Origin of the sequence: Clostridium phoceensis, assembly GCF_001244495.1 — a bacterium.
GTDB lineage: Bacteria > Bacillota > Clostridia > Oscillospirales > Oscillospiraceae > Lawsonibacter > Lawsonibacter asaccharolyticus.
The window spans coordinates 171,212-286,554 of sequence record NZ_LN866274.1 but is presented as its reverse complement, the minus strand read 5'-3'; the positions used below and the strand labels follow the sequence as shown (position 1 = coordinate 286,554).

At 60.9% G+C, this 115,343-nt stretch carries 106 protein-coding genes, 2 tRNA genes, 1 other RNA gene and 1 riboswitch (1 of these 110 cut by a window edge); of the genes, 76 read left to right on the top strand and 33 right to left on the bottom strand.

All coding sequences use genetic code 11. The features are described from left to right. Positions 1–478, bottom strand: the 5' end (the start) of a protein-coding gene (locus BN1969_RS02195; protein ID WP_050622787.1) for an Ig-like domain-containing protein. The gene continues 491 nt to the left of window position 1, outside the view; 478 of the gene's 969 nt are visible here — the first part of the coding sequence; the start codon lies at positions 476–478; its stop codon lies off the left edge, out of view. A 116-nt stretch (positions 479–594) separates the two neighbouring features. Then, entirely contained in the window at positions 595–1,122 is a 528-nt protein-coding gene (locus BN1969_RS02190; RefSeq protein WP_050622786.1) for a nitroreductase family protein, read from the bottom strand. A 207-nt stretch (positions 1,123–1,329) separates the two neighbouring features. Between BN1969_RS02190 and BN1969_RS02185 the strand changes: the two genes are divergently transcribed. The 3 genes from BN1969_RS02185 to BN1969_RS02175 all read left to right on the top strand — a co-directional run bounded on the left by BN1969_RS02185 (position 1,330) and on the right by BN1969_RS02175 (position 4,024). After that, entirely contained in the window at positions 1,330–1,683 is a 354-nt protein-coding gene (locus BN1969_RS02185) for an ArsR/SmtB family transcription factor (protein WP_050622785.1), read from the top strand. 219 nt (positions 1,684–1,902) lie between these two features. Beyond that, complete coding sequence (locus BN1969_RS02180) at positions 1,903–2,124, top strand: heavy-metal-associated domain-containing protein (protein ID WP_050622784.1); 222 nt, start codon at positions 1,903–1,905, stop codon at positions 2,122–2,124. 52 nt (positions 2,125–2,176) lie between these two features. Next, positions 2,177–4,024 (top strand): heavy metal translocating P-type ATPase, encoded by a 1,848-nt coding sequence (locus BN1969_RS02175; protein ID WP_050622783.1) that lies wholly within the window; start codon positions 2,177–2,179, stop codon positions 4,022–4,024. Positions 4,025–4,074: 50 nt separating this feature from the next. Here the strand turns inward: BN1969_RS02175 and BN1969_RS02170 are convergent, their stop codons facing one another. The 4 genes from BN1969_RS02170 to BN1969_RS02155 form a co-directional block, all read right to left on the bottom strand. Beyond that, positions 4,075–4,344, bottom strand: a complete 270-nt coding sequence (locus BN1969_RS02170; RefSeq protein ID WP_050622782.1) for a helix-turn-helix domain-containing protein — start codon at positions 4,342–4,344, stop codon at positions 4,075–4,077. Between the two features lie 143 nt (positions 4,345–4,487). After that, positions 4,488–5,432 carry a transketolase family protein gene (locus tag BN1969_RS02165; RefSeq protein WP_050622781.1) on the bottom strand — a complete coding sequence of 315 codons (945 nt, stop codon included), beginning with the start codon at positions 5,430–5,432 and terminating at the stop codon, positions 4,488–4,490. Between the two features lies 1 nt (position 5,433). Then, entirely contained in the window at positions 5,434–6,279 is an 846-nt protein-coding gene (locus BN1969_RS02160) for a transketolase (RefSeq protein ID WP_050622780.1), read from the bottom strand. Between the two features lie 293 nt (positions 6,280–6,572). After that, positions 6,573–7,235 (bottom strand): hypothetical protein, encoded by a 663-nt coding sequence (locus BN1969_RS02155; protein WP_050622779.1) that lies wholly within the window; start codon positions 7,233–7,235, stop codon positions 6,573–6,575. A 346-nt stretch (positions 7,236–7,581) separates the two neighbouring features. Between BN1969_RS02155 and BN1969_RS02150 the strand changes: the two genes are divergently transcribed. The 12 genes from BN1969_RS02150 to ssrA all read left to right on the top strand — a co-directional run bounded on the left by BN1969_RS02150 (position 7,582) and on the right by ssrA (position 18,390). After that, a complete protein-coding gene (locus tag BN1969_RS02150) occupies positions 7,582–8,721 on the top strand; it encodes a cysteine desulfurase family protein (protein ID WP_050622778.1) in 1,140 nt (379 codons plus the stop codon). A 53-nt stretch (positions 8,722–8,774) separates the two neighbouring features. Beyond that, positions 8,775–9,623, top strand: a complete 849-nt coding sequence (locus tag BN1969_RS02145) for an MBL fold metallo-hydrolase (RefSeq protein WP_050622777.1) — start codon at positions 8,775–8,777, stop codon at positions 9,621–9,623. 206 nt (positions 9,624–9,829) lie between these two features. After that, the gene (hrcA, locus tag BN1969_RS02140; protein ID WP_050622776.1) at positions 9,830–10,903 is read left to right on the top strand and encodes a heat-inducible transcriptional repressor HrcA; all 1,074 of its coding nucleotides are present in this window, start codon (positions 9,830–9,832) and stop codon (positions 10,901–10,903) included. 16 nt (positions 10,904–10,919) lie between these two features. After that, positions 10,920–11,480, top strand: a complete 561-nt coding sequence (gene grpE, locus BN1969_RS02135) for a nucleotide exchange factor GrpE (protein WP_050622775.1) — start codon at positions 10,920–10,922, stop codon at positions 11,478–11,480. A 28-nt stretch (positions 11,481–11,508) separates the two neighbouring features. Next, positions 11,509–11,646 carry a hypothetical protein gene (locus BN1969_RS17765; RefSeq protein WP_154669718.1) on the top strand — a complete coding sequence of 46 codons (138 nt, stop codon included), beginning with the start codon at positions 11,509–11,511 and terminating at the stop codon, positions 11,644–11,646. Positions 11,647–11,687: 41 nt separating this feature from the next. Continuing rightward, positions 11,688–13,544 carry a molecular chaperone DnaK gene (gene dnaK / locus BN1969_RS02130; RefSeq protein WP_050622774.1) on the top strand — a complete coding sequence of 619 codons (1,857 nt, stop codon included), beginning with the start codon at positions 11,688–11,690 and terminating at the stop codon, positions 13,542–13,544. Positions 13,545–13,720: 176 nt separating this feature from the next. Next, positions 13,721–14,881 (top strand): molecular chaperone DnaJ, encoded by a 1,161-nt coding sequence (gene dnaJ, locus BN1969_RS02125; RefSeq protein ID WP_050622773.1) that lies wholly within the window; start codon positions 13,721–13,723, stop codon positions 14,879–14,881. A 302-nt stretch (positions 14,882–15,183) separates the two neighbouring features. After that, the gene (locus BN1969_RS02120; RefSeq protein WP_242850264.1) at positions 15,184–15,852 is read left to right on the top strand and encodes a thiamine diphosphokinase; all 669 of its coding nucleotides are present in this window, start codon (positions 15,184–15,186) and stop codon (positions 15,850–15,852) included. Between the two features lie 53 nt (positions 15,853–15,905). Continuing rightward, the gene (locus BN1969_RS02115) at positions 15,906–16,718 is read left to right on the top strand and encodes an NYN domain-containing protein (RefSeq protein ID WP_050622772.1); all 813 of its coding nucleotides are present in this window, start codon (positions 15,906–15,908) and stop codon (positions 16,716–16,718) included. Between the two features lie 102 nt (positions 16,719–16,820). Continuing rightward, entirely contained in the window at positions 16,821–17,282 is a 462-nt protein-coding gene (gene smpB, locus BN1969_RS02110) for an SsrA-binding protein SmpB (protein ID WP_050622771.1), read from the top strand. 26 nt (positions 17,283–17,308) lie between these two features. Beyond that, positions 17,309–17,836, top strand: coding sequence for a peptidylprolyl isomerase (locus BN1969_RS02105; protein WP_050625366.1), 528 nt, complete (start codon positions 17,309–17,311; stop codon positions 17,834–17,836). A gap of 188 nt (positions 17,837–18,024) precedes the next feature. Next, positions 18,025–18,390, top strand: a transfer-messenger RNA (tmRNA) gene (ssrA, locus tag BN1969_RS16930). A 504-nt stretch (positions 18,391–18,894) separates the two neighbouring features. Here the strand turns inward: ssrA and BN1969_RS02100 are convergent. The 3 genes from BN1969_RS02100 to BN1969_RS02090 are packed head-to-tail and all read right to left on the bottom strand — an operon-like array spanning position 18,895 to position 20,521. After that, positions 18,895–19,569: a hypothetical protein gene (locus BN1969_RS02100; RefSeq protein WP_050622770.1), complete on the bottom strand. Its 675-nt coding sequence runs from the start codon at positions 19,567–19,569 to the stop codon at positions 18,895–18,897. Further along, a complete protein-coding gene (locus tag BN1969_RS02095) occupies positions 19,566–20,096 on the bottom strand; it encodes a hypothetical protein (RefSeq protein WP_050622769.1) in 531 nt (176 codons plus the stop codon). The genes BN1969_RS02100 and BN1969_RS02095 overlap by 4 nt, the downstream gene beginning before the upstream one ends. Further along, the gene (locus tag BN1969_RS02090; protein WP_050622768.1) at positions 20,093–20,521 is read right to left on the bottom strand and encodes a hypothetical protein; all 429 of its coding nucleotides are present in this window, start codon (positions 20,519–20,521) and stop codon (positions 20,093–20,095) included. The genes BN1969_RS02095 and BN1969_RS02090 overlap by 4 nt, the downstream gene beginning before the upstream one ends. A gap of 612 nt (positions 20,522–21,133) precedes the next feature. Here BN1969_RS02090 and BN1969_RS02085 point away from each other — a divergent pair. Beyond that, positions 21,134–21,721, top strand: a complete 588-nt coding sequence (locus tag BN1969_RS02085) for a hypothetical protein (RefSeq protein WP_050622767.1) — start codon at positions 21,134–21,136, stop codon at positions 21,719–21,721. Between the two features lie 57 nt (positions 21,722–21,778). Here the strand turns inward: BN1969_RS02085 and BN1969_RS02080 are convergent, their stop codons facing one another. Continuing rightward, a complete protein-coding gene (locus BN1969_RS02080; RefSeq protein WP_050622766.1) occupies positions 21,779–25,786 on the bottom strand; it encodes an S-layer homology domain-containing protein in 4,008 nt (1,335 codons plus the stop codon). Positions 25,787–26,171: 385 nt separating this feature from the next. Here BN1969_RS02080 and BN1969_RS02075 point away from each other — a divergent pair. Continuing rightward, positions 26,172–26,258: transfer RNA gene (locus BN1969_RS02075), tRNA-Leu, on the top strand. Positions 26,259–26,264: 6 nt separating this feature from the next. Then, a tRNA-Met gene (locus BN1969_RS02070) sits at positions 26,265–26,340 on the top strand. Between the two features lie 621 nt (positions 26,341–26,961). Here the strand turns inward: BN1969_RS02070 and BN1969_RS18425 are convergent. Both BN1969_RS18425 and BN1969_RS02055 read right to left on the bottom strand, forming a co-directional pair. After that, positions 26,962–27,150 carry a hypothetical protein gene (locus BN1969_RS18425; RefSeq protein WP_050622764.1) on the bottom strand — a complete coding sequence of 63 codons (189 nt, stop codon included), beginning with the start codon at positions 27,148–27,150 and terminating at the stop codon, positions 26,962–26,964. Between the two features lie 718 nt (positions 27,151–27,868). Next, positions 27,869–28,651: an IclR family transcriptional regulator gene (locus tag BN1969_RS02055; protein WP_050622763.1), complete on the bottom strand. Its 783-nt coding sequence runs from the start codon at positions 28,649–28,651 to the stop codon at positions 27,869–27,871. Positions 28,652–28,923: 272 nt separating this feature from the next. Here BN1969_RS02055 and BN1969_RS02050 point away from each other — a divergent pair, with 272 nt between their 5' ends. The 12 genes from BN1969_RS02050 (at position 28,924) to BN1969_RS02000 (ending at position 40,110) form a co-directional block, all read left to right on the top strand. After that, a complete protein-coding gene (locus BN1969_RS02050; protein WP_050622762.1) occupies positions 28,924–30,336 on the top strand; it encodes an L-fucose/L-arabinose isomerase family protein in 1,413 nt (470 codons plus the stop codon). 32 nt (positions 30,337–30,368) lie between these two features. Continuing rightward, entirely contained in the window at positions 30,369–30,689 is a 321-nt protein-coding gene (locus tag BN1969_RS02045; protein WP_050622761.1) for a (2Fe-2S)-binding protein, read from the top strand. Beyond that, positions 30,686–32,284 carry an FAD-dependent oxidoreductase gene (locus tag BN1969_RS02040; protein ID WP_050622760.1) on the top strand — a complete coding sequence of 533 codons (1,599 nt, stop codon included), beginning with the start codon at positions 30,686–30,688 and terminating at the stop codon, positions 32,282–32,284. Before BN1969_RS02045 ends, BN1969_RS02040 begins: the two co-directional genes overlap by 4 nt. 35 nt (positions 32,285–32,319) lie before the next feature. Next, the gene (locus BN1969_RS02035; RefSeq protein ID WP_050622759.1) at positions 32,320–32,673 is read left to right on the top strand and encodes a (2Fe-2S)-binding protein; all 354 of its coding nucleotides are present in this window, start codon (positions 32,320–32,322) and stop codon (positions 32,671–32,673) included. Beyond that, entirely contained in the window at positions 32,666–33,793 is a 1,128-nt protein-coding gene (locus BN1969_RS02030) for an NAD(P)/FAD-dependent oxidoreductase (protein WP_050622758.1), read from the top strand. The genes BN1969_RS02035 and BN1969_RS02030 overlap by 8 nt, the downstream gene beginning before the upstream one ends. Positions 33,794–33,882: 89 nt before the next feature. After that, positions 33,883–35,298 (top strand): sodium/glutamate symporter, encoded by a 1,416-nt coding sequence (locus tag BN1969_RS02025; RefSeq protein WP_050622757.1) that lies wholly within the window; start codon positions 33,883–33,885, stop codon positions 35,296–35,298. A gap of 128 nt (positions 35,299–35,426) precedes the next feature. Further along, positions 35,427–36,386 (top strand): uroporphyrinogen decarboxylase family protein, encoded by a 960-nt coding sequence (locus BN1969_RS02020; protein ID WP_050622756.1) that lies wholly within the window; start codon positions 35,427–35,429, stop codon positions 36,384–36,386. A gap of 85 nt (positions 36,387–36,471) precedes the next feature. Then, positions 36,472–37,485, top strand: coding sequence for a dihydroxyacetone kinase subunit DhaK (locus BN1969_RS02015; RefSeq protein ID WP_050622755.1), 1,014 nt, complete (start codon positions 36,472–36,474; stop codon positions 37,483–37,485). Between the two features lie 10 nt (positions 37,486–37,495). Beyond that, positions 37,496–38,140, top strand: coding sequence for a dihydroxyacetone kinase subunit DhaL (gene dhaL / locus BN1969_RS02010; protein WP_050622754.1), 645 nt, complete (start codon positions 37,496–37,498; stop codon positions 38,138–38,140). 16 nt (positions 38,141–38,156) lie between these two features. Continuing rightward, positions 38,157–38,597 (top strand): RpiB/LacA/LacB family sugar-phosphate isomerase, encoded by a 441-nt coding sequence (locus BN1969_RS02005; RefSeq protein WP_336454699.1) that lies wholly within the window; start codon positions 38,157–38,159, stop codon positions 38,595–38,597. A gap of 397 nt (positions 38,598–38,994) precedes the next feature. Next, on the top strand, positions 38,995–39,129 hold the full coding sequence (locus BN1969_RS18810; protein ID WP_256182538.1) for a hypothetical protein: 135 nt from the start codon (positions 38,995–38,997) through the stop codon (positions 39,127–39,129). Between the two features lie 210 nt (positions 39,130–39,339). After that, positions 39,340–40,110, top strand: coding sequence for a hypothetical protein (locus BN1969_RS02000; RefSeq protein WP_050622753.1), 771 nt, complete (start codon positions 39,340–39,342; stop codon positions 40,108–40,110). A 90-nt stretch (positions 40,111–40,200) separates the two neighbouring features. On the opposite strand, the gene BN1969_RS01995 is transcribed toward BN1969_RS02000, so the two are convergent. After that, positions 40,201–43,827 carry an S-layer homology domain-containing protein gene (locus BN1969_RS01995; protein ID WP_050622752.1) on the bottom strand — a complete coding sequence of 1,209 codons (3,627 nt, stop codon included), beginning with the start codon at positions 43,825–43,827 and terminating at the stop codon, positions 40,201–40,203. Between the two features lie 404 nt (positions 43,828–44,231). On the opposite strand from BN1969_RS01995, the gene galE reads away from it, so the two are divergent. The 25 genes from galE to BN1969_RS01880 all read left to right on the top strand — a co-directional run bounded on the left by galE (position 44,232) and on the right by BN1969_RS01880 (position 71,788). Beyond that, positions 44,232–45,251, top strand: coding sequence for a UDP-glucose 4-epimerase GalE (gene galE / locus BN1969_RS01990; protein ID WP_050625364.1), 1,020 nt, complete (start codon positions 44,232–44,234; stop codon positions 45,249–45,251). Between the two features lie 14 nt (positions 45,252–45,265). Beyond that, positions 45,266–46,192, top strand: a complete 927-nt coding sequence (locus BN1969_RS01985) for a sugar phosphate nucleotidyltransferase (protein ID WP_050622751.1) — start codon at positions 45,266–45,268, stop codon at positions 46,190–46,192. 334 nt (positions 46,193–46,526) lie between these two features. Next, complete coding sequence (gene pgsB / locus BN1969_RS01980) at positions 46,527–47,657, top strand: poly-gamma-glutamate synthase PgsB (RefSeq protein WP_050622750.1); 1,131 nt, start codon at positions 46,527–46,529, stop codon at positions 47,655–47,657. Next, complete coding sequence (gene pgsC, locus BN1969_RS01975; protein WP_050622749.1) at positions 47,647–48,081, top strand: poly-gamma-glutamate biosynthesis protein PgsC; 435 nt, start codon at positions 47,647–47,649, stop codon at positions 48,079–48,081. Before pgsB ends, pgsC begins: the two co-directional genes overlap by 11 nt. Beyond that, a complete protein-coding gene (pgsW, locus tag BN1969_RS01970; RefSeq protein ID WP_050622748.1) occupies positions 48,078–49,220 on the top strand; it encodes a poly-gamma-glutamate system protein in 1,143 nt (380 codons plus the stop codon). Before pgsC ends, pgsW begins: the two co-directional genes overlap by 4 nt. Beyond that, the gene (locus BN1969_RS01965) at positions 49,180–49,851 is read left to right on the top strand and encodes a response regulator (protein ID WP_050622747.1); all 672 of its coding nucleotides are present in this window, start codon (positions 49,180–49,182) and stop codon (positions 49,849–49,851) included. Before pgsW ends, BN1969_RS01965 begins: the two co-directional genes overlap by 41 nt. Positions 49,852–50,253: 402 nt before the next feature. Continuing rightward, positions 50,254–52,080, top strand: coding sequence for a gamma-glutamyltransferase (gene ggt / locus BN1969_RS01960; protein ID WP_050622746.1), 1,827 nt, complete (start codon positions 50,254–50,256; stop codon positions 52,078–52,080). Positions 52,081–52,208: 128 nt separating this feature from the next. After that, the gene (ggt, locus tag BN1969_RS01955; RefSeq protein WP_050622745.1) at positions 52,209–54,035 is read left to right on the top strand and encodes a gamma-glutamyltransferase; all 1,827 of its coding nucleotides are present in this window, start codon (positions 52,209–52,211) and stop codon (positions 54,033–54,035) included. Positions 54,036–54,201: 166 nt separating this feature from the next. Then, positions 54,202–55,506: a TRAP transporter large permease subunit gene (locus BN1969_RS01950; RefSeq protein WP_050622744.1), complete on the top strand. Its 1,305-nt coding sequence runs from the start codon at positions 54,202–54,204 to the stop codon at positions 55,504–55,506. A gap of 13 nt (positions 55,507–55,519) precedes the next feature. Then, positions 55,520–55,675 carry a hypothetical protein gene (locus BN1969_RS17760; protein WP_154669717.1) on the top strand — a complete coding sequence of 52 codons (156 nt, stop codon included), beginning with the start codon at positions 55,520–55,522 and terminating at the stop codon, positions 55,673–55,675. Between the two features lie 13 nt (positions 55,676–55,688). Further along, the gene (locus BN1969_RS01945; RefSeq protein ID WP_050622743.1) at positions 55,689–56,840 is read left to right on the top strand and encodes a M14 family metallopeptidase; all 1,152 of its coding nucleotides are present in this window, start codon (positions 55,689–55,691) and stop codon (positions 56,838–56,840) included. A gap of 80 nt (positions 56,841–56,920) precedes the next feature. Continuing rightward, positions 56,921–57,634, top strand: coding sequence for a DUF6305 family protein (locus tag BN1969_RS01940; RefSeq protein WP_050622742.1), 714 nt, complete (start codon positions 56,921–56,923; stop codon positions 57,632–57,634). Between the two features lie 128 nt (positions 57,635–57,762). Further along, positions 57,763–59,034: a TRAP transporter large permease subunit gene (locus BN1969_RS01935; RefSeq protein WP_108979915.1), complete on the top strand. Its 1,272-nt coding sequence runs from the start codon at positions 57,763–57,765 to the stop codon at positions 59,032–59,034. 16 nt (positions 59,035–59,050) lie between these two features. Beyond that, on the top strand, positions 59,051–59,197 hold the full coding sequence (locus BN1969_RS18180) for a hypothetical protein (RefSeq protein WP_170116193.1): 147 nt from the start codon (positions 59,051–59,053) through the stop codon (positions 59,195–59,197). Positions 59,198–59,210: 13 nt separating this feature from the next. Continuing rightward, positions 59,211–60,344 (top strand): M14 family metallopeptidase, encoded by a 1,134-nt coding sequence (locus BN1969_RS01930; RefSeq protein WP_242850263.1) that lies wholly within the window; start codon positions 59,211–59,213, stop codon positions 60,342–60,344. A gap of 25 nt (positions 60,345–60,369) precedes the next feature. Beyond that, a complete protein-coding gene (locus BN1969_RS01925) occupies positions 60,370–61,320 on the top strand; it encodes a succinylglutamate desuccinylase/aspartoacylase family protein (protein WP_050622741.1) in 951 nt (316 codons plus the stop codon). A gap of 121 nt (positions 61,321–61,441) precedes the next feature. Beyond that, complete coding sequence (locus BN1969_RS01920; RefSeq protein ID WP_050622740.1) at positions 61,442–62,872, top strand: sensor histidine kinase; 1,431 nt, start codon at positions 61,442–61,444, stop codon at positions 62,870–62,872. Then, complete coding sequence (locus BN1969_RS01915) at positions 62,853–63,422, top strand: hypothetical protein (RefSeq protein ID WP_050622739.1); 570 nt, start codon at positions 62,853–62,855, stop codon at positions 63,420–63,422. Before BN1969_RS01920 ends, BN1969_RS01915 begins: the two co-directional genes overlap by 20 nt. 54 nt (positions 63,423–63,476) lie before the next feature. Then, positions 63,477–65,033 (top strand): SPFH domain-containing protein, encoded by a 1,557-nt coding sequence (locus BN1969_RS01910; RefSeq protein ID WP_423243655.1) that lies wholly within the window; start codon positions 63,477–63,479, stop codon positions 65,031–65,033. A gap of 93 nt (positions 65,034–65,126) precedes the next feature. Beyond that, positions 65,127–65,597, top strand: a complete 471-nt coding sequence (locus BN1969_RS18175) for an SPFH domain-containing protein (protein ID WP_050622737.1) — start codon at positions 65,127–65,129, stop codon at positions 65,595–65,597. 1 nt (position 65,598) lies between these two features. After that, positions 65,599–66,483 carry a protease modulator HflC gene (gene hflC, locus BN1969_RS01900; protein ID WP_077138676.1) on the top strand — a complete coding sequence of 295 codons (885 nt, stop codon included), beginning with the start codon at positions 65,599–65,601 and terminating at the stop codon, positions 66,481–66,483. Positions 66,484–66,498: 15 nt separating this feature from the next. Continuing rightward, positions 66,499–67,449 (top strand): FtsH protease activity modulator HflK, encoded by a 951-nt coding sequence (hflK, locus tag BN1969_RS01895; RefSeq protein ID WP_050622736.1) that lies wholly within the window; start codon positions 66,499–66,501, stop codon positions 67,447–67,449. A gap of 12 nt (positions 67,450–67,461) precedes the next feature. Continuing rightward, the gene (locus tag BN1969_RS01890) at positions 67,462–69,378 is read left to right on the top strand and encodes a heavy metal translocating P-type ATPase (RefSeq protein WP_050622735.1); all 1,917 of its coding nucleotides are present in this window, start codon (positions 67,462–67,464) and stop codon (positions 69,376–69,378) included. Between the two features lie 455 nt (positions 69,379–69,833). Continuing rightward, positions 69,834–70,955 (top strand): peptide chain release factor 2, encoded by a 1,122-nt coding sequence (prfB, locus tag BN1969_RS01885; RefSeq protein ID WP_050622734.1) that lies wholly within the window; start codon positions 69,834–69,836, stop codon positions 70,953–70,955. A gap of 155 nt (positions 70,956–71,110) precedes the next feature. Continuing rightward, on the top strand, positions 71,111–71,788 hold the full coding sequence (locus BN1969_RS01880; RefSeq protein ID WP_050622733.1) for a TIGR00266 family protein: 678 nt from the start codon (positions 71,111–71,113) through the stop codon (positions 71,786–71,788). A 59-nt stretch (positions 71,789–71,847) separates the two neighbouring features. On the opposite strand, the gene BN1969_RS01875 is transcribed toward BN1969_RS01880, so the two are convergent. The 6 genes from BN1969_RS01875 to BN1969_RS01850 all read right to left on the bottom strand — a co-directional run bounded on the left by BN1969_RS01875 (position 71,848) and on the right by BN1969_RS01850 (position 78,123). Beyond that, positions 71,848–72,621 (bottom strand): fumarylacetoacetate hydrolase family protein, encoded by a 774-nt coding sequence (locus BN1969_RS01875; RefSeq protein WP_050622732.1) that lies wholly within the window; start codon positions 72,619–72,621, stop codon positions 71,848–71,850. A 410-nt stretch (positions 72,622–73,031) separates the two neighbouring features. Next, positions 73,032–74,270 carry a S1C family serine protease gene (locus BN1969_RS01870; RefSeq protein WP_050622731.1) on the bottom strand — a complete coding sequence of 413 codons (1,239 nt, stop codon included), beginning with the start codon at positions 74,268–74,270 and terminating at the stop codon, positions 73,032–73,034. A 201-nt stretch (positions 74,271–74,471) separates the two neighbouring features. After that, positions 74,472–74,948: a sensor histidine kinase gene (locus BN1969_RS01865; protein ID WP_242850262.1), complete on the bottom strand. Its 477-nt coding sequence runs from the start codon at positions 74,946–74,948 to the stop codon at positions 74,472–74,474. Beyond that, positions 74,854–75,549: a HAMP domain-containing sensor histidine kinase gene (locus BN1969_RS19145; protein WP_423243654.1), complete on the bottom strand. Its 696-nt coding sequence runs from the start codon at positions 75,547–75,549 to the stop codon at positions 74,854–74,856. Before BN1969_RS19145 ends, BN1969_RS01865 begins: the two co-directional genes overlap by 95 nt. 527 nt (positions 75,550–76,076) lie before the next feature. After that, positions 76,077–76,781, bottom strand: a complete 705-nt coding sequence (locus BN1969_RS01855) for a response regulator transcription factor (RefSeq protein WP_082203642.1) — start codon at positions 76,779–76,781, stop codon at positions 76,077–76,079. A 157-nt stretch (positions 76,782–76,938) separates the two neighbouring features. After that, positions 76,939–78,123 carry a cation diffusion facilitator family transporter gene (locus tag BN1969_RS01850; RefSeq protein ID WP_187120322.1) on the bottom strand — a complete coding sequence of 395 codons (1,185 nt, stop codon included), beginning with the start codon at positions 78,121–78,123 and terminating at the stop codon, positions 76,939–76,941. A 203-nt stretch (positions 78,124–78,326) separates the two neighbouring features. Between BN1969_RS01850 and BN1969_RS16925 the strand changes: the two genes are divergently transcribed. Beyond that, positions 78,327–78,557 (top strand): PF20097 family protein, encoded by a 231-nt coding sequence (locus BN1969_RS16925; protein WP_077138675.1) that lies wholly within the window; start codon positions 78,327–78,329, stop codon positions 78,555–78,557. Between the two features lie 34 nt (positions 78,558–78,591). After that, complete coding sequence (locus BN1969_RS01845; RefSeq protein ID WP_050622727.1) at positions 78,592–79,044, top strand: hypothetical protein; 453 nt, start codon at positions 78,592–78,594, stop codon at positions 79,042–79,044. A 265-nt stretch (positions 79,045–79,309) separates the two neighbouring features. Here the strand turns inward: BN1969_RS01845 and prmA are convergent, their stop codons facing one another. The 4 genes from prmA to BN1969_RS01825 form a co-directional block, all read right to left on the bottom strand. Continuing rightward, positions 79,310–80,266 carry a 50S ribosomal protein L11 methyltransferase gene (prmA, locus tag BN1969_RS01840; RefSeq protein WP_050622726.1) on the bottom strand — a complete coding sequence of 319 codons (957 nt, stop codon included), beginning with the start codon at positions 80,264–80,266 and terminating at the stop codon, positions 79,310–79,312. A 35-nt stretch (positions 80,267–80,301) separates the two neighbouring features. Next, entirely contained in the window at positions 80,302–81,174 is an 873-nt protein-coding gene (locus tag BN1969_RS01835) for a DegV family protein (RefSeq protein ID WP_050622725.1), read from the bottom strand. A 60-nt stretch (positions 81,175–81,234) separates the two neighbouring features. Next, positions 81,235–81,768, bottom strand: coding sequence for a DUF1836 domain-containing protein (locus tag BN1969_RS01830; protein WP_050622724.1), 534 nt, complete (start codon positions 81,766–81,768; stop codon positions 81,235–81,237). A 68-nt stretch (positions 81,769–81,836) separates the two neighbouring features. Then, complete coding sequence (locus BN1969_RS01825) at positions 81,837–82,760, bottom strand: putative ABC transporter permease (RefSeq protein WP_050622723.1); 924 nt, start codon at positions 82,758–82,760, stop codon at positions 81,837–81,839. Between the two features lie 197 nt (positions 82,761–82,957). On the opposite strand from BN1969_RS01825, the gene BN1969_RS01820 reads away from it, so the two are divergent. The 6 genes from BN1969_RS01820 to BN1969_RS18805 all read left to right on the top strand — a co-directional run bounded on the left by BN1969_RS01820 (position 82,958) and on the right by BN1969_RS18805 (position 86,970). Then, a complete protein-coding gene (locus BN1969_RS01820; RefSeq protein WP_050622722.1) occupies positions 82,958–83,452 on the top strand; it encodes a MarR family winged helix-turn-helix transcriptional regulator in 495 nt (164 codons plus the stop codon). Positions 83,453–83,454: 2 nt separating this feature from the next. After that, positions 83,455–84,300, top strand: coding sequence for a DegV family protein (locus tag BN1969_RS01815; RefSeq protein WP_050622721.1), 846 nt, complete (start codon positions 83,455–83,457; stop codon positions 84,298–84,300). Positions 84,301–84,641: 341 nt separating this feature from the next. Next, the gene (locus BN1969_RS01810) at positions 84,642–85,016 is read left to right on the top strand and encodes a GntR family transcriptional regulator (RefSeq protein WP_050622720.1); all 375 of its coding nucleotides are present in this window, start codon (positions 84,642–84,644) and stop codon (positions 85,014–85,016) included. 4 nt (positions 85,017–85,020) lie between these two features. After that, positions 85,021–85,881 carry an ABC transporter ATP-binding protein gene (locus BN1969_RS01805; protein ID WP_050622719.1) on the top strand — a complete coding sequence of 287 codons (861 nt, stop codon included), beginning with the start codon at positions 85,021–85,023 and terminating at the stop codon, positions 85,879–85,881. Beyond that, positions 85,878–86,528, top strand: a complete 651-nt coding sequence (locus BN1969_RS01800) for an ABC-2 transporter permease (RefSeq protein ID WP_050622718.1) — start codon at positions 85,878–85,880, stop codon at positions 86,526–86,528. The genes BN1969_RS01805 and BN1969_RS01800 overlap by 4 nt, the downstream gene beginning before the upstream one ends. Before the next feature lie 313 nt (positions 86,529–86,841). Then, a complete protein-coding gene (locus tag BN1969_RS18805) occupies positions 86,842–86,970 on the top strand; it encodes a hypothetical protein (RefSeq protein WP_256183230.1) in 129 nt (42 codons plus the stop codon). A gap of 87 nt (positions 86,971–87,057) precedes the next feature. Here BN1969_RS18805 and BN1969_RS01790 read toward each other — a convergent pair whose 3' ends face one another. The 3 genes from BN1969_RS01790 to BN1969_RS01780 all read right to left on the bottom strand — a co-directional run bounded on the left by BN1969_RS01790 (position 87,058) and on the right by BN1969_RS01780 (position 89,738). Continuing rightward, positions 87,058–88,617, bottom strand: a complete 1,560-nt coding sequence (locus BN1969_RS01790; RefSeq protein ID WP_050622716.1) for a Na+/H+ antiporter NhaC family protein — start codon at positions 88,615–88,617, stop codon at positions 87,058–87,060. A gap of 23 nt (positions 88,618–88,640) precedes the next feature. Then, positions 88,641–88,910, bottom strand: coding sequence for a hypothetical protein (locus BN1969_RS01785; protein ID WP_050622715.1), 270 nt, complete (start codon positions 88,908–88,910; stop codon positions 88,641–88,643). Positions 88,911–89,056: 146 nt separating this feature from the next. Further along, positions 89,057–89,226: riboswitch (Lysine riboswitch) on the bottom strand. A gap of 89 nt (positions 89,227–89,315) precedes the next feature. Continuing rightward, positions 89,316–89,738, bottom strand: coding sequence for a PaaI family thioesterase (locus tag BN1969_RS01780; RefSeq protein ID WP_157954667.1), 423 nt, complete (start codon positions 89,736–89,738; stop codon positions 89,316–89,318). Positions 89,739–89,869: 131 nt separating this feature from the next. On the opposite strand from BN1969_RS01780, the gene BN1969_RS01775 reads away from it, so the two are divergent. Both BN1969_RS01775 and BN1969_RS01770 read left to right on the top strand, forming a co-directional pair. Next, entirely contained in the window at positions 89,870–90,568 is a 699-nt protein-coding gene (locus tag BN1969_RS01775) for a hypothetical protein (protein ID WP_050622714.1), read from the top strand. A gap of 73 nt (positions 90,569–90,641) precedes the next feature. Beyond that, complete coding sequence (locus BN1969_RS01770) at positions 90,642–91,586, top strand: alpha/beta hydrolase (protein WP_050622713.1); 945 nt, start codon at positions 90,642–90,644, stop codon at positions 91,584–91,586. A gap of 40 nt (positions 91,587–91,626) precedes the next feature. On the opposite strand, the gene BN1969_RS01765 is transcribed toward BN1969_RS01770, so the two are convergent. Then, a complete protein-coding gene (locus BN1969_RS01765) occupies positions 91,627–93,876 on the bottom strand; it encodes a hypothetical protein (RefSeq protein ID WP_082203462.1) in 2,250 nt (749 codons plus the stop codon). Between the two features lie 66 nt (positions 93,877–93,942). Beyond that, a complete protein-coding gene (gene rlmB / locus BN1969_RS01760) occupies positions 93,943–94,728 on the bottom strand; it encodes a 23S rRNA (guanosine(2251)-2'-O)-methyltransferase RlmB (protein WP_050622712.1) in 786 nt (261 codons plus the stop codon). A gap of 340 nt (positions 94,729–95,068) precedes the next feature. On the opposite strand from rlmB, the gene ftsH reads away from it, so the two are divergent. Continuing rightward, positions 95,069–97,198: an ATP-dependent zinc metalloprotease FtsH gene (gene ftsH, locus BN1969_RS01755; RefSeq protein WP_082203641.1), complete on the top strand. Its 2,130-nt coding sequence runs from the start codon at positions 95,069–95,071 to the stop codon at positions 97,196–97,198. Positions 97,199–97,267: 69 nt separating this feature from the next. Beyond that, positions 97,268–97,789 carry a GNAT family N-acetyltransferase gene (locus BN1969_RS01750; protein ID WP_050622710.1) on the top strand — a complete coding sequence of 174 codons (522 nt, stop codon included), beginning with the start codon at positions 97,268–97,270 and terminating at the stop codon, positions 97,787–97,789. 327 nt (positions 97,790–98,116) lie between these two features. Here the strand turns inward: BN1969_RS01750 and BN1969_RS01745 are convergent, their stop codons facing one another. Continuing rightward, on the bottom strand, positions 98,117–98,404 hold the full coding sequence (locus BN1969_RS01745) for a DUF1294 domain-containing protein (protein ID WP_050622709.1): 288 nt from the start codon (positions 98,402–98,404) through the stop codon (positions 98,117–98,119). A gap of 262 nt (positions 98,405–98,666) precedes the next feature. On the opposite strand from BN1969_RS01745, the gene BN1969_RS01740 reads away from it, so the two are divergent. The 3 genes from BN1969_RS01740 to BN1969_RS01730 all read left to right on the top strand — a co-directional run bounded on the left by BN1969_RS01740 (position 98,667) and on the right by BN1969_RS01730 (position 103,374). Next, a complete protein-coding gene (locus BN1969_RS01740) occupies positions 98,667–99,038 on the top strand; it encodes a sporulation initiation factor Spo0A C-terminal domain-containing protein (protein ID WP_077138674.1) in 372 nt (123 codons plus the stop codon). A gap of 93 nt (positions 99,039–99,131) precedes the next feature. Beyond that, on the top strand, positions 99,132–102,272 hold the full coding sequence (locus tag BN1969_RS01735) for a UvrD-helicase domain-containing protein (RefSeq protein WP_050622707.1): 3,141 nt from the start codon (positions 99,132–99,134) through the stop codon (positions 102,270–102,272). Positions 102,273–102,477: 205 nt separating this feature from the next. After that, complete coding sequence (locus BN1969_RS01730) at positions 102,478–103,374, top strand: stalk domain-containing protein (RefSeq protein WP_050622706.1); 897 nt, start codon at positions 102,478–102,480, stop codon at positions 103,372–103,374. 79 nt (positions 103,375–103,453) lie between these two features. Here the strand turns inward: BN1969_RS01730 and BN1969_RS01725 are convergent, their stop codons facing one another. Continuing rightward, positions 103,454–104,338: a diacylglycerol/lipid kinase family protein gene (locus BN1969_RS01725; protein ID WP_082203640.1), complete on the bottom strand. Its 885-nt coding sequence runs from the start codon at positions 104,336–104,338 to the stop codon at positions 103,454–103,456. A gap of 71 nt (positions 104,339–104,409) precedes the next feature. Here BN1969_RS01725 and BN1969_RS17755 point away from each other — a divergent pair, with 71 nt between their 5' ends. From BN1969_RS17755 to BN1969_RS01700, 6 genes are all read left to right on the top strand, one after another. Then, entirely contained in the window at positions 104,410–104,661 is a 252-nt protein-coding gene (locus BN1969_RS17755; protein WP_147576970.1) for a hypothetical protein, read from the top strand. Between the two features lie 5 nt (positions 104,662–104,666). Beyond that, positions 104,667–105,395, top strand: coding sequence for an AzlC family ABC transporter permease (locus BN1969_RS01720; protein WP_050625358.1), 729 nt, complete (start codon positions 104,667–104,669; stop codon positions 105,393–105,395). Then, positions 105,392–105,727 carry a branched-chain amino acid transport AzlD family protein gene (locus BN1969_RS01715; protein WP_077138673.1) on the top strand — a complete coding sequence of 112 codons (336 nt, stop codon included), beginning with the start codon at positions 105,392–105,394 and terminating at the stop codon, positions 105,725–105,727. The genes BN1969_RS01720 and BN1969_RS01715 overlap by 4 nt, the downstream gene beginning before the upstream one ends. Before the next feature lie 12 nt (positions 105,728–105,739). After that, entirely contained in the window at positions 105,740–106,897 is a 1,158-nt protein-coding gene (locus BN1969_RS01710; RefSeq protein WP_050622704.1) for a bifunctional chorismate mutase/prephenate dehydratase, read from the top strand. Between the two features lie 12 nt (positions 106,898–106,909). Beyond that, the gene (locus tag BN1969_RS01705) at positions 106,910–107,647 is read left to right on the top strand and encodes an SDR family NAD(P)-dependent oxidoreductase (RefSeq protein ID WP_050622703.1); all 738 of its coding nucleotides are present in this window, start codon (positions 106,910–106,912) and stop codon (positions 107,645–107,647) included. Between the two features lie 119 nt (positions 107,648–107,766). Further along, positions 107,767–108,837: a putative glycoside hydrolase gene (locus tag BN1969_RS01700; protein WP_050622702.1), complete on the top strand. Its 1,071-nt coding sequence runs from the start codon at positions 107,767–107,769 to the stop codon at positions 108,835–108,837. A gap of 106 nt (positions 108,838–108,943) precedes the next feature. Here BN1969_RS01700 and BN1969_RS01695 read toward each other — a convergent pair whose 3' ends face one another. The 3 genes from BN1969_RS01695 to BN1969_RS16920 form a co-directional block, all read right to left on the bottom strand. Next, positions 108,944–110,290 (bottom strand): 2-hydroxyacyl-CoA dehydratase, encoded by a 1,347-nt coding sequence (locus BN1969_RS01695; protein WP_050622701.1) that lies wholly within the window; start codon positions 110,288–110,290, stop codon positions 108,944–108,946. A gap of 142 nt (positions 110,291–110,432) precedes the next feature. Further along, entirely contained in the window at positions 110,433–113,366 is a 2,934-nt protein-coding gene (locus tag BN1969_RS01690) for an acyl-CoA dehydratase activase (RefSeq protein ID WP_050622700.1), read from the bottom strand. 277 nt (positions 113,367–113,643) lie between these two features. Then, positions 113,644–115,125: a BlaI/MecI/CopY family transcriptional regulator gene (locus BN1969_RS16920; RefSeq protein ID WP_077138672.1), complete on the bottom strand. Its 1,482-nt coding sequence runs from the start codon at positions 115,123–115,125 to the stop codon at positions 113,644–113,646. Positions 115,126–115,343 lie beyond the last annotated feature (218 nt).

Sequence of the window (115,343 nt, the reverse complement as noted above, 5' to 3'; positions counted from 1 at the left end):
GGACGGTGCAGGAGGCACGCAGCTCCGTCCCCTCCACGGCGGCGGTGATGGTGGCTGTGCCCCGGGCCACTGCGGTGACGGTGCCGTCCTGGGACACGGCCGCCACCGTCTCATCGCTGGAGGTCCAGGTCACCTTGGGGGCATCCACCCCGGACACTGTGGCCTTCAGCTGATAGCTGCTCCCGGCCTTGAACAGGGAAAAGTCGGATTTATCCAGCGCCAGCGCCGCTACCTCCTCCGGCTCGTCCACCGGAGGCTGGGGGGCCTCCGGTGCGCTCTCCCCCGGTGCGCTCGTGTCCGGGGCGCTGGCATCCGGCAGGGAAACGTCGGGCTGGGAGGCGTCGGGGCTCCCCTGGCTGGAGGAGGTGCTGCCGCCAGGCTGGGAGGTGCTGCCGCTCTCCTTGGGGCCGCAGCCAGAGAGCAGGGAGAGGGAAAGGCCAAGGGCCAAAAACAGGGCAAAGGTGCGATGCTTCATCATTTCAGATCAAACTCCTTTTTAGGGGGATCGATCCGCCTGGGATCGTCTTACCCTACATTGGACGACGGTCCTGCCCAAAAAGTTCCCCCTGATCTGAAAAATTTTTGTTCCCCGCCTCAGCGGACCCAAGACACCAGGTTCCCGGTCTTCTCCCGGGGGCCGGGGAAGTCCACGGCGGGCCAGCCCAGGGCCAGTGCGGCCACCGGCATCTCCTCCGGCGTCACGCCGATCTCCGCCAGCTTCTCCTGGACCTCCCGGTCCTCCCGGGTGCGGTAGAGCTGGTTGATCCAGCAGGAGCCTACTCCTAAGGAGAAGGCGGCCAACATCATGTTCTCCATGGCACAGGAGGCGTCCTGGACGCAGGTGGTACTCTCCTTCTGGTTGGTCACCAGAACCAGCACCGGGGCTCCATAGCGGAAGTCCTTGTCCCGGTAGTTCTCCATCTTGCGGCTGACCAGAGCGGTGAGGTCTGCCAAATAATTTGGATCCGTGATCACATAAAAATGGTTCAGCTGCTTGTTCATCCCGCTGGGCGCGAAACGGCCGGCCTCCAGGATCTGTTGGATCACCGCCTCCTGCAGCGGCTCGGAACGGTAGGCCCGGGTGCTGCGTCGGTCGTGCATCAGCTTCAACATCTCATTCATGGAACATGCTCCTTTTCTCCGTCATTCTGTCCCCGGCGTCCGTTTTTGGCCCTTTTTCGGGGGCAGCCCTCATTATATCAGCCTTTTTTCCAAATCTCCACCGGTATTTGGAAAATTTAAAAATTCCTCTTGACAAATGGGCTCCCTTGTCATAGTATAATATATGAACAAGCGCTCATATGTTTAATCGTTAGGAAGGAGACCGCTATGGAATTCGTCGATCACTGTGAGATCACCCAGGTGCACCAGGGCGCGGTGGACCAGGTCCGTCAGGTCCTGCCGCCGGATGAGGTGCTCAGCGACTTGGCCGACCTGTTCAAGATCTTCGGGGATTCCACCCGGATCAAGATCCTCTACGCCCTGCTCCGGTCCGAGCTGTGCGTGTGCGACATCGCTGATCTGCTGGGACTGACCCAGTCCGCCATCTCCCACCAGCTGCGGGTCCTGCGGAGCAGCAAGCTGGTCAAATTCCGCCGGGATGGCAAGACCCTCTATTATTCCCTGGCCGACGAGCACGTCTGCCGCATCATCAGCCAGGGGATGGAACACGTGGAAGAGTGAGCAGTGGCTTTCTTTCATTGCGGATCACGTTTGCCTATGCCCTGGCCGAAGAGGGGAACCGCCGGGCGGTGGCGGAGGAGACCGCCGTGCCAGCCTGCTGCGCCTTTCTGGAGGGGGCGGTGCCTCCCTCCAACCGTGTTCCGTCCCGTCCAGCTGTATCCCGGTGGACTCGGCGGTAATGAGACCATGACCCATCAAAAGTTTTGAGGAGTGTTGAAGATGAAAAAGACGTTCAAACTGGTAGACCTGGATTGTGCCAACTGCGCCGCCAAAATGGAGGCCGCCGTCCAGAAGATCGACGGCGTCACCGCCGCCTCCGTCAGCTTTATGGCCCAGAAGATGACCATCGAGGGGGATGACGCCCGCTTTGATGAGATCGTGAAGGAGGCAGTCAGGGTCTGCAAAAAAGTGGAGCCTGACTGCGAGATCCTGGTGAAATAAAACAGGACAGAGGGGAGCTTCCCCTCTGTCCCCGCCTCTGGAGGGAACCGCCATGACAAAAAAGCAGAAAAAAATGCTCTCCCGCATCCTAATCAGCGCCGTCCTCTTTTTGCTCCTCTACACCGTCCCCGCCCAGGGGGTGGTCCGTCTCCTGCTCTACCTCATCCCCTATGCCGTTATCGGCTGGGATGTACTGTGGCGGGCGGTGAAGAACATCCGCAACGGCCAGGTCTTTGACGAAAACTTTCTCATGTCCATCGCCACCATCGGCGCTTTCGGCTGCGGGGAGTACCCCGAGGCCGTGGCCGTCATGCTCTTCTATCAGGTGGGCGAGCTCTTCCAGAGCGTGGCTGTGGGGCGCAGCCGGCAGTCCATCGCCGCCCTGATGGACATCCGTCCTGACTATGCCAATATGGAACGGGACGGCCAGCTGGTCCAGGTGGACCCGGATGAGGTGGCGGTGGGAGACACCATCGTCATCAAGGCCGGCGAGCGGGTCCCCCTGGATGGCATAGTCACCCAGGGAAACAGCGCGCTGGATACCGCCGCCCTCACCGGGGAATCCCTTCCCCGGGACGTAGCCGCCGGGGACGAGGTGATCAGCGGCTGTGTCAACCTGTCCGGCCTGCTCCATGTCCGGGTCACCAGGCCCTTTGGGGAATCCACCGTGGCCAAGATCCTGGACTTGGTGGAGAATTCCAGCGAAAAGAAGGCCAAGGCGGAACACTTTATCACTAAATTCGCCCGGTACTACACCCCCGCCGTGGTTTTTGCCGCCCTGGCCCTGGCCGTTATCCCCTCCCTGCTGCTTGAGGGAGGCTGGGGCGTGTGGGTCCCCAGAGCGCTGAACTTCCTGGTGGTGTCCTGTCCCTGCGCCTTGGTGATCTCCATCCCCCTCAGCTTCTTCGGCGGCATCGGCGGTGCCTCCAAGCATGGCATTCTGGTGAAGGGCAGCAACTACCTGGAGGCCCTGGCTCGGGCAGGCATCGTGGTCTTTGACAAGACCGGCACCCTCACCCGGGGCACCTTCGAGGTCACGGTGATCCACCCCCAGCAGCTCAGCGAACAGGAACTGTTGGAGCTGGCCGCCCTGGCGGAGCATTTCAGCACCCATCCCATCTCTCTGTCCATCCAGGCCGCCTGCCGGCCCGCCCCAGACCCGGCCCGGGTCACCGACGTCAAGGAGATCGCCGGCCGGGGCGTCCAGGCCGTGGTGGATGGCAGGACCGTGCTGGCCGGCAATCAGAAACTGATGGACCAGTTCCAGATCTCCTTTGAGGACCGCTGCCGCCACATGGGCACCATCATCCACGTGGCGGTGGATGGGGAATACGCCGGTCACATCGTCATCTCCGACCAACCCAAGCCGGAGGCCGCCCAGGCCCTTTCTGACCTGAAGGCCGCCGGGGTCCGCCGCACGGTCATGCTCACCGGCGACGCCCAGAGCGCCGCCGAGGGCGTGGCCCGGGAGCTGGGTCTGGATGAGTTCCACGCCGAGCTGCTGCCCGGAGACAAAGTGGACCAGGTGGAGCGCCTGCTGGCCCAGAAGCAGCCCAAGGAAAATCTTGTTTTTGTGGGGGACGGCATCAACGATGCCCCCGTCCTCTCCCGGGCGGACATCGGTGTGGCTATGGGAGCGCTGGGCTCTGATGCGGCCATCGAGGCGGCGGACATCGTGCTTATGGACGATGACCTCTCCAAGCTGGCCCAGGCGGTGCGCATCGCCCGCAAGACCCTGTCCATCGTCCGTCAGAACATCGTCTTCGCCCTGGCGGTGAAGGGGCTGGTGCTGGTCCTGTCCGCTCTGGGCTATGTGGGCATGTGGTGGGCCGTCTTCGCCGACGTGGGCGTCTCGGTCCTGGCCATCCTCAACGCCAGCCGGATGCTGCGGGCAAAATGACAAAAAGACTAAAAGATCAGGTGCCGCCCCGGGGGCGGCACCTGGTTTTCTCACGTCTGCGTCTCATCCTTGTACCGGTCGATGGGCACCAGCCCCCGGAAAAAATCGTCGTACTGGGCGTTCAGCACGGTCCTCAGGGCGATCAGGTCGCTGACGAACAGATTTCTCCGCCCGGTCTCGATCTGGGAATAGGCGGACTGGAGCATGGGTCTGCCAAGCTGTGCCATCCTGGCGCACACATCCTCCTGGGTCAGCCCCCGGGCCTCCCGCAGTTTCCGCAGGTTCCCGCCGATGCTGAGGTCCTGTATCAGCTTTGCCATAATCGCTCCTTTCAAATTATTGCTATTGCGATTTTCTCGATCACAGAAAATGCTATGGCGCAATGATCACTATCTGGCGATAATTATATTTTTGCCCAATAAAAGCCCCCTGTCCCGAGGGGGAACAGGGGGCCGCCGTCCACTTATTTGCCGCAGAAGTCCTTGGCGACCTCCACGATATGCTCCGCGCTCAGGCCGAACTGCTTGAGCAGGTCGGCGGCGGGGCCGGAGTGTCCGAACTCGTCGTTGACGCCGATGCGGCGCACCAGGGTGGGGCACTTCTCGCTGAGCAGGGCGCACACCGCCTCGCCCAGGCCGCCGATGACGGAGTGCTCCTCGCAGGTGATGATCTTTCCGCACTCCTGGGCCGCCTTCAGCACCAGCTCCTCGTCCAGAGGCTTGATGGTGGCCATGTTGATGATCCGGGCGCTGATCCCGGCTTCCTTCAGGGCCTTGCCCGCCTCCAGCGCCTCATAGGAGAGCAGGCCGGTGGCGATGATAGCCACGTCGGAGCCGTCCATGAGCACCTCGCCCTTGCCGATCTGGAAGGTGAAGCCATCCTCCTCGTGGAACACCGGCACGGCGGAGCGGCCGAAGCGCATGTACACGGGGCCCTCATGCTCATAGGCCGCCTTCACCATGGCCCGGGCCTCCACGTCGTCGGAGGGGGACATGACCACCATGCCGGGGATGGTGCGCATCAGGGCGAAGTCCTCACAGCACTGGTGGGAGGCCCCGTCCTCGCCCACGGAGATGCCGCCGTGAGTGGCACCGATCTTCACATTCAGGTGGGGGTAGCCGATGGAGTTGCGAACCTGCTCAAAGGCGCGGCCGGCGGCAAACATGGCGAAGCTGGAGGCAAAGGGGACCAGTCCCATGGCGGCGGCGCCGGCGGCAGCAGACATCATATCCGCCTCGGCGATGCCGCAGTTAAAGTGGCGGTCGGGGAACGCCTTCTTGAATACGGCGGTCTTGGTGGCGCCGGCCAGGTCGGCGTCGAACACGATCAGGTCGGGATGGGAGGCGCCCAGCTCAGCCAGCGCGCTGCCATAGCTGTCCCGGGTCGCGATCTTCTTCACATCTGCCATCTTACATCCCCTCCACTTCTGCCAGGCGGGCTTTCAGCTCGTCCATGGCGGTCTTGTACTCCTCGTCGTTGGGGGCCTTGCCGTGCCAGCCTGCCACGTCCTCCATGAAGGAGACCCCCTTGCCCTTGATGGTGGTCATGATGATGGCGAAGGGGACGCCCTTGGTGGCTCTGGCCTCGTCAAAGGCGGACTCCATCTGCTCGAAGTCGTGGCCGTCGATCTCCCGGACCTGGAAGCCGAAAGCCCGCAGCTTCTCCGGGATGGGGTAGGGACTCATCACGTCGGTGATCTTCCCGTCGATCTGCAGGTTGTTATTGTCGATGATGACGCACAGGTTGTCCAGCTTATACTGGTGGGCAAACATGAAGGCCTCCCAGGGCTGGCCCTCCTCGATCTCGCCGTCACCCAGCAGGGTGTAGATCCGGCAGTCCTTCCCCTGGTACTTGGCGGCCAGGGCCATGCCGGCGGCGGCGGACACGCCCTGGCCCAGGGAGCCGGTGGACATGTCCACGCCGGGGGTCTCGTTCATGTTGGGGTGTCCCTGGAGGCGGCTGCCGATGTGGCGCAGGGTCTTCAGCTCCTCCCAGGGGAAGAAGCCCTTCAGGGCCAGGGCGGCGTACAGGCCGGGGGCGGTGTGTCCCTTGGAAAGGACGAAGCGGTCCCGCTCCTCCCACTTGGGGTCGGCGGGGTCCACCTTCATCTCCCGGAAGTACAGATAGGTAAACAGGTCCGAGGCGGACAGGCTTCCGCCGGGATGGCCGGATTTGGCGCCATAGGTGGATTCGATGACGCCCATGCGCACCTTGCAGGCGTTGGCCATCAGTTGCTTTTTCTCACTGGCTGTCATGACGTTCTCCTTCTTCTTCGATTTCCGGTCGCAGGTCCTTCTCTCTCTTCCCGCGGCCGGAGCGTTTCTATGCGTATTATAAAACAGTCCTTCCAAAAGTGCAAGGGACCGTCCGCTTACTTTCCATGAAACGATGGGATGGACCCATGCATAAAAAAGAAAAGAGGCTCCCTGTTCCCAAAGGGGGAGACAGGGAGCCTCAGTTTGCCGAAAAAAGCCTCGCAGAGTTCGCGCCTGCGCGCGGCAGACTGCATCTTTCTCAAAAAAGCGGCTTTGCCGCTTTTTCGACCGTCTCATGCCATCGCCAGCCCGGAGTAAGGGGTGTCCATGGGGATGGTCACGTCCAGGCCGGGGATGGTGATGCTCTCCCCGGCGGCGTCACAGTAGTAGATGTCCAGGGAAGAGGGCTCCCCCTTCTCCGGGTCCACAAAGTTGTACTGGAGGGTATGCTGGATGCTGTCCAGGATGGTGGCCGCCAGCTCCCCCGCGTCATACACGTGGAACTCCTCCTTCTGGGGGTCCGGCGGACCGGTAAAGATGGAGCAGGTGTCGGCAAAAGACACCGTCATGCCGCCCGGACCGCTGGTGATCTCGTCCGCCAGATCCAGGTTCCAGCCGGTGAGCTCCGCCATACCGGCGATCATGGCCTCCGCGGGCACCAGGCCCTGCTCGTCCAGCTCCCCTTCATAGGTCATAGGGTATTCCTGAAATGTCCCATCCATGCCGATGTACAGGGTGTACTCTGTCCCCTGGGGCTGGGCCTGGCTCCCGCTGGCCGAGCCGTCCGCCTGTTGACTGGAACTGCCGGCGGAGGACTGGGAGCCTGCCGGCTCCTGGGCGGAGGTACCGGGGTCCGGGCTCCCGGACGCGCTCCCTGTCGGCGTCTCGCCTCCGACGCAGGCGGCCAGACTAAACAGCAGGGCTCCGGCACAAAATACAGGTACTAGCTTTTTCATCGTTTCCTCCTTTTCCACGATGGCCTTGGGTCTCTCACTCCGCTCTGGAGTGATTGGGGCTATCATAGCCACATCCGCCTCCGCCGTCAAGGAATTTTCCCCAACCTTCACACTTTGGTCACGGAATCTTTACCGCCCGGTCAAAAAAGCCCGCTCTCTGACCGGAGGAATATTTTATCAAATGGATGAATTTGGGAAAAGGGGCGAGGCAGTGCCAGTCCTTCTCCTCTGGAGGGGAAGGACTGGGACGCTTTTCTGTCAGGCCGGAGCAGGCGGGATTTCTTGACTTTCCGCAGAAGTGGGCATATTATGAAAAATACTTGATCGTCAGGGGGAAATCAGAACTATGTTTCACTATCTGGACAATGCCGCCACCACACAGACCCGGCCGGAGGCCGCTCAGGCGGCTGTGACCGCCATGACGGAGGAGTGGGGCAACCCATCCTCCCGGTACGCCTTCGGCCAGGAGGCGTCGGGACGGCTGAAGGAGCATCGGGCACAAGTGGCCGCCGGCCTGGGCTGCCGCCCGGAGGAAGTGTACTTCCTCTCCTGCGGCACTGAGGGGGACAACTGGGCCATTGCCGCCGCAGTGGAGAAGAACCGGCGGAAAGGAAAACACATCATCACCACCGCCATCGAACACGCCGCGGTGCTGGAGCCCATCCGGGAGCTGGAACGGCAGGGCTATGAGGTCACCTGGCTCCAGCCGGACCAGCAAGGGATCATCACGGCAGAGCAGGTGGAGGCGGCCCTGCGCCCGGACACCATCCTGGTGGCCATGATGCTGGTGAACAACGAGCTGGGCACCGTCCTCCCGGTGGCCGAGACCGCCCGCGCCATCCGTGCGGCCCGCTGCCCCGCCCTGCTCCACTGTGACGCGGTCCAGGGCTTTCTGAAGGTCCCCTTCACCCCGGAGGGGCTGGGGGTGGACACCCTGGCGGTGAGCGGGCACAAGGTCCACGCTCCCAAGGGCATCGGGGCCCTGTATATCCGCCGGGGGCTGAGGCTGCCGCCGCTGATCCGGGGGGGCGGACAGGAGAAGGGACTGCGTTCCGGCACGGAGCCCACGGCCCAGACCGCCGCCTTTGCCGCCGCGGTGGAGGCGGGGCGGGCCAGCCTGGAGCGGGACCTGGCCCACATGCGGGAACTGAAGGACTACGCCGCCCGCACCCTGCGGGAGCAGGTGCCGGGGCTGGAGCTGATCGGGGCGGGGACCGCCCCACACATCCTCCCTGTCACCCTGCCCGGCTACAAGAGCGAGGTGGTGCTCCGCTTCCTCAGCGACAGGGGGATCTATGTCTCCTCCGGCTCCGCCTGCCACAAGGGCAAGCCCAGCCATGTGTACGCGGCCCTGAAGCTGCCCAAACCCCAGCTGGACGGCATACTGCGGATCAGCTTCTCCTACGACACCGCCCGGGAGGACGTGGACGCCCTGGTCCAGGGGCTGAAGGAGGCTCAGGCCCAGCTGTTCACCAGTTTGTCCTGAGGGGAGCGTCAGACACAGAAGAAAACAAACAAAGAATAAAGGAGTGGAGCGGGATGACACCGGAACTGCGGATCACGGTCCTGATGGAAAATACGGCCCGGGAGGGGCTGGAGGCGGAGCACGGCCTGTCCTTCTTCCTGGAGTACCGGGGCAGGCGCTTTCTGCTGGATGCGGGCTCCTCCGGCCGGTTTGCGGACAATGCCCAAAAGCTGGGGGTGGACTTGGATGGGGTAGAACTGGCGGCTCTGTCCCACGGACACTACGACCATGCCGACGGCCTGCGGGCCTTTTTTGCCCTCAATGACAGGGCCCCGGTGTATATACGGCCCCAGGCGGGGGAGGCTTACTACTCCAAGTCGGGAGGCTCCCCCAGATTTGTGGGCATCCATCGGGAGATCTGGGAGGGCTTCCGGGACCGCTTCGTGCCGGTGGATGGGCTGTACCCCCTCTGCCCCGGGGCCTGGCTGGCGCCGGAGACCGTCCGGGGCGGGCCCTTTGCCAGCCGGGAGCCCAATCTGCTGCGCAAGGTGGGGGAGGACCGGTTCCTGCCCGACGACTTTTCCCACGAGCAGTCCATGGTGCTGGAGACCGGGCGGGGGCTGGTGGTGCTCAACTCCTGCTGCCATGGGGGTGTGGTAAACATCGTGAAGGGCGTGCTGGACCAGTTCCCGGGACAGCGGGTGTATGCCCTGCTGAGCGGCCTGCATATGCTCAGTCCTGGGGCCAATGCGCTCAACTGTCCCCCGGACTATGTCCGCCAGGTGGCAGCCGCGCTGCTGGAGCTGGGTGTGGAGCACCTGTGGACGGGGCACTGCACTGGTCCTGCCGCCTTTGCACTGCTGAAGGAGGAGCTGGGGGACCGGGTGGAGCCCCTCACCGGCGGAATGCGGCTGGGTATTTAAGGAGCGGGATATCGTCCATGTTTGGACGGACTCATTAGCAATTTCAGAAGCCCTCTGCAAAAAACAGATCGCAGAGGGCTTCTTCCGTTTGTTCAAAATAAATTCATAAAGTAACTATTGACAATTTGGAGGTCAGGTGGTACTCTATCGTTAGCACTCAGGGAATATGAGTGCTAAAATTAGAAAAACACCGAGGTGAGCGTGCAATGGAACTGACCGACCGGAAAAAGCGGGTCCTGCGGGCCATCGTGGAGACCTATATCAACACCGCCGAGCCGGTGGGCTCCAAGGCCATCGCCCAGCTGGCTGGATTGGATGTGTCCGCCGCCACCATTCGCAATGAGATGGCAGACCTGACCGAGATGGGGCTGCTGGAACAGCCTCACACCTCCGCCGGGCGGGTCCCCTCCGCCGCAGGTTACCGTTTGTATGTCAACGAGTTGATGGGGCAGCACCAGCTGACCCTTCAGGAGACGGAGCGGATCAACAGAGCGCTGAACCTGAAGATGGAGGAGCTGGACCGGGTCATCGACCAGGCCGGCAAGGTCCTCTCCCAGATCAGCGACTACCCGGTGTTCTCCATCGCGGCCGGCCCAGAGCGGGTGACAGTGAAGCGGTACGATCTGCTGATGGTGGAGAAGGGCGCTTTCATCGTGGTGGTGATGACCGACACCAGCGTGGTGAAAAACAAGATCATCCGGGTGCCGGGAGAGCTGTCCGAGACTCAGCTCCAGCTGCTCTCCGCCGTGCTCAACAGCTCCTTTGTGGGGCTGGAACTGGCTGAGATGCTGGAGGCACTGGAAAAGATGGAGGCCCACTCCGCCCCAGGTGCCTTTGAGATGATCTCCCTGGTGGTGGACTTTGCCATGGAGATCCTGGAGGAGCAGAGCCGCAAGACAGTACACACCGCCGGGATCACCCACCTGCTGGAGCACCCGGAGTATCACAGCCTGGACAAGGCTAAGCCGCTGATGACCTATCTTTCAGAGGAGTCGGAGGCATCCAAGCTGCCGGTCGCCCTGGACGGCGGCAGGAACATGAACATCCTTATCGGCCCGGAAAATGTGAACGAGGCCCTGAAGGACACCAGCGTGGTGATGGCCAGCTATGACATCGGCGACAACATGCGGGGCGTCATTGGTGTGGTGGGCCCCACCCGTATGGATTATGCAAAGGTGACCGCCCGCCTGTCCTACTTCGCCGACAGCCTGACCCGGATGTTCGGCAAGGGAGAGCTCCCCTCCGGAGAAGGAGACGGGGACGGGCAGGCGCAGGAATAGGAGGAAAGGATAGCCCATGAGTCAGAAAGAAAAGAACAAGACGCCCCCCGAGCTGGACGATCAGCTGGAGGAGGCGGCCGCGAAGGAAGCGGCTGAGGAGCCGGCCGAAGCGGAGGCCGGGGCCACCGACCCTCTGATGGATGAGCTGGAGGCGCTGAAGGACCAGGCGGCCCGGCAGGAGGAGAAATATCTCCGGCTGGCGGCGGAGTACGACAACTTCCGCAAGCGGACTGCCAAGGAGAAGGAGGCCATCTGGAACGACGCCAAGGCGGACGCCGCGCTGGCATTCCTCCCGGTGTACGACAATCTGGAACGGGCCCTGAAGCAGGAGACTGCAGACGAGGCGTATAAAAAGGGCGTGGAGATGACCATGAACCAGCTGAAGACTGTGCTGGAAAAGCTGGGCATCACCGAGATCGAGGCCCTGGGACAGCCCTTTGACCCCACCCTTCACAACGCGGTAATGCACATTGAAGATGAGAATTTTGGAGAAAATACCGTGGCCGAGGTGTTCCAGGCCGGCTTCAGGCTGGGAGACAAGGTGGTCCGCTTTGCCATGGTGAAGGTCGCCAACTGACGGAAAACAGAATGGAGGAGACAGCTCAGTGAGAGATCCCATGATCCGGAAAAAAGCCTGCCGGCAGTGCCTCTGCCTGGACCCGGCCGTCTACGCCCTGTTTCTGACGGCCAGCATGTGCTTCCTGTTCTCTTTTGTCTTTTATCTGCTCTCTTTCATCTTTTGACCTTGTAAATACAAATCTTTTCATATTGGAGGAACGAAATTATGTCCAAGATCATTGGTATCGACTTAGGTACGACAAACAGCTGTGTGGCTGTCATGGAGGGCGGCGAGGCCGTCGTCATCCCCAACGCGGAGGGCAACCGCACCACCCCCTCTGTAGTGGCATTTTCCAAGGACGGCGAGCGTATGGTGGGCCAGGTGGCCAAGCGCCAGGCCATCACCAACCCCGACCGCACCATCATCTCCATCAAGCGTGAGATGGGCTCTGACTACAAGGTGAGCATCGACGGCAAGAAGTACACCCCTCAGGAGATCAGCGCCATGATCCTTCAGAAGCTGAAGGCGGACGCCGAGGCCTATCTGGGTGAGACCGTCTCCGAGGCGGTCATCACCGTCCCCGCCTACTTTACCGACGCCCAGCGCCAGGCCACCAAGGATGCGGGCAAGATCGCCGGCCTGGATGTGAAGCGGATCATCAACGAGCCCACCGCCGCGGCCCTGGCCTACGGCGTGGACAAGGAGGAGTCCCAGAAGGTCATGGTCTACGACCTGGGCGGCGGCACCTTCGACGTATCCATCCTGGACATCGATGACGGCGTCATCGAGGTGCTGGCCACCGCCGGCAACAACCGCTTGGGCGGCGATGACTTCGACAAGTGTGTCATGGACTGGATGGCCGCCGAGTTCAAGAAGACCGAGGGCATCGACCTCACCGGCGACAAAGTGGCGATGCAGCGCCTGAAGGAGGCCGCCGAGAAGGCTAAGATCGAGCTTTCCGGCGTCACCTCCACCAGCATCAACCTGCCCTATATCACCGCCGACGCCACCGGCCCCAAGCATCTGGACCTGACCCTGAGCCGGGCCAAGTTCGACCAGCTCACCGCCCACCTGGTGGAGGCCACCGCCGGCCCTGTCCGTCAGGCCATGAACGACGCCGGCCTGTCTGGCAGTGACATCCACAAGGTGCTGATGGTGGGCGGCTCCAGCCGTATCCCCGCCGTGCAGGAGATGGTGAAGAAGCTCACCGGCAAGGAGGGCTTCAAGGGCATCAATCCCGACGAGTGCGTGGCCATGGGCGCGGCCCTTCAGGGCGGTGTGTTCACCGGCGACGTAAAGGACCTGCTGCTGCTGGACGTCACCCCCCTGTCCCTTGGCATTGAGACCATGGGCGGCGTGATGACCAAGCTGATCGAGCGCAACACCACCATCCCGGTCAAGAAGAGCCAGATCTTCACCACCGCCGCCGACAACCAGACCTCCGTGGAGGTCCACGTGCTCCAGGGCGAGCGTGAGATGGCCCAGTACAACAAGACCCTGGGCCGCTTCCACCTGGACGGCATCGCCCCCGCCCGCCGGGGCGTGCCGCAGATCGAGGTCACCTTCGACATCGACGCCAACGGCATCGTGAACGTGTCCGCCAAGGATCTGGGAACCGGCAAGGAGCAGCACATCACCATCACATCCTCCACCAACATGTCCAAGGACGACATCGACAAGGCCGTGCGGGAGGCGGAGCAGTTCGCCGCCGAGGACAAGAAACAGCGGGAGGCGGCCGACATCCGCAACCAGGCGGACCAGATGGTGTTCCAGACGGAAAAGACCCTGGAGGACATGGGCGACAAGATCCCCGCGTCCGACAGGAACAGCGTGGAGAGCGCACTGAACCACCTGAAGGAGACCCAGAAGGGCAGCGACGTGGAGGCCATCAAGGCGGCTACCGAGGAGCTGACGAAGGCGTTCTACGCCGTCAGCGAGAAGCTGTATCAGCAGAACGGCGGTCAGGCCGGCCCCGGCCCGGACATGGGCGGCGCCAATTTCGGCGGCCAGGCGGGCGGCAGCGGCGCCGGACCCGACGTGGTGGACGCCGACTATGAGGTCGTGGACGACGACAAGAAATAAAAACGTTCATGGTCCGCGCGGGCGGGGCATCGCCCCGCCTGCGCGCCCTTGCGTTTCCATAAGAGGGAAGAGCGAAGTGTGGCGAGTGAAGAGATGAGCACCCCGTTTCACTGGGGAGGCAGGAGCTCATCTCCACCTTCCCAGCTCCGTTTTTCACTCTGAATAGAGGTGATACTATGCCAGAACAGAAGCGAGACTACTATGAGGTCCTGGGCGTGAGCAAAGGGGCCTCTGACGAAGAGATCAAAAAGGCCTACCGGAAGCTGGCCAAAAAATACCACCCGGATATGAACCCGGGGGACAAAGAAGCGGAGTCCAGGTTCAAAGAGGTCAACGAGGCCTACGAGATCCTGTCCAACAAGGAGAAGCGGGCCCGGTATGACCAGTTTGGCCACGCCGGGGTGGACCCCAACTACGGCGCTGGCGGGGGCGGCTTCACTGGAGACTTTGGAGACATTGACCTGGGCGACCTGTTCGGCTCCTTCTTCGGCGGCTTCGGCGGAGGGGGCTTCGGGTCCTCCGCTGGCCGGCGCAATGGCCCCCAGAAGGGAGAGAGCCTGCGGGCCAGCCTCACCATCACCTTTGAGGAGGCCGCCTTCGGCTGCGAGAAGGAGATCAACCTGAACCGCACCGAGGAGTGTGACGCCTGCCACGGCTCCGGCTGTGAGTCAGGAACCACAGCGGAGATCTGCCCTGACTGCCGGGGCACCGGGACCGTCCGCATCCAGCGGGGGGCGGGCGGCTTTGCCTTCACCAGTACGGCGCCCTGCTCCAAGTGCCGGGGGACCGGCAAGATCATCCACAGCCCCTGCAAGGCCTGCGGGGGGGCGGGCAGCGTGAGGAAGCAGAAGCGCATCGCTGTGACCATCCCCGCCGGCATCGATGACGGCCAGGCTGTCTCTCTGCGCGGACAGGGGAATGCAGGCAAGAACGGCGGTCCTGCCGGCGATTTGATCGTAGGCGTCCATATCCAGCCCCATCCCCAGTTCCAGCGGGACGGGACCACGGTGCTGTATGAGCAGCCCATCTCCTTCTACCAGGCGGCCATGGGGGCTGAGCTGGAGATCCCCACCATTGACGGAAAGGTAAAGTACAACCTGCCCGCCGGCACTCAGACCGGCACCACCTTCCGGCTGAGAGGAAAGGGCATCCCGGAGCTTCGGGGCCGCGGGCGGGGCGATCAGTACGTCACCGTCCGGGTGGCGGTGCCCACTGGGTTGAATGGAGAGCAGAAGGAGGCCCTGAGGGCCTTCGCCGCCGCTATGGGAGAGATCCCTGCGCAGGAGGAGGAAGAGGGGCTCAAGGGCTTCTTTGACAAGCGGAAACGGAAAAAATAGGTTCGGATCTCAATCGGCGAGTCCGGGGCGGCCGTACAGGGCCGCCCCGGACCCCTGTTGCCGGGAGCTTTGCGGGGCGCACATCGTGCGCCCCGTATTTTTTGACCCAGCCTCGTTCTTCCTCTGCGGGGCGCATGTCCTTCTGTTTCCTTTTCTCCGCCCCTTCTGTATATGTTTTTCTCCACAAGGGGAAATTTTATGTTATAATAGAAAAAACGTGATCTCATTCAGCTTGCCAGCGCCATCCCTGCCTGGGGGCCGGCACCCATCTCAGCTCTGCTGTCCACGGAAGGGAGACCCATATGACAAACGATGCATCGCTCTGCTATGTGGTGGGGGCCATGCCCCTGGACCCCGGTTTCATCCTCACGCCTGTCCCTGGCGACTTGGTCATTGCGGCCGACAAGGGCTATGAGACCCTGTCCCGGCTGGGCGTCCACCCCGGCCTTGTAGTAGGGGATTTCGACTCGCTGGGCTCCGTCCCAGACCATCCCCAGGTCCTCCGCCTCCCCAGGATCAAGGACGAGACGGACACCGGCTTCGCCCTGCGCCAGGGGCTGAAACGGGGATACCGGCGCTTTGTGCTGCTGGGCTGTCTGGGCGGGCGTCTGGACCACACGGTGGCCAATCTTCAGCTGCTCTCCTGGCTCTCCGCCCAAGGGGCCCAGGGCGTTCTGCTGGGAGAAGGCGAGGCGGCAGCCGTGGTCACTGAAGGGACGCTCTCCTTCCCCGCCTCCATGGAGGGCTTCGTCTCCGTGTTCTGCGCCGGCGGTACTGCCCGGGGCGTCACCCTGGAGGGTCTGAAATACCCCCTGGACCACGCGGAGCTCACCAGCGACTTCCCCCTGGGGGTCAGCAATGAGTTCGTGGGCCTGCCCGCCCGGATCTCCGTGGAGGAGGGCTCCCTTCTGGTGGCCTGGGAGGACCGGGGGACCCTGGATGACCTGCTTCCCACCCTGTGGAGCGACTGAAAAGGAGCAATCTGCAATGAAATACTATTTTGTTATAAGGGAGGAGCTCCCCCATGCCTGACCAGAGCAGCGAGAAGGACCTGAGGCTGGCCGTGCTCATCGATGCGGACAACGCCTCCCGCACCGCCATGAAGGATGTGATGGCTGAGGTGGCCGTCTACGGCACCCCCACCATCAAGCGCATCTACGGCGACTGGACCAGTCCCAACATGTCCACCTGGAAGTCTATCCTGCTGGAGACCGCCATTACCCCCATCCAGCAGTACAGCTATACCACCGGAAAAAACGCCACCGACTCGGCCATGATCATCGACGCCATGGACATCCTCTACTCCGGCAACTGTGATGGCTTTGTCCTGGTGTCCAGCGACTCCGACTTCACCCGGCTGGCCACCCGCCTGCGGGAGGCGGGGATGAAGGTGTACGGCATGGGGGAGAAAAAAACGCCCAAGCCTTTCATCGTGGCCTGCGACAAATTTGTCTACATCGAGGTCATCCGGGCCGCAGCCCAGCAGGCGGCCCAGCAGGAGAAGGAATCCGTTCCCCAGAAGAGCTCCAAGAAGAGCAGCAAGAAGGCGGCCCAGCAGGCGGTTTCCGCTCCTGCCGCCAGCGCGGTGCCTCAGGACATGGTGGAGCTGATCGCCGACTCCCTAGAGAACTTGTGTGATGAGGACGGCTACACGCTGATGGGCAAGCTGAGCAATCTGCTGATGAAGAAGCAGCCCGACTTTGACCCCCGGAACTACGGCTTCTCCAAGCTGAGCAAGATGATCAAATCTCTGGACCGCTTCGAGGTGGATGTGCGCCAGGTGGGTGACAACAACACCGACATCTATGTGCGGGACAAGCAGGGAAAGGATAAATAAAAGGCCCTCTGTTCACAGATTCCACTTGTATTTTCCCCACGGCTGTGGTACATTATATTCTCCCCAGGTATTTGGAGGCGCAGATGGAGAGGAGGTGTTCCTGTGGCCGATTCCGTCAAAGTCGTGGCTAAAAACAGCAAAGCCTACCACGACTACTTCATTGAGGATAAATACGAAGCCGGGATCGAACTGGCAGGCACCGAGGTCAAGTCCATCCGTCTGGGCCATGTGAACCTGAAGGATTCCTTCTGCGTCGTCAAGGACGGAGAGATGTCCGTGATCGGGATGCACATCAGTCCCTATGAGAAGGGGAACATCTTCAACAAGGACCCCATGCGCCAGCGCCGCCTGCTGATGCACAAGCGGGAGATCCTGCGGCTGTTTGCCCGCATCAAGCAGGACGGCTACTCCCTGATCCCTCTGTCCATCTACTTCCGGGGCCCCCGGGTCAAGCTGGAGCTGGGGCTGGCAAAGGGCAAAAAGCTCTATGACAAGCGTGACTCCGCCGCAGCGCGGGACGCCAAGCGGGAGATGGACCGGGCTATCAAGAGCCGAAACCGATGACCCCCTCCGGGGGGATAAGAAAGGATATGATCCCAGTGAGCAATCCCATCATCACCATTGAAATGGAAAATGGCGGCGTTATCAAGGCGGAGCTCTACCCCGAGATTGCGCCCAACACCGTGAACAACTTCATCCACCTGATCCAGAAGGGATTTTATGACGGCCTGATCTTCCACCGGGTCATCCCTGGCTTCATGATCCAGGGCGGGTGCCCTGACGGCAGCGGCATGGGCGGCCCCGGCTGGCAGATCAAGGGGGAATTCACTCAAAACCGCTTCCCCAATGACCTGAAGCACGACCGGGGCGTCCTGTCCATGGCCCGGGCGATGGACCCCAACTCCGCCGGCAGCCAGTTCTTCATCATGGTGGAGCAGGCCCCGCATTTGGACGGCCAGTACGCCTCCTTCGGCAAGGTCATCGAGGGCATGGAGGTGGCCGACGCCATTGTCTCCGCCAAGCGGGACTGGAATGACAAGCCCCGTGACCCCCAGCGCATGAAGCGGGTCACGGTGGAGACCTTCGGTGTGGACTATCCCGAGCCGGAGAAGTGCTGATTTAATTTTAAGCCTGCGGGGCGGAATGCCCCGCAGGGTTAAAATATGAATTCCTGGCCCGGCGGCGCAGCCGCCATCCGAAGCGGAGCCCAGCGCAAGCGGGGCCGGTTCGGTGAGGAGGAGCAAGGGAGCCAGCGAAGCTTTCGCCGCCAGGCGGAAACGGAGCTGAGCAGACTTTGTGACGACGAGGGGGCGTACCGGTTTCGACGGGGACGCGGAAGCAGGAATAGCGGGCGGTGGCGCCTGACCACCTGAAAACGGGCAACTTATAAATTAAAGAACGATAACGATACCGTTCTCGCCGCTGCTTAAATAGCGGCCGTCTGACCCGGGAGGACCACGGCCCGGGAACAGGCGTCGTTTCGTGGTGCACGTGCGCCGGCAAAGCTTTGAACCGGCCATGAACGATGAAGCTCACCTGACCCGTCGGCGTGACGGCTTGCCGGCAGGAAAGGGAACTGGGAGAGCAAGACTCCCAAAATAACCGTCTGCGCCCGGAGAAGTTCCTGGGGAAGCGTTTTCGGACGGGAGTTCGACTCTCCCCGCCTCCACCACGTCGGAGCAAGCGTCATATCGCTTGCTCCGACTTTTTATGCTTCGCACGAAAAGTCAGAGCGCGCTCATTTTGCTGCTCCTCCTTTCCACCTGCGACCCGCTTCGCTGGGCTCGCAGGTGGTGGGCGGCCCTGCGGGCGGCTATTTTTCGTTTCTGGCAGAAATATTGGTTTTAACCGCTCTTTGCAAAAGAAAATGCGGCTTGTTTTGACAAGTCGCATTTTCTTTTGAGTTTCGCGCCCTTTAGTCGCTCCACCCTTCGGGACTTCAATGCCCGGGGGCGGCAAAGCCGCCCCCGGGCAACTCACCGCTTTGCACCGAATTCATGCGCCGGCCGGTTGGGCAGTCCTCCTGCCGCCGTTTCGGAATGCCAAACTATCGGTTTTACCCCTTCTCCATACAGCTCGCCGGCCTCCTTTGGGGGCTTTGCCGTCCACCGGCAAGCCGGCACTGGTCCTGCGGCCCCCGTCCTGTTGGGCTCGCGCTTCGATCCTGTGCTGTTTTTCAGGCCGATATCAGGCCCAGATCTCCCAGCCTCTCCTGAAGCACGGCATAGGCGGAGAGCATTTCCCGCACCGGCCCCTCGGGGAGATAGTCCAGCTGGATCAGGGAGATGGGGTGATATACCCTGCTCTGCACCTCCTGCGTCTCCAGCGAAATGGTATTGCAGATCAGATCCAGCCGTCCCTCTCCCTCTGTGGGCTCCAGGAAAAGGAAGAAATAGTCATGGATCAGCCCCTCCTCTGGGATCACGGCCTTTGGAGGCATAGTGACATCCACAACGCACCCATCCCAACTGTCCTGGATGGGAAGCTGCGCCAGCTCATGCATGGTCGTCCCATCAAAACAGATGGCAGTGATGGAGTGGAGGCTGCCATGGCTGACCTGTAGGCGGGTGGAGGGGGCTGGGATGGACATGGGCGCCCCATCTTTTTGGATCTCATACTGGTAATGGGTGTCTACAGCCTCTAAAGAGTACGACAACGGTTCGGCCCGTCTGGCCCGTTCCGACTCGATGTGTGCCAGGCGCAGCTGGCCCCAGGACAGCACCAGACCCAGTACCGTCAGCACCAGACCCAGTACCGTCCCAAAGATGGTCATATAGGTCCCCAGGATAGTGAGGTAGCTCATGTGCCTGCTGGCCGTTGTTTCGTCTCTCTTCTCTTTTTTCAGATTCATATGCTCAAATACTCCTCCATTCTCAGTCTCAGTCTGTTGTAAGTTCGATAGGTGTGATCCCTGCTCCAGCGGCGGTATGTCCGGATCTCGTCGATGGTATCTCCAGCCATCAAGTCGTAGGCCATAAGACGGGTATCCCGGGACTTTATACGGTGTAGAAAGTCATGGAGGCAGACGCTGTTTTGAAAATCACCGTGGGGCATGGACAGCAGCTCGAGCCGTGGGACTGGGATCTCCGGACTCACCGGGATATCCAGGGACTCCTGCTCATAGAGCCAGAAATCGAGGTCTCGTTTCTCCTGAAGGAGGGCCTCCCGAATGATAAGGTAAGCCCTTTTCCAACCCGAAATGCCGTCCCCGCAGAACGCGAAGGGGGCGTCCCGGTAGACTGAGAGAAATGCCTCCCACGCGCACTGGTGCAGATCCCTGATCCCCTGGGGGAGCCCTATGGACCGGCAGATATCTTTAATAAATCCATCGATCAGCCGGCGTTCCCGGGGCGAAAAATCTCGTTTTTTACGTTTCATCTGCTCCTCCTCGCCGCAGATCTTCGGACTTTCTTGGGCTGATCCAGCGCAGAGAGGGCCGGGGGTTCGGGCAGGTCCTGACAGCAGCCGATCCAGGCCCGCCGCTCCTGGCACCACTCCATCGTGTAAAGGGCAGGCAGGGAGATTCCCTTTGCTTCCAGGTACTGTTTGAAGTCAAGATGGAGCACATTTCCTCCTTTGGCGGAAAAACAGATGTTGGGCGTCTCCTCGGAGCACAGGAGCAAGTAGCGGCCGTCTGGGCTAGTCTTTGCACGAAATTCTCTCTGTGCACCCACCCCTCTTTTCAAGGCTCCGTTCATCGAGACCATTCCCTTTTCTGTAATGGAGATCCGGGGGACATCATAATGCCGGCGCAGCGGCGGGATGTCCTCCAGTGCCTCAAAATCCAGCTCTGAGAAGTTCATAAGGTTTTACCCCCTTTTAAATATACGATATGGAAAATTATAGTGGGGTGCAATATAAAAGGAAAGAGTCAAGTCATACGATTATTTTCGACAGTTTTCCCTTAAATGTGTGCATATTCTATGAATAATTATAAGCTATATTGGCGCATACTTAAAGTTTAACTATTTTTTATACATCTTGTTCAAATGGGGCGTATCTTGCGGGGACGGGTCCCAGGGACGCCCGGAGGGCCCTTCCCTTTAGAAGCGGGTATCCCGGCACATGCCCAAAACCTTCCCCTTAGGGGAAAGGTTTTATGGCGAAGCCGTGACAGATGATGGGGTGTTCTTCCGTCTTTCCCAGACCCCCGGTACGGGAGTCACCGAGCGGAGCTCTCCTGGACCTGACCGGCACGGCAAGGCAAGGTTTTCGCACTGACCAGCGTCTCACACCGCTGCCGCCATCGGGCCGCCTCTCTCAATACCGGGGCTTCCGCACAGGCGGGGCAGAAATGGGCACAGTTCCGCTTCACTTCCATAATTTGTATTGAAACGTCTCACAAAACAGATTTTCCCTCCGGTTTTGAGCGGGTCCGGATCTGCCGGGCCCAGTCAGGACAGGAGGGATTTTTTATGGCAAGCGGACAGACTCAGTATTATGGGCTCTCCCAGTGGGAGGCCGCGGACAAGGTGGAGCGGGTGGACTTCAACTCCGACAACGCCAAGATCGACGGGGCGCTCCACACCCTGGCGGAAGGGGCTGTGTGGGAAAAAATTGGGGAGACAAGGGCAGGTATCCCACAAATGTCCCTCTCTATCCACGTCCCCAGCATCGGCCGCTACCGATCGCTGCAGCTGATTTTTCAGGCGTCCATGGCCAAGGGACAGGATCTGATCCTGCTGGCGTCCCCGGGGGATAATTCCAATTACATCACCCTGACGGAAAGTGGGACCGTCTCCGTCACCTCCAAGCAGTTCACACTGCTTCAGACCACAGGGGAAGGAGGGGGAACTGCGACGCTGTTTCCCTTTGGGCGAGACAGCAGCGTAGGCATCTGCATCAACAGCATCTCCCGGGAGGGGAGCACCTTTCGGTCCATCCGCTCTATGGGCTGCAACCCCTCCATTCTCTGGACCTCCATTCGCCAGCTCTTCGTTCTGGGAAGCGGTTCGTCCACCGTGGATACGGGGTCCCAGATCAGACTTTACGGTCTGAGGTAAGAAAAGGCACCCCCCGGATGATTCCGGGGGGTGCGGAGAGATCATCTCTCAGGAAAATCAAGTTCCAGCGTCGTAGGTGATCTCCAGGGTATCAGAACTGCTGAGCGCATCGAAGACGATCTTGATCTCAGCATCTTTGATGGCCCCATCCTCAAAGGTGAAGGAGCCGTCGTTTCCGTCAGTTCCGACTTTGCTGCTCGCGATGTATTCAACTGTGGTGGGGTCGGCCGTCAGCTTATCATCGCCGCTCGCAGCGGTGAACCCGGTCCCGTCTACGGTAACCACAGCGCTGATCTCATCATCGCCGGTCACATAGACCGTGCCGGAGGCCTCTCTGCCATTCACGAACCAGGTCAGGCTCATGCCGGTAGAAGCGACATCCTTGATATCCGCCTTCAGCTCAGCGGCAAAAACCTCTGTGACCTCGATATCCCCGGTGACCTCCCCGGCGGGGATGGTCAGGGAAGTGCCCTGGGCCTTTTCGTTCTCAGCATAGACCTCGCCACCAATGGTGATCCGATAGAACTTTCCGCTGGTCACACCGTTCAGAGTGGCCTCCTTGCCGGCCTCGACATAATTCTCGGTAGCTACTCCGCCGGTGACAGCCACATAGCCGGACACATATTCCTCACCGTCAGCGAAGTTGGAGGTGGAGGTATAGGCAACATAGGTGGTGCCATCCTTCAGCCAGCCGGTGCCCTTGCCGTTGTTGGGCAGGGTCTTCTGCTGACCGACAGCCTTGAAGTACTGAGGCTCACCATCCACAGTGACAGTCACACTGTAGCCCTTCTCGATCACATAGCCGTTGGCGTCGATGGTGACGGTCTTGGCATAGCTCACGGTGCCGTCAGGCGCGGTGATCTTCATGTTGTTGGACTCAGTGATGGTGGCGGCGGCGTTGGCCAGGATCTTCTCCTCCCCATCAATGGTCACGATATAGCCCTCGGTCACATTGCTCGCGCTTTCGAAGGTGAAGGGATCCGCCTTGTAGCCTCCCTTGGTCACTGCGAAGGTGTACTTGCCGGCGGCATCGACGGAGGAGTTGGCGTCGTCGATTACGAAGCCCTTGTCGGTGATATACTTGCGGACGGCGGCCAGAGCCTCATCCAGGGTGGGCTTGTCGCCCTGATAGACTACACCCAGGTCCTGAGGCTTAGAACTCTCGTCCACGATGCCCACGGTCCCCTTGGCCTGAGCCACGGGCTTGGTAGTCACGGTGACGGTCAGGTTCTTGGTGACATTGTTGATGGTGTAAACACCATTGCTGGCAGTCAGGACCTCGTCGCCCAGCTTCACAGACACCAGCTCATAGCCGGAGGTGATGTTGAGCTTGAACTTTACGTCCTGATTGTCGTTGACCTTGATCTTGTTGCCATCAACGACCTCGAACTTGCCCTCCTCCTTGACAACGGTGAAACCGTCGCCGTTGAAGGTGATGGTGTTGTCATAGGTGGGGATCTCTTTCTTCAGGACGTACACCAGATCGGCGGTCTTGCCGTCGTCGGACTTGTTCGCCACATAGACGGTGGTGGTGTAGTCCTCGTCGGCCTTCATATCCTTCAGATCAGTGGCCTTGGAGACATCGGGGCTCTGGTAATCCACGCCATTGGTCTTCAGGTCATAGGTGACGACCACGACCACGCTGTCGCTGTTGGTGACATACTGAACATCCTTCGGGACGCCGCCCACAGTCTCAGTCAGGTAGAAGCTGCGGCTGCCCACGGACTTGACGGCGCTGAACTGGCTCTCCGCGATGGGCTCGACGGAGGTCACCACATTCTCGCCGTTGGTCTTCAGGACCTTGTAAAGCCCCTTGGCGTTCACAGGATCATGGCCGGTCTGGCTGAAGACCAGGGTCTGCTTCTCGCCGTCCACATAGACCTCGTGCTGCTTGTAGTTCTTATTCTTGTCATAGGTCTCATAGTCGGTGGTAGCGGCATAGAAGTAGGTGTCGTTGCTGTTGCTGGCCTCGCCGGAGTAGATAAACACCACGTCCAGCACGCCATCGTTCTCACGGGTATCGATGACCCAGAACTTCACGTCCTCGTCGTTGGAATCGACCTTCTTATAATCGGGAACATTCTCAAAGCCAGTGTAGATGGTATTCTCATCCACATCAACAAAGACAGTGTCCTCGTCCACAATATAGGTCTTGCCATCGGCGGTGATGTAGGCCGCGTCATTGATGATCTCGGCGCCCGCGCCGGTCACATTGGAGGCCACATCCTTGTAGTTCTTGTACAGGCTGTTCTGGTTCTCGCGGTCCGCCTGGTCATCCATGTCCAGGATGGGGCGCAGAGTGTAGACATCGTCGTCCACGGAATAGGCATACACGCCGCCCACCAGGCCGCCATTGTTGTACTCCTTCTCCACGTCGGCCACGTTCATTTCGGTGCCATTGACCCATTCGTTGTCAATGGTGACCTTCTTCTCGGTGCCGTCGGTGAAGACGACCTTGGCCTCGATGGTCTTCAGGTAGCTGTCGGCGGTATCCACATACAGATAGTTGGCATAGTAGTCATCCATCGCCAGGAAGCCAATGACATAGCCGTTGGGGTCCAGATACAGACGGTAGGCAATATCGAGAGTGGGATGGACCTCGTTGATGTCATCCAGATCAGAGGCGGTGTACTTGGAATAGGTGTACTTGTTGCCGTCGTCCAGCTTGACATAGCTGCCCTTGTCCTCATCCTCGGGCTCAGAAGCCTTGGCGACATAGGTCACGCTGCCTTCAGCGGTGGCGGGATCAGCGATGGAAGCGACGAAGGAGTCGTCATCGTCGTTCACGTCCACGGTAATGACCACATAGTCGTCCTCAGCGAAGCCGTCGGCGGCGATGGTGCGCTCGTCGATGGGGTTAGTCTTGGCCTTGTCGCTGAGCACGCGGACCGTGACCTCGCCGTCCTTGACCTTGGTGACCTCGGCCATGTAGTAGTTGATCATGACCACGGTGACGGTGTCGTTCACGTCGTCCACATAGATCTCGGTGGTGGCGCCCTTGGCGGTGTAGGCGTAGTCGGTGTCCTTGTCGTTGGCGGGAGCCAGATCGTCGCCGGCCTGCTCAGCGCCGTCCACATAGACATTCCAGGTGTAGTCGTCCACCACGCTCTTGCCAACAGCCTTGTAGATCACGTTCTCCTTGGTGTTGGCGGTGTAGGTGAAGTCGGGGGTGTCGGCCACAGTGATGATCTCATCATCGGAGGTCATCTTCACCCGCTCGGGGATCAGGGAGCCGTCCTCATTCAGAACGCCTTCCTTGTTGCCCTCGCCGGAGGGGTTGCCGTCCATCCGATAGGAGCCGATGCCCCAGGTGGTGCCGGGACGGCCGTAATCGGTGTTCTCGTTGGTCTTGTAGACCAGGTCGAAGTTCTTGTAGCCCAGGGTATCGGTGTAGTAGTAGGTCAGGGAGTACAGGATACCCTTGTTCTCGTTGTAGTACACGCCCAGCAGCTCGTTGTACTGGACAGGCACGGCCTTGGTCAGGGCGTTGAACACCAGCTCAGCCACGTTGTCGCGGGTCAGACCCTCGTTGGCGGCCAGCTTCAGGTCGCCGTACAGGCCCAGAGCGGTGCCCTTGGCGGTGGCAGCCAGCATCCAGTTGTCGCCGAAGTCAGCGGCGTTCTGGAAATAGCCCAGGGCGCGGCACAGCATCAGAACGGCCTGCGCGGTGGTCACGGTGGCGTTGGGGTCAAACTTGCCGTCGCCCACGCCGGCCACGATGCCCAGGCTGGAGCACAGGTTCACATAGCCCTGCGCCCAGGCGGGGACGTCGGTGAACACATTGGTCTCCGCGAACTGGTTGACGTTCACGCCGGCGCCGTACAGCATGGTGCTGATGATAACGGCCATCTCGGCGCGGGTGACTACGTTCTTGGGGCCGAAGGACCCGTCCTCGTAGCCGTCAAAGAGGCCGATGGCAGAGGTGACCGCCACGGCGTCCTTGTTGACGATCTCAGCGTTGTCGCTGAAGTCGTCAAGGCCCTTAGCGCTGGAACCCACGACCATCATGCCTAGGAGCATAACGGAAGCCAGAGCCAGGCTGAGAGCACGCTTCAGGTTTCTCATTGGATATTCCTCCTTTTTATATTGACAAAAGTCGCTGTTTTCTGACAAACTGGGCCTTTTCCAGAACATTTCGGACCACTATGCCTGTACAACACTTCTGACACAGGAGGAATTGGTTATAAAAAGGGGAAGATCAGGGGAAAAATCCCTGAGATCACGCCTAAAAAGTTTACATGGTAGACATTTGGTAGACACGCAAAAACAGAAGGAACGGCAAGGCCCTGAAACTCCAGGCCCCTGCCGCCCTTTTTTGGTAGACTTTTGGTAGACATTTTTATTTTTAACCTAAGAGACTGAAAAAATATTTGCCACCCCCCAAAAAACTATTGACATTTTTACGATAGCATGATAAGCTAGATAAGCTTCAAGCGGAGAGCGGAAAAGCGCCGGAGTGGCGGAATTGGCAGACGCCCGGGACTTAAAATCCCGTGGGAGTGATCCCGTGCCGGTTCGACCCCGGTCTCCGGCACCAAGATTTCGCGGGGTAGAGCAGCTGGTAGCTCGTCGGGCTCATAACCCGGAGGTCGCAGGTTCAAATCCTGTCCCCGCAACCAATAAATCGCTGAAATCGTATGATTTCAGCGATTTATATTTTTACAACTTTTTTGGCGGTTTATTTTTGGCCATTGAAAACTAAGAGAACTAATCCAGATTTTGACCCTCGTCGGTACAAGCTCAGGATCCTCCGCTGTGCCTTCTCTCCAAACGGCCCTCTTCGCTGGGCCCATATCTGATTTCAGCTTTTTAGTATGTTGATAATTTTCTCCGTCGTCTTCTGGGCTGCTGTCGTGACATAGGGGTAGGTGTCCAGAGTAAACCCCGCTGAGTAGCGCCCCAATATCCCAGAGGCGGTTTTCATATCCACCCCGCTCTGGAGTGTCAGAGTTACAAATGTGCGATGGAGATTATAGAACCGGACCTTACAAACCTCCAGCAGCATTAGCACCCGGCGGAGTATGTGAAGCACACCGTTGTGGGACATGAAGCCGCTGGTAAGACTGGGGAGCCCCCAGAGAGTACTCCCCCACTTTTTTCTTCTGCTGATTTGACCTGTCTGATGTGATCGTTGATGTATCCCCGTCAGGTCTAATGGGAGGATGGGAGAACTCACCTTGGGCATAGTTCTCGAACCAGACACCCATTCACTCGCTCACTGTATGCTTCTTCGTGCTTACTTAATCTACAGTTTTCTCCTGCTCAATGACCTGTTTCAGTTCCACCTTGTTTTCCTCCTGGATGCGCCCCAGCACATCTCGGTAAATCGCTTTGTCCATCCCTGGGGCGTGTTCGGTGGTGTACCGACCCTCCCAGCGGCCGTCCCGTTTTCGGAGCTTTCCCTCCCCGTTGGCTCTGCGTTTTGCCATACCGCTCACTCCTTTTGCAGCAACACACGATATTGCAGAAGGAGAAAGATAGCCGGGAAAACGGGGCAGAGCTATCAAAACAATAACAAGCAGCCTCACCAACATGCTTCAGCAATGTTCTGTCTGGGATTGAGTAGAAATCAGCGGATGTATTGCCGGAAAACGACTAAACATCGTATGGTTCGCTCCAGACCGGTGATGGACATTTTGCTGGCATTGGGCAGGGCACTGCACTGCCTGCGGAAACAGTGGCCATATCTGATCTGTTTTCTGGAGGACGGACGGTTGAATCGAGCAACAACCGGGCAGAGCGCAGTGTAAAGCTCTTTGCAGTGAGGTGAAAAAACTGGCTGTTCTCCAACACGGAGGGCTGTGCCCAGAACCGCACAATTGCTGACAGCCCTATTGAGACGACCAAGAAAACCGGCCTTGTCCCAGATCAGTATCTGATCTGACTGTTGAGCGGGGCTCCAAAACTCGCATCAGCTGAAAAGAATTGGGCGAAGAAATTACTGCCAGAGAATACCTCTAAAGCAGCTGCGGTATCCTCGTAAAAATTTAACTGTACACCTAAAGAGGTCCTGCTGATATGCAGGTCCTTTTTTTCTTTAGAGCTTCTGATTTTCCAGTATTTCTTTTTTCTAAAATTGGTAAAAACATTTTTCAGATGGCTGGGCACAATTGCCGTAGCAGCGCTTTTTCCCAAGGAAATACGCAATCAGCTGTTTTGCGGCCTTCCCAGCTTTTGTGAAATTGTATCAGCGGTGCGGAGCAGCATCGCAACCAAGGTCTCTCTTGATTCGCCGCAATAATCCTGGATCCCCCCTGTGACTCCAATCGCTGCTACACAGCGCAGCTCATGATTGAACACCGGTGCCGCCAGACAGCCGATGCCAAGTGCGAATTCCTCGTTGTCCTCTGCATAGCCCATTTGACGCACTCTATCCAAGTAGCTGATGAATTTGCCCACGTCATCAATCGTTTTGGAAGTCATTTTTTGAAACTGTACTTGGCTCAATAACTGGGGCAAGGTACTTTGGGAAGAAAATGCGGCGAGAACTTTTCCGGCGGCGCTGATATTTAGGGGCAATTCTGCATAAGGGGTAGTATAAATCAGCACTGGGTTTGGAGGAAGGATCTGCTCGATGTAGGTGACGTGGTTGCCCTTCAAAATTCCCATTTGGACCGCCTGATGGCTCTCAATGGCCAGATGGTCCAGTTCAGCATGGCAGACCTGCCGCAGGTTATTGATATAGGTCATTCCGTTGGATAATGTCAGAAGCTGAAGCCCCAGATGATAGCAGCCAGGCTGGGATTCAGACTCTTCCAAATATCCCCGTATGGATAATTGCTTAACGATGCGAAAAGCCGTTGTATTTGGCAGCTCCAAACTTTGTGCGACTTGCTTAATGCTGACCGGCTCCCTGGCTTTTGCCACAAATTCCAAAATATTCAAGGCACGATTTACCGCAGGCACTACAGGATTTTCTAAATTTTCCATTTCTATCATCCTTACATATTCCGAATTCTATATGGAAATTCTGCTTAAAACTTGGACGTATATTTCTTATTGTTACATAAGCGGTCTCTTTTTGTCAACAGGCATAACAAAAATAGCCTCCTTCATTTTGTAATAAAAATCAATTTTTGAAATACACAAAAAAATCTTTCGTAAATTATTGACAAACAGGATAACAGTAATATAATTAAATAAATCAAATATGATAATAGCATTTCATATTTGAAATATAGAGGCGGACGGAGGTAATGGTTATGTTGAGAAAACCTATTGTCGGAATTATTGGATTCTCTGACGGTGACCCAGAGGTCCATGAGGAACTCAAGGATATTGTTCAAAAACAGGTGGATGTCATAGAGGAGGCGCTGCGCGGGAGCGGCCAGGTAGAGGTCATCGTAGCGGACAAACTTGTGGCCTCAGAGCGGGATGCCAAAGAACAGGCCGAGCTGCTGCGCAGCCGTGGTGTGGATATTACAGTATTCTCCTATGGCGTGTTCGCCTTCCCCAATTTTTCGGCCATTGCGGCCCGAAACGGGAAAGGCCCCTTTGTCCTTGCCGCAAATTTGAATCCCGATTGGCCCGGGATGGTCGCAATGCTTGCGGCCGGCGGTGCACTCAACCATCTTGGCATAAAGCATTATCGTGTGGCCGGAGACTTCCACGAACCCGCGGTCCTGAACAAGCTGCTGGCGTATGCCAGGTGCGGAGCCGTTGTGACCCAGCTCAACGGACAGAAATACGGACTGATCGGTGGACGGAGCCTTGGGATGTACAGCGCAGTGGTCAGTATGCAGGACTGGCAGAAACAATTCGGCGTCGATATTGAGCATTTGGATCAATCCGAAATTCTGCGCATTGGCGAGACGATCCCTCAGGAACAGGTGGATAAAGCCATGGCCTGGCTGGAAGAGCATGTGAAAAAAATTCATTATGACGGCCGGCAGCTTACGCCTGAAAAGCTCCAGCTTCAAATTCGGCATTATGAGGCCATAAAGCAGATCATACGAGAGCATCACTATGATTTTGTCGGGGTCAAATGTCACTATGAGATGAGCCGGCACTATTGCACTCAGTGTATCAGCGCTGCGTTCTGCAACGACCCTTACGATTGGGACGGCCCGAAGGAGCCGGTGGTATATGCCTGTGAGGCGGACTGTGACGCAGCCCTTACCATGCAGATCCTGAAGCTGCTGACCCACGATCCGGTCATTTTCATGGATGTGCGCCACTATGACGCAGACCATGATGTCATGGTTTTCTGCAACTGCGGCTCTCAGTCCACCTACTATGCAGGAGCCAGTGATGATTACAGGGAGAATCTCAAGCAAGTGTCCCTCTATCCGGCGCTTAACATATATGCCGGGGGCGGCTGCCATGTGAACTGCATGACCCATCCTGGAAAGGCCACAATCGCCCGTCTGAACCGCAAAGAAGGAAAATACCGCATGACCTTGATCCCCGCGGAATTCGTTACACTTCCGGAAGAAAAAATGGCCGAGACGACCATGGAGTGGCCCCATGTGTTTGCCAAGCTGCCCTTTGACCACAACATTTTCCTGGAGGACTTTGATGCCAATCACTGCCATGCCGTATATGGGGATCACATAGAAGATTTGAAAACGATCTGCAGTATGCTGAATATTGACTGCGAAGTCATGGGCGAGTGATCGGACCTGCTGAAATTGAGGAGGGAATTTTCATGAGAGTGACGGAACATCCAATTATTAATGAATTCCCAAAGGGACGGCTGGTGACCTTTGAGTACGACGGAAAGCCCATGGAGGGATATGAGGGAGAGCCCATTGCCATGGCGCTGAAATCCAACGGTGTAGAGATACATCGCTATACCACCAAGCTGCATAAGCCCCGCGGCCTGTACTGCTCCATCGGCCGATGCACCGATTGCGTCATGGTTGTGGACGGAGTTCCCAATGTCCGTACCTGCATGACTGCGCTGAAGGAAGGAATGAAAGTTCAGACTCAGTACGGCGTCTCCGCAAAAAAGGAGGAAGATGAATGAAGCGATATGATCTTGTGGTCATTGGCGCAGGTCCGGCCGGACTGTCCGCTGCCATTGAGGCGGCCTCAAAGGGACTGGACACCATCGTCTTTGATGAGAATGCCAGGCCCGGTGGTCAGCTGTTTAAGCAGATCCATAAATTCTTTGGATCAAAGGAGCATAAGGCCCGCATCCGCGGGGTCGACATCGGCGCTCAACTGGTAAAGCAGGCGGAGGAAGTGGGCGCGAAGGTCGTTCTGGACGCCGCAGTAATGGGAATTTTTCCCCATAAAGACATCTCCATTATGAAAGGAGACGAGGTCTACACCTGTAAGGCGGATAACATTATTATCGCCACGGGAGCATCCGAAAACACCTTGGCTTTCCCTGGCTGGACACTGCCGGGAGTCATGGGGGCTGGTTCCGCGCAGACACAGATGAACCTTCACGGAGTCATGCCTGGCAAGCGTGTGCTGATGATGGGGTCCGGAAATGTTGGACTGGTGGTGGGCCTGCAGCTGATGCAGGCGGGCTGTGAACTGGTTGCTGTGGTCGATGCGGCGCCTCGGGTCGGCGGATACGGCGTCCACGCGGCAAAATTAGCCCGCACCGGCGTCCCGTTCTACCTCGGACATACCATTCTGCGTGCCGAAGGAGAGGACCACGTCAGAAAAGCAGTGATCGCGCAGGTCGACAAGACGTGGAAGCCGGTCCCTGGAACAGAAAAGGAGTTTGATGTAGACACCATCTGTGTGGCGGTAGGCCTGTCTCCGATGTATCAGCTGGCCATGACAGCTGGATGCCGATTGTCAGATGACCCCAAAAAAGGCGGCGTTCATCCTGTAGTGAATCAATTTGGAGAGACCAGTGTTTCCGGCATTTTTGCCGCAGGAGATGTGACGGGTATCGAGGAGGCCAGCTCGGCCATGATTTCCGGGCGCATCGCCGGGGCTGCCGCTGCCCTCCGGGCCGGCTACATCAGCCAGGAGGAGCACGACAGGCTTTACACATTATACCAATCCTCGCTGGATCAGTTGCGTCAGGGAATGTTTGCAGGGGCCAATAAGGGGAACCCCAAGATCACGGCGACTGACGAAGGGATCCCTCTGTCGGCCAGCCTGCTGGCTAAGGGGTATTTAGAGGAAGATGAGATCTCAAACTTCCCGGGCTGCGAGGCCGGGGGGAGCGGCTTCCATCCGGTCGTAGAGTGTACACAGAATATCCCGTGCAACCCATGCCAGGATGTTTGCCCCAAGCGTTGTATCACGGTGGGCGACCGGATCACGAACCTGCCTGTTGTGCATCCGGAAGTTGAATGTATCAATTGCGGCCTGTGTGTCAGTGCATGTCCCGGCCAAGCTATTTTCCTTGTAAACGAGGACTTGGAGCCAGGATACGGGGCCGTTTCGCTGCCTTACGAATTCCGCCCGCTGCCGGCAAAGGGAGAAAGGGGCACCGCATTGGACCGAAGCGGCAAGCCGGTCTGTCCGGCCGAGATAGTGGATGTGAAAATTACGGCTCCCTATGACCGCACCCCGATCTTGACGATGAAGGTGCCGGCCAACATGACAGGAAAGGCACGATTTTTTGCCAGGGAAAGCGGAAGCGCCAGATGATACCGGAAACGCATTTGAGGAGGGAAAATAATTCTATGAGTTCCATTTCTGATGAGACCTATCATCTGGGAGAATTTGAGCCTCGTCCCGATGATGATGTCGTTATTTGCCGCTGTGAAGAGATCACAAGAGGCGAAATTCGCCGGGCGGTCCACGCCGGCATGTACACGATGAATGAAGTCAAGCGCTTCCTTCGGGCCGGCATGGGGTTGTGCCAGGGACAGAGCTGCAACAAGACCGTTCGGGCCATCATTGCACAGGAACTGGGCATTTCTCCCACCGAAACGGATGTGATCACTGCCCGGTCGCCTGTGCGTCCGGTCCCCATGGGTGTCTATGGAAACGATACATTTTATCCAAAATTTCTGGGAGGTGGCAGAGATGAATAAGGCCAGTGATGTCATTGTCATTGGAGCCGGCGTCGTCGGATGCGCCGCCGCCTATTATCTGGCAAAGCGAGGGGTAAAGGTAACAGTTCTGGAGCGCAGGGAAGTTGCCTGCGGCGCATCCGGGCGCAATGGCAGCGGAGCCAGACAGTCCGGACGTGACAACCGTGAGCTTCCTTTGGCCATGTTTGGGGTAAAACATATCTGGCCCACTCTGGGTGAAGAACTGGGAGAGGATATTGAGTATATCCAGAACGGCAATATGCGCCTTGGTAAAACAGAGAAGGATCGGGAGGCGCTGGAAGAGCTGGTGCGGCAGAACAGCTCCTTGGGGCTGGATGTAAGGATGGTCTACGGCCAGGATATCCGGGAGTTGATCCCTGATGTATCGCCGGAGGTCCAATATGCCACCTATTGTCCCACAGACGGTCATGCAAACCCGATGCGCACCACCCTTGCTCTGTATAAGCGGGCAAGGGAATTGGGCGCACAGTTTATCACCAATATCAAGGTCCTCAAGCTGGAAAAGGTGGCTGGAAGGATCCGCAGGGTACATACAGACGACGGGATCTATGAGGCAGACAGCGTCATCCTGTGTGCGGGATTTGGCTCCAGAAAGATCATGCGCACCGTGGGGCTGGATGTCCCTATGCTGCCTCAGCTGACCGAGGCGTTCGTCACAGAGCCCATTCCAGCCGTGACCGACAAGTTTATCTCCGCCGCGGATGGCTGCTTCTATGCCCAGCAGCAGCGCAACGGAACTTGGGTGATCGGCGGCGACAGCAACTACGAGATATATGACGCCACTTACCCGAGGGAGGTTACATTCTCCTTTTCAGCACCACGGATCGCACGCTTTTTCCTGGAATATATGCCCACTTTGAAGGGCGTGAAAGTGATCCGCTCCTGGAGCGGACAGCTGGATATGTGCTGGGACGGCTCCCCTGTCATTTCTCCGGTGGAAGAGGTCGAGGGCCTCTATGTGGGCTGTGCATTCACCGGACATGGCTTCGGGATCGGCCCTGCGGCGGGATATGTGCTGGCCCAGATGGCTGTGGGAGAGACGCCTGCCGCCGATTTGTCCGGCCTGCGGTATGACCGCTTCCGGCTGCCCAGCCACTAGCGATTGAAAGTGCCGCATCTTCTCGGCCTGAAGTACACAGAAAAGGGATGGATCTATAAAAAATTATTGATCGAAAGGGAGGGACTACTGTGGATTTTTACTCAGTAATTATGGACTTCTTTTGGGTATCCGTTATTCTCTTCGTGGCAAAGATCATTCGCGAGCATGTTAAAATACTCCAGAACTTCTTTATCCCGGTCAGCCTGATCGCTGGTTTTATTGCCTGGGTAGTTGGACCTTATGGCCTGAAGATCGTTCCCCTGACCAGTCTGTGCGGGGACTATGCCGGTGCACTGATCACAGTCCTTTTTGCCACCATTGGCCTCCAGGGACTGGGGATCAAAAAGGGCGAAGGGAAAAAACGGGCCAAGGATATTGCCGGTTACTGTGTCTATCGCCAGATCAACTGGGCTGTACAGTTTTCCGTTCCCATGATCCTTTCCATACTCCTTCTCTCCCGTCTGCATACCGGCGGTGACCTGCATCCTGCATTTGGGTGGCTGATCCCCGTCTCCTTCCTTGGCGGTACCGGCCCAGCCATTGCGGCCGGCCAGGTGCTGGATAAGTATGGATTCTCTGATTTTACTGGACTGGGTATCACAGCGGCTGCCTACGGCATGCTTTTGGGGCTGATCGGCGGCATTATCATGACCAAGCTGGCGACAAAAAGGGGATATACATCTTATATCGAGAATACAGATACGATCAGCCGGGAGCTCCTTACCGGAATTATCCCCAAGGGCAAGCGCGGCTCCATTGGTGAGGAGACGATCGCCTCCATTACGTTGGAGCCCTTGGCGTGGCACTTGGCCCTTATCATGATCCCCACCGGGCTGGCACATATCATTACGATTTACGGCAGCAAAGCGCTGGGGATCGAGCTCCCTGAATTTTCGATCGCATTTTTTGTGTCCTTGATTTTGTACTATGTTTTCCAGGCGACGAAGGTCAACGACTCGGTGGACCCAAAGGTGATCAACGGATTCGGCAATCTGATCTCTGACTATGTGGTGGTATTCAGCCTGGCGATGGTCCAGGTGGACGTTATCATCAAATATGCGGCCCCCTTCCTGCTGCTGATGCTGGCCTTTACTGTCTGGATGGTAGTGTGGTTCTGGTTCTGCGGCCCCCATCTGATCGGCAAGGATTGGTTTGAACGCGGATTGTTCAACTGGGGTTATGCCACGGGCACGTTTGCTACGGGCTTCTGTCTGTTGCGCGTAGTCGATCCGAATAACCGGAGCACCGCTCTGAGCGATACTGCGATCTTGACTCCCTTTGAACATGTGGTGGAAATTACCGCGCTTTCCTTGGGACCTGTACTGTTGTCGACCGGTGCGGAATGGTCTTACCTGGGCGTGGTTGTGGTTTACGGTCTCCTCTGGGTCGCTTCTATCTTTTTCCTGAAAGTGTGGAAGAGAAAGGTCTGCAAGGTCAGTCCCACAAATCCTATGTATTGTCCGTCGGAAGCACAGAAGGATTCACAACATAGCTCTTGTGTGTGATCCTTTGGCTGTGCCTGTCGGAAGCGCAGATATCCCGCTCCGGCAGGTACAGTCATTCCCAATCTCTATGCTGTTTCCGCAGGGACAGCTCACAAACGGTGCTGGTCTGATACAAGGAGGTAGAGAAAATGGACCGTAAGGAACGGACCCTTCGGGCATTGCAGGGTTTGCCGGTGGACCGTCCGCCTATGGTGTTCTGGCACCACTTTGTGGGGGCCGATATGGAAAAGGAAAACTTTGTGGATTCACATGTCCGTTTTTATCGGGAGACTGGCGAAGACTTTATAAAAATGATGTGTGATGGCTTTGTAGCTCTTCCCGACCTGAATGTCCAGCGCCCATGTGACTGGAGGCACATTGCGCTGCCGAGTATGGATGATCCGTTTGTACAGGATCAGCTTACCCATATCAAGCGGCTTCGGGAAGCAATTCAGGATGAAACGGCTGTTTTTTACAATGTTTTCAATCCGGTGTCCACACTGAGGAGTTCTACGAGCGATGAACTGGTCTATGACCATTTGGAACGGCGCGAGCCCGCCCTGTTTGAGGCGATAACCAGGGTGAACGAGTTCAAAATGGAGTTTATGCACCGGCTGATCTCAGACGCTGGTGTGACCGGCATGTTTCTGCCGATGCAGAATAATGATTTGAACGGCTTTACCGGAGCGTGCTATCATGAACTGCTCCGGCCCTATGACCTGTCACTGGTGCAGGAGGCAAATCGTCTCTCTCCGTATAACATCATTCATCTGTGCGGATATTGGGGAGTGCCCAATAGGCTGGAAAATTGGAAGGACTTTCCCTGTGCGGCAATGCATTGGGATGTCCATACCGATAAATTATCCCTGCAGGATGGACGCAAATATTTCACAAAGAAAAAGGCGGTCATGGGCGGTTTCAATAACAAAGAAGGCAGCCCGATCTATCTGGCAGATCGTAAGGCCGTTATAGAGCACACAAAGGAGATCGTCCGGGAGGCGGGGGCCGACGGATTGATCGTAGCCGCGGACTGCTCATTGCTGGAAACCGTGGATCATGCCCGTGTCCGCTGGGTGCAAGAGGCGCTTGATTCTATGGTGAAGATGTAATCTGCTGCGATTTTTGCCGCGGGGCAATGACTGTGCACGGGGACAGACTTCCTGCTGATGATTGAACACAAGGGGAGGATAAATTATGCAACGAATCATGAACAATCCGGACGATATTGTTGATGAAATGCTTGCCGGCTTCGTAAAATGTCATAGTGATATCGTAAAATTGGTCAAAACCGGAGAAGAAAATCCAAGAGGCGTTGTAGCTGCAGTGGATGCGCCCATCGCGGATAAGGTTGGGATCGTTACGGGGGGCGGCTCTGGGCATAAACCGGCCTTTATCGGTTATGTCGGAAAAAATATGTGTGATGCTGCTGCGGTGGGGGAGATATGTTCCTCCCCGGCAGCGCTGGCTTTCCTGGAGGCTTTCCGCGCCGCTGACGGCGGCCGGGGTATCGCCTGCCTGTACGGAAACTACTCCGGCGACAACATGAATGTAAAAATGGCGGTCAAGATGGCCAAACGTGAAGGGCTGACCGTAAAGACTGTGGTCGCAAACGATGATGTGGCATCTGCGCCAAAAGATCAGCGGGAAAAGCGTCGTGGCGTTGCCGGCGAGATTTTTATGTGGAAATGCGCAGGAGCTAAGGCGGCAAAGGGCGGTACATTAGATGAGGTCATCTCCGCAGCACAGAAGGCGATCGACCACTGCAGAAGCGTTGGGATCGGCCTGACCCCATGTACTCTTCCCGCAGTGGGGCATCCGAATTTCGAGATCAAAGAGGGCACCATGGAGGTCGGGATCGGGCACCATGGGGAACCGGGCATTGAAGTTTGTCCGATCGAAAGCGCGAAGCAGATGGCCAAGCGCATGCTCGACATCGTGCTGCCTGATTATCCCTTCCAGAGTGGGGACGAGGTTGCCGTACTGGTGTCCGGCTTAGGGGCTACACCTTTGATGGAGGTCTATGTCCTCTATCATGAGATCGAATCCATCCTGGAGGAGAAGGGGATTCGGATCTATCGCCATTATGCTGGGAATTTCTTTACCTCACTGGACATGATGGGAGCTACGGTGACTGTTATGAAGCTGGATGAGGAGCTGAAAGAATTGATGGATATGGATGCCTGGACGATGGGTTTCAAACAGAATTGAGGGAACAGAAATGTCGGTGGTAAAAAACAAAAACGGTCGTGGTATTTTATTGGCAATGGTCCACGCTATACAGCAAAACAAGCAGCTGCTGGGAGATGTGGACGGACTAATCGGCGACGGCGACCACGGCATGAACATGAACAAGGGATTTACCTTGTACGAAGAACAGCTGGGGGATCAAGACACTTCGCTTTCAGACGGACTGTTCGATCTGGGATCTGTTCTGCTGAATAAAATCGGCGGGTCCATGGGGCCGATATACGGCACCATTTTCATGGAAATGTCCTCTGTCATAGAAGATGTTGAGGATATTACGCTGGAAACATTCAGTGAAATGCTCCGCTCCGGCCTGGATGGGCTTTATGAGATTGTTGACGCCCGTCCCGGTGACAAGACTCTCGTCGATACGCTTTATCCTGTCTGCCAATATGTCCGTGAAGCAGCAAATGTCCAAACGGATTTTTCTGCAGCATTGGAGGAGATGAAGCAGGTCGCGGAGCAGGGAAAGCAGTCTACGAAAGGCCTGACGGCGAAGTATGGGAGGGCGGCACGGCTGGGAGAGCGTTCCCGCGGTGTGCTGGACGCCGGAGCCACCTCCTGCTGCATTCTCCTGCAGGCCATGGCAGATGGAATGAAGTCCGTACTGGAGAACTGACATACAGGAAAGGAATATGGCGATGCTGAAAATTGCGGTTGGCTGTGACCCAAATGCGGCGTCTGCGAAAGCCGCCCTGATGCAATACTTGGGGCAAAAAGGATTTTTGCTTACTGACTTTGGGAGCGATGATCCGATTTATGCAAATGTTGCAATAAAAGTTGCCGAAGCTGTTTCCAGAAAAGAGTATGACCGCGGAATTCTGATTTGTGGTACGGGGCTTGGTGTGTCTATTGCGGCAAATAAAGTAAAAGGCGCCTATGCCGCGCTGATCACCGACGTGTACTCCGCCGAGCGTGCCAGGAAGAGCAACAACGCAAATATTGCCTGCTTTGGTGCCTTTACCATTGGAATCCGGCTGATGGAAAGACTGGCCGAGACCTTTCTCTCCTCCGAGTTTACTCCCGGGTGCGCATCTCAGCCAAAGATAGATCGAATTGCCGCCTATGAGCGGTGATGAAACAGGCTTGGCCTCCTGCCTCTCATAAGGTCATGAGTTTTGATGATAAGTCTCTCATTGCAGCCTGTGGGCAGATGTAGAAAGCCGCTTCGGAGATTAGTCCAGAAATTTTCCGCTGAGTTTTTGTGCGGAGGCCTGCCGGGAACGGTCTGGCACTGCGCATTAAAAAAATACCGGCTGCCCTGAGCTTTACCAGGACAGCCGGTATTTTTATATTTGGTACAAGAGATGCTTGGAGGAAAGCCGGAGATGAAGCTCTCGTTTACTTACAGTCTGGTACTTTGCGTATGATGTAGACTGCATGATGAGGTCTTGAGGTATAATAAGTCTTCGGTAAAAACCATCTCGAAAAGCATTGGGCGTCTGTCCAACCAGTGCTGGGACATCCGGATCGGTGATCAAGCACATCGGCGCTGAGATCGGTGACATCCACGCACCCAGGGATATCATCATCTATCTGGCCTTTTACAGCCATCTCGGCGTCCCCTTCTTCACCGCCATGGGACAGGAGTCCGCCCTGCACGGGTGAAATGGGAGCCGCAGGGAGAAGGAGAAGGCGCGCTGCCGCCATCGGGCTGCCTCTCTTAATACCGGGGCTTCCGCACAGGTGGGGCAGAAATGGGCGCAGTTCCGTTTCACTTCCATAATTTGTATTAAAACGTCTCACAAAACAGCTTTTCCCTCCGGTTTTGAGCGGGTCCGGATCTGCCGGGCCCAGTCAGGACAGGAGGGATTTTTTATGGCAAGCGGACAGACGCAGTATTATGGGCTCTCCCAGTGGGAGGCCGTGGACAAGGTGGAGCGGGTGGACTTCAACTCCGACAACGCCAAGATCGACGGGGCGCTCCACGCCCTGGCGGAGCAGGCGGGCCAGAAGGCCGACAGATCTGCAGTGGACAGCCTGTCCAACGTGGTGGAGCAGAAGGCTGACAAGACCGCCCTCTCAGCGGCGGAGGGGCGCATCTCCGACCTGGAGAGTGGAAAGGCCGACAAGACGGAGCTGGCCGCCTTGGGAGCAGAAGTCCATCATCTGTCCGAAAGCCTCTGCTGGGTAAGGCTGGGGAACTGGACACTGGCCGCTTCTGCATCCTCATTGGATCTGGATCTGTCCAGGATACCAGCAGAACAATATGCACGCCTGCGGCTGGTCTATACCATCAGTGCGCCATCCGTCACCTCACTTCGGGTCCAGCTCAACAGGGTGACGGGGGCCGTCTATCACTGCCAAAGCAGTCCCGGCCGAGGAGATATCCGGCTGGGAGACAGTCTGGAGGGGTCCAGCTCCTTTCGGGAGACGGCCGCGGGGGAGGTCGAGTTCTTTTCCCTTGGAAGCGTTGGGACGGGGGTCCTGGGTCAGGGTTGCAGCCGGGACAGAAACAGCTTTTGGGGGTTCGGAAGCGTCGGCCTGGCCTCTGGAGTGGAGTTTGAGGATTTGAGTGCCATCCGGCTGTTCTGCTCCGAACCCATGAACAAAGGCGGCAGCTTCATTCTGTATGGGCTTCAGCGGTAGGCAACGGCGTCTGCGGAGCGGCAGAAAAGGGGACCGCCCCCCGGGTCACCGGGGGGCGGCAAAATTAACTTGTGATCTTATCAGGCGAAATCAGGCAGTCAGAGTAATTGTGACGACCACACCATCGATCGTATAATTGACAGACCCAACAGCCACAGTAATGGAAGCGCTCTTGGTAACTACATCGCCTTCGCTACCGGTCACATTGCCAGCAATATCAGCGGTAATAGTAGTTCCCGTATATTTGCTCTCCAGAGCACTCTTCAAAGCAGTCTCAGCCGCATTAGCATCGATGCCAGAAGAAGAAACCTCCACACTCACAGCCTTGCCGATTCCGTCCACAGCGTCCTTCACGGTCTTGTAATCGGTAGCCACATAGGAAGCCTGGATCTCCTTCGTGTCCTGAGCCTCACCAGCAGTGATGGTCACAGTCACAGTGGCGGTAAAGGTATCCTCCTCACCGGCGGTGATGGAACCCCAGCTGGGAGCAGAAACCGCATAGGTTACACCATCAGCGGCAGCGGGCAGCTTGGCCTTGATCGCATCGGCGTCAGGAGCGGAGGTAGAGGCAACGGGGGACAGAGTCACATCGCCCAGGGCAGCCTTGGCGTCCTTGACCTTCTTCTCGTCGGCCAGCGCACCAGCAGCACCGGTGGTCTTCCCATCGATATCAGACTTCGCCTGAGTCACGATGCCGTCAATGGCGTTCTTGGCCGCCGCATCGATCTTGGCGTTGGCAGTAGACACGATCGCCTCGATCTCACGGACCTCGGTTCCGGTCAGCTTATCCTCATAGGTGTTCAGAGCAGTCTCCTTGTAGGAGTTCAGCTCAGCCTTGGCGGCGGTCTGATTAGCGGTCAGAGCGGTCTGGGCATCGGCCAGGGCCTTGATCACAGCCTCGACGTCGGCCTTCACAGCGGCGGAGATGTCCTTGGTCAGGTAACCCTCCATCTCAGTCTTCAGAGTGGTCAAATCAGCGGCGGTGTAGCCATTGGTAGCCAGGAAAGCGTTGATGTTGCCGACACGCTCGGAGGCCTTAGCGTCATCATCATACACAGTAGCGGTGAACTCGCCGTCGATGACATAAATCAGCTCAGCCAGCTGCTTGTCGTTCTTGGCGATGTAGACATAGGTGATCTCATCGCCGGCAACAGGAGTCTTCTCGAAAATGATGTCGCTCTTGGCGCCGGACTCCACCTTCTTGCCATTGTTATAGATGTGGACCCAGATGGTGTCGCTGTTCCAAGTCCACTTTCCGGACTTGTTGTCATCGGCGGTCTGGTTTGTGACAACGGAGTTCTTGCCGACCTCCTCGATGGGCAGGTACTTGTTGTCAGCAGTGTCCACCTTGGTGTACTCCAGCACGCGGCCCTGATCGTCCACCTTCACGACCTTGTACAGGCCGATACCGGTGGTCGCGATGGTATCCTCGCTGGCCTTGATCACGAAGGGCTCCTCAGAACCCTTGTCGATCTTCTCGCCGTCCACATAGACGGTGCGGTAGGTGTACTGGGTGCCGTCGATCTTAACAGTCTTGTAGTCGGTGGCGCCGGCCACATAGAAGTAAGTGGAATCCTCGCCGTACTTGGTGCCCTGGTCAACGATGAAGACGATGTCCTCCATGCCGTTGCCGTTGTGGTCCACCACCATGATGGTGGCGCCGTCATAGTTGGGCACTTCCTCATAGCCGGTGTAGGCCACCTTGTCATCCAGGTCGGCAAACACAGTGTTCAGGTCCACCGTGTAGACAGTGGTGTCCTGATCGTCCACGCTGGTGGTGTAGATGCTGGCCTTGTCGGTCTCGATGTTGACCTCGACCTGGGTAGCGGTCTCGAAGGTGAAGGTATAGACATCCTTGCTGTTCTTCTCGTAGGCAAAGACCTTCGCCTCCAGCTTGTCAGCCTCAATGTCGTTCTTGACCTCGAAGTCAGTGGAAGCACTGCCGGTGCCGTTGAACTTCTCAATGGTGCCGTCCACGTCGATCTTGGCCACGGTGCCGTCGGGGAACAGGACCTTGGCCTCTACGTCGCCGGTGGACTCGCTGGCGTCGATCACATAGACGTAGTTCTTAGACACGTCCTCCAGAGCGGCGAAGCCCACCACGAAGCCGTTGGGATCCAGGTACAGACGGTACTCAGTCTCCAGAGCGGGGTCGGCAGTCATGTCATTGTTGTCCAGATCCTTGGCAGAGACCTCGCTGTACACGTACTTGGTGGAGTCCAGCTCGATATAGTTGCCGGTGTCATACTTGGGGTCCTGGCTGACAGCCTTCACGGTGCCGTCAGCGGTCTCAGGAGCGGCCATGGTGGCGACGTGAGCGTCGTAGTCGCTGCCGTCACGGTCGTCACAATCCACGGTGAACACCACATAAGCGTCCTCCGCAAAGGCCTCGGTGTAGAATTTAGTATCCAGCTCAGCACCCACATCGGTCAGAGCAGAGTTGATGTCATCGTAGCTGCCGCCGTCATAGGTGATGTTGGTCAGCTGGACATACTTGCCGTCGGCATCGTCACGGACGCGGCTGACTTGGCCGATGTAGTTGTAGTAGCAGACCACAGTGACGGTCTCATTGGCGGAGTCAACGTAGATCTCGGTCACCATGCCGCTGTCGGTGTAGATGTAGTCGCTGGAATTGTTGCCGGGGCGAGCCACATAGGTATCGCCATCAGCGCTCTCATAATTCCCGTCATCATCCTTGTCATAGTCAACGGTATCCAGATGGCCGTCCACGTAGACAGTCCAGGCATAGGAGGTGATAATGCCGCGGCCCAGATCCTTGTACAGGGTCTTCTCCTCGGTGGCACCGGTATAGACGTAATCAGGCTCATCGGCGATGGTGATGATCTCGTCGGAGGCGAGCATCTTCACCTGACCGGGGATCAGGCTGCCGTCCTCATTGAGGCCGTAGTTGTCGTTGCCGGCGGTGGTGTTGGTCTGCACCCGATAAGAACCGGTGCCCCAGGTGGTGGCGGGACAGCCATAAGTGGTCTCCTCACCGGTCTTGTAGACCAGGTCAAAGTTCTTGTAGCCCAGGGTATCGGTGTAGTAGAAGGTCAGGGAGTACACGATGCCCTTGTTCTCGTTGTAGTACACGCCCAGCAGCTCGTTGTACTGGACAGGCACGGCCTTGGTCAGGGCGTTGAACACCAGCTCGGCCACGTTGTCGCGGGTCAGGCCCTCGTTGGCGGTCAGCTTCAGGTCGCCGTACAGGCCCAGAGCGGTGCCCTTGGCAGTGGCGGCCAGCATCCAGTTGTCGCCGAAGTCAGCGGCGTTCTGGAAGTAGCCCAGGGCGCGGCACAGCATCAGCACGGCCTGCGCGGTGGTTACGGTGGCGTTGGGGTCGAACTTGCCGTCGCCCACGCCGGCCACGATGCCCAGGCTGGAGCACAGGTTCACGTAGCCCTCCGCCCAGGCGGGGACGTCGGTGAACACGCTGGTTTCAGCGAACTGAGTCACGTTGAACCCAGCGCCGTAGAGCATGGTGGTGATGATGACCGCCATCTCGGCGCGGGTGACTACGTTCTCGGGGCCGAAGGACCCGTCCTCGTAGCCGTCAAAGAGGCCGATGGCAGAGGTGACCGCCACGGCGTCCTTGTTGACGATCTCAGCGTTGTCGCTGAAGTCGTCAAGGCCCTTAGCGCTGGAACCCACGACCATCATGCCCAGGAGCATAACGGAAGCCAGAGCCAGGCTGAGAGCACGCTTCAGGTTTCTCATTGGATATTCCTCCTTTTTATATTGACAAAAGTCGCTGTTTTCTGACAAACCGGGCCTTTTCCAGAACATTTCGGCCCACTATGCCTGTACAACACTTCTGACACAGGAGAAATTGGTTATAAAAAGGGGAAGATCAGGGGAAAAATCCCTGAGATCACGCCCAAAAAGTTTCCCTGGTAGACATTTGGTAGACACATGAAAACAGGAGGGGCGGCGAGGCCCTGAAACTCCAGGCCGCCGCCGCCCTTTTTTGGTAGACTTTTGGTAGACATTTTTATTTTTGAGAGACGAGAAAGAGACGGAATCGGTTGCGTGATTTATGTTTAGAGATTATAATGGGGCCGTAACATTGATCAGAGAAGCTTTCCAAGGGAGAGCGGATCATGACAGAAAAGGAGCAATCTATGTCCATTTTGGTGAGCGGTGGCGCCGGATATATCGGCAGCCACACCTGTGTGGAGCTGATCCAGGCGGGATATGACATCGTGGTGGCGGACAATCTGGTGAATTCCAGCCGGGAAGCGATCCGGCGGGTGGAGCAGATCGTGGGAAGGCAGGTCCCCTTCGTTGAGGCGGAGCTGTGCGACCCAGAGCAGGTGGAAGCGCTGTTCCAGAGCCACCCGGATATCCGGGCAGTCATCCATTTCGCGGGCCTGAAAGCGGTGGGGGAGAGTGTAGAGAAGCCCCTGGAGTACTACACCAACAATCTGGTCAACACCCTGGTCCTGCTCAATGTGATGCGGAAGCACGGCGTGAAGGATTTTGTGTTCTCCTCCTCTGCTACCGTCTATGGGAATCCCGGCCGGGTGCCCTTCCGGGAGGACTTCCCGGTGGGGGGGACCACCAACCCCTATGGGACGACCAAGCTTTTCATCGAGCAGATCCTCACCGACCTGTGTGCGGCGGACAGCAGCCTGAACGTGGCCCTGCTGCGGTATTTCAATCCCATCGGGGCCCACGAGAGCGGGCTGATCGGGGAGGACCCCAACGGCATCCCCAACAATCTGGTCCCCTATATCGCCCAGGTGGCAGTAGGGAAGCTGGAGAAGCTCCATGTGTTCGGCGGCGACTATCCCACGCCGGACGGCACCGGGGTGCGGGACTATATCCATGTGGTGGACTTGGCCCGGGGCCATGTCTCCGCGCTGAAGAAGCTGGAGGAGAGGTGCGGCCTGTTCGTCTGCAATCTGGGGACCGGGAAGGGTTACTCCGTGCTGGAGGTCCTGCGCGCTTATGAGAAAGCCTGCGGAAAGACCCTGCCCTATGTAGTGGATCCCCGGAGGCCGGGCGACATTGCGGAGTGCTATGCGGACCCGGAGCGGGCAGAGCGGGAGATGGGGTGGAAGGCGCGCTACGGCATCGAGGAGATGTGCGCCTCCTCCTGGAAGTGGCAGTCCATGAATCCGGACGGATACGGAAGATAAGAGGGGGTGGAAGTATGGAAAAACCGGTGCTTGTGGTCATGGCGGCCGGAATGGGGAGCCGATACGGCGGTCTGAAGCAGATTGATCCCGTGGGGGCCAACGGCCAGCTCATCATAGATTACTCCATCTACGACGCCAGGCGCGCCGGCTTTGAGACGGTGGTATTCGTCATCAAGCGGGAGCTTGCGGAGCAATTTCGGGCCGCCATCGGCGACCGGCTCTCCCGGGTCATTGAAGTAAAGTACGCCTATCAGGAGCTGGAGGACCTGCCCGCCGGGTACGGGGTCCCGGAGGGGCGGGTGAAGCCTTGGGGGACCTGCCACGCGGTGCTGGCTGCCCGGAAGGAGGTGGACGGCCCCTTCGCAGTTATCAACTCGGACGACTACTACGGGCCGGAGGCGTTCCGGGAGATATACCGCTATCTGGAGGAGCACCCGGACAAGCCGGGGTGCTATGAATTTGCTATGGTGGGTTATCTGCTGGGCAATACGGTGACGGAGCACGGACATGTGGCCCGGGGGGTGTGCCAGGAGGATGAGGAGCACTATCTGCTCCGTGTCACAGAGCACACCCACATCGAGAAGGACGGGGCGGACGCCCGCTCCACGGTGGATGGCGGGGAGACCTGGACCCGTCTGCCGGGGGACACCGTGGTGTCCATGAACCTCTGGGGCTTCACCCCCAGCTTTCTTTGGGAGGCGGAGGCGCGCTTCCCCGCGTTTCTGGACCAGGTACTGGCAGAGGACCCCCAGAAGGGGGAGTATTTCCTGCCCAGTGTGGTGACACAGCTGCTGGAGGAGAAGCGGGCCCGGGTCAAGGTGCTGCGCAGCACCGACAAGTGGTATGGTGTGACCTATCGGGAGGATAAGCCCCAGGTGGTGGCCGCCATTGCGGCTATGACCCAGTCCGGGCTCTACCCGGAAAGGCTGTGGGATATCTGAAACGCAGAAAAATATCCGCCTGATCCGGCTGTTGAGCACCGGTCCGGCGTAAAAGAAGTCCGGCTTCCCAGCAGCAGAGGGGGCCGGACTTTTTGTGCAGTGCGGTAAAAAAGAATTCGACAGATCATCCAGATAACGGAAAATCAAAAAAGAACAGATGTACACACAAAAAGGACAAAAAGCTGCCGAAAGCAAAGCAGGCCCTGCCGGCCGTTCAATTGAAAGATAGAAGGCTCTTTGCTATAATAAGCAATCAGACAAAACGGCGTGCATATTATTGTCCGGGACAGGTCCTGAGAACGGGGGACCTGGAAGAGAGAAGGGGGGAGGAGCCGTGTCAGCGCTGATCCTGCTTCTGCTGGCGGTGTGCCTGGCGCTGCTGATTCTGGAGGACCGGCAGGTGCGGCGGGACCGCTCTGAGCTGGTCCACGTGGTCTATGTGAACGGCATCCGGGGGAAATCCACTGTGACCCGGATGATCGACGGGGGCCTGCGGGCGGGAGGGTGGAAGGTGTTCTGCAAGACCACCGGCACCGTGCCTATGGTTATCGGGGTGGACGGAACGGCCCGGCCTCTGGTCCGCCGGGGGCGGGCCAACATCAGCGAACAGGTGCGGGTCCTCCACCGGGCGGTGCGGGAGGGGGCCCAGATCCTGGTGATCGAGTGTATGGCGGTGGACCCGGCGCTCCAGGCCGTCTCACAGCACCGGATGGTGCGGGCGGACATCGGAGTCATCACCAATGTCCGGCTGGACCACACTGCGGAGATGGGGCCCACGCTGGAGGAGATCTGCGACTCCCTCTCCAACACAATCCCCTGGAATGGGACCCTGTTCACGGCAGACGGAGCGTTCCTGGACCAGCTTCGGACCAACGGACGCAGAAAAAACTGCCGGGTGGAGCTGGCCCAGCCGGACAGCGGCCTGCCGGACTTCGATTTTCCTGAAAATGTAGCTCTGGCCCTGGCGGTCTGCCGGGAGATCGGGGTGGACCGGGATCGGGCGCTGGAAGGGATCCTGAGGTATCAGCCGGACCCCTATGCCCTGTCCCTATTCCGCCTGCCCTCTGGGGCGGCTTTTGTCAACGCCATGTCGGTGAACGATCCGCAGTCCACCCAGCTGGACTACCACCGGGTGGCCGGCCGCCCAGGAATGGTGGGCCGGAGGCTGGTGCTGCTGATCAACAACCGGCCGGACCGGGGATATCGGACGGAGCACATGATGATGGTGGCCCGGGGGCTGGAGCCAGAGGAGATCTGGCTGATCGGTGCCTCCCAGCGGGCGGTGCGCCGCACCCTGCGGCACATCCTGCCGGACACACCTGTCCGGCTGTTTCCTGGAGCGGAGGCACTGCCCTTGGACAGCCGGGGGGCGGACACTATGATCTTTGCCGCTGGAAACTTGGCCGGCCCGGGTAAGGCACTGATGGAGCGGGTACGGAAGGAGGGAGAGCAGAGTGTATTATGAGATCGTACTGGCGGGGGTGGCCATCAGCCTGCTGTTCGTGGAGCTGACCGGCCTGTCGCCCGCGGGCCTGATCGTGCCCGGCTACCTCGCCCTGTGCCTTCAGACGCCTTGGAGGATCGTCTACACCCTGGCAGTGGCTGTGGCGGCCTGGGGCATCGCCAAACTGCTGGGCAATGTGATGATCCTGTACGGCCGCCGGCGCTTTGCGGTCATGGTCCTGCTCTCCTTTGCCATCGATCTGGCGGTCACCAGCTTGGGCCTGCTGGCCTATGACCCGGGAATGATCGGGGTGCTGGTACCGGGCATCATGGCTCAGGAGCTGGAACGGCAGGGATTTTTGAAGTCTCTGGTCCCTTTGGCGGCGGTGGTGGGCATCCTGGCGCTGATCATGATGTGGCAGGGGATGCAGGTGTTTCCGATATGAGCAGAGCGAAGCGGGAACGGAAGCTGCTGGCCCTCCTGCTGGCCTGCGCACTGCTGGCCTGGGGGACTGCGGCGCTGGCGGCGGGACAGGGCCGCCGAACGGAAACGGGCTATGCCGCTGTGCAGCTGGCAGCGGCGGATCTGCTGGAGGACTGCTTCCGGCAGGTGCGCACCTACAAGGAGGAGCTGGGCATCCCCCTCAGCGAGCTGGACTACCATCAGACCGGCATGATCGGGGAAAGCTACACCGGGATCACCACCACCCTGGGGGCCATCGAGGCGAAGCGGACCACCGCCTGGCCGGAAATGGGTGCGCTGTGTGTCCGCCTGCTCCACGAGGCGGGCGTCCGATCGGGGGACACCGTGGGGGCCGGCTTTTCCGGCTCCTTCCCCGCCATGGATCTGGCGGTGATCGCCGCCTGCCAGGTGATGGGCGTGGAACTGATCTATATCTCGTCAGTGGGGGCATCCACCTACGGGGCCAATCATCCCGCCCTCACCTTCCCGGAGATGGCCCACCGGCTGGTGGAGGACGGGCTGCTGGAGACAGACAGCGCGGCCGTCACCCTGGGCGGGGGAGGCGATGTGGGCGGGGGGATGGACCCGGCCTGCGCAGAGGAGATCCGGGGTCGGCTGGCGGAGGCGGGACTGCTCCTGCTGGAGGAGCCGGACTACCGGCGCAATCTGGAGCTGCGCCAGCAGCTCTATCAGCAGGAGGGCCCCATCGACTGCTTTGTGGCAGTGGGAGGCAACGTGACTTCCATGGGGCGGGGGGAGAGCGGCATCAGCCTGGGGCAGGGCCTGCTCTCCCCGGAGAAGATCGTCCGGCTGACAGAGGACAGCGGGCTGGTGCAGCGCTATCTCAGCCAGGGGCTTCCGGTGATCAATCTTCTGAACATCAAGCAGCTGGCGGCGGACTACGGACTGCCCTATGACCCGGCCCAGTGGCCGGAGCGGGGGACCTCTGCCGTCTACTTTGAGACTGAATACCCCGGGGCGGTGCTGCTCCTGGGACTGGCTGGGGCCGCGGTGCTGCTGGCTCTGTGCCGATGGGTGAGGAGGAGCGCGGGGACCGCGCGGAAGGAGGAGAGAGGATACCATGGACAGACAGAATCGTCCGCTGACCATCCTGACCATTGACGACGAGGAACAGATCCAGTACGCCCTCAGGGCCCTGTTCAACTCCCAGGGCTGGGAGGCCATCTCTGCCCGGGATGTGGAGGAGGGAGTGGGAAAGTTCCGGACCTGCCGCCCGGACCTGGTGCTGATGGACTACCATCTCCCCAAGATCAACGGGGTCAAAGGGGTGGAGATGCTGCGCCGGGAGGACCCGGAGGTGCCGCTGATCGTCTTCACCATCGAGGACAACCAGCGGGTGGCCGACCAGTTCCTGGATGCGGGGGCGAGTGACTTCGTGCTTAAGCCGGTGAAGGCCCTGGACATCATCGCCCGTATCAAGCTGCACGTGCGTCTGGTGGAGAGCCGGCGGGAGAACCGCCAGAGCACAGAGGAGCCGGTGAAGGGCATTGGGCAGGGCACACTGAGCCTGATAGAGGGTTATCTGCGCAGTGTCAGCGAGTACCAGCCTGTGGAGGCCATCGCGGAAGGGACGGGGCTGGCCTATCAGACCACCTACCGATATCTGCAATATCTGGTGTCGGTGAACCGGGTGGAGGTGAGCCAGCACTATGGAAAGGTGGGGCGCCCCAAACAGCGCTACCGGATGATCCGGGAGGCGGGCGACGGGGAAAAGCCCGAAACAGGACTATAAGGCGGGACAAAAAGCGCCGGTCAGCCATTGGGCTGGCCGGCGCTTTCTCATTGTCCGGGACAGAAAAAGCTGTGGTCAAAATAGACAAATAAAAATATAAAAGGGAAGAGGCCTAAAAAAGAGGGAGGAAGAGAAAAATGAGAAAAAACTAGAAATAAAAGGGAAAAAATGACGGATCAAAAAAGGATAAGAGTGGCCTGTTCATAAATTTTTAAAATTTCAGAAATAAATAAGAGAAAAAATTGCACAATGAAATGGGGGCGCTGTATGATAGATTTAGTTAGAATTATGGCGGGCGCAGATGGTCGCTGCCGTCCGTCACAATGGGGGGAGGAATAAGCTGGAACAGACGGAAATAAAACATAAGGTGAACGCACGGCCCTATTGGAAAGGAGAGTCAAAATGGGAAACAGACGCAGACACATTGGATCCTCGCTGGCGGCCCTGACCCTGACCCTATCCCTGCTGACGGGACTGCTCACCGGATGCGGCCCCGGCGGGAGCCAGAGCAGTTCTCCGGAGGCCGGCAGCACGCCCCCGGCGGCCAGCCAGAGCACGCAGACGCCGGAACAGCCCGCCCTGCCCGAGCTGACCACAGATACCTACGGCAACGCCGCGGTGGGCTATCAGGCAGCGGTGGTCAGCGCCAATGAGTACACCTCCCGCATCGGCATGGATATCCTGGAGGCGGGGGGCAACGCGGTGGACGCCGCGGTGGCCATGATTTTTGCCAACAGCCTCACCGAGCCGGGTGCCACCAGCCTGGGCGGCGCCAGCTTCATGACCATCTATCTGAAGGAGACGGGCGAGTACATCTGTATCGAGGCCATGGAGACCGCTCCTGCGGCGGCGGGCATCGACACTCTGGACGAGATCAATGAGAAGAAGGGGGCCATGCTGGTCACCGTCCCTGGACAGGTCCACGGCGCCCTGACCGCCCTGGAGAAGTATGGCACCATGACCCGGGAGGAGGTGCTGGCCCCTGTCATCCAGCTGGCGGAGGAGGGCTTCGATGTCCACATCAGCTTTGAGGAGCGGGCCTCGGCCAGCTTCGACAAACTGGTGCAGAGCGAGGAGGCGGCCAAGATATTTACCAACGAAGGCCTGCCCTATGCGGTGGGGGACCACTTCACCAACCCCGACTATGCGGATACCCTGCGCAAGATCGCGGAGGGCGGCATCGACGAGTTCTACAAGGGGAGCATCGCCCAGACCATCGTGGACGAGGTCCAGCGCCTGGGCGGCCTGCTCACCATGGAGGATATGGCCAGCTACACCAGCGTGGAGCGGGAGCCCATCAGCACCACTTATCACGGCTATGAGATCGTGACCCAGGGCCCGCCCTCCAACGGCGGCGCTCCCATGCTGGAGATGTTCAATATCCTGGAGAACTACGACCTGGTCTCTATGGGCTTCAACACCCCGGAATATCTGTTCACCTTCAACGAGGCTCTGCGGCTGAGCATGGCGGATGGCATCACCTACTTCGGGGACCCGGATTTTTATGAGCTGCCCATCGATACCCTGATCTCCAAGGAGTACGCCAAGGAGCGGGTGGAGAACGACATGCCCAAGGACGGCAAGGTCAACCCCACGCTTGTTCCCGGGGAGGGCCTCCCCTTTGAGAAGCTGACCACCGCCACGCCGGAAAGCGGTTCCACCACCCACGTCTCCGTTATTGACGAGTTTGGGAATATGGTGAGCACCACCCACACCATCGGCGGATATTTCGGATCCTGTATCGTGGCTCCGGGTACCGGCTTCCCCCTGAACGCCCACCTGTCCAACCAGAAGCTGGACATTGCAGAAAAAGACAACCCCAACTTTGTCCAGGGCGGCCTGCGGGTCATGAGCACTATGTGCCCCACCCTGGTGGTCAAGGACGGCGAGCCTATCATGGCCATCGGCTCCCCCGGCAGCTGGTGCATCCCGCCTGCCATCGTCCAGATCCTCAATGCAGTGCTGCTGTTCGACATGGACCTGCAGCAGGCCATCAACGAGCCCCGGGCCATCTTCACCTCGTACAGCGCCCCGCTGAAGGTGTACGCCGAGCCCCGGCTGCCGGAGGAGACCATCCAGGCCCTGATCGACGCGGGCTATGAGGTGGACTCCGGAAAGGACTGGAACACCAGCCTGGGCAGTGTGGGCGTGGTCCTGGTGGACCCGGACGACGGCTTTGTCTATGCGGGCGGAGATAACCGCCGGCAGTACAAGTCACTGGCCTATTGAGAAAGCCAGCGCATACAGATACCAAAAGTCTGATGGGCATTTGAAACGGAATGAGAAGGGAGGAAAAGAAGGCCCATGAGGAGATGTATGCGAGGTAAAAAATGTTACATCAATAAGGAGGAGAGCATATGAAACGGAATAATCAGTCCCTGACAACGAAATTCAGCGCACTGGCTCTTGTACTTGCAATGATGCTGTCCCTGCTGGCGGGCTGCGGACAGACCACCCAGCCGGCAGCCAGCTCCACCCCTCCCGCGGCTTCTTCAGAGCCCGCTGCCTCTGAGCCGGAGACCCCCGAGATCCCTGAGACCATGGAGGGCGATGAGTTCGGAAACGGTGCCATCGGCACCCATGGCGGCGTATCCAGCGGCAGCGTGTACGCCTCTCAGGCTGGCCTGGAGATCCTGCAGGCCGGCGGCAACGCCGTGGACGCGGCGGTGGCCACCGCTTTCGCAGTGGGCGTGTGTGAGCCCAACCTGAGCGGCATCGGCGGCTGCGGCATGATGAACATCTATCTGGCGGATAACCACGAGTACGAGATCCTGGAGTACATGGAGACTGTCCCCGTGGCGGTGGAGCCCGGCTGGTACAATCCGGAGACAGACTCTGCCACGGCCAAGAATGCCGCCGTCCCCGGTCAGGTGGCTGGTCTGCTCACCGCCCTGGAGAAGTATGGCACCATGACCCCGGAAGAGGTCATGGCCCCCGCCATCAAGCTGGCCCGGGAGGGCTTCCCCATCGAGGAGCGTCTGGCCAATGCCATCATGGACTCCTTTGATATGATCTCCGCCAATGAGGAGGCTGCGGCCATCTACACCAACGACGGCCTCCCCTATGCGACCGGCGATCTGTTCAAGAACGAGCCCCTGGCCGACACCCTGGAGGCCATTGCCAAGGGCGGCATCGAGGAGTTCTATACCGGCGAGCTGGCTCAGAAGATGGTGGACGGTCTCCAGGCCAATGGCAGCCTGATGGCCATGGAGGACCTGGCGACCTACACCGTGGCGGAGCGGGAGCCCATCCGTACCGAGTACTACGGCTATGAAGTGGTCACCGTTCCCCCTCCCTCCAACGGCGGCGATTGGCTGCTGGAGATGCTGAACATCATGGAGGAGAAGGACATCTCTCAGTATGACCCCAGCACTCTGGAGTACCAGTACATCTTCAACGAGGCCTGCCGCATCGGCTTGGTGGATTCCTACACCTACATCGGCGACCCCGCCTTCTATGACCTGCCTGTGGAGGAGATGATCTCCGACGAGTTCGCCGCCGAGCGGGCTGCCCTTATCGACATGGACAACATGCAGGCCATGGAGTCTGTGCCCCTCAGCGACCTGCCGGTCACCAAGCTGGAGCCCACCGCGGAGGAGAGCCAGCATACTACCCACATCGCCGTCATCGACCAGTACGGCAACATCGTCTCCACCACCAACACCCTGGGCAACGGCTGGGGCTGCAAATTTATGGCCCCCGGTCTGGGCTTCTTCTACAACAGCCACATCGGCAACCTGGACCATGAGAACCCCGACAGCCCCGACTATGTGATGCCCGGCAAGCGGGTGCGCTCCACCATCTCTCCCAGCCTGGTGCTCCAGGACGGGAACCCCATCATGGCGGTGGGCTCCCCCGGCTCCCTGGCCATCCCGCCCGCAGTGGCCACCATTATCAACAACGTGCTGCTGTATGGCATGAATGTGCAGCAGGCCATCAATGAGCCCCGCGCCATGGCCATCAACCGCTCCGGCATGGACTCCCCCGCCCGGGTGAGCATCGAGCAGCCCCGCTTCGATCCGGACCTGGTGGCCCAGATGGAGGGGATCGGCTACGAGATGAAGGACGTAGGCGAGTACAACATGGCGGTAGGCGGCATCGCAGCCATCTATCTGGACCGGGACAACGGCATCTTCTATGCCGGCGCCGACCCCAGACGCGGCTATAAGGCCCTGGCCTATTAAGACCCGGCATTCCGCGGGCCCGGTCCGGCTTCCTGCCGGCTGAACGGGAACGGACGGCCCTCCCCGGCTCTCCGGGGAGGGCACGGGCCCCGATCTCCGATTGGCTGATCCGGTCCGGGGACCCCAGATACCCGGCCGGAATGCGTGTTACAAGGAGTGGTAATGAGTGAATTTGACTGAAGCGTATCTGCTGCTGGCTGTCATGCTGGCTGTCGTAGCGGTGGTCAGCGTTCTGTTCAAAGGGAAAAGCGGCCTGATCGCGCCCCTTATCTTCGTGGCGGGCCTGATCACCGCGCTGGTGGCCGGGCTGGGCTTCCGGCTCAGAGAGGTCACCGAGGGTCCCTTCGTCTTTGTGGACACCCTGATGTGGGTGCTGTGCGGCGCAGCCTTCTCCTATCTGCTGTATGTCAACGGGACCTTCCAGTTCCTGTTCGCCAAGGTGGTGGGGAAGAAGCGCAGCCCGGCCGCCCAGATGTTCATCCTGATCCTGTTCATCGGCCTGCCCGGAATGATCACCGGCACGGCCCTGGCCAGCGTGGCCACCACCGGCCTGATGGCTGGCCGCTACCTGCTGGACAAGGGGATGGAGAAGAGCAAAGTGGTGGAGGTGGTGACAGTGGGCGCTCTGATGGGCATGCTGCTGCCTCCCCTGTGCGTACCCGCCATGGCCCCCACCATTGCCCGGCAGGGGCTCTATCCCGGCGCTTTTGAGGGATATTTTCTCCCCATCCTGATCCTGGCCCTCCCCGCCCTGATCGTCTACTGCGCCCTGGCCGGGCGCCGGGTGCTGGGGGAGTGGGAAGCGGACGGGAACGTGGAAAAGACGGGCAGCGCGGTCTGCCTGATCCCCCTGGCCGTGGTGGCGGTGCTGGTGCTCTGCTACAACTTCCTGTACTTCCTGATCCCCTATTACGGGGGTTATCCGGTGATTTACCTCATCGGCTTCGTGCTGGCCCTGATCTTCAAGTGCAAGGGAGCCAACCCCCTGATCGCGGCGGCGGACGGCATCCGCACCGTGGCGGTGGAGCTGGCCCTGATTCTGGCCTATGCCTCTGTGGTCGAGACCTTCAACCTGGTGGGCGTCAACGGCACCCTCTCCGCCCAGATGGAGATCGCCGGCATCAACGGCGCAGTGATCGCCCTGGTACTGGGACTGCTGGTGCTGGCGGGCGGTCTGCTGCTGGGAACCCCCTTCGCCTATGTGGTGGGGGCGCTGGCCACTTATCTGGTCAGCAACTCCAACTATGGAAGCTATGAGTTGCCCATGATGGCGGTGGGCGCCGCCATCGCCATGAGCATGTTCCTGGCCCTGCGGGGCAGCCTGGCGGAGACGGTGGGCGAGACCCTGGGGGTGACTGGGGTCACCGGAACTGAGGTGGTCAAGCGCAACATCATCTTCACGCTGGTGCTGACCGCCGCCATCGTGGTGTTCCTGGTGGCAGGTTCATCGCTGAAGTTCCTGATGATTTAAGGGGGGACGAAGAATGATTGCTGCATTGTTCATCATCTATCGGATCATCGTCGCTGTCCTGGCCCTGGTGGTGATCTGGGACATCGTGCGGGAGAGATCGCTGGCCCATGTGATGAGTCTGGGGATCATCTGTTTCCCCTTGATCCTCCGCGCGCTGCTGATCAAATGAAGGGGGAACGGAAATGAAAAACAAGAGTCTGATCCCAAACATTGCCGTTCTGCTCGTGGTGGCCCTGGTCTGCGTGCTGACAGGGCAGATCTATCTCCAGCAGCAGAAGGACGACGTGCTGTACACCGAAAATCCCAACATCACCAGTGTGATCCGGCTGAGCGACTACAATCCTGACTTGAAGGACACGCCGGGCGACGTGGATATCTATGTCTTTGACAGCGGGATCCCCGGAGGCAAGGCGCTGATCTACGGCGGCACCCACACCAATGAGGTGGGTTCCATGCTCAACGCCGTGACCTATTTGGAGAACGTGAAGTGTGAAGAGGGCACCCTCTATGTGATGGTGCGGGCCAACAACAGTGGATACAGCCACACCCAGCCCCTGCTGGCCCAGGCCAACAAGATGACCTTCCAGCTGTCCGACGGCTCCACCCGGGAGTTCCGCATCGGCACCCGCATCTCCAACCCGGTGCACCAGTGGCCCGACCCCAACTACCGGCTGAATACCTCCAAGCGGGAACTGCGCCACGACGAGATCGCGGAGATCCGCAACCTGAACCGCAACCACCCCGGGCTGGAGGAGGGCTACCTCACCGAGATGGTGTGCTACGCCATCTATAACTTCATCCAGACTGAACAGATCGACTTTATCTTTGACGGCCACGAGGCCGGCGGCGAGTCGGTGAAGCTGGTCAACACCCTGGTGGTCCATGAGAATGCCATGCCTCTGGGCTCCTCCGCTGTGATGAACTGCGTCATCAACAACCTGCCCCTGAAGATGGAGATCTCCGGCCAGACCTCTTACGGCCTGTCCCACCGGGGCCTGGGCGACAATACCGACGCCCTGTGCACCCTGTTCGAGACCTGCAACCCCGCCATGGGCAGCTACCACGACAAGGTGACGGAGGAGCTGGTGAAGGACGGCATCTCGGGCAACTATCTGGCCATGCATCGGGCGGGGCTGTTCCCCAATTCCTACGACTTTGACGAGAACGGCTGGCCCATCGAGAAGCGGACCGCCTACCACATGAGCATGAGTGCGGAGATCATCAACACCTTCGACCAGATGTACCCCGACAAGCCCCTGAAGATCTCCGGCCTGCCCGATGCCAACGAAATGATCGCCAACGGCCTGGAGGCCACCCTGAAGTCCCTGGCCTGAGGGACTCGACTGGTAAGGTGCCAAGTCCCGGAGGACCGGGATCAAGCATAGAACTGAAATGATCTTAGGAGGAACTTAAAATGAAAAAGCGCAACGTATGTATGCTCCTGGCCGCGGCCCTCAGCTGCAGCCTTCTGCTGACCGCCTGCGGCGGTGGCGGGACCAGCACCACCACCCCGGGGACCAGCACCCCGTCCACCAGCACCAGCGCCCCCGCCGGGAGCGGCGGCGCCTCCACCGGTGCTGAGAGCGGCTACACCTTCCGCACCAGCGAGAGCAACCGGGTGGTGACGGAGAACGGCACCTTCACCAAGGACCAGGTCTCCGCTCCCGTCCTGATCACCTCCTTCGGTCAGAGCGCCGACGTATCCATGCTGGACGCCCTGATGAAGAAGGTGGGAGCTGAGTACACCTTCGATGCCACCGCCTCCGCAGAGGACGCCGCCGGATACAAGACCATCATCATCGCCAGCGGCGCCTCCTCCAAGGGGCTGGGCGCGGCCGGCATCTCCCAGGAGGACGAGATCGCCCGCGCTGAGGCCATCGCCCAGACCGCCAAGGACAACGACATCACCGTGATTGTGGCCCACATGGGTGGCGCCGCCCGCCGGGGCACTCTGTCTGACCAGTTCAGCGACCTGGCCCTGGGCTGTGCCGACTACATCATGGTAGTGGAAGAGGGCAACGATGACGGCAAGTTCTCTGACGCCGCCACCGACGCCGGCATCCCCATCACCATGCTGTACACCATCGCTGACGCTGTGACTCCGCTCCAGGAGATCTTCGGCGCCTGAACCCATTGCACTCAAGGAGGCCCCGCCTGTCAAAACGGGTGGGGCCTCTTCCCAAAAGCGGACGCTCCGCCGGCAGAGGCGGCCGTCTGCCCGACTCCCGCGAATACTCCGGAACAGGAGGGATTTGATTGGAATTTGAACTGGTAATATTCCTGGTCATGCTGGGCGTGTTCCTGCTGGGGAACTTCCTGCTGAAGCTGCCGGTCAGCTTGTCTATGGCGGCCGGCGCTATCGCCGGCGCCCTGGTGGGCGGGGAGGGTATCCCCCTGCGCCATCTGTTCGAGGGCACCTTTGTCTATATGGATACGGTGCTCATCATCTCCATGGCCATGATCTTTATGACGGTGATCCAAAAATCCGGGGCACTGGAGGCCCTGAACGCCGTCATCGTCTCCCGCTTCCACAAGGTCCCGGCGGTCATGCTGATCCTGCTGATGCTCATCATCATGTTCCCGGGCATGATCACGGGCTCCTCCACCGCCGCGGTGCTTTCCGCCGGCGCTATCGTGGCCCCCATCCTGCTGATGATGGGCATCCCGGCCCCCCAGACCGGCGCCATCCTGGCGGTGGGCGCCATCATGGGCATGGCCGCCCCCCCGGTGAACATCCCCGCCATGCTCATCGCCGGCGGCGTGGATATGCCCTACATCGGCTTTGAGGGCCCCCTGGCCTTCATGACCTTCCCCTGCGCCATCTTCACCGTCCTCTTTGTGGGCCTGCGCTACTGCCGGCACCTGGATTACGACAAGATCAAAGAGGGGCTGAACCTGGAGGTGGGCAAACAGTACGGGCTCAAGCTCTACATCCCCATCCTGGTGGTCATCGTCCTCATGGTGGGCAGCCGGGCTCTCCCCAACGTGTTCCCATCCCTGGGAATGCCGCTGATCTTCTTCATCGGCAGCGTGGTGGGCCTGTTCACCGGCAAGAAGTTCAACGCCATCCAGGCAGTGTCGGAGGCTGTGGAGACCACCGTCCCCGTGCTGGGCAAGCTGATGGGCGTGGGCATGTTCATCCAGGTGATGACCCTCACCGGCGTGCGGGGCTACATCGTGGTCAGCTGCTTCGGCTTCGGCCTCATCGTCCTGTATGCCGCCGTCTGCCTGGTGATGCCCGCCTTTGGCGCGGTGTCCTCCTACGGCGCGGCCTCTGTGCTGGGCGTCCCCTTCCTGCTGGCCCTGCTGGACACCGGCGACCAGATCGTCATTGCCGCCGCCCTGTCCTTCATCTGCTCCATGGGCGACCTGATGCCGCCCACGGCCCTGGCGGGCAACTATGCGGCCCAGATCGTGGAACAGAAGTACTCCCGGGTGCTGCGGCACTGCGCCATCCCCTTCATCGTCTGCATCCTGTACGGCCTGGTCACCCTGCTGGTGTCCGGCAACCTTTCGTTCCTGACTTGAGATAGGAGGGGAAAGCATGTTATTATATGTTTATTTGGGCCTGGTGCTCTTCCTGCTGGTATTCGTCATCAAGAATATGGTGCGGGAAAAGAACCTGATGCTGCAGATCGACGCCGCGCTGGTGGTGGTCCCGCTGGTGCTGCGGCTGCTGCTGATCAAATGAGGGGGTGGACAGAGTGAAGATCGAAGTGAAAAAGAGCTGGTTATCCGCCCTGATCCTGCTGGCTCTGGCCGCCGCCGCCATCGTGTATCTGGCCGGCCAGTTCCTCTCCATGCGGGAGGTGGAGCCCATCTACCCTGGCCCCGGAGTGACAGAGATCAAGATGCTGTCCGACTGGTATCCCGGTCTGGAGGGAACCGCCGGAGACACGGAGGTCTATGTGCTGGAGGGGGAGCAGGAGGGGGACTCCATGCTGGTGCTGGGGGGCACCCACCCCAATGAGCCTTCCGGCCTGGTGGCCGCCGTCCTGCTCATTGAGAACGCCCAGCCTGAGGCGGGCACCCTGTACGTCATCCCGCGGACCAACAACAGCGCCTTCACCTGCACTGACCCCCAGGAGGGGGCCCCCATGCGCTTTACCATCGACACCCCCAACGGGGAGCGCTGGTTCCGCTTCGGCTCCCGGGCCACCAACCCCATCCACCAGTGGCCCGACCCGGAGATCTATGTCCACGCCTCCTCCGGACAGCGGCTGTCCGGCTCCGAGACCCGGAATATCAACCGCTCCTACCCGGGGCGTACCGATGGCACTTTCACCGAGAAAATGAGCTACGGCGTGACCCAGCTCATTGAACAGGAGGGCATCGACATCACGGTGGACCTCCACGAGGCATCTCCCGAGTACCCCACCATCAACACCATCGTGGCCCATCAGGATGCCCTGTCACTGGGCTCCCAGGCGCTGATCAACATGCAGCTGGAGGGAATGAGCATCGGCCTGGAGCCCTCTCCTGAGAACCTGCACGGCCTGACCCACCGGGAGCTGGGCGACTACACCGATACCCTGGCCCTGCTGATGGAGACCTCCAACCCCTCCCAGGGCCGCCTGAGAGGAAAGACCGACGAAAACCTGGTGGTCACCGGACAGGATAAGTACTATCTGAAGGCGGCTGGCTACGGCCGTCTGTACGACTTCGGCTATGACGCGGACGGCGCCCCCATCTCTGAGCGGGTAGCCCGTCATGTCACCGGCGTGGCTCAGTTCGCGGTGGCCTTCAACGAGCTGGGATTGGGCAACCTGGTCATCAACGGTATCCCGTCCTATGTCGATATGGCGGCGGACATCGGGCAGTTCCTCGCTCCCGACTGAGCGCGGAAAGTTGGGAGGTGAAGGCATGAAAAAGCAGATGTTGAGTCTCTTCCTGGCCCTGGCCCTCACCGGCTGCGCCGCCCCAGGGCCGGGGAGCACCTCCGCCCCGGCGGAGAGCGGAGCGGCCCCCGCAGGCAGCGAGGCGCCGGCCTCCGCCTCCCAGGAGGAGAGCGGCTATGACCGCCGGGAGGCCATCGAACGGCCGGAGATCGGTGCGGAGGTGGTCATCGACCCGCCCTATGATTTCGACCCCGCGGAGATGGTGCCTGGCGACTTTGGGGACTACTTCACAGACTGCGATTATCCCACCCAGGTGAGCACCTACAAGCTCGCCGAGGGGACCGACATCGAAAATGAGGTGACGGTGCTCCAGGGGGAGGAGGAGGGACCCACCATCTACATCGTGGCGGGAGTCCACGGGGATGAGATCGCTGGCTGGATGACCGGGAACCTAGTCAAGAAGATCGGCATCCGGGCCGGGACGGTCCATATCCTGTCCCCAGCCAACCGCTGGGGCGCGGAGGCGGACCCCAGAGTCCGCTATGTGACGGAGCAGGAGGATCTGAACCGGTCCTTCCCGGGGGACCCGGAGGGGAATATGGCCCAGCGGGTGGCCGACTCCATCTACCAGGACATCCAGAGGGTGGACCCGGTGTTCCTCTTTGACCTGCACGAGGCCCGGGCCAACGCGGAGAACAAAGATTTCCTGGGCAGTTCGCTGATCTACACCGACCTGAGCGAAATGAGCGACATGTACCTGGAGATGCTGATGGCCACGGAGTCCGGCGAGCTGTGCTCCGAGCGATTCAACTTCTATGGACCCGGCCCCATCGGGAGCATCAACAATACGGTGACCACCCAGCTGGGCATCCCCACCATCACAGTGGAGACCTACCGGGGCTATGAGCTGGAGCGCCGGATCGGAGACCAGCTGGACATCGTGGAATACGTGCTGCGGTACTACGGCCTGATTTGAGCGTGCAGCGGCCCGAAGCCGGACTCGGGATACAAAAGAAAAGACACGGCAAGCCTTGCCCCGGGCATCCAGGGCAAGGCTTGCGGTGTATTCCTTGGGCGGACCGCAGGGGAAGAGGGGGATGGACTTGAAACGAGAGCATGAGCTGGGACAGACGGCAGAGGCCAGAAAAAGAACGGACCGGGACCTGCGGTGCATCGGCTGGGGCCTGGTGCTTCTGGGGGTGCTGATGCCCGCCCTGGTGACGGTGGAGAACACCGGTATCTACCGCACGCTGATGAACGGCATCTATCAGGGGCAGGAGATCTACGTGCTGCTGGCGGCGCTGAAGCTGGTGGTGCTCAATGCGGTGCGGGCCTATCCCCACTACATGGGCGTGTTTTTTCTGGTGGAGACCTTCCGGGGCATGGAGCTGAGACGGCGGCTGCTGGCCTCCATCGCTGCGGTGGGCATCCTGATCCCTGGAGTGTATCTCCTCATCAACCGGATCTATGGCATCCGCTATGACTTCGGGATCCCGGCCCTGTCCATGATCGCCATGATCTGGGTGCTGGCCAAGATCGATTTCAGCTTTGTGGGGCTGATGAAGAAGGGGCTCATGGTGGCCTTTTTCATCACGGCGCTGCAATTCCTGGACATGATGCCCCTGCTGTGGAATTTTCCCTTCGGCAGAGGAGAGAGTTCCTATGACATCAAGCTCGTCTCCAAGTTCCTTCAGGCGGACAGCTTTCTCCAGGCCATGGCCACCATCTTTTTTGCCCTGTTCCTCTTCATGTCTGTGCTGCTCCTGCTGCTGGTGGTGGATGAAAACAACATCCGCCGCATCAGCGAGCAGAAGGAGCTCAACGAACACATGCTGATGGAGACCCGGATGCGCATCCTGGAGAACCGGACCTATATGGAACTGCGCCACCTGGTCCATGATCTGAAGTCCCCTCTGACCAGCATGCAGGCCCTGGTGGGGGTGGTCAAACTGTCCGCCGGCAGGAGAGGGGACCAGACGGAAGGGGAGTATCTGGAGCGGATCGAGACTATGATAGACCGGATGAGCAGCATGATTTCCGAGATCCTGCACGAGGAGCAGCGGAGCGTGGTGACCACCCAGGAGCTGCTGGACGCCGTGATGGCCCAGATCTCCAGCGCGGAGTATGCGGACCTGGTCCACACGGAGAACCGGGCTCCAGAGGCGAAGATCCGGATCAACAAGATCCGATTCTCCCGGGTGCTCATCAACCTGGTGGAGAACGCCGCCTATGCGGTCCGGAGGCCGGACGGCAAGATCTGGATCAGGGTCGAGGAGACGGAGGGGGCAGAGATCCGCTTTCAGGTGGAGGACAACGGGACAGGGATTCCCAGGGAGCTGCTGGGCGAGATCTGGGAGAAGGGATTCTCCATCCGTAGCTCCAGCGGACTGGGACTGAATTTCGTACAGCAAGTGGTGGAGCAGTGCGGCGGCAGTGTCGAACTGGAGAGCGTGGAGCGGGAGGGAACGGTGGTCACCGTCTCCCTGCCCCCCTGTGAGGAGGATGTGTGTGAGACAGGACCAGTATGAGCTGAAGGGAGCGGTGCTGGAGGCACCGCTGGAGTGGCAGGGCCTCCGTCTGGCTCCCGGACGGGGGGGCGTCCTGGTCACGGGGCTGGAGGGGACGGACCAGCGGCGGTTCCAGCGGCAGCTGACCGTACTGAAAGGGTACGCCGCCCTGGCGGCGGACAGGCGGGGGGAACGCCCCCTCCGCCTGCGGCAGGAGGACCTGCCGGAGCGGGAAGGGCCGGAGACCCTGGCCGCAGTCTGGTACGGCCGGGCGGCGGAGGCGGAGGACCAACACGGCACCCTGGTGGCCTGCTACAACGGGTTCGGCGCCCTGCCGGGGGGCTTTGCCGCTGTGGAGGAGAGCCTGGCACGCTGGGCTGGGCGGCCCCTGGGGGAGAAGCTGCTGGACTATGTCCAGGCGGTCCGGCGGGAGGAGGGGGACCTGGCCGAGAAGGCGGAGCCCTTCCAGACCCTGCCCAGCTGGACGGGCCGGGAGACGGGGGAGCTGCTGCGCGCGCTGCTGCGGGCGCTGTGTGAGGGATCTGGCGGGCGCGGGAGCGCCCAGGGATAAGGGGGGAGCGGAGTGGAGAAGCGAGCCAAGCAGCTGGAATACCTGATCACCAGCATGATCCTGCTGGGCATCGGGATGCTGTTTTTCTTCATGAACGAGAGCGTCAATACCTATACGGTGCTGCGTTTTGGCCTGTTTCAGATCATGCAGAGCGTGCTGCTGCTGATCTGCGCTATCCTGCTCTGGTATCGGGCATATGTGGTCCGGCGGGAGCAGGAGACGGCCGAAGGGGGGGCGGAGACGCTGGGAGCAGCCCCGGCTGCGCCGGAGGAGGCCGGAGAGGAAAAGCGGGAGGCCAAGCGGGACGCGGTGGACAGCGTCAATGCCACCATGCTGCTGGTAGTGGTCACCGTGCTGGTGGTGGGATTCTATCTCTTCACCCTGAAGCCCCGGGAGGATGTGACTGGGGCCGTGGCTCCCCTGCACATGGTGGTATGCGTGGTGTCCTTCATCCTTTACGCCTGTGTGGAGCGCTGGTGGTCCATGCAGCTGGACACCAACCCGGATGCGGCCAGCATCTGCAACCTGATGGTGCTCAACAAGATCGCTGTAGCTGCCCTGATGGCGGATATGGTCACCTCCTTCACCGGGCTGTTCAGCGTCAGCCAGTATGTGGACTATGTCATCCTGGGCTGCTGGTTCTATGTGGCGGCCATGGCGGCTGTCAGCGTGGCAGTGAAGATGACCCGGCACCGGGAGGAACTGGTCTTCCGTCTGTACATCCTGTTCCCGGTGTACTACTACGGGGGACAAAAGGGCAGCGGGGCCCTGACCTGGCTGGAGCAGCACACCGGCATCTCCATGCGCTCCCTGTGGAGCCTGAAATTCATCAAGATGATCCTGCCCTCCTGCGCAATGGCGGTGCTCCTGCTGGTGTGGCTGTCCACCTGTGTGGTGCAGGTGGAGACTTATCAGCAGGGGGCGCTGTACCGCTTCGGCAGTCTGGCGCGGGAGGATATCCTGGAGCCAGGCCTGCACTTCAAGCTTCCGGTGCCCTTTGAAGAGGTGAAGATCTACAACGTCACCCAGCCTCAGGGGATGATCGTGGGCTATGAGGGGGACGTAAACAACAAGAACAACCTGTGGACCCGCCCCCACGAGGGGGAGGAACAGGCTCTCCTGCTGGGCAACGGGAATGAGCTGGTGGCCATCAACCTGAAGATCACCTACCGCATCAGTGACCTGTACACCTACCTGACCCGGTACAGCAGCCCGGAGGATGTGCTCAACGCCAAGGGCTATGAGGTGGTGATGGGGGAGACCATCCATACGGACATCAACACCATCATCAGTGAGGACCGCAGCCAGCTGTCTCACCGCATCGAGGAGCAGCTCAAGGAATATGCCCGGGAGGCGGAGCTGGGGCTGGAAGTGATGAGCGTCACACTGGCCAGCATCCACCCGCCGGTGGCCATCGCGGATATCTACCAGAGCGTGGTGAGCGCGGGCATCCAGAAGAAGACCAGCGTCCTCACCGCGGAAGGGAAGGCTCTGGTGGCACGGGAGGGGGCCGAGGCAGACAAACAGCTGGCCATCAATGACGCCGGCATCCAGCGGGATGAGCGGGTCTCCAGCGCCAACGCGGAGATCCAGAAATACAATGCCANGTAAATCCCGCGTCCCCCCTGCTGGAGTACCTGTCTCTTATACAAAGCAATTTGTTTAAAAGAGAGGGGCGTCCCACAGGCAAGCACCCACCCGCCGGTGGCCATCGCGGATATCTACCAGAGCGTGGTGAGCGCGGGCATCCAGAAGAAGACCAGCGTCCTCACCGCGGAAGGGAAGGCTCTGGTGGCACGGGAGGGGGCCGAGGCAGACAAACAGCTGGCCATCAATGACGCCGGCATCCAGCGGGATGAGCGGGTCTCCAGCGCCAACGCGGAGATCCAGAAATACAATGCCAGCATCGAGGCCTATCTGCTGGACCCGGAGGCCTATCTGCTGGACCGGTATCTGGAGAGTTTCCAGCAGGCTCTGGCCCAGCAGAGAAAGTATATCGTAGGGCCGGGGGTGGACGCCGGAGCCCTGTATGCCAACTTCGGACTGGGCGGCTCGGGGAGCCGGTGGTTCAGCGGCCTTGACGGCGGAGGCGCCGGCGGGGAGCAGGCGGCGGAGACACAGACAGCGGGGACGCAGGCGGAGACCGGCGCAGTGCCGGGTGAGGAGGGGACATGATATGAAAGGGAACCGCATCATCAAGTGGATGTTCGCCCTGATCGTGGCGGCCATCATCGGCTTCTTTGGCTTTGTGTTCAAGGTAAACGAGGGGGAGTACGCGGTGGTGACCCGGTTCGGCGCGGTCCGGTCGGAGGTGACCCAGGCAGGGATGTACCTGCGCCTGCCCTGGCCCTTTGAGGACGTGCAGATCCAGGACGCCAGGAAGCGGTATCTGGACTCCGGCTACCTGGAGACTCTGACCCATGACAAGAAAAATGTCATCATGCAGACCTACACCATCTGGAGCATCGCCGACCCCCTGCGGTACTACACCAGCGTGGGGGATACCGCCCTGGCGGAGACCTACCTCAGCGACCTGGTCACCAGCGCCAAAAATGGGACCATGGGCAACTATGACCTGTCCGCTCTGGTCTCCCTGGACGAGGAGGACATCAAGATCGACGAGATCGAGGCCGCCATGCTCCAGGAGGTGCAGTCCCACGCTCTGGAACAGTACGGCATCCAGGTCCATGAGCTGCGGCTGAAGCGGGTGGGCCTGCCGGCCACCAACGTACAGAGCGTGTTCACCCAGATGCAGGCGGACCGGCAGAAGTACATCGACCAGCTGCTGGCGGAGGGTGAGCGGGACGCCCAGATCATTATGAGCGAGTCAGATGCGGAGGTGGCCGCCATCGTGGCCGAGGGCCGGGAGGAGGCTGCCGCCATCAACGCGGAGACGGAGCGGGAGGTGGCAGAGATCTATGCCTCGGCCCACAGCCAGGACCCAGAGCTGTATGAATTCCTACAGAAGCTGGCTGCCCTGGAGAACTCGGTGGACGAGGACACGGTGATGATCATCACCATGGACACCCCGCCATTCGACGTGCTCTACGGCGATGACTGAAGGCGGTGAGGGAAGATGAAGGATTCTCAGCGGTTCATTGCCATCATCAACACCGCCATCCGCTACTGCAAATGGCTGATCGTCATCCTTGTGGCGCTGATCTGCTGCTCCGGCATCCGGGTGGTCAACAACCACGAGGTGGCGGTGGTGCTGCGGTTCGGACGGCTGGTGGGGGACACCCGGGAGGAGCAGGTGAAGGAGCCGGGCCTGCTGCTGGCATTCCCCTATGTGATCGACGAGGTAATCAAGGTGCCGGTGGGAAAGGTGCATGAGGTGTCCATCACCACTCACGCCGCCTCCGCTGACCCCACCTATGCGGAGATCGAGGACACCGGCTATGTGATCACAGGGGACGAGAATATCATCCACATCGATGCCACCCTGAAGTATCAGATCTCTGACCCGGTGGAGTACGCCCTGTACAACAGCGACCCAGAGACCGAGATCAACGGCGTAGTCAGCGGCGTGATGACCTCCTGCGCGGCGTCCAAGAGCGTGGACGGCCTGCTCACCGACCAGAAGGCGGAGTTCGGAAACGAGGTCATCCGCCAGGCCCAGGCCATCCTGGACGGGATGGAGATGGGGGTGAGCATCGTGAGCCTGGAGTTCAAGAGCATCAAGCCCCCCAGCGCCCTGCAATACCACTTCGACCAAGTAAACGCCGCCTCGGTGGAGAAGGAGACCCGCATCCAGCAGGCCAACCAGTACCGGGAGCGGGTGATCCCGGAGGCCAACGCCGCCGCCGATAAGCTGGTGAGCGACGCCCAGGTGTCGCAGCACGACCGGATCAACCGGGCCAACGACCAGGTGGCGGAGTTCTACGGCCTGTTCCAGGAGTATCAGCAGAACCGGGACGTGGTCTACGAGCGGGTGTTCCGGGAAAAGGTGGTCACCATCTTCAACCAGATGGGCGGCAAGATCGTGCTGCCCGAGGGGACCAACACGCCCCAGATCTTTCTGCCCTGAGGAGGGACGGCTATGGAGAACCTGACGAATACCGCGGTCCACCTGCTGGAGGACAGCCAGGGGGCCGACCTGACCCGGCGGGAGAAGCGAAAGCTCTCGGTGGAGATCACCACCGCCATGATAGCCCTGGTCTGTCTGGTCACCGGACTGCTCTATAAGGGGATCTTCCCGGAGCAGACGGCGGTGGCGGGGCTGATCTATTCTGTGGGCGTGCTGGTGGAGGGCCTGCCCCTGCTGGCGACCGCCATCCGGGGCTTTCTCCAGCGGGACGTGACCAACGCCATGGAGATCCTGGTCTCCATCGCCGTGCTGGCCTGCTACATCACTGGGCAGCACGAGCTGGCCATCCTGATCCCGGTGGTGCTCAGCGTGGTCCACTTTCTGGAGGAGCGGAGCATCATGGGAGGCCGGGACGCCATCGAGGGCCTTAAGCAGATGCAGGCCACCGACGCGGTGCTGGAAACTGAGGATGGGGAGGTGACGGTGGAGGTCCAGGCCCTAAAACGGGGGGACATCATCATTGTCCGACCTGGCATGGGCCTGCCCATCGATGGCACCGTGATCTGGGGCAATTCCAACATCGACCAGAAATCCCTCACCGGTGAACCCCTGCCCGCCGCCGTGACCGTAGGGGATACGGTGTACGCCGGCACCACCAACCTGGACGGCATGATCAAGATCCGGGTGGAGAAGGAATATCAGGACACCTCCTTCACCAAGATCGTCAGCCTGCTGGAGGAGGCCCAGAGCATCACCGTGCCTGAGATCCGGATCGTGGACCGGTTCATGCACTACTACATCCCGCTGGCCCTCATCGTGGCCGCCCTCACCGCTCTGCTCAGCCGAAATATCTCCAACGCCATCGCCGTGCTGGTGGTGAGCTGTCCCTGCGGGCACATGCTGGTCAGCTCCGCCCCCATGATCGCTGCCCTGGCGGTGTCCACCAAGCGGGGCATCCTCATCAAAAACGCCAAATTCGTGGAGCAGCTCACCAACATCACCACTGTGATCTTTGACAAGACGGGCACCATCACCCGGGGGGAGCTTTCCATCAGCGGCTTCTATCTTCAGGAGGCCCAGAGCAGGGAGGAGCTCTTCGCCAGGGGCGGCTGCGTGGCGTGCAGCTCTATGCACCCCATCTCCCGCTCCCTGATGAAGACCTTAGAGGGGGAGGGCATCCCCTATGAGGAGGGGTTCCAGGTCCGGGAGACCGCGGGCAAAGGACTGACCGGGACCCGGGGCGGGGAAGAGATCCTGTTCGGCTCACGGCACTGGATCGAGTCCCTGGGCTACCAGCCGGAGGACCCCCATATGGACACCGGAGGGGGTCCCGCCAACTGGGTGGTGTACAATGGGCGGGTGCTGGGCTGCCTCATGTTTGATGACTCCGTCCGTCCGGAGGCTGAGGAGGTGGTGAGCCGGCTCCACGAGGACGGGATGGAACAGACTGTGCTCCTCACCGGCGACCGGGAGTTCGCTGCCCGGAAGGTCCAGCGGCAGACAGGGATCGACCAGGTATATTTCCACCTGCTGCCGGAGGAGAAGCTGGAGCACGTGAAGCGGCTGAGGCAGGACGCCCATGTGCTTGCAGTGGGAGACGGCATCAACGATGCCCTGGCCCTGGCAGAGGCGGACGTGGGCATTGCCATGGGAGCCATGGGCTCTGATGTGGCCATCCAGAGTGCCGACATCGCCCTTATGAACAACGACCTGAACAACATCCCCTTTGTCATGTCCCTGGCCAGGAGCACCAAGAGCATCATGTATCAGAACATCGGCATCGCCTTCTCCGTCAGCCTCATTATGATGATCCTGGCCGCCGTGGGGGTGATCCCCGCCCTGGCCGGGGCCTTCCTCCATAATATCGGAGCCTTTGTGATCCTGATCAACAGCTCCCGCATCCTCCGGGACAGCGGCGGGGAGGGCTGAACGCCTGCCGCAAAAAATTTTCTCTCTCTGGGTGTACGGTTTCGAGCACATATTCCATGGACCGCGGCATATACTGATGTGTACGCCGGTGGGAGGACCACCGGCGCCGCGATCAGATACAGAGGGAGGAAGTTCTCGATATGGAAGAAAATCAGATGATCCAAGTACAGCGTCCGACGCAGCCTGAGCCCTGGCGCGATCTGGACGATCTCATCTTTCAGGGGGACGGCTGGCTGGCCAGCGACCGCTGAAGGGCCGTCTCGCTGAGCGAGACGGCCCTTCCATTTGTCGAAGCAGAGGGAGAACGCCTCTGCACGGTGGGAGCGGCGGCGCAAAAAAACACTGGAATATCCGGTTTTTTCTTTACTTTCCAGCCGAGTTCAGATATAATAATTGGGCTTTGATTGGAATACTGCCCGTCAGGGCGGGAATTTGATGGAAAGAGTGAGGACCATATGCTCCAATTCGACGAATACAAGGTCAAGCTGAACAACCTGGCTCCCACCCTGGAGGAACTGGGAAAAGCCCTGGACCTGGAATCCGCCGAGCGGGAACTGGACATGCTCCAGGCGGAGAGCGCCGCCGACGGCTTCTGGAACAACCTGGAGAAGGCCCAGAAGGTGCAGCAGCGCATCAAGAATTTACAGGATAAGGTGGACAAGCAGAACAAGCGCCGCCGGGAGTGGGACGACCTGATGGCCCTGTGCGAGATGGGCAATGAGTTCGAGGACGAATCCCTGCTGCCCGAGCTTGAGGAGGGCTTCGCCCAGCTGGAGCGGGACATGGAGGAGGCGCGCTTACAGACCCTGCTCACTGGGGAGTATGACAGCTCCAATGTGATCCTGACCATCCACCCCGGTGCCGGCGGCACTGAGGCCCAGGACTGGGCCCAGATGCTCTACCGCATGTACACCCGCTGGACCGAGCGCCACGGCTTTACCTATCAGATCATGGACTACCAGGAGGGGGACGAGGCGGGCATCAAGTCGGCCACCATCATGGTGGAGGGGGAGAACGCCTACGGCTACCTGAGAGGGGAGCACGGCGTCCACCGTCTGGTTCGGGTATCTCCCTTTGATGCCAACGCCCGGCGGCAGACCTCCTTCGCCTCAGTGGAGGTCATGCCTGACCTGCCCGAGGATGTGGAGGTGGATATCCGCCCCGAGGACATCGAGATGCAGGTCTACCGGGCCAGCGGCGCCGGCGGCCAGCACGTCAACAAGACCTCCTCCGCTGTGCGCCTGATCCACAAGCCCACCGGTATCGTGGTGGCCTCTCAGCAGGAGCGCTCCCAGTTCCAGAACAAGGACAACTGTATGAAGATGCTCCGGGCCAAACTGGTGGAGCTGCAGATGCAGGAGAAGGCGGACAAGATATCCGACCTGAAGGGGGTCCAGCTGAAGATCGAATGGGGCAGCCAGATTCGCTCCTATGTGTTCATGCCCTACCAGATGGTAAAGGACAACCGCACCGCCTATGAGACCAGTAACATCAACGGCGTGATGGACGGGGACCTGGACGGGTTCATCAACGCCTACCTTACCGCTGAGGCCACCGGGAACTGGGCGGAGAAGTGACCAACGGAACGGCCGGGGACAGAAGGGCGGGCCGCGGGAGGAGACTTCCGCGGCCCACTTTTTTATAGTTGCCGCCAAGGAGTGGATACGCTATACTGGAGGCAGTCCCCAGGAGCGGGGAAAAGAGACTGATCGATCAGAAAGGCGGGAAAACCATGCAGTATCAAATCACAGGAGAACCCATGCCGGTGGTGATCTGCCAGCTGGCCAGCGGAGAGAGCATGATCACAGAGAAGGGGTCCATGGTCTGGATGAGCCCCAACATAGAGATGCAGACCTCGGCGGGCGGCATCGGCAAGGCCTTCGGGAGGATGTTTTCCGGCGAGTCCATATTTCAGAATATCTATACCGCCCGGGGCGGCGCGGGGATGATCGCCTTTGCCTCCAGCTTTCCCGGTTCCATCCGGGAGGTGGAGGTCATGGACGACCGCCCGATGGTGGTGCAGAAGGCCGGCTTCCTGGCAGCGGAGGAGGGGGTGGAGCTGTCCATCTTCTTCCAGAAGAAAACGGGCGCCGGATTTTTCGGCGGCGAGGGCTTCATCATGCAGAAGCTGTCCGGCCGTGGCAAGGCTTTCGTGGAGATCGACGGCTCTGCGGTGGAGTACGAGCTGAAGGCGGGGGAGAAGATGGTGGTAGACAGCGGAAACCTGGCCATGATGGACGCAACCTGCTCCATTGACATCCAGACGGTGAAGGGCGTCAAAAACGTCCTCTTTGGCGGTGAGGGGCTGTTCAACACCGTGGTCACCGGCCCGGGGCGCATCGTGCTCCAGACTATGCCCATCAATAATTTTGCGGCGGCGGTGGCGTCTGTCCTGCCCAGCAGCAAGTAAACAAGGAGCAGAAAAATCGCTCTCCCAGACCTTTGAGTCCGGAAGAGCGATTTTTCTGCTCACAGGGGTTCGGCGGCTACCGGATTGATGAGAGAGCCGATGCCCTGGATGCGCATCTCCATCACGTCGCCGGGATGGACCGGGCTGACACCGGAGGGGGTGCCGGTGAAGATCACGTCGCCAGGTTCCAGGGCGAGGGCCTGAGAGAGATAGCTCACCAGGTGGCAGGGGTCAAAGATGAGATTGCGGGTGTTGGAGTGCTGCTTCCGCTCCCCGTTGACAAAGCTCTCGATCTCCAGCCCGGCCCGGGGGTCCACATCGGTGACGATACAGGGACCGATGGGGCCGAAGGTATCAAAGCCCTTGCACAGCGCCCACTGCCCGGTGGGGGACTGGAGATCCCGGGCGGTGACGTCGTTGCCCACGGTGTAGCCCAGAACATAGTCCGGGGCCTGCTCCGGGGTGACATGGCGGGCATGACGGCCAATGACCACTACCAGCTCCGCCTCATACTCTACCTGCCGGGTCAGGGCGCGGGGATAGAGGACCTTCTGCCCATGGGCGGCCAGGCAGCTGGGCGGCTTAAGGAAGATGTTTGGGGCGGTGGGAATGGGGGTGTGGAACTCCTCGGCGTGATCCCGGTAGTTGAAGCCCACCGCCAGCATCTTGCCGGGAGAGCAGGGGGGCAGGAGCTTCAGACCGTCCAGGAGAAAACCCTCTCCGGTCTCCTCCCACCAGCCAAACAGGTCACCGGACAGGGTGTAGACCACGTCGTCCTCCACGCGGCCATAGGTGGGGCCGTCCGGCCCCAGAAAACGGATGAATTTTGCCATCTTGCATTACCTCCCGCACTCAGAATGAAGGATGCTTCCTGCTTCTAGTGTACTCCGGACGGAGAAAAAAGGCAAGTGGAAAGGAAGATGCTCCGGGCACGGCGGACAAGGGGACAAAAGTGCGTCTCCCGGATCGGGAGACGCACTCGGCTTTTCGAAAGCTTTTTTCAGGGACAGATGTTTCAGGATCAGACAGGGGAGTTCGAGGGGGCGGCAGCCCGCCTCGAATGAGATCACATCCCCCGCAGTCTTTGTACGTCAAGGGCTGCGGCGAGCAAAGCGGGGACTTTTCCGCCCCAGAGCGGGCGGAAAAGTAGCGGGATGCATGCTGTGGAAAACGTCCATGGAGGATTTCCACACAGAATAAGCGTATCTCCCGGACCGGGAGACGCGCTTGGGCGGGGACAGAGTCAGAAGTCGTCCTGATCCATCAGAGTGACGGTGAACTCCAGGTGCTCCCCGCCCCGCAGGACCTCCAGGAGCAGGGAGTCGCCCACGTCCAGGGTGCGCTTGATCCGCTCCAGGTCGGCGAAGGTCTGGACCTGCTGCCCGTTGGCCGCCACGATGATATCCTGGGGCTGAATGCCCTGCCGGTGGCAGTCGCTGTCCGGATCTACCTCCTCCACCACCAGACCGCCGTTCTCCCCCTGGCCCCGGCGTACGATGATCCCCAGGGAAGGGCGGGTGACCGGCGCTCCAGCGATGAGGCGGTCCACCACCTGCTTGACCCGGGTGGTGGGGATGGCGAAGCCCAGCCCCTCGGCAGAGCCGTCGTCTGCCACGATCTTGATGGTGGTCACCCCCACCACCTGGCCCCGATCATTGAGCAGGGCGCCCCCGGAGCTGCCGTAGTTGATGGCTGCGCTGGTCTGGAGGAGGTACATGGTGGTCCCTTCCACTGATACCGGCTGATCCAGGGCAGACACGATGCCCGGCGTGATGGTGGAGCGGTAGCCCATGGGGTTGCCGATGGCGGAGACGGGGTCTCCGCTGCGGAGCAGGGTGTCATCGCCAAATTGGGCGGGGGTGAGGCCGGAGGCGTCGATCTTCAGCACCGCCAGATCCTCCAAAGGCTCGAAGCCCACCAACTGGGCGGACCAGAGCGAGTCGTCGGAGAGGGTGACGTTGACCTGTTCGGCGCCGGCGATGATATGGGCGTTGGTAACGATATATCCGTCGGCAGTGAGTACGATCCCAGTACCGGTAGAGACCATTCCGGCGCTGTATGCGGTCAAGGCCGCAATGGAGGGGGCGGCCTTTTCATAGACCTGGGTGTAGGTCAGCGCCTCACCGGAGGGGGGAGTGATGGAGAGGATGACGCCGGTGCCGGTCTCCGCCTGCGGAATGGAGGGGGGCGCGGAGAGGTCCTCCTCCTGCTCCCAGCTGCTGTATCCCGGGTCGGACCCAGAGGGGACGGGGTCCGCGGAACGGGGGGCGAGGCCGCCATTGAACAAGACTGCAAGGGCGGTGAGGGAGACGATCAAAGTCAGCGCGACGAGAAAGCCGATCCGACCGCTGTGGCGGCGTTGGGGCGGCCTGGGAGGACGGTATTTCTGGGGCGGGATCACCACGGCGGGCGGCGGGGAGAAGGGGCGGGCAGGCTGCTCCCAGGGGCCGCCCTGCCAGAGCCCATCGCTTCGATTGTCCATAGAAGAAACCTCCCCGCGCCCTGGGGCGCTCAGTTCAGTGTGAAGATTCCTGCTCGGAGCAGGGGGACATGGGGGCGAAGGGCCGCCCGCACGCCCTTCCAGTCAAAGAATATGCCGCAGGGGGGACAAACATACGCGGCCGGACGAAAGGGGTCCGCGCCGCAGGCCCAAAGAAAACGTCACAGAGGAGCCTGGAAGAACTCAGGCAAGGGTGAGGGTGAAGGTAAAGTTGGTGACACCGTCCTCACTGGTCACGGTGATGTTTTCTTTTAGATTGCCCAGAATGGTCTTGACGATATACAGGCCCAGGCCCACGCCCTCCCGGTCCATGCTTCTGGAGTAGTCCGCCTTGTGGAAGCGGTCAAAGAGGAGAGAGAGCTCGTCTGGGGGGATGGTGGCCCCCAGATTGCGGATGGAGGTGTACGCCTTTCCGTCCTTTTTGGTGATCTGGACCGTGATGGTGGTCCCCTTGGCGGCAAATTTGGCGGCGTTGTCCAGCAGGTTGTAGCACACCTGGGTCACCGAATCCGGGTCGCCCCACACCTTCAGGGGCTCGTCCGGCATTTTAACGTCCACATCCAGGTCACGTCCGGTGATCTTGCCCTCCAGGCTGACCAATACCTGGGAGACGGTCTCCGTGAGGTCGAACTGCTCCTGAGCGGTGATGTTCTCCGTCAANATCCGGGTCGCCCCACACCTTCAGGGGCTCGTCCGGCATTTTAACGTCCACATCCAGGTCACGTCCGGTGATCTTGCCCTCCAGGCTGACCAATACCTGGGAGACGGTCTCCGTGAGGTCGAACTGCTCCTGAGCGGTGATGTTCTCCGTCAAAGCATTGAGGCGGGACAGGTCCAGCATCCGCCGCACCAGCCGGGACAGGCGGCGGGTCTCAGAGACGATGATCTCCAGGGAGTCCCGTTCCCGCTCCGGGGGGATGGTGCCGTCCAGGATGCCCTCCGCAAAGCCGGAGATGGTGGTCATGGGGGTCTTGAGCTCGTGGGAGACATTGGCGATGAACTCGCTGCGCTGGGTCTCCACCTTGGACAGGGAGGCGGCCATGGAGTTGAAAGCCTCCGCCAGGGTGCCCACCTCGTCGCACCGGTTCTCATAGCCTGTGACCCGCACGTCGAACTCCCCCTGCCCGAATTTCCGGGCGGCCTCTGCCATCTCGTTCAGCGGACGGACCTGATGAGAGGAGGTGATGGAACTGGCGATCACGGCGATGAGCAGCACCGTCACAGCGGTAAAGAAAAAGATGGTGGCGGTGGCACGCCACATCTCGGAGACGCTGGAAGTGTCGGAGGAGACCAGCACCAGCCCCTGAGGGATGGTGGCTCCGCCGAAGATGATGCCGAAGGGGTAGGCGGCCAGATACCGCTTCTCGGAGTAGATGCCGTCCAGGTTGGTCAGGCCGTTGTAGGAACCGCTGGACAGCACCTGCTGGAGGACCCGCTGGGGGATGCGGCTGTCGGTGTAATTGGACAGGTCGGAGGAGCTGCCGCCGGAGGCATAGATGATATCCCCGTCCACATCGGAGAGCAGCACGTTGGAGTCGGAGACAGAAGCCAGGGTAGCCACATAGCTGCGGAAGTAGACATCCAGGCTCCCAGACTGCTGGATATATTCGGAAGTAAAGGAGGCGATATAGTCGGCGTTGCGCTCCATGGCGTCCCGCTTTTCTGCGATGATATAGCGGTAGGAGAGCATCATGAAAGCGGCGGACAGCATGAAAAAGGAGAGAAAGACGATGGCCACCATCATGAACAGCTGGCGCTTATACAGGCTTTTCAAGGCAAACACCTGCCTCAGCCGGGCGTCCCGGCGGGGGAGACCTCGAACTTGTAGCCCACGCCCCAGACCGTTTTCAGACGCCACTGGTCGCTGACCCCCTCCAGCTTCTCCCGCAGGCGCTTGATATGCACGTCCACAGTGCGGGAGTCTCCGAAGTAGTCAAAGCCCCACACCTCATCCAGCAGTTGGTTGCGGGTGAATACCCGGTTGGGGGAGGAGGCCAGGTGGAACAGCAGCTCCAGCTCCTTGGGCGGGGTGTCCACCGGCTGGCCGTTGACGATCAGCTCATAGGAGTCCAGATTGATGACCAGCTTGTCAAAGGCCAGCTTTTTGGCGCCCCCCTCCTCCTCGCCGCCGGCGGTGCGCCGCAGCACAGCGTGGATGCGGGCCAGGACCTCCTTCATCTCAAAGGGCTTGACAATATAGTCGTCCGCACCCATTTCCAGGCCGGAGACCTTGTCGCTGGTCTCCCCCTTGGCGGTGAGCATGATGACGGGCACCTTGCTGCTCTCCCGGATCTTTTTCAGTACGGACCAGCCATCCATCACCGGCAGCATGATGTCCAGCAGCACCAGGTCGGGCTGGAAAGCCCGGAACTGCTCCACCCCCTTGCCGCCGTCCTTGGCCACCAGGGGCTCAAAGCCCTCTTTTTCCAGGTAGAGGTTCAGAAGCTCCGCAATGTTGCTGTCGTCCTCTACGATCAGAACTTTTTTTGCCATCATCAGCACCGCCTTTTCCATGTTTCGGGGAAGAGACAGGGCGCTCCCCAAAGTTTATCCTGTGACCGGGAGCGCGTGCCACGGCCCCGCATCACACCGTTCTCCTTCTATTATAAGGGATTTTGCCCCTCTTGGGTGAATTTTTTGTAAATATCCCTCAGTTTTGGACGCTCCGCTGATCGATATAGGAGTGATCCACCTGGATCACCGGGTAGTAGTGATCGGACAGGGCTCGGATCGACCGGGTGAGCTGCTCCAGCACCTGCTGGTCGGTGAGGCGGAAGCCATAGGGGACCACCACGTCAAAGATCAGGTTGGTGTGGAGCGGACCAGCTGTGATGCGGAAATCGTGGATGGTGAGGACCGGGTCCAGCTCCTGGGTGAGCCGGGTCACCTGGTCCCGCAGGGCCAGGGTGCGCTCGTCATTGACCACCGGGTCCACGTGGATGACGGTCTCGATGTGGTGGCGCTCCTTCAGTTCCCGCTCGATGTGGTCCACTACGTCGTGGATCTCCAGCAGGTCGCAGCCGGCGGGGACCTCCACGTGGAAGGACATCATGGCCCGCCCGGGGCCGTAGTCATGGTAGACTAGGTCGTGGATGTTGAGGACGTGGGGGTGGGACAGGACCAGCCGGTCGATATCGGTGGCCAGCGAGGGGTCCATGGGGCGGCCCAGCAGAGGGTCCAGGGTCTCCCTGGCAGAATCCCACCCAGTCTTCAGGATGAACACCGCCACCAGCAGGCCGGCGAAGCCGTCCACCTGGACATGGAGGAAGTGAGAGATCAGAGTGGACAGGAGAACGACCCCAGTGGAGACGGAGTCGGAGAGGGAGTCTGCTGCGGTGGCCTCCATGGCGGCGGAGCCGATGCGGCGGCCAAGGGTCCGGTTGAAGAAGAACATCCACAGCTTTACCAGGATGGAGAGGAAGAGAATGACCACCGCCATCCAGGAGAAGGTGGTGACTTCCGGGGAAAAGATCTTCTCCAGGGAGGACTTGCCGATCTCCACCCCCATCAGAAGGATGGCCAGGGCCACCACCAGACCGGTGAGGTACTCCATCCGTCCGTGGCCGAAGGGGTGCTCTTGGTCGGCGTCCTGTCCGGCCAGCCGGAACCCCACCAAGGTGATGACGGAGGAGGCAGCATCAGACAGGTTGTTGAAGGCATCGGCCACCACGGCAATGGAGCCGGTGGCCAGGCCGGAGAGGAGCTTGCCCAGAAAGAGCAGGGCATTGAGCACGATGCCCACGCCCCCGGACACAGAGCCGCACCGCTGACGGACCTGGGGGTCTCCGGGATCCGCACCGGAGGGGAGCAGAAGACGAATGAGAAACGCGGTCACGGGGACTCCTCCTGTCATTTCGGAATTTTATTATTATCCCACATCTGGAAGGAGCAGTCAAGAAAAAGGAGGTGGGGACCCTTTTTTACCTCGGGACTGATGGGCTCCAACTCCATCGATTTTACTATACATTGAACAGAGCAGAAAACTATGATAAAATAGACAGAAAATAAATTCCCAATTTGCCTAGGAGGAAGTAGTATATGAAATGTTTAGATTGTGGAATGGAAATGGAACAAGGAACTGTTGAAGGTATTGGACAAGGTGGTGGACATTGGTATGAATTTACTTCTAATGAAGAAAAGAAAAAATGTGGGCTAAAAGGTTTTTTTACCCGAAAAACGATCAGCGTAGAAACTTCTGTTCTTGAAAAAACTGCATGGTACTGTCCTAAATGTAAGAAGATTTTAATGTGGATGGACAGCAACGAATAATATAAATCCTGATTTAACAGAGGAGCATGGTAGTATGAAAAAAACAATAGCTTTGATATCCTTACTGGTTTTAATGCTTTGGCTGGTCGGCTGCAACAAAAAAACGGTCAATATCAACTTTCCATTTGAGGTTGGAGATGTTGAAACCATTGAACTGTACCGCTATGCGGGAGCGCCCGTTTCAGCAGAAAAGAAAGTTGTTGATGCAGAAGAAACTATAAAAGACTTGTATGATATGTTCGAGGGGCTGACCTTAGAACTCAAAGAAGTAGAAGAAACCACAGGAGCAAAGATAACCAGTTTTAGATTTAATCTATCCGACGGAACGACCTACGAATTGATTTATGGCTGCTATGGAGTAAAGACTGGCAATCTAAAATCCTCAACAGGCAATTTTGAATACTTTACGAGTGCAGACATTGGAGCTTATTGGAGCGATATTGACCTTGAAGCAGTTGCCGTTGAAGAAAGCGAGCTGCCGAAGTAAGTTGCCTCGTTTTAATTTTTGGACTGGCTTGTATTGAAAAAGTGCATACTAAATTTTCATCATCAGTGTGTTGGTATGTGCCTTTTGAGGTTTGCAACATGCAGGTCAAACATAGACTAGGGAAAAGCTCCACCTGTTCAAGGGTGGAGCTTTTTCTGTGCATTTCGGCGAATAAATCGTTGGGCAGGCCTAAATAAGTCCAAATGGGACAAAGGAAAACCATGTGTCGCCAACCGCCCGCGGCGGGGGAGCGGGGAGGGGGAGATCAGCCCCGGGGGGAGGGGCAGCGGGCCTCCAGGGCCACCCAGCCGTTCTTCTCCCGCCGGCCGGTGAGGGTCAGCCCCTGGCGGACCAGGGCCTCCTCCACCTCGTGAGCGCGGGTGTCGATGATGCCGGAGCACAGGAACACCCCATCCTCCGCCAGCAGAGCGGGGACCTGAGCGGACAGGGGGATGATCACGTCGGCCACGATGTTGGCCAGCACCAGATGATAGCGCTGACAGGCCAGCTGGGCGGCCAGCGCCCGGTCGGAGAGGATATCTCCCGCCCGGACGGTATAGCGGTCCCGGCCGATGCCGTTGAGGGCAGCATTCTCATAGGCCACATCCACCGCTTTGGGGTCGATGTCCACCGCGGCGGCGGTGCTGGCACCCAAGCACAGAGCAGCGATGGAGAGGATGCCGCTGCCGCAGCCCAGGTCCAGCACGGGCCGGCCGGTGAGGGTGTGCTCCTCCACCCCCTCCAGGCAGAGCTGGGTGGACGCGTGGGAGCCGGTGCCGAAGGTGAGGCCGGGGTTGAGGTACAGGGGGCTGCGGCCCTCTGGAACGCGCTCATCCCGCATCCACTCGGGCACTACATAGAGGCGCCGGCCGACCTCCAGAGGTTTATAGTACTTCTGCCAGCTGTACGCCCAATCGTTGTCCGTCAGGGGGGTGACGGTGTACTCCGCGTCCAGGCCACGTGTGTACTGCTCCAGCTGGACCCGGCCGGCCCCGTCGTCGGTGACGTAGAACTTCACCCGGGTGACGCCCCGCATCCGGTCCATCAGCTCCTGGTCCACATAGTCCCAGTACTGCCGGTTCTGCTCCAGAAACTGCTGGAACTCCCCCTCATCCTCGATGACCAGCCCGGTCATGCCCGCGGCGGTCAGCTTGGCGGTCACCTCGTCCAGGCGGTCCGGGGTGGTGTTGACGGCCACTTCCAGCCATTTGATCTCGTCCATGGAGACGCTCCTTTGTGATGAAAATAGAAGTTGGCTCAGCGCTGAGTGCCCAGATAAAACAGAGCCAGGGTGCCGGGGCCGGAGTGGGCGCCGATGACGGGGCCCACATAGTTGATGCGGATGTCCTGGGTGCCGAAGCGCTCCCGGACCATCTGGGCCACGGCCTCCGCGTCCTCCAGGCAGTCGCCGTGGCTGATGAAGACGGTCTGTTTCCCCGCCTCGGTGACGGTCTTTTCCATCTTGTCTACCAGGGCCTTCAGGGAGGACTGCCGGCCCCTGGCCTTGCCGATGTTGATGAGGTGCCCCTCGTCGTCCACGTGGAGCACAGGCTTGATCTGGAGCATGGAGCCCACCACGGCGGTGGTGGCGGAGATGCGCCCGCCCCGCTTGAGGAAGTGCAGGTCATCCACCGTGAACTGGTGGCAGAGGGAGAGCTTGTTGGCCTCGGCCCAGTCCCGGACCTCCTCGATGGTGCGGCCCTTCTTCCGCTCCTGGGCGGCGTACCACACAAGCAGCCCCTGGCCCAGGGAGGCGCACAGGGTGTCCACAGTGTACAGCTTCCGCTCCGGGTACTTCTCACTCAGCTCCTCCACCGCCAGCTTGGAGGACTGGAAGGTGGCCGACAGACCAGAGGAGAAAGCCAGTACCAGCACGTCCCGGCCAGCCTGGAGCAGGGGCTCGATGGCCTCCACATACTGGTTCATGTTGACTGCGGCGGTGGTAGCCACCTCGCCGGCACGGAGGCGCTGGTAGAAGAGATGGGGGTCCATCTCCCGGTTGTCAGGGTAGTTGTGGTAATCGGCCCCGCCGATGGTGAAAGTGAGGGGAAGTACCTGCACGTCCGCAGCCTGGGCCATCTCTCCGCTCAGGTCGGCGGAGGAGTCGGTGAGAATGATGAAGTCGGACATAAGATTGACCTCCTGATATTTGAACTGGAGCGGTGCCGCTCCGAAGGGATCGCGATGAGATCACTTTTTTGCCTTTTTTGGGGCCTCCTCGCACGGGGGCTGGAGGATATCCAGGATGCGTGCACAGGCCAGCTGGCTGGCATAGCTGCGCAGGGCCAGGTCCAGGGCCAGGCGGGGCAGGTCCTCGGGGGCGGCCTGGGGTGGCAGGGATTGGGCGGTCTCATTCAGCGCCCGGTCCAGGGCCTGGAGGAAGTAGGCGTACAGCTCCTCCGGCGGCTTCTCCCGCTTTTCCCCAGCGGAGATGAGCACCTTCATGTCCCGCACGGAGAGCACCCGCTTCAGGGCGCACACGGCGGTGAGGTAGCCCAGATGGATGGGACCGTACCGCTTCCCGTCCGCCCGGGGGACCAGACCGTCCTTGATATAGTTGTTGACCATGGCAGAGGTGAGGACCTCGCCGTCGTCGAAATGGATCAGCTGGCGGGGCATGTAGGAGATGATCTGATCCATGTAAAGGGCCAGATCAGGCAGCTCCGCCCAGGGGGTGGGACGCTCCTGCTCCAGCCGCTGCTTCAGGTCCAAAAGCTCATCCAAGGGAGAGCCCCCTTTCAAAAGTGGTTATCGTTAGTATATCACAAAATAACAGATACTGCAAAGGAAGATCACACAGACCCGCCTTTTTTCTCCTGACGCTCCTTCTGACGCTGGCGCAGCCGCTCCAGGGCCTGCTTGTGGTCGATGGAGCGCATCTGGGGGAAAGCCCGCAGCAGGCGGCGTTGACCGAAGGTGTGGCGGTCCAGCAGCTCGCTCAGGGATTTGCGCAGCTGTTCCAGCTCCTCCAGACGCTGGGCCCGGCGCAGCGCCAGATCCAGCTGATATTCGCTGCGCTGCTCGGCCAGCTCCTCTTTCCAACTGGCCAGATCCTCCATCAGATCCTCACGCCGGTCGGCCAGGGACTCCTTCCAGTCCGCACCTTTCTCGGCTGCATCCAGCACCCGGTCAGCCAAATTTTCGCCCAAATCATTGGAGAGAGCCTTGATACGGCCGGCCAGCTCGTCGATTTGGCCCAGGCTGCGGTTGATCCGGGCGATGGTGCGCACGGTGGCGGTCAGGTCCACCGCCATGACGGAGACGAAGCAGGCCAGCAGGACCAGGCCCAGGGTGTGGGGGATGTGGCGGATAAGCCATAGCACCGAGGGGTGGATGATCTCCATCACCAGCAGGCAGGCCAGCCCCCAGGCCAGGGAGAAGCGCAGGCAGATATAGCCGCCCAGGTTGAAAGGCTCGTTGGTGTAGTCCCACCAGCGCTGATGGAAAAGCTTCTCCAGCGCAAAGCCAACCCCCAGTTCCAGCAGGGAAGTGAGGAGCACCGAGCCCAGAAAGAGCAGGAGTGTGTTCTCCATAAGAGGGGTGAGGCAGAGGACCACGATGACCACGCCAAAGCCGTAGATGGGACAGACCGGGCCGTTGAGAAAGCCGCGGTTGACAAATTTACCGGTGTTCAGGGCGAAAAAGCAGACCTCCAGGCACCAGCCGAGAAAGGAATAAATAAAAAAGATCCATAAAAACAAATAAAAAGAATGCAAAAGATACCTCCTGCCCTCAGGCTGTGTGGGATGCGTCCATGTCTGTCTGTTAAGAAGTATAGCCGATTTGCCGGGGAAAGTCCAGAAAATTTGTGGGAATACTTGACAGGACGAAAAGGACAGAGTAAAATAATTAGAACTTCAAACTATTTGAAATTCAAAGAAAAATACTTGTCGGCGGAGAGGGGGAGAGCCCGGTGACAGCGGAGCAGGAGCGCTATTTCAAGAGCTTTTTGGACCACATGTTCGACCATATCATGGATCTGGAGGAGCGGGCCCTGCACCACGTGGGGGCGGATGACCTCTCCGTGCGGGAACTGCACGTGCTGGATGCAGTGGGGGAGCGGATGGCGGACGGCCGCAACACCATGACAGGCATCGCCGACGGCCTCTCCATCCAGGTCAGCTCGCTGACGGTAGCGGTGAACACTCTGGTGCGGAAGGGATACCTGGTCCGGGAGAGGGAGAACCGGGACCGGCGGGTGATACGGGTCCTGCTGACTGAGAAGGGGGCGGAGGCCAGCCGGGTCCATACCCAGTTCTATGGCCGGGTAGTCCACCGGGTATGCAGCCGTCTGAATGAGGAGGAGTCCCAGGTGCTGGTCCAGTGCCTGCGTCAGCTGGACGAGCTGTTCGACTCGTTGAAGCGGCCGGGGAAGACCGGCGTCAGTGAAAAAAAGGGAGGTTCTTGACCATGTCCGTTCAGATCCTGACCGACAGCACATCCGATATCCTGCCGGAAGAGGCGGAGCAGAAGGGGGTGCGAGTGGTCCCGCTGCTGGTGAACTTCGGGGAGGAGGCCTTCCGGGAGAATGTGGAGATCACCCACCAGGAGTATTTTCGACGGCTGGCCCAGGCAGAGAGCCTGCCGACCACCAGCCAGCCCACCCCCCAGGACTTCCTGTCCCATTTTGAGCAGGTACGGGACGCGGGGGACAGCCTGGTGTGTGTGCTGCTGGCTTCCAAGCTCAGCGGCACTTTCCAGAGCGCTCAGCTGGCCAAGGAGCTCAGCGGCTACGACGAGATCTATATCGTGGACTCCCAGCAGGCCCTGTGCGGGCTGCGAATGCTGGTAGACTTTGCCTGCGTGCTGCGGGATGAGGGGCTGTCCGCACGGGAGATCGCGGAGCAGGTGGAATCCGCCAGCCACCGGGTGCGCCTGTTCGGCATCGTGAACACCCTGGAGTATCTGCATAAGGGGGGACGCCTGCCCGCCTCCATGGCGGTGGTGGGGACGCTGCTGAAGGTGAAGCCCCTCATCACCCTGCGGGAGGGAGAGGTGGGCATCCTGGGCAAGGGCCTGGGGGTCAAGAACGGCCTGGACAACCTGCTGAAGCTGATGGGGGACGAGATCCATCCTGAGCCCCGTCTGCCCCTGTACTTTGGATATACCCAGACCCACAACCTCTGTGACCAGCTGCGGGAGCGGGTGGTGGAGAAGTATCACCCGGCCCGGGTGGAGCAGAATTCTGTGGGGGCTGTGGTGGGTACCCATGTGGGCCCCGACGGAGCCGTAGTGGTCTACCTGGATCAGGAATAATATTTTGCGGGATTGCGGAAAAAGCCGCCCCTTTCGCCAGCTTGGCGGAGGGGGCGGCTTTCGCTGTTCCCTGCAGGCCTGCATCTCCATGGAAGGCCGCCCCCTCATTTATGACGGTATGCGCCGTGCCGCCTTTCCCGAGAGAAGGCCTTTCGGGCGGCCCACAATTTTTTCAAAAAAATAGGGCCGGCCTATTGACAAAAGGAAAATGACTGTTATACTGTGCATATAGTATATATACAATATGACCCGAGAGAAAGGATAAGCGCTCCCCTGGGCGGGCCGGCGGCGGTCCGGACGCCGCACGCCTGGTCTGGCGGGGTGCTTATAAGGTGCCGCAAGTGGACATCATCATCAGTAATTCCAGCGGAAAGCCGATCTACGAACAGATCGCGGACCAGGTCAAGGAGCAGATCATGGCAGGCGCGCTGGCGGCAGGGGACGCCCTGCCTTCCATGCGCCTGCTGGCCAAGGAGCTGCGGATCTCCGTCATCACCACCAAGCGGGCCTATGAGGAGCTGGAGCGGGACGGATTCCTGGAGAATGTGCCGGGAAAGGGGTGCTTTGTAGCCCCCCAGAACCGGGAGCTGCTGCGGGAGGCCCAGCTGCGCCGGGTGGAGGAAAAGCTCACCCAGGCCATCGAAGAGGCCCGACGCGGGGCGGTGTCTCTGGAGGAGCTGAAGGAAATGCTGACAGAGCTGTATCAAGAGGTGTAAAGCGATGGAAAACATCATTGTCGCAGAGGGACTGCGGAAGGAATACGACGGATTTGCCCTGGAGGATGTCTCCTTCCGGGTCCCCGGCGGAGCCATCATGGGACTGATCGGGGAAAACGGGGCGGGCAAGACCACCACCATCAAATGCCTGCTGAACCTGGTCCGGCGGGACGCCGGGACCGTCACCCTGCTGGGGATGGATGATCTGGAGGGAGAGAAGGAGATCAAGCAGGATGTGGGAGTAGTGCTGGACGAGTGCTTCTTCCATGACAGCCTGCGGGCAAAGGACGTAGGCGTCATTCTGGCGCCGGTGTACCGGGGTTGGGACGAGGAGCTCTACCGCCGGTATCTGAAGAAATACAAACTGCCGGAGAAAAAATTTATCAAGGAATACTCCCGGGGCATGAAAATGAAGCTGTCCCTGGCGGCGGCCCTGGCCCACCGGCCCCGGCTGCTGATCCTGGACGAGGCTACCGCGGGGCTGGACCCGGTGGTGCGGGATGAGATCCTGGACGAGTTCCAGGGCTTTATCGAGGACGAGGAGCACGCGATCCTTATTTCCAGCCATATCACCAGCGACCTGGAGAAGATCGCAGACTATATCACCTACATCCACCAGGGCCGCGTGGTGCTCTCGGACAGCAAGGACGCCATTCTGGAGCACTATGCCAAGCTGGGCTGCACCCAGGCCCAGCTGCGGGACATCCAGCCCGGAGATCTGGTGCGGGTGCGGAAGGGCAGCTTCGGCTGTGAAGCGCTGGTACGGGACCGGGCGGCCTTTGCCCGGAAATACCCCGGCCTGATGCTGGACCGGGTGACGCTGGAGGATATCATGCTCTTGATCGGAAAGGGGGAGTCGGCATGACCGGCCTGATGATGAAGGATGCCCTTGTGATGCGGAAGACCCTGAGGCTCTATGCCCTGTTCCTGTTGTTCTACTCCGGATTGGCCGTGCTGGGCGTTTTCCCCATGTCCATGGCCCTGGCTATGGTGGAGGTGATCGTGATGGTGCTGCCCATCTCCAGCTTCAGCTATGACGAGGCGGCGAAGTGGGACCGGTACGCAGCTGTGCTGCCCGTGGGACGTACCGCTGTGGTAAAGGCCCGGTATCTCTTCCTGCTGCTGGTGCTGCTGGCGGCGGCGGCCATCGGGCTGGTGGGGAGCATCCTGGCCTCCCTGCTGGCACGGGAGGATCTGGGGGAGCTGCTGGCCACCCTGCTGGTCTCTATGGGCTTAGGGCTGATGATCGCGGACATTATGCTGCCGGTGGTCTATCAGCTGGGGCCGGAGCGGGCCCGGCCTTGGATGTATGTCATCATTTTTGCCCCTATCGTGGTGCTGCTGGGGGGCGCCAAGCTGGGCCTCTTCGATGGGATAGACCTGTCCTGGCTGGATCAGCTGCCCGAGCTTGCTGTCCTGGGGGTCTTTGCCCTGGTGCCACTGGTGCCCCTGGTGGGGATGCTCCTGTCCTGCTGGATCTCCTGCAGGATCTACGCCAGGAAGGAGTTCTGAGGTGGACTGGGCGCGGGCGTCCCTGTGGGGCGGAAAGGCGCTGGGGCTGGCGCTGGCTCTCCTCTGTCNGGCGCGGCCTTCCCTGGGGGGCGGGAGGGCGCTGGGGCGGGCGCTGGCGCTCCTCTGTCTTCCCAGGAGCATTGAGCCGGACGGTCCGGCGGCCTGGGGAATAGCGGCCGGGGGTGTCCTCCTGATCCTCTGGGGCGGGGGCCGGGGCGGAAAATGAGCGCGCCGGAACGGCGGGCCCCTTGCGCCCGGCCCGGACCCCGTGGTACAATAAAAGGAGAATACAGGGAAAGGGAGCGTGAGCGCCGTGACGACACAGGAGGCGATCCGAGAGCTGCAGAATATCCGCCAGTACTGCGCGGCCAAGTCCATCCCAGCGGTGGATTTTGCCCTCAAAGTGCTTCGGGAGAAGCTGGAGCAGGAGGAAAAACAGTAAAAAGACAGGAAAAAGCCCCGGCATCCGAAAATGCGGATGCCGGGGCTTTTCACTTGAGGGAAATAAGATGGCCGGAAAAGAGCTGGGTCATGCGGCGCGGTGGGACTGGCCGGGGGAGAGCTGCTTCATGATAAACAGGAAAGCCAGCATGAGTACGATGCCCACAGGCAGGGCAATGAAGGGGGTCTGCACGAAACCGGCCACAATATAAGTGACAAAGGAGATGACCGCACAGGAGATGGCGTAGGGAAGCTGCGTGGACACGTGGTTCACATGGTCGCACTGAGCGCCGGCAGAGGCCATGATGGTGGTGTCAGAGATGGGGGAGCAGTGGTCGCCGCACACAGCGCCCGCCATGCAGGCGGAGATGCAGATGATGCCCAGGGGATTGTCCAGGGGGAAGACGTTCTGCACGATGGGGATCAGGATGCCGAAGGTGCCCCAGCTGGTGCCGGTGGCAAAGGCCAGGCCGCAGCCGATGAGGAACACAATGGCGGGCAGGAAGTTCTGCAGGCTCTCCGCATTGTTGTACACAAAATCACGGACAAAATATTTGGCGCCCAGGGAGTCGGTCATGGACTTCAGAGACCAGGCAAAGGTGAGGATGAGGATGGCGGGGACCATGGCCTTGAAGCCCTCAGGAACGCAGGACATCATCTCCTTGAAGGACATGGACCGGCGCACGGTGTAGTAGATCAGGGCGAAGAGCAGGCCGAAGGCAGAGCCGAACATCAGGCCCACGGAGGCGTCCGAATTGGAGAAGGCAGAGACAAAGTCGGTGCCGGAGAAGAAGCCGCCGGAGTAGATCATGCCGATGACGCAGCAGACGACCAGCACCGCGATGGGCAGCACCAGGTCCATGACCGTGCCCTTGGTGTCGTCGATCTCCTCATCCAGCATGGCATAGGGGTTGGAACCGGAGAAGAGGTCGTTGTTCTCAATGGCGTTGCGCTCGAACTTGGCCATGGGGCCGAAATCCACCTTCATCAGGACCAGACCCAGCATCATTACGATGGTGAGCAGGGCATAGAAGTTATAGGGGATGGCCCGGATGAACAGGGTCAGACCCTGGCCGTCCTCCGCAAAGCCAGAGACGGCGGCCGCCCAGGAAGAGATGGGGGCGATGATGCACACCGGGGCAGCGGTGGCGTCGATGATATAAGCCAGCTTGGCCCGGGACACATGATGCCGGTCGGTGATGGGGCGCATCACACTGCCCACGGTGAGGCAGTTGAAGTAATCGTCGATGAAGATCAGGCAGCCCAGCACGATGGAGGCCAGCTGAGCGCCTACCCGGCTCTTGATGTTCTTCTTGGCCCAGCGGCCGAAAGCGGCGGAGCCGCCCGCCTTGTTCATCAGGCACACCATGGTGCCCAGGATGACCAGGAAAATCAGGATGCCCACGTTGTAGCTGTCAGACAGGACGGAGACGATGCCGTCGCTGAACACGTGGACGAGGGTGCCCTCAAAGGCAAAGTTGGAGTAGAGCAGGCCGCCCACCAGGATGCCGATGAACAGGGAGGAGTAGACCTCCTTGGTGATCAGGGCCAGGGCGATGGCGATGACCGGGGGCAACAGGGAGAAGGCGGTGTTGTAAAAGCTGCTGGGGGACTGGACATAGCCGGTCCCGCCGCAGGTGGCACACACATTGNCAAGGGGGGGAGCTGTCCTTACCCCCCATGAAGGTGTGAATAGGAGAAGGCCTGGCCATCCCGGCCCCCGCCGCAGGTCACACCCTCATGGGCCCCGCCGCAGGACTCGCACTGTGGGTCCAGGCCGTAGCACACCATACAGGCGGTGCTGGTGCCGCAGTCGGGACACTCGATCATCTTGCTGCCCGGCTCGTCGGTGGGGTTGGAGGCGAAGACGGAGGTGGTCAGGGCCAGCAGCAGCATGACCACCAGCACCGCCCGTGTGATCCAGGTGCGTCGCGTTCTCATAGAAATCGTTCCTTCCTTTCTTTTGATCCACACACATCCCAGCTGAAGCGGCGGTCAGACAAAAGAAAAGGCCATGGCGCGCGATCCCGGAGCGGCCATGGCGAAGGGGGGCGGTCTGGCGGCGAAAACAGGCCAGACGGCAGGCCCCCCTGGATAGCGCTCCACTTGCAGTGACAGTCCGGGGGATCTTCTCCCCCGGCCCAGGAGGGGACGCCCAGGCAGGCGGCCCGACCTTCGGCGGCGTTCCCTCTCCCCCGGGACGGCTGCCTGGCCTCTGTCCCGGCGTACGCATGAGCGCCGCGCCTCTATCCGACACGATTCAGTTGGAAGTGCAAGTATCCTACCACGCCTCTGTCAAAAAGTCAAGGCATTTGACGGGCGGTTTGGGAAAAAACGAGAAAAAAGTCAGCTGTGGGACATGAAAAAGGTGAAAGTCCCGGTGGCCACGGTTTCACCGGACACATTGGTCAGCTCCACCTGGATGACGGAGAGGTGGTAGCCCATCTTCTTCGGGGTGGCAGTGCAGAAGATGCGGGGGCCATCGGCGGGGCGGAGGAACTCCATGGTGCTGCTGGAGGTGACGCAAAGCCCCCCTTTAGAACAGGCGCAGCACCCGCCCACTGTGTCCGCCAGGGTGGCCAGGGCGCCGCCGTGGACCTTGCCGTGGGGGTTGATGCTGTTGGGGCCCACCTCCAGCACCCCCTGGGCAAAGCCGGGCTCCACCCGGGTGACCAGAACGCCGCTCTCATAGGAGAACTGGTGGGGGGCGTTGACCACGGAGTTGAGGTGGACTCCAGGCAGGTCGGCGTTGGAAGAAGAGAGAGACAAGGGAAACACTCCTTTTTCACAAAAAGTCTGAAAGACGGGAAAACGGGGAGAGTTGTATCCATCCGCCCCTCCGGCGCATAGGATGGGGAGAATCCAGGCGGGCGCAGGCCCGAAATAAGGAGGGAGCGACTGTGGAACAGAGACAGACCGCCCCGGCCCAGGACACGGAGCGGGCGGTGGTGGATTTGGAGACCTTTGAGCGGGTCTGGCGCAGAGTGATGCCCAACCAGGACATGAGCCCCATCCAGGTGGGGGCGCCGACCGGGCCGGGGACCGGGGTGGAGCGGCAGGCGGAACGGATACCCGCCCCGGCGCAGCTCCAGAATCAGGATCAGGGGGCCGCCCCGGCGGCCCAGATCCAGAGCTCGGCGCAGCTCCAGCCCCAGAGCCAAGTTCCCGCTCCGGCGGAGCAGGCCGCTGGGCAGGTCCGGCAGCTGGAGGAGTTGATGGAAGGGGCCTGGATGGGCCACAGGATCTATCTGGAGCTGGCCCGGCGGGCCCGGGGCAGCGGGGCCCGGACCCTGAACGCCCTGGCGGCGGAGCAGCGCAGGACGGCCCAGCGGCTGGCGGCCTGCTGGTTCCTGCTCACCGGCGCCTGCTACCACTTCTCCAGCCCGCCCATCCCGCGGGTCTGCCCCCTGGCCGCAGCGCTGCGGGAACAGTTCCTGCAGGAGCAGAAGTGGAGACGGTTATGCCAGCGGGCGGCAGCGGAAGGGGACAGCACCGCCTGCGGGGGGCTGTATGAGACGCTGGACGGGCAGGCGGAGCACCGCATGGAGGCCATCCGATGCCTGCTGGAGCAGATGCAGCCCCTGCCCAGCGGGGGTTGACGGATGGAGAAAATCTGATAGACTTGAGCCATAAGGACCAGAGGGTATCTTAACACGAAAGAGGGCCGGTGTCATGTGTCAATTTCAACAGTTCCGATTTCCGTCCAGCGATGGGAGCAGCTCCTGCTACGCCGGGGCGTGGCTGCCCCCGGAGGAGCCTCGGGGCGTGGTGCAGATCGTACACGGGGTGGGGGAGCACATCGGCCGCTATGAGACAGCGGCCCGATTCCTGACCCGACAGGGCTTTCTGGTGTGCGGCGAGGACCACCTGGGACACGGGAACACGGTCCAGGACGGCCGCTACGGCGCCTTCGCCCCCCAGAACGGGTGGAAGCTGGTAGTGGCCGACATCGCCCGACTGCGCCGCATCCAGGGGGAGAAGCATCCGGGCGTCCCCTACTTCCTCCTGGGCCACTCCATGGGCTCTTTCCTCACCCGGACCTACCTCATCGACTATCCGGGGACGGTGGACGGAGCCATCCTGTCGGGGACCGGGCAGGAGCCCGCCCCCCTGGTGGCTTTCGGAAAGCTGCTGGCCGGACTGGAGTGCCGCCGGCTGGGGTATGACGGGGTGAGCCCGCTGGTGGACCGCCTCTCCCTGGGGGCCTATAACCGCAGGTTCCGGCCCAACCGGACCAGCGCGGACTGGCTCTCCCGGGACGAGGAGCAGGTGGACGCCTATCTGGCCGACCCGCTGTGCAGCCACAAGTCCAGCGTGTCCATGTTCCGGGACATGATGGGCGGTCTCCAGTACATTGCCCGCCGGGAGAATCTGGCGCGGATGGACCCGGACACGCCGGTCTATTTCTTCTCTGGGGACCAGGACCCGGTGGGCGGCATGGGAAAAGGGGTGCGCAAAGTGTACGCCATGTTCCAGGCGGCGGGCTGCCGGGACGTGACCCTGAAGCTGTATCCAGGCGGCCGACATGAGATGTTTAACGAGCTGGACCGGCAGCAGGTCTTTGACGACCTGCTGGCCTGGCTGGAGGCCCACATGCCCCGGGAGGGACGGGCGTAAAGAGACCGGGCGCGCCGCGCAGAGCGGCGCGCCCGGCTTTTCAATACCGGTGGACCCAGCCGCTGAGGAACCACACAGGCAGCAGCCACATCAGCAGATAAAACAGCAGGTTCAGGGGGGAGAGGGAGGCGTAGGCGTCCACAGAAGTCAGGTAGTAGGCCAGCAGAACCCCCAGGGTGGAGCCGGCGCAGGTGAGCACCGCGGAGGCCCGGACGGCCCGTCGCAGGCGGCGGGCCCCCACCACCGACTCGGCGAAGGGGAGCAGCCCCTCTCGACAGAGCACGGCGGTGAGCACGCCGGTGTGGTCCTGCTCCGGATCGGACAGCTCCCGCCGGCGTTCCACCGGAGGAAAGTCCATCCGGTCTGCCGCCAGCTTGAACCGCTGCTGGAGCATGGCCGGGATGAGATTGAAGTCTCGGGTGGCCAGCACCGGCCCAACCCGCTCCCGAAGCAGGGAGGTGAGGGAGGGAAACACGGTGTCGGGCAGGGTGTAATTCAGGGCGAAGATGCCGGCCAGCTCTCCATCGATGGCACAGAAGACCGCGTTTTTCACGTTCAGCCCCTGGGGCAGGGGCACCTCCATCAGGTTCATGAAGGCGGCGGAACCCACCAGCACCTGGTCCCCCCGGATGTTGGCGGAGAGGCCTCCGCCCTCATAGCAGCACAGGCTGTCCGCCCTGCGGAAGATGGCCCCCTGGGTGCGGAGCAGGTCGTGGAAGAGCTTTTCCAGCCCACAGCCCGAGTCCCGGATCAGGGTGGCGGTGTAGCCCACCACCCGTTCCACGGAGAAGTCCCCAAAGACCTTGATGCCGTTGAGCTCCACAAAGCCGGGGGGGAACAGGTCCAGATCGGTGATGAGGACCCGGTTGCCCCGCCGGGACCCGGCCGCGCCGGGCCAGCCGGCCAAGGCACCGCCGCTCTGGGAGACCCGGCGGGCCACCTTGTGGAAGGAGCGGCCATAGGCCAGTGCCCCGCCGAAGCCGGCGGCGGCAGTGAAGGTGGCGGAGAGACACCACATCAGGTGCTCCCCCTCCCCGATGCCGAAGGAGGCCAGCAGGGAAAAGACTATGCAGGCCAGCAGCAGGACGGGACAGAACACCCGGTAGATGCGCTGGGCGCCGTCGTCCATCTGGATCTGGCTGCCAAAGCCGGCGGGGGTGCCGGACCACTTGGCGTAGGTGTCCTTCCCGTTCCACTTGCCCTCGTCCAGAGTGACCAGATAGGGCTCCGCGGCAGCCGCTGCGGTGCGGCAGGACAGGCGCAGGGCACACCGCTTGTGATAGGTGCCGTGGAGCAGGAAGAACAGGCCGAACAGGGCGGCGGGACAGTAGGAGAGCTGCCCGCCCCGGTCTTGGCTCCCGGCCAGCAGCAAGGTATCCGCCAGGGTGAAGGCGCAGGAGAGGGCGGCCAGGGTGTCCATCCCCACCTTCAGCCTCACACCGCGCCACAGGCCGGCGGCCAGCACGTCGAGAGACAGCAGCATACCTGCCCCCAGAAGCCCGGCGGAGATCCAGAGGAGGAGGGGATATCCCACCGCCAGCTCCGGGGGGAGGGAGACAGGGAGCGAGGGGAGCAGGCAGGGGACCAGAGCGGCGGCGGCCAAAAGAAAGACCAATAGGGAGCGGACCCGGAGCCCCTTAAGGCCCTTGCCGTAGGTGCGGGCCAGCTCCTGGGGGGGGAGGTCGGGGGGCGGGGGCTCCTGCCGGCGGGGCCGGCGGACATAGCGCAGGTCCTCCTCCGTCTCCTGGTCGGTGCCGGGGATCAGGGTCTCCAGGCGGCGGACCTCCTCTGGGTCCATCTGCTCCGACTCCTCAAACATACGGTCGGCGTAGTCATCCGCCTTTTTGCTGATGTCCTTGAGGAAGGAGGCCAGAGGGCTCTCCTCCTCGGGAAACTCGACCACCTTGTCTCCATTTTCTTCGGCATCCAGGACGGCGTCTGCCTCCGGGGCCTCCCCTTCGGGCTCCGAAGGGCCCTTCTCCGGCTCGGACTCATCCTGGGGGGCGGGGCCGTCCTCCTCCGGAGGTAGAGCTCCTCCCCCTGGGAAGGCCACCACGTTGTCTCGGTTCCGACGGGGACGGGGGGCCTCCGGCCAGGGCAGGTCGGGGCCGTCGTCCTCCGGGGGCGACGGGCGCAGGGGGATGGCGCTGCGCCCCGGCGGGCTTTTGACGCCGTACTCGGCCAGAATGTCGTCCAGGGAGAAGCCGCCGTCCTCCGCACCGGCGATCAGGGACTTGACATCGGCCAGCTCGTCGCCGAGATTCAGTTTTTTATCCTCACGGTCGCTCATGGTCATTCCTCTGTGATGTGTGAAATGGGAATTCTGTGCCGCTGACCCCTGGGGGCGGCAGGTGCGTTATCCGCCCAGGCGCTGACGCACCGCCTCGTAAAGCAGGACGGCAGCGGCAGCGGAGGCGTTGAGGGAGTTGATCTTGCCAAACATGGGGATGGAGACGGTGAAGTCACAGTTCTCCGCCACTAGACGGCCCATGCCGTCCCCCTCGCTGCCAATGACGATGGCGGCGGGGCCCTTTAAATCGGCCTGATAGAGCTGGGTGGTACCGCCGGCAGCGGTGCCGAACACCCAGACGCCCTCCTCCTTCAGCTCCTTGAGCAGGGAGGGCAGGTTGGGCACCCGGGCTACTGGCACATGGGCCACCGCCCCGGCAGAGGTCTTGGCCACCACGGCGGTCAGGCCGGCGGAGCGGCGCTTTGGAATGATGACTCCGTGGGCACCGGCGGCGTCGGCGGTGCGGATGACCGCCCCCAGATTGTGTGGGTCGCTGAGCTCGTCGCAGACCACGATGAGGGGGGCCTCACCCCGCTCCCGGGCAATATTCAGGATGTCGTCCACAGTGGCATATTCCCGCACGGCGGCCAGGGCGATGACCCCCTGGTGGGAATGGGTGCGGCTCATGCCGTCCAGCTTCCGGCGGTCGGCGTCCACTACCACAATGCCCTTCTCCCGGGCGGCGGAGGCGATGTGTCCCAGGGTGGGATCGGTGTCCCCCTTCATGAGAAAGATCTTGTCGATGGCTACGCCGGCCCGCAGGGCCTCGGTGACCGCATTGCGGCCTTCAATGACGCCGTCGTTTTCCGCCTCCACAGGGGCGGAGCGGCGCAGCGGGGGTCGTTTGTTCATGGAGCAGTCCTCCCATCCGTCGTTCCAGTTTGCATAATAAAATAATATATCACAATCCGGCAGGGAGGGGAAGGGTCAAATTGCGGGGATCGGAGGAAAACGGCCGAAAAGAGAGGAAACCAGGAAAAAAGACGGGCGATGGGGCAGCATCGTCAACTTTCACAAAATGTTTACAGCGCTCTTTCTTGTTTTTAATAAGGAGATATGGTATGATACTAATCAATGTACCCCGCACACCCGGCCGGAGCAGTCCGAACGATCTTATGGAAAAGGCAGGAGGTTTTCTCCTTTGAAACCAGATAAAGGAAACAATAACGGAAATAACAACAAGAGAAACATCATGGGCCTGGTCAGCATCATCTTTTGGGCCCTGCTGTTCACAATGATGATCAAGAGCTGCACCTCAAGCTATGCCAACATGGGTACTGTGGAAGTGCCCTACACCACCTTCAAGGAGTGGCTGGCGGAGGACAAGATCGACACCGTCAATGTGGAGAACGGCAAATACACCTTCACCCTGCGGGACGGCGTGGAGGTGGAGCTGCCCCGGGAGGAGACCTCCGGCGGGAGCGGAAGCCTGATGAACTCCCTGATCCCTGTTCCCGCCCAGACGGAGGAGGAAAAGCAGTATATCACCGTCCCCCTGGCCGGGGTGGACGACCCGGAGCTGCTGGCCATGCTGGAGGAGCACGCCGATCACGCCTACACCGAGCCGGTGGACGAGTCGGCCTATTTCCTCAGCCTGATCCTCTCCTATGTGCTTCCCCTGCTGCTGATGGTGGGACTGATGATGTTCCTGTTCCGGGGCATCGGTGGAAAGGGCGGCATGGGCGGCCTGGGCGGCGTGGGCAAGGCCAACGCCAAGGTCTATGTGGAGAAGAAGACCGGCGTCACCTTCCGGGATGTGGCTGGCCAGGACGAGGCCAAGGAATCCCTCCAGGAGATCATCGACATCCTCCACAATCCCCAGAAGTACACGGAGATCGGTGCCAAGCTGCCCAAGGGCGCCCTGCTGGTGGGCCCTCCGGGCACCGGTAAGACCCTGCTGGCCAAAGCGGTGGCTGGAGAGGCGGGCGTGCCCTTCTTCTCCATCTCCGGCTCTGACTTTGTAGAGATGTTTGTGGGCGTGGGCGCCAGCCGGGTCCGCGATCTGTTCAAGGAGGCCAGCAAGATGGCCCCCTGCATCATCTTCATCGACGAGATCGACACCATCGGCAAGTCCCGCGACAACCGCATGGGCGGCAACGACGAGCGGGAACAGACCCTGAACCAGCTGCTGGCCGAGCTGGACGGCTTCGACCCGGGCAAGGGCGTCATCGTGCTGGGGGCCACCAACCGGCCCGAGGTGCTGGACAAGGCCCTGCTGCGGCCCGGCCGGTTCGACCGCCGCATTACCATCGACCGGCCCAACCTGGCCGGCCGTCTGGCCACCCTCCAGGTCCACACCCGGAAGATCAAGCTGGGAGAGGACGTGGACCTCAAGAAGATCGCTCTGGCCACCGCGGGGACCGTGGGCGCAGACTTGGCCAACCTGGTGAACGAGGCCGCCCTGCGGGCAGTCCGGCACGGCCGAAGAGTGGTCACCCAGGAGGATCTGCTGGCCTCCTTCGAATTCGTTATCGCTGGAAGCGAGAAGAAGAACAGCGTCCTTACCGAGTTTGAGAAGAAGCTGGTGGCCTACCACGAGGTGGGACACGCTATGGTGGCCTACAAGCAGAAGAACGCCGAGCCCGTGCAGAAGATCACCATCGTCCCCCACACGGAAGGTTCCCTGGGCTACACCCTGCTGATGCCCGAGGAGGACAAGACCAACCTGCGCACCAAGGAAGAGCTGATGGCCAAAATCACCGTCTCCATGGGCGGTCGGGCCGCCGAGCAGGTGGTGCTCAACACCATGACCAACGGTGCCTCCCAGGATATCCAGGAGGCCACCAACCTGGCCCGGAACATGGTAGCCATGTTCGGCATGAGCGACGAGTTTGGTATGATGGCTCTGGGCTCCATCCGTAACCAGTACCTGGACGGGGGCTACGGCCTGGACTGCGCCCAGGACACCGCCGCTGTCATGGACAAGGCGGTAAAGGCCATCCTGGACCAGTGCTATCAGGACGCAGTGGAACTGATCCGGGAAAACCTGGAGGACATGCACAAGGTGGTGGCCTACCTGCTGGAGAAGGAGACCATCACCGGCGGCGAGATGGTGGCCATCATCCAGGGGCGGGACCCCGCCCTGGTGGAGGACGCTTACGCCTCCACCCAGGGCAGGAGCCGTTCCCTCACTGGGGACATCGAGCCCCCCGCCAAGAACATCCACATCGTCAGTGAGCCGGTGTCTGCGCCGCAGCTCCCAGACGGAGAGCCGGAGCAGAGCGGTCCGGAGGAGCCGCCCGCCCAGCCCCGGGATGACGAGACACCGCCCCCTCAGGACGGGGAAGGGCCCAATGAGAAGCCGGAGCAGGACCGGCCGTAAAGCAGAAGACCGGGGCGGCGCTGAGCCGCCCCGATTTTTTCAAGATCGACAAAGAGGGAGAGAGAAGGTATGATCCGACTGGCGACAGAGCAGGACCTGCCCCTGGTGGGGAGCATCTATGAGGAGATCCTGGCGGAGGAGGAGAAACGGCCCGCCTCCTTTACCAACTGGCAGCGGGGGAAGTACCCCACGGTTGAACACGCGCGTGCGGCCCTGGAGGCCGGCACCCTGTATGTGGCGGAGGAGGACGGAGAGGTGTACGGCTGCGTCAACCTGAACGGAGAGCAGCTGGCGGAATATGCCGCACTGAACTGGTCCGTCCCGGCGGATCCGGAGGATGTCATGGTGATCCACACCCTCTGCATCAGCCCCCGGTGGGCTGGGCGAGGGAAGGCACGGGAGTTCGTGGCCTTCTGCGAGGAGGAGGCCCGCAGGAAGGGGAAAAAGGTGATGCGCCTGGACACCTATGAGGGGAATCTTCCGGCCAACACCATGTATCCCAAGCTGGGCTATACCTTTGTGGGCGGGACGGAGTTCTTCTTCCAGGGCTTTATCCGGGAGATTCTGAACTGCTACGACAAAAAGCTGTAAATGGGAGCTGCGCCCACCTCAGTTGAGGCGGGCGCAGCTCATATCCGGGACCGACACCGGCAGAGCGGGGAGCGGAGGGGGGGGGCGCGGCGCAGACCGCAGGCCCCCTCAGCTCGTAGGAAACGATCCGCAGAGTCCCGCACCCGCAGGTGCGAAGGAATTACAGGCTGCCAAAAGGTCCCTGAAGGACTTTTTGACAGAGTGAATTAAATCTGCTTTTTCGGCGGCATGTATGTGAAAAAATACGACTTGTCCTGCAAGTGTGAACTTTGCCTGTCGTGAGTGGACAAGACGTGCGCACAGCGGGGACAGCCTGCTCCAGGCATATCAGGGCGCCAGCCACCGCCACAGAAAGAAGAGCAGGAGCGCCTGGAACAGAAACAGGAGAGGGAAGCCTGCCCGAAAATACCAGTGGCGGGTCTTGTGGTGGAAAAAGTACATCCCCAGCATCCCCCCCAGGGAACCGCCCAGGACGGGAAAGAAGAACAGGGCCTTCTCCGAAATGCGCCAACAGCCCCGGCGGGCCCGGCGCTTGTCCAGCCCCATCAGGGCGAAGGCCAGCAGGTTTGCAGTGGTCCAATAGAGGCAGGCCAGCTGCCAGAGTTGTGTCCGCATGATTGCTCCTTTCTGATAGGCGGCAGGGGGGACAGAGAAGGATCCCTATCAGAGGATAGCATGAAAGGAAGCGATTTTCCAGCCCCCAAAATAGGTGGAAATAAAAATTCAGGAATGTGGGGGCAGGAGGTGCAGAAAAAGGGGGGAATGTGGACAGCGAGTGTCGAATATAAACGAATCTAAGCGCATATCGTCGGATTTGATATAATTGCTTCCATTTTGTCGTATGATTTCCTTAAAACTAAATTGGGAGGAAATGTCGATGAATGAAATAAATGTAATTCGACGGGAACTGCGCGCCCTGGGGATCACGAGGCGATGCCGCTGTTATGGCCGCATCGTAATGGCCATTCAGCTGGCGGTGGACCAGGAGGACAGCCTGGAGGCAGTGACCAAGGAGATCTACTGGGAAGTGGGCAGCCGCTGCGGGCGGAAATGGACCGCGGTGGAGCGGAACATCCGCACTGCGGTGCAGATCGCGTGGCGGACCAACCCGGAACTGCTGCGGGAGATGGCGGGGTATCCCCTGGACGGGCCGCCCACCGCATCGGAATTTTTGGAGATCCTGTCCAACGATGTGCAGCGGGCGATGGAGAGAAGAGAGGAGGGAGTGTCTTCAACTCCCGGAATATGACAGAAAAAGGGGGAGAAAGCCGGCCCGTGCATTGCACCGGAGAGAGAAAAACAGTATAATGGAGGGGATCCTTGTGAAAAGAGGGGGACATCCATGTATATTGCTGATCTTCATATCCACTCCAGGTTCTCCCGGGCCACCAGCCGGGACTGCGACTTGCCCCACCTGGACTGGTGGGCCCGGCGCAAAGGCATCCAGCTGATAGGGACAGGGGACTTCACCCATCCGGCTTGGCGGGCGGAGATGCGGGAGCAGCTGGTCCCCGCGGGGGAGGGGGTCTATGCCCTGCGGGAGGGGCTGACAATGGAGGGGACTGCGCCCGGGGCCGCCCCCCGTTTCGTGGTCACCGGGGAGATCAGCTGCATCTACAAGCGCCACGGGCGGACGCGGAAGGTGCACAACCTGATCCTCCTCCCCAGCCTGGAAGCGGCGGAAGAACTGTCCGTCCGGCTGGAGACCATCGGCAACATCCACTCGGACGGCCGCCCCATTCTGGGGCTGGACAGCCGGGATCTGCTGGAGTTGACCCTGGAGACCTGCCCAGAGGCCGAATTCATCCCCGCCCATATCTGGACGCCCCACTTTGCCATGTTCGGTGCCTTCTCCGGCTTTGACACCGTCGAGGAGTGCTTTGGAGACCTGGCGGACCAGATCCACGGAGTGGAGACCGGACTGTCCTCTGACCCGCCCATGAACTGGCGGGTATCGGCGCTGGACCGGCTGAGCCTTCTGTCCCACTCGGATGCCCACTCCCCCTCCAGGCTGGGCCGGGAGGCCGACCTGCTGGACACCGGCCTCTCCTATCCGGAGCTGGTCCAGGCTATCCGCACCGGGGAGGGGCTTCTGGGCACCCTGGAGTTCTTCCCGGAGGAGGGAAAGTACCACCTGGACGGACACCGGAACTGCGGGGTGTGCCTCACCCCCGCCGAGACGGCGGAACGGGGCGGACTGTGTCCGGTGTGCGGGAAAAAGCTGACCATCGGGGTGGAGCACCGGGTGGAGGAGCTGGCCGACCGGCCGGCGGGCTTCCGGCCGGAGGAAGCCAAGCCCTTCGAGAGCCTGGCCCCCCTGCCGGAGGTGATCGCCGCCTCCACCGGCGGCTCGGCCGCCGGGAAAAAGACCCTGGAACAGTATGAGCGCTTGCTGCAGACCCTGGGGCCGGAATTCACTATCCTGCGGGACGTCCCCATAGAGGACCTGCAGCGGGAAGCGGGCCCCTGCGTGGCGGAGGGCATCCGGCGCCTGCGGCTGGGGCAGGTGGAGCGCCGCCCCGGGTTTGACGGGGAATACGGTGCCATCTCCCTCCTTGCCCCGGCGGAGATCCAGCGCCTGAGCGGACAGGTCTCCCTGTTTGGGGCAGAGGAGACCCCAAAACAGGGGGAGAAAAAGCGGGGACAGCTCCCAAAGCGGCCGAAGGCGGCGGAGCGGGAGGGGGAGCAGGGCCTCCAGCGCTCCAATCCCCAGCAGCAGGCGGCCATCTCGGCGGAGGAGCGAACCGTAGCGGTGGTGGCCGGACCTGGCACAGGCAAGACCAAGACCCTGGTGGACCGAATCGCGTGGCTGGTGGAGGAGCGGGGGGTCCGGCCGGGGGAGATCACTGCGGTGACCTTCACCAACCAGGCAGCCGCTGAGATGCGCCAGCGGCTGGAGGAGCGCCTGGGGCGGCGGGCCGCCTCCCGCATGACTATCGGGACCTTCCATGCCATCTGCCTGGCTCTGCTGGGGGATGTGGGGCTGATCGGCCAAGGGGAGGCCCTGTCCCTGGCGGAGGAGACCCTCCGGGTGCTGGGCCGGAAGGGGAGCGCACGGGCGCTGCTCCAGGGGGTGTCCCGGGTAAAAAACGGCGCGTCTCTGGAGACGGCTGGACTGGAAGAGGAGATTTGGCAGGCCTACTGTGCCCGGCTGGAGGAGCGGGGGATGCTGGACTTTGATGACCTGCTCATCCGGGCGCTGGCGCTGGACACTGGGGGCCGGACCTGCTTCCGGCACCTGCTGGTAGACGAGTTCCAGGACATCAACGAGACCCAGTACCGGTTGGTCCGGGCCTGGAGCGCCAGCGGGTCGCTCTTTGTCATCGGAGACCCGGACCAGTCTATCTACGGTTTCCGGGGGGCGGACGGGAAGTGTTTCCAGCGCCTGCGGGCGGAACGGCCGGAGCTGCGGGAGATCCGGCTGGTGGAGAACTACCGCTCCACGCCGGAGGTGCTGGAGGCTGCCGCCCCCGTGATCGAGAAAAATCCGGGCGGTTGCCGCCGCCTGCGCCCCAACCGGCCCTCCGGCCCGGCGGTACGGATGGTGAGGAGCCCGGATGCCTTCTCTGAGGGGGTGTTTCTCGCCAAGGAGATCGGCCGTATGACCGGCGGGGTGGACATGCTGGAGGCCCAGGCCCTGGGCCACGAGCGGACAGTGCGGGCTTTCTCTGACATCGCCGTCCTCTGCCGCACCCATCGGCAGCTGGAGCTGGTGGAGAAGTGCCTGCGTCACGACGACATCCCCTGTGTGGTCAGCGGGCGGGAGGACTTTCTGGAGGACCGCCAGGTGCGGGGAGTGCTGGCCTTCTTCCGCTCCCTCCAAAGCCCGGCGGACCCTGCAGCCCTGGAGACCGCGCTGGGCCTTCTGTGGGACTGTCCCGCCGACCTGGCCGGAAGGGCCCGCCGCCTCTGGACACAGGGGGCAGACCTGGCGGCCTTGGAGGAGGCGGTCCGAGGCTATGGCCATCTGGAGCTTTGGCTGGACCGGGTGAAGGAGTGGGAGCCAGCGGTGGAGAAGGAGAAGCCATGGAAACTGGTAGAGGGTTGGGAGGAGCGGTACGGGACCTCGCCGGCCTTGGAGAAGCTGCGGAATACGGCGGTGTTCTACCCAGCCTTCCGCTCCCTCTGGGAGGCCCTCACTCTGGGGGAGGAGGCGGATGTGCGCCGGGCTGCGGGCCGGGGCTGGGAGTCCGGGGCTGTCCGGCTGATGACTCTCCACGCCTCCAAGGGACTGGAGTTTCCTGCCGTCTTTGTGGCGGGACTGACAGAAGGCACGCTTCCCCTTGAGATGCCCGGCCGTCCGGCGGATCTGGAGGAGGAGCGCCGGCTGCTCTATGTGGGGATGACCCGGGCCCGGGAGGAGCTGATCCTCAGCGCCGGGGGCGGACCCTCTCCCTTCCTGGACAGCCTGCCGCAGGGCGTGGCCCAAGAGCAGGCGGGCCGGAGGCAGGAGCGGAGACTAGAGCAGCTGAGCCTCTTCTGAGACGGGGAGCCCCCAGGTCCGGCAGAATCAGTACACTGGAAAAGAGAGACATCTGCGGCTGCGCCCTTGACAGTGGGTGTGTGTCCCATTAGTATGGAGGAGCGGGGACGAAAAAATAAACGGTCCGGGATGGAACAAAATCCCGTGTCGGGTCGTCTATACAAATAGAAGGAACACTTTGGATACCAGGAAAGGAAACGCGACTATGAAATGGAATCGGCTGTTGGCCGGCGCGGTGTGTGCCTCCCTGCTGAGCGTACCCGTCTGGGCTGTGGAGGGCGGGGAGGCTCCGGCCGCCGGGGCGGGCCAGACATCTTCCACGGCCTGCGGGGTGACGCTGGACGGAGTTTGCCTGGACCTGAGCGAGGCGCCCGCCGCGCCCTACCAGGAGAACGGACAGGTGATGCTCCCGCTGTGGAAGGTGGCCCAGGCCCTGGGATGGACTGTGACCTGGCTGCCGGAAGAGAACGGGACCCGCATCGAAAATGAGGATCAGGTCATGAACCTGACCTACGGATTGGACCGCTATGCCTGCGCCAGCAAGTCCTCCATCGGGGCGACCTCGCCGGAGCACTATGGAGCGGCGCCGGTGGTGGTGGCGGGACGTACCTACGTCCCCGCCTCCATGTTCCAGCTGCTCTCCTGCACCGTGACGATGGAGGGGGGGACCGTGGCCCTGCGGACAGAGGGCGCACCACCCGCGGAGGACGAACCGCCCTCCGGCGGGGCAGTGGAGTATCAGACCGCAGCCGAGGCGGAGCAGGCGGTGGGGTTCCCATTGAAAGCTCCCGGGGAGCTGGGAGCCCCTGAAAAGATCCAGGTGATCAGCGGAGCGGTGGCCCAGCTGAACTGGCCGGAGGGCATCAGCTATCGGGTGGCCCGGGGGAGCCAGGAGGTCAGCGGCAGCTACACTGCCTACGGCTGGGAACGGAGCCAGAGTGCGGGAGAACAGATGGTGACCATCAAGGGGAATGGGGACTGGACCTATCTGGCCGCGTGGAAGGACGGGACATACAGCCATGCTCTCGCTTTTGAACAGGGCGTGAGCGCCCAGCGGGCAGTCAGCCTAGTTGGGGACCTGGTCCCGCTGTCTGGGGAATAAGCGCATCAAAAAGGAGGGAGCCCCGCTCCGCCGGCACCATGGCCGGCGGAGCGGGGCTCCTTTGAGAAAGAAAGGGGGCTCAGTCCCCCTGCATCACAGTCAGGGCCTGGCGGCAGTTCTCCACTACGTTGATCTCGTGGCTGCCCCCGTACTCCCCATCCAGCGTCCAGGGAATGGGCTTTTCGGCGGTGAACTTCAGATGGGAGGCGTGGAAGGAGAGCACGGCCCCTGACTGGGGGGGCTCCTGTCGGATAAGGGCCTGGAGGCTGTCAGTGAGGTCGGTGATGCTGGTGGGCTTGCGGACCAGAATGACCTCAAACAGCCCGTCATCCAGCACCACCCGGTCTGTAGGCAGGGCCTTCATTCCGCCTACGGAGATGGTGTTGCACACCATTCCGTAAAAGAAATCGTCCTCCAGCACCTGGTCGTCGCACTCGATCCTCAGGTGGTAGGGGGTGATGGAGGGGAGGGAGGCGATGCCCGCCATCACATAGGCCAGATGGCCGAAGGTGTTTTTCAGATCCTGGGGGGTGTCGTAGGATACCTCGGTGAAGGCGCCGAAAGCGGCCACATAGACGAAGGGGCGGCCGTTGAGCCTGCCGATATCCCAGGGGCGGGGAACGCCGGTCTCTGAGGCGGTCTGGGCGGCTTTCACCGGGTCCCGGGGCAGGCGCAGGGTGGTGGCGCAGTCGTTGGTGGAGCCAAAGGGGATGTAACCCAGCACCGGCGGATGGTCCAGCTGCATCAGGCCGGACACCGTCTCGCTGAGCGTGCCGTCCCCGCCGGAGCAGACCACCCGGTCGAACTGGCCGCCCAGCTCGGCGGCGATGCGGGTGGCATCCGCCTTCCCCTGGGTGGGATAGACGGTGGTCAGGTAGCCCGCCTTGGTAAAGACATCCAGAACAGCGGCCAGATCGGCCGTCACCCGCCCCTTGCCGGCGGTGGGGTTGTAGAGAAAAAGCATGGTTTTCAAAGCTGGGGCCTCACTTTTTTATGAGATTGGCGCCCGGAGCGCCCCGTCCTTGGACTCCCCGGATGCTGCTGATTACGAATTATTATAAGGAATGGGACGGAAAAAACAAGGGAAAATTTGTGAATCTTTATGTCATCTGTACAGGAGAAAAGAAAGGAACGGGCCCGTTCCCGGAAAATGGCGGAAAAAGTGGGAAAATCCCTTGCGTATCCGGCCAAAAACGAGTAAAATGTGGAACGCAACAAACTTGGTGCCCGGCGGAGGTGTGTGCTGCCCCGTCTCAGCAGACGGCACCACCGCTATGGGGTGAATGAAAGAGATGGATCGAAACGTCCTCTCCGCCGCTTTCCATGTCACCATTCCGGTGCTGATGGGCTATCTGGCCATCGGGATGGCCTTCGGCCTGATGATGGATTCGGCGGGATACAATGTGTTCTGGGCCCTGCTGATGAGCCTGATCATCTATGCCGGGGCCGGACAGTACATGGGGGTGACTCTGCTGGCTGCGGGGGCCTCCCCCCTTCAGACGGCTCTGATGACCCTGTTGCTGAACTTCCGGCACATGTTCTACGGCCTGTCTATGCTGGAAAAGTTCCGGGGGATGGGGCTGCGGAAGCTCTATATGATCTTTTCCCTCACTGATGAGACTTATGCGCTGCTGGCGTCCGCCAAGGCGCCGGAGGGGGTGCGGGAGAAGGACTACTACCTGGCCATTGCCCTGATGGACCACAGTTACTGGGTGCTGGGCACGGTTCTGGGCTCCCTGCTGGGCAGTGCCCTGTCCTTTGACACCACCGGAGTAGACTTCGCCATGACCGCCCTCTTCATCGTCATCGCGGTGGGCCAATGGAAGGGGACCCGGAACCATCTGCCAGCTGCTATCGGCTGCCTGGCCACCCTGGCCAGCCTGCGGCTGGCGGGGGAGGATAATATGCTGATCCTGGCGCTGGTGGTCATCGTGGCCGCCCTGCTGGTATTTTCACCTAAAATGCCGGAGGGACAGGCCCTGCACAAGGCCGGGACAGGAAAGGAGGAGCGGACGCTGTGAACGGAGAGACCACACGGGATCTGCTCCTGATCCTGGTGATGGCCGTGGTGACCTTTGCCACCCGGCTGCTGCCCTTCCTGCTCTTTGACCGGGGGGAGGAGCCCCCCAAGGCGGTGCTCTATCTGGGGCGGGTGCTGCCCCCGGCCATCATGGCCATGCTGATCGTCTACTGCCTGAAGGGCGTCAGCTTTGCCACCCCGGCGGGGTGGGTACCCGCCCTCCTCTCCTGCGGGGCGGTGGTCCTCCTCCATCTGTGGAAGGGGAACGATCTGCTCTCCATCTTTGGAGGGACGATCCTGTATATGGCCCTGGTCCAGGGCGTGTTTGGGTAAGGAGGAGCGGAAATGGAAGACTGTTTGGCCGCCCTGCGGCAAGAGGTGGACCGCCTGGACGATCAGATCGCGGAGCTGTTTTTGAAGCGCATGGAGGTGACCGGCCGGATCGGGGCCTGCAAGGAGGAGCTGGGGCTGCCCCTGATGGACCCCCGGCGGGAGCTGGAGGTGCTCCGGAGCGCAGCGGCGGAGACGTTGGATGAGGGCCGGAAACTAGAGCTGGCCCACCTGTTTGAGACTGTGCTGGCCCTCAGCCGCCGGGACCTGCGGCGCCGGGTGGGAGGGAACGATCCCGGTCCGGGATACAGCCGATGCCGGAGGGCCGAGGCCGCCGCGCGGCAGCCGGTGGAGAGACCCAGGGTGGTCTATCAGGGCGTGGCGGGGGCATACAGCGAGATGGCCTCCCTGCGTTTTTTTGGAGAGGACTGCCGGTGCCAGGGCCTGCCCACCTTTGAAGAGGTGTTCCAGACAGTGGCCCAGGGCGGGGCGGACTACGGCGTGGTGCCCATCGAAAACAGCTCCACCGGGGCTATCCGCCAGGTGTACGAGCTGCTGGGCAGGTATGAGTGCTACATCGTGGGGGAGAATACCGTCAAGGTAGAGCACTGCCTGATGGCTCCCCATGGGGCTACCCTGGATACCATCACCCATGTCTATTCCCACGAGCAGGGGCTCTTCCAGTGCGAGCCCTTCCTGGCCCGGCATCCCGGCTGGGTGGGGGTGGCCCACGGGGACACGGCGGGCAGCGCTCAGTATGTGGCCCAGACCGGGGATATCACCAAGGCGGCCATCTGTTCCAGCCGGGCGGCGGAGCTGTATGGCCTGGAGATTCTGGCCCGGGGAGTCAACTACAACAGCAACAACACCACCCGCTTCGTGGTGGTCTCCCCGGTGATGGAGCTGCGGGAGGGGGCGGACAAGATCTCCGCGGTCCTCAGCCTTCCGGACGAGGTGGGCAGCCTCCATGAGGTACTCACCATCTTTGCCGTCCACGGGCTGAACCTGGTGAAGCTGGAGTCCCGCCCTCTGCCGGGACGGAGCTGGGAGTATCTGTTCTTCCTGGAGTTTGACGGGAGTCTGGCGGACCCGGCGATGGACGGTGCCCTCCAGGAGCTGTCCCAGGCATCCGCAGAGATGCGGGTCCTGGGGAACTTCAAAAGCAATCTGTAAGGAGGAGAGGCGATGGACAGGGCTGTGCTTATCACCGGAGCTTCCCGGGGCATCGGGGCGGCGGTGGCCCGCCGCTTTGCCCGGGAGGGCTGGCGTGTGGGGGTGAATTACCGCACCTCCCGTGGCCGGGCGGAGGCCCTGGCAGCAGAGATCGCCGCCGCCGGGGGACAGACCGCCCTCCTGCCCGGCGATGTGTCTGACCCGGCCCAGGCGGCCGCTCTGGTCCGGGCGGCGGAGGAACAGCTGGGCCCCCTGGACGCCCTGGTGTGCAACGCAGGGGTCGCCCTGCCCCAGCAGTTGCTTACCGACACCACGGACGAGCAGTGGCGCCAGGTGATGGGGGTGGATCTGGACGGGGTGTTCTACACCCTGCGGGCGGCGGTCCCCGGCTTTGTCCGCCGGCAGCGGGGGGCCATCGTCACCGTATCCTCCATGTGGGGGGTCACTGGCGGCTCCTGCGAGGTGGCCTATTCCGCCGCGAAGGCGGGGGTCATCGGCCTGACCAAGGCGCTGGCCAAGGAGCTGGGGCCCTCCCACATCACCGTCAACTGCGTGGCCCCCGGGGTCATCGACACGGAGATGAACGGGGGACTGGATAGCGAGGCCCTGGCCGCTCTGGCGGAGGAGACCCCCCTGGGCCGGATCGGCACGGCGGAAGAGGTGGCGGAGAGCGTGTGGTTCCTGGCAGGGGGCGGCGCCCCCTTCCTCACCGGACAGGTGATCCAGCCCAACGGCGGGATCGTGATCTGACCGCGGGAGCGGGAGAGAGGGAATAGCGCCGCCGAAAGGCGGCATACTGAAATGAGACGACCCCCCGAGGGAGAGGGCGGACCCCTTTCACGCCGGGTGGGTGGGAAAGGAGGTCCGTGATGCGCGGGAAGCGGTTCGTGTACGGCTCCTACCGGGGACGGAGGAGCACCACAGACGTGTTGAAGACCGTAGCCCTGATCCTGGCGGTACTGGTGGTGCTGGCCGTGGCCGGAGTGTGGATGGCGCAGAAATACATCGTCTACGACGACGGGGGTTATCACCTGGAGCTGCCCTTCTTTCAAAAGGAGGGACCGGCCCAGGAGCCGGAGGACTTCCGGGTGGCGGTAGAGCCCGCCGCCTCCCAGCCGGAGGAGACACCGGAGGAGGGAGAGCCCCTTCTGGCGGCGGTGACTGTCCCCCTTTCAGCGGTGGAGGACGGCTCGGCGGAGGCGCTGGCCGCCCAGGCAGGAGCCAACAGCGTCCTGCTGGACATGAAGACAGACCGGGGCCAGCTGGGCTTCGTCTCCCAGCTGGCCATGGCCGCCTCGGCGGGGGTCAACGCCGGACAGGCGGACATCAACCGCCAGCTCCAGGCCCTCAACAGCGGGGAGCTGTACACGGTGGCCCGCCTGTCCTGCTTCCGGGACCACGCCCTGGCCAAGGATGAGACATATGCCATCCGGACCAACAGCGGCTACCGGTGGACCGATCCGGAGGAGCTGCGGTGGAGCAGCCCAGCCAGTCAGGCGGTCCAGGACTATCTGGTCGCTCTGATGGTGGAGCTGGCCCAGCTGGGCTTTGACGAGATCCTGCTGGACAACTGGGGCTATCCGGCGGAGGGAAATCTGGGCTATATCAAGCAGGGGGATGCCTACGACCTGGAGCACCTGTCTCAGCCGGTGGAGGAGTTCCTCGCCAGAGCGGAGGCGGCTCTGGAGCCCTACGGGACGCGGCTGGCCCTTCGGAGCACCTGGGCGGTGCTGGAGGGGGAGGAGAGTCCCGGCGGCCAGACGGCCCAGCTGCTGGAGCGGTATGCCCAGCGGGTCTGGCTGGAGGCGCCGGAGGACGGTATGGCGGACCTGCTTTCCCAAGCGGGGCTCCCAGAAGGAGAGGAGCGGCTGGCCCTGCTGGTGGAAGAGCTGGACCCAGACCTGGACTGTTCCCAGGGGATCTGGGACCCGGAGACGTGAATTCCGTACGAGGAAACAGGCAAGGCGTCTGAGCTCTCGCTCAGACGCCTTGTTTTTCTCCCAAAGAGGGCGGAGCCATGTGGCTCCGCCCTCTGGAAGATAGAATTTACGCGTGGGCCCCGGCGTGGGTGTAGGAGGAGGGGGTGGGGGCCGCCTCCCGGGCGGCGGCGGGGGCTTCCCCGCCCTGCTGCTTGGCCAGCGCCTTGGCGTTGGCCAGCATCAGCTTGATGCGGTTCTCCTGGTTGATCTTGGTGGCGCCGGGGTCGTAGTCGATAGCCACCACATTGCTGTACGGATAGTCGTCCTTCAGCTTGCGCAGCATGCCCTTGCCCACGATGTGGTTGGGCAGACAGCCGAAGGGCTGGGTGCAGACGATGTTGGGGGTGCCGGTGTGAATGAGCTCCAGCATCTCGGCGGTGAGGAGCCAGCCCTCTCCCATCTTATTGCCGTCCCCCAGATAGCCCTGGATCATTCGGTGCAGGTCCTGGAAGGTGCCCGGTGCACGGAAGCGGCCGGAGCGCTCCAGCGCCTGGATCATGTCCTTCTGACAGGCCTCGATGTACTTCATAAAGAGCTGGCAGGCAGCCTTCTTGATCCACTTGCCGCCGTACAGATCCACGTCCACTACCCGGTTGTAGATCTTGAAGATCATGAAATCGGTGAGGCCGGGGACCACGGGTTCGGCCCCCTCGGAGAGCAGAAAGTCCTCCAGATTATTGTTGCCCAGGGGGGAGAACTTTACATAGATCTCACCCACGACGCCCACCCGCACCTTCTGCTCCCCAGTGACGGGGATGGAGGCAAAGTCGGCGCAGATGGCGTCAAAGTTGGTCCGCATCTGGCCGCGGCTCATCCCCTTACCCTGCTGGAAGCCCTGGATCAGCCGGCCCTGCCAGGTGGAGACCATGGCGTCAGTGGTGCCCCGCTCCCGCTCATAGGGCCGGACCTGGTTGGCCACATTGACGATGATGTCCCCGTACATCATGGCGTAGACCATCTTGCGGATGATGGGGAGAGTGAGGGAGAAGCCGGGATTTTTCTCCAGACCGGACAGATTCACCGAGATCACCGGCACAAAGGCCAGGTCCGCTTTTTCCAGCGCCTTGCGCAGCAGGTGGATGTAGTTGGAGGCCCGGCAGCCGCCCCCGGTCTGGGTGATGAACAGGGCCACCTTGTGGGGGTCATAGCCGCCGTGCTTGATGGCGTCGATCAGCTGTCCGATGACCAGCAGGGCGGGGTAGCAGGTGTCGTTGTGGACATATTTGAGCCCTTCATCGATGATGCCCCGGTGGTTGGAGGTGAGCATATCCACCTTGTAGCCCTCCAGCTCCAGCAGACGCTGGAACATCCCGAAGTGGACGGGCAGCATCTGGGGCATGAGGATGGTGTACTCCTCCTTCATCTCCTTGGTAAAGAGGAGACGGCCGGTGTCGTCATATACTAGCTTCGCCATATCAAAATCCCTTTCTGCCGATAGTCGCAATAAAATCAGGAATGGGGAACGAAAAGTCAGGAATTGAGGGGGCCGGCTGCGCCGGCGCGTTTGAACCGGTCCCGCCGGAGCGGATCGGTCCCAGTTCCCTCATTTCTGATTTCTAATTTTCTTTTCGCGCATCAATGGCCGCCATGAGGGAGCGGATGCGGATCTTGACGGCGCCCAGGTTGCTGATGTCGTCGATCTTCAGCTGAGTGTACAGCTTATCCCCGTCCTCCAGAATGGAGCGCATCTCGTCGGTGGTGATGGCGTCGGTGCCGCAGCCGAAGGAGACCAGCTGGACCACCTGCATGTCGGGCTGGGTGCACACATACCGGGCGGCGTTGTACATCCGGCTCTGGAAGGTCCACTGGTTGAGCACCTTCCGGGGGGCGTAGCCCTCCAGATAGCTCAGGGCGTCCTCCGTGACCAGCACGAAGCCGAAGGAGGTGATCAGATCGTTGATGCCGTGGTTGATCTCCGGGTCGATGTGATAGGGGCGGCCACACACCACGATGATGTTCAGCCCGTGGGAGCGGGCGTAGTCGATGTATTCCTTGCCGGTGGCGCGTACGTCGTGGACGTAGGCCTCATAGGCCTCGTAGGCGGCCCGGGCGGCGGCTGCCGACTCCTTTTTGGGGATGCCGAACTCCTGATGCATCAGCTGGGCGATGCGCTTGCCGAAGTCCTTGTGCCGCCACAGGCCCACATAGGGGTCCAGGAAACGGGTCTGCTTTAGAGAGGGCACGTTGGCGGCGATCAGCTCGGGGTAGTAGGCCACCACCGGGCAGTTGTAGTGGTTGTCTCCGATGCCCTCGTCGTTGTTGTAGGACATGCAGGGGTACCAGACGGCGTCCACCCCCGCCTCCACCAGGGCCTCCACGTGGCCGTGGAGCAGCTTGGCGGGGTAGCACACTGTATCGGAGGGGATGGTGCGCTGCCCCTTGAGATACAGCTTGCGGGAGGACTCAGGGGAGAGGACCACCTCAAAGTTCAGCTTGGTGAAGAAAGTGAACCAGAAGGGGAGATTTTCGTACATGTTCAGCCCGAAGGGGATGCCGATGCGGCCCCGGGAACCGTCCCCCTCCCCCTTGCCGTGGAGAGCACGGAGCTTCTGATACTTGTACCGCATCAGGTCGGGCAGGTGGTGGGGCTCCTCCCCCAGGGGGCGGGAGCAGCGGTTGCCCGAGATAAAGCGCCGCCCGCCGTCGAAGGTGTTGACAGTGAGGGAGCAGTGGTTGGTGCACAGACCGCAGGTGGCGGGCTTGGCGGTGTGGGTGAACTTCTCCAGGTCCTGGGAGGAGAGCAGGGCGCTCCGCTCCAGGTGCAGGTCCCGGGCGGCCAGAGCGGCCCCAAAGGCCCCCATGATGCCGGCAATGGTGGGCCGGGTCACCTCCCGCCCCAGCTCTCGCTCAAAGGAGCGGAGCACCGCGTCATTGAGGAAGGTCCCGCCCTGGACCACGATGTGCTGGCCTAAGTCGTCAGCGGAGGCGGCCCGGATGACCTTGTAGATGGCGTTTTTCACGATGGAGATAGACAGGCCGGCGGAGATGTCCTCCACGCTGGCGCCGTCCTTTTGGGCCTGCTTGACGCTGGAGTTCATGAACACGGTGCAGCGGGAGCCCAGGTTGACGGGCTTTTTGGCAAACAGGCCCATCTTGGAGAAGTCGGCGATGTTGGAGCCCAGGGCCTTGGCAAAGGTCTCGATAAAGGAGCCGCACCCGGAGGAACAGGCCTCGTTGAGCATGATGGAGTCCACCGCGCCGTTGCGGATCTTGAAACACTTCATGTCCTGGCCGCCGATGTCGATGATGAAATCCACATCGGGGTTGAAGTGGGCGGCGGCCTTGTAGTGGGCCACCGTCTCCACCAGGCCCAGGTCACAGGAGAAGGCGTTTTTGATCAGGTCCTCGCCATAGCCGGTGACCGCCGCGCCTTTGATCTGGATGCGGTCGCCGCACAGCTCGTAGATTTTTTTCAGCTGCTCCAGGACGATGGAGACCGGGTTGCCCAGGTTGGAGTGGTAGTAGGTGTAGAGCAGTCCGCCGTCGGCGGTGATGAGGGCCAGTTTGGTGGTGGTGGAGCCTGCATCCATCCCCAGCCAAGCGGGGCCGGCGTAAGTGTGGATGTCCGCCTCTGGGGGCCGGCTGGCATTGTGCCGGGCCAGAAAGGCGTCGTACTCCTCCTGCGTGTCAAAGAGAGGGGGCATGGTGTCCGCCGAGGTGTTGGTCTCCCGGCTCTCCTCCAGCCGCTTCAGGGCGTCCTCAAAGGGGACGGGCTCGTAGTCGGTGGCGCACAGGGCCGCGCCCATGGCGGCGAAGCAGTCCCCGTCTTCCGGAAAGACGGCATGCTCCCCGTCCAGCTTCAGGGTCTCCACAAAACGTTGCCGCAGGCCCATCAGGAAGTGGAGGGGCCCGCCCAGAAAGACGATCTTTCCCTTCAGCTCCCGGCCCTGGGTGAGGCCGGCTACCGTCTGGTCCACCACCGCCTGGAAGATGGAGGCGGCTACGTCCTCTTTCCGACCGCCCTGGTTCAGGATGGGCTGGATATCGCTCTTGGCGAACACGCCGCAGCGGCTTGCAATGGGGTAGATCTTCTCGTGCTTCAGGGAGAGGGAGTCCAGCTCGTTCACCGACACATTCATCAGGGTGGCCATCTGGTCGATGAAGGCGCCCGTCCCGCCGGCGCAGGAGCCGTTCATCCGCTCCTCCAGCGCGCCGCCGAAAAAGATGATCTTGGCGTCCTCGCCGCCCAGCTCGATGACGGCATCGGTGTCCGGAATGTAGGTGTTCACCGCGGCGGCGGTGGCGTACACTTCCTGGACGAAGTCCAGGCCGGCAGCCTTGGCCACCCCCAGGCCGGCGGAGCCGGTGATGACCAGCTTGACCCGCTGGCCGCTGAGCTGGCCCGAGATGGACTTCAAGGTCTCACAGGCCCGCTCCCGGGTCTTGGAGTAGTGCCGCTCATAGGAGCGGAACAGCAGCTTGTTCTGTTCATCCAGCACCACCACTTTCACTGTGGTGGAGCCGATGTCGATACCGATGCGCAGACTCATAAATCAAGAAACTCCTACCGTTGGGACGCCATAAGGACCCAAAATAATCACTTCTAATGATAGTGCAGGCGCAAAAACTTTACAACAATCTTAACGGATTCTTAACGGCTGAAAACGCAGGAAATACGACTTTTTTATGCCGGAAATCCGTCAATTTGACAACAGGGGGAAAATATGCCGCCTCCCACAGGCACAAGGGCCGGGGGGAGGCGGACGGGGTGGCGTCAGGATATCTTTACGCCCACACAAGAGGCGCGAGGCCAGGAGACAGTGGCTGTCAAGCGGCCCGATCCCGATCCTCCTGCCGGTCACTGATCTGCACCAGAGCGTGGCACATTTCCCTGCTGGACAGGGAGAGACGGCCCAGCTCCCCACCGCCTTCGCCGCAGAAGATCAGGCAGGAGTCATAGTACAGCTCCACAGGGTCCAGGGTACCGTCCTGGGGATTACTGGAGGACAAGAGCTGCCGCACCTCCTCCACCAGGACGGCGTCCCGGATGGAGGCGTACCGTCCGGTGAGAGAGCCGAAGTATGCCACAAAGGAATGGGCTTGAGCAGCCACGGTGGAGAGGTCCTGGAGCCAAGACAGCTCCTGGACCCATTGGGCAGTTCCGCTGGGGAGAAGGGCCAGGGGAAGCGGACCGTTCTCTTGGGCAAGGATCAGACAGCAGTTCCGCTCCTGCTCAGCGAGATAGAAGACTACGCCGTCTCCTGGCCCGCCGGAAATGCGGAGAAAGGGAACAGTATCCGGGTCAAAGTTCACGGAATCGGTGGGGTGCCCACCGCCGGAAAGGAAGGTGACCAGCTGTGCCCTGGCCTCTGGGGAGGAGATGAGGGGCGCAGTGCTGCTGTAAGCGCGCCCCTTGCAGCACTGGACAGCGTCGGCCTGCCGGATGGCGGAGAGCAGGTCATCCTGGGTCTGAATGGAGGGAGACTGAGCTGAGAGACGGAGGAGCTGAGGAATGGTGCTGCTGGGCAGGGCAGCCACGGGGACGGCCCCGCTGGCCGTCCCGTCCAGATAGGGCAGGACATAGACCGGGCCGTTGGATGAGGGATAGAGGTAGAAATACATCCAGTCCTCCCTCATGGAGAGGGCCAGTTGATAGGAATATGGAGCCATGTCCGAGAACCCGAAAGCTGTCGCATCCCTGCTGTCGTCATACTCTACCGCCTGAAGCAGGAGCGACCGGGCCTCCTCCAGGGCACCCTCCTCCTCTATGGGAGGATACCCCGCGCTGGAGACTGGCGGCGCTGTGAGATGGATGGACCGAGCGTCCTCCACGGCCGCCGCATACCCGGCGTAGCTGTATGGGGAGGGGGGACCGCCCCCGAAGGCGAGCACCGCCGCCAGCGTCAGGAGCACCGCCGCTGCGGCCAGAGCGGCTTTTTGGGGGCGGTCCCCCTTCACCAGCCGGGCCACCCGCTGTTGGATGGCCTGCCTGCCCTCCGCCATGGCGGACACCATCAGCCCCATACTCCCCCGATAGATATGGTCTGGGAAGGAGCGGACCTCCGACTTTGCTGCCTCCTCCCTCCGAACACAGGGGTGGTACTGCTTGTCCTGGCCCACGGGCGTGCTGCGGACCAGTCCATTGGCCTCCATCCGCTCCAGAGTGGTGATGGTGGTGTCCTTGGCCCAGCCTGCCCGCTGGGAGAGCCGGGCTGCCAGCTGCATCACTGTCTGAGGCGCATGCTCCCACAGACAATCCATCACATACCATTCGCTCTGAGTTAGACAGACTTCTTTCCGCACCACCATCCTGTAGACCCTCCCTTTGTCTATCGTATAGACTGATTATAGCAGGGAAGGTCTACAATGTCGATTCAATAAAGTGCCGCCTTCCATTTTGACTTTTAGTGTGGATTTCCTTCCGGTGCGTCTGCCCCGGGAGGATAGGGGGTAAAAGAAGAGTAGGATTACGCATTAATAAAATAAAAGGGCCCGCCGCGGGCGCGTGACGCGCCTGCGGCGGGCGG

Bases quoted from the DNA above. Each gene is read 5' to 3' on its own strand.
- BN1969_RS02090 (WP_050622768.1), bottom strand. From the start codon at position 20,521: ATGAACTTCTCAGAGCTGGATTTTGAGGCACTGGAGGACATCCCGCCG.
- BN1969_RS02045 (WP_050622761.1), top strand. From the start codon at position 30,369: ATGAGAGTGACGGAACATCCAATTATTAATGAATTCCCAAAGGGACGG.
- BN1969_RS01720 (WP_050625358.1), top strand. From the start codon at position 104,667: ATGGATCGAAACGTCCTCTCCGCCGCTTTCCATGTCACCATTCCGGTG.
- BN1969_RS02180 (WP_050622784.1), top strand. From the start codon at position 1,903: ATGAAAAAGACGTTCAAACTGGTAGACCTGGATTGTGCCAACTGCGCC.
- BN1969_RS01745 (WP_050622709.1), bottom strand. From the start codon at position 98,404: ATGCGGACACAACTCTGGCAGCTGGCCTGCCTCTATTGGACCACTGCA.
- hflC (WP_077138676.1), top strand. From the start codon at position 65,599: ATGAAAGGGAACCGCATCATCAAGTGGATGTTCGCCCTGATCGTGGCG.
- BN1969_RS02055 (WP_050622763.1), bottom strand. From the start codon at position 28,651: ATGGAAAATTTAGAAAATCCTGTAGTGCCTGCGGTAAATCGTGCCTTG.
- BN1969_RS01855 (WP_082203642.1), bottom strand. From the start codon at position 76,781: ATGGCAAAAAAAGTTCTGATCGTAGAGGACGACAGCAACATTGCGGAG.
- BN1969_RS01940 (WP_050622742.1), top strand. From the start codon at position 56,921: ATGAAAAAGCGCAACGTATGTATGCTCCTGGCCGCGGCCCTCAGCTGC.
- BN1969_RS01765 (WP_082203462.1), bottom strand. From the start codon at position 93,876: ATGAGCGACCGTGAGGATAAAAAACTGAATCTCGGCGACGAGCTGGCC.
- BN1969_RS17760 (WP_154669717.1), top strand. From the start codon at position 55,520: ATGATTGCTGCATTGTTCATCATCTATCGGATCATCGTCGCTGTCCTG.
- BN1969_RS02095 (WP_050622769.1), bottom strand. From the start codon at position 20,096: ATGAAACGTAAAAAACGAGATTTTTCGCCCCGGGAACGCCGGCTGATC.
- BN1969_RS01805 (WP_050622719.1), top strand. From the start codon at position 85,021: ATGGAAAACATCATTGTCGCAGAGGGACTGCGGAAGGAATACGACGGA.
- BN1969_RS01725 (WP_082203640.1), bottom strand. From the start codon at position 104,338: ATGCTTTTTCTCTACAACCCCACCGCCGGCAAGGGGCGGGTGACGGCC.
- BN1969_RS02050 (WP_050622762.1), top strand. From the start codon at position 28,924: ATGTTGAGAAAACCTATTGTCGGAATTATTGGATTCTCTGACGGTGAC.
- BN1969_RS02030 (WP_050622758.1), top strand. From the start codon at position 32,666: ATGAATAAGGCCAGTGATGTCATTGTCATTGGAGCCGGCGTCGTCGGA.
- BN1969_RS16925 (WP_077138675.1), top strand. From the start codon at position 78,327: ATGAAATGTTTAGATTGTGGAATGGAAATGGAACAAGGAACTGTTGAA.
- BN1969_RS01875 (WP_050622732.1), bottom strand. From the start codon at position 72,621: ATGGCAAAATTCATCCGTTTTCTGGGGCCGGACGGCCCCACCTATGGC.
- prmA (WP_050622726.1), bottom strand. From the start codon at position 80,266: ATGGACGAGATCAAATGGCTGGAAGTGGCCGTCAACACCACCCCGGAC.
- BN1969_RS01740 (WP_077138674.1), top strand. From the start codon at position 98,667: ATGAATGAAATAAATGTAATTCGACGGGAACTGCGCGCCCTGGGGATC.
- BN1969_RS01880 (WP_050622733.1), top strand. From the start codon at position 71,111: ATGCAGTATCAAATCACAGGAGAACCCATGCCGGTGGTGATCTGCCAG.
- BN1969_RS01870 (WP_050622731.1), bottom strand. From the start codon at position 74,270: ATGGACAATCGAAGCGATGGGCTCTGGCAGGGCGGCCCCTGGGAGCAG.
- grpE (WP_050622775.1), top strand. From the start codon at position 10,920: ATGAGTCAGAAAGAAAAGAACAAGACGCCCCCCGAGCTGGACGATCAG.
- BN1969_RS02165 (WP_050622781.1), bottom strand. From the start codon at position 5,432: ATGGCAGATGTGAAGAAGATCGCGACCCGGGACAGCTATGGCAGCGCG.
- BN1969_RS01750 (WP_050622710.1), top strand. From the start codon at position 97,268: ATGATCCGACTGGCGACAGAGCAGGACCTGCCCCTGGTGGGGAGCATC.
- BN1969_RS01995 (WP_050622752.1), bottom strand. From the start codon at position 43,827: ATGAGAAACCTGAAGCGTGCTCTCAGCCTGGCTCTGGCTTCCGTTATG.
- BN1969_RS01945 (WP_050622743.1), top strand. From the start codon at position 55,689: ATGAAAAACAAGAGTCTGATCCCAAACATTGCCGTTCTGCTCGTGGTG.
- BN1969_RS01735 (WP_050622707.1), top strand. From the start codon at position 99,132: ATGTATATTGCTGATCTTCATATCCACTCCAGGTTCTCCCGGGCCACC.
- BN1969_RS02185 (WP_050622785.1), top strand. From the start codon at position 1,330: ATGGAATTCGTCGATCACTGTGAGATCACCCAGGTGCACCAGGGCGCG.
- BN1969_RS01890 (WP_050622735.1), top strand. From the start codon at position 67,462: ATGGAGAACCTGACGAATACCGCGGTCCACCTGCTGGAGGACAGCCAG.
- BN1969_RS01965 (WP_050622747.1), top strand. From the start codon at position 49,180: ATGGACAGACAGAATCGTCCGCTGACCATCCTGACCATTGACGACGAG.
- BN1969_RS02170 (WP_050622782.1), bottom strand. From the start codon at position 4,344: ATGGCAAAGCTGATACAGGACCTCAGCATCGGCGGGAACCTGCGGAAA.
- BN1969_RS02115 (WP_050622772.1), top strand. From the start codon at position 15,906: ATGCCTGACCAGAGCAGCGAGAAGGACCTGAGGCTGGCCGTGCTCATC.
- BN1969_RS02150 (WP_050622778.1), top strand. From the start codon at position 7,582: ATGTTTCACTATCTGGACAATGCCGCCACCACACAGACCCGGCCGGAG.
- BN1969_RS01925 (WP_050622741.1), top strand. From the start codon at position 60,370: ATGAAAAAGCAGATGTTGAGTCTCTTCCTGGCCCTGGCCCTCACCGGC.
- BN1969_RS01985 (WP_050622751.1), top strand. From the start codon at position 45,266: ATGGAAAAACCGGTGCTTGTGGTCATGGCGGCCGGAATGGGGAGCCGA.
- BN1969_RS01800 (WP_050622718.1), top strand. From the start codon at position 85,878: ATGACCGGCCTGATGATGAAGGATGCCCTTGTGATGCGGAAGACCCTG.
- BN1969_RS02120 (WP_242850264.1), top strand. From the start codon at position 15,184: ATGACAAACGATGCATCGCTCTGCTATGTGGTGGGGGCCATGCCCCTG.
- BN1969_RS02100 (WP_050622770.1), bottom strand. From the start codon at position 19,569: ATGAATCTGAAAAAAGAGAAGAGAGACGAAACAACGGCCAGCAGGCAC.
- BN1969_RS01845 (WP_050622727.1), top strand. From the start codon at position 78,592: ATGAAAAAAACAATAGCTTTGATATCCTTACTGGTTTTAATGCTTTGG.
- BN1969_RS01770 (WP_050622713.1), top strand. From the start codon at position 90,642: ATGTGTCAATTTCAACAGTTCCGATTTCCGTCCAGCGATGGGAGCAGC.
- ggt (WP_050622746.1), top strand. From the start codon at position 50,254: ATGGGAAACAGACGCAGACACATTGGATCCTCGCTGGCGGCCCTGACC.
- BN1969_RS02000 (WP_050622753.1), top strand. From the start codon at position 39,340: ATGGCAAGCGGACAGACGCAGTATTATGGGCTCTCCCAGTGGGAGGCC.
- BN1969_RS16920 (WP_077138672.1), bottom strand. From the start codon at position 115,125: ATGGTGGTGCGGAAAGAAGTCTGTCTAACTCAGAGCGAATGGTATGTG.
- BN1969_RS02145 (WP_050622777.1), top strand. From the start codon at position 8,775: ATGACACCGGAACTGCGGATCACGGTCCTGATGGAAAATACGGCCCGG.
- BN1969_RS02160 (WP_050622780.1), bottom strand. From the start codon at position 6,279: ATGACAGCCAGTGAGAAAAAGCAACTGATGGCCAACGCCTGCAAGGTG.
- BN1969_RS01835 (WP_050622725.1), bottom strand. From the start codon at position 81,174: ATGTCCGACTTCATCATTCTCACCGACTCCTCCGCCGACCTGAGCGGA.
- BN1969_RS02190 (WP_050622786.1), bottom strand. From the start codon at position 1,122: ATGAATGAGATGTTGAAGCTGATGCACGACCGACGCAGCACCCGGGCC.
- BN1969_RS18425 (WP_050622764.1), bottom strand. From the start codon at position 27,150: ATGGCAAAACGCAGAGCCAACGGGGAGGGAAAGCTCCGAAAACGGGAC.
- rlmB (WP_050622712.1), bottom strand. From the start codon at position 94,728: ATGAACAAACGACCCCCGCTGCGCCGCTCCGCCCCTGTGGAGGCGGAA.
- BN1969_RS01920 (WP_050622740.1), top strand. From the start codon at position 61,442: ATGGACTTGAAACGAGAGCATGAGCTGGGACAGACGGCAGAGGCCAGA.
- BN1969_RS02175 (WP_050622783.1), top strand. From the start codon at position 2,177: ATGACAAAAAAGCAGAAAAAAATGCTCTCCCGCATCCTAATCAGCGCC.
- BN1969_RS01710 (WP_050622704.1), top strand. From the start codon at position 105,740: ATGGAAGACTGTTTGGCCGCCCTGCGGCAAGAGGTGGACCGCCTGGAC.
- galE (WP_050625364.1), top strand. From the start codon at position 44,232: ATGTCCATTTTGGTGAGCGGTGGCGCCGGATATATCGGCAGCCACACC.
- dnaK (WP_050622774.1), top strand. From the start codon at position 11,688: ATGTCCAAGATCATTGGTATCGACTTAGGTACGACAAACAGCTGTGTG.
- BN1969_RS02020 (WP_050622756.1), top strand. From the start codon at position 35,427: ATGGACCGTAAGGAACGGACCCTTCGGGCATTGCAGGGTTTGCCGGTG.
- BN1969_RS01730 (WP_050622706.1), top strand. From the start codon at position 102,478: ATGAAATGGAATCGGCTGTTGGCCGGCGCGGTGTGTGCCTCCCTGCTG.
- BN1969_RS17755 (WP_147576970.1), top strand. From the start codon at position 104,410: ATGCTGCTGATTACGAATTATTATAAGGAATGGGACGGAAAAAACAAG.
- BN1969_RS01705 (WP_050622703.1), top strand. From the start codon at position 106,910: ATGGACAGGGCTGTGCTTATCACCGGAGCTTCCCGGGGCATCGGGGCG.
- BN1969_RS02035 (WP_050622759.1), top strand. From the start codon at position 32,320: ATGAGTTCCATTTCTGATGAGACCTATCATCTGGGAGAATTTGAGCCT.
- dhaL (WP_050622754.1), top strand. From the start codon at position 37,496: ATGTCGGTGGTAAAAAACAAAAACGGTCGTGGTATTTTATTGGCAATG.
- BN1969_RS01815 (WP_050622721.1), top strand. From the start codon at position 83,455: ATGTCCGTTCAGATCCTGACCGACAGCACATCCGATATCCTGCCGGAA.
- ftsH (WP_082203641.1), top strand. From the start codon at position 95,069: ATGGGCCTGGTCAGCATCATCTTTTGGGCCCTGCTGTTCACAATGATG.
- ggt (WP_050622745.1), top strand. From the start codon at position 52,209: ATGAAACGGAATAATCAGTCCCTGACAACGAAATTCAGCGCACTGGCT.
- pgsW (WP_050622748.1), top strand. From the start codon at position 48,078: ATGAGCAGAGCGAAGCGGGAACGGAAGCTGCTGGCCCTCCTGCTGGCC.
- BN1969_RS02085 (WP_050622767.1), top strand. From the start codon at position 21,134: ATGGCAAGCGGACAGACTCAGTATTATGGGCTCTCCCAGTGGGAGGCC.
- BN1969_RS02155 (WP_050622779.1), bottom strand. From the start codon at position 7,235: ATGAAAAAGCTAGTACCTGTATTTTGTGCCGGAGCCCTGCTGTTTAGT.
- BN1969_RS01695 (WP_050622701.1), bottom strand. From the start codon at position 110,290: ATGGCGAAGCTAGTATATGACGACACCGGCCGTCTCCTCTTTACCAAG.
- BN1969_RS02105 (WP_050625366.1), top strand. From the start codon at position 17,309: ATGATCCCAGTGAGCAATCCCATCATCACCATTGAAATGGAAAATGGC.
- BN1969_RS02080 (WP_050622766.1), bottom strand. From the start codon at position 25,786: ATGAGAAACCTGAAGCGTGCTCTCAGCCTGGCTCTGGCTTCCGTTATG.
- prfB (WP_050622734.1), top strand. From the start codon at position 69,834: ATGCTCCAATTCGACGAATACAAGGTCAAGCTGAACAACCTGGCTCCC.
- hrcA (WP_050622776.1), top strand. From the start codon at position 9,830: ATGGAACTGACCGACCGGAAAAAGCGGGTCCTGCGGGCCATCGTGGAG.
- BN1969_RS01785 (WP_050622715.1), bottom strand. From the start codon at position 88,910: ATGAGAACGCGACGCACCTGGATCACACGGGCGGTGCTGGTGGTCATG.
- hflK (WP_050622736.1), top strand. From the start codon at position 66,499: ATGAAGGATTCTCAGCGGTTCATTGCCATCATCAACACCGCCATCCGC.
- BN1969_RS02005 (WP_336454699.1), top strand. From the start codon at position 38,157: ATGGCGATGCTGAAAATTGCGGTTGGCTGTGACCCAAATGCGGCGTCT.
- BN1969_RS01700 (WP_050622702.1), top strand. From the start codon at position 107,767: ATGCGCGGGAAGCGGTTCGTGTACGGCTCCTACCGGGGACGGAGGAGC.
- BN1969_RS01690 (WP_050622700.1), bottom strand. From the start codon at position 113,366: ATGAGTCTGCGCATCGGTATCGACATCGGCTCCACCACAGTGAAAGTG.
- dnaJ (WP_050622773.1), top strand. From the start codon at position 13,721: ATGCCAGAACAGAAGCGAGACTACTATGAGGTCCTGGGCGTGAGCAAA.
- BN1969_RS02015 (WP_050622755.1), top strand. From the start codon at position 36,472: ATGCAACGAATCATGAACAATCCGGACGATATTGTTGATGAAATGCTT.
- BN1969_RS02040 (WP_050622760.1), top strand. From the start codon at position 30,686: ATGAAGCGATATGATCTTGTGGTCATTGGCGCAGGTCCGGCCGGACTG.
- BN1969_RS18180 (WP_170116193.1), top strand. From the start codon at position 59,051: ATGTTATTATATGTTTATTTGGGCCTGGTGCTCTTCCTGCTGGTATTC.